The organism is Nostoc sp. (assembly GCF_036919595.1).
Classification (GTDB): domain Bacteria; phylum Cyanobacteriota; class Cyanobacteriia; order Cyanobacteriales; family Nostocaceae; genus Nostoc.
Map to the genome: position 1 here is coordinate 1 of NZ_JBALCO010000081.1, position 86,868 is coordinate 86,868.

The following is an 86,868-nucleotide window of genomic DNA, read 5'->3' on the forward strand; positions in this document are numbered from 1 at the left end:
GGGGAGAGAGGTTGCCGTCGGCAACCTCTCTCCCCCTCCTTAAAATGATTATCATTTTTATTAACTGTATATTTTATTCTCTGGAAGTCCCTTATGAGTTAGAAAACAAAGCTTCTCTTATTGAAAGAAAAGCTAGTAATGGAGCTTGGACTTCAGCAGGACAGTTCACTATAAGTTATTTAGATTATTATGCTACTGACTTAATAGATACTATACCTGCTATGGTAAATGAATTTACTAATTCAGATTATGGTATTCCTTCTATATTGCAAATAGGAGGGTATCAAGCTTCTATAGCAGTTACTCACTATAAGAGATTAGATATTTCAATAGTAGCTTCAGCTAATATTACATTCAAATTGCAAGAGCTTGTAGGTTTAACTTGGCAGGATGTTAGTGCAGAAGTAACAGATAATGCAATTGTAAAAAGTTACTCTTTAATTAATACATCAAGTATAAAACTTATAATAACAGGTTTAACAACCAATACTGAACTATTATTAACTGGACAATTGTATAGTAATTAATAAATAAAATGGCAATAGAAATTACTCCTGATAAAGTTACTAATGAAACTATTTACATAAATGGTTTAGCAGTAATATGGGCAGGTGTTTGGTCAAATACTAAAACCTATAAAAAGAATCAAGGTGTGTTCTACATTGACTCTTCTTATAGGGCTAATAAAACTACTACTCAAACACCCTCTATTTCTTCTACAGATTGGGATAGTATAGCTTTAGGTGGAACTGGAAGTAGTGGTAACTACATACCTTTAACCGATAAAGGAATTGCATTAGGTGTAGCTACTTTAAATAGTAGTGGTAAGATTTCTGATGGGCAAATAGATGATTCTATTACAAGAGATACCGAACTTACAACCGGACTAGCTACTAAAGCAAATCAATCTACTACATATACTAAAACTGAAACTGATACTCTATTAACAAATAAAGCTAACCAAAGTACAACTTATACTAAGACTGAAGTTAATACTTTAATTTCTAATTATGACACTTTAAATGAGTTAGGAGATGTTTCTCTTACCTCCCCTACTAATAGTCAAGTATTAGCTTACAACTCTACAACATCTAAATGGACTAATCAAACAATTGGAGGTGGAGGTTCAGGTGAAACTAATACCGCATCTAATGTTGGAGTAGGGGGAGTTGGAGTTTATAAACAAAAGACAGGAGTTAATTTAGAATTTAGAAATGTTAATGCTGGGTCTAGTAAGATTACAGTTACAAATGATACAGCTAATAATGAAATAGATATTGATATAGCTGAAGCTAACTTAACTTTAGTAAATCTTGGAGGTACATTATCTATTGCTAAGGGAGGCACCGGCTCTACTACCGCCTCTTCTGCATTAGGTGCTCTAGGAGCTGCTGCCTCTAGTGATTTAACAACTCATACATCAAACACTTCTAACCCTCACTCAACAACTGCTAGCCAAGTAGGAGCAATTCCAACTAGTGCTAGAGGTACGGCTTCTGGAGTAGCAAGTTTAGATACTAATACTTTAGTACCTGTAGCTCAGATACCTAGCACTATTGCAAGAGTAACAGATATAACTGCCACTCAAGTAGGGAACACAACTGCACAATGGAACGCTAATAAAATCCAAGGAACTAATGTTTTATCTACTGCTCCTACTAATGGACAAATATTAGTTTACAGTTCAGCTAATAGTAGATGGGAACCAACAACCCCTTCTAGTAGCAGTGGTAGTAGTCCTATATTAAAACAATTTAGTTCAGGTATAGGAACTGAAACTCTTATGAGTGTTTCTAGTTCTTCTACTTATGTATCAATACCATTTACACAAATAATATTTAGTCCCTCTACAACAAGTAGCAAAGTATTAATTAGAGTTAGCTTAGGTGGTATAGATTTTACTTCAGGTAAAATGAAAATTGCTTTAACAAGAAGCAATAGTTCTGTTGGTACCTTAACTATTCAAGAAACAGTAATAGATAGTATTGATACAACTAATAAAATTTGTAATACCGTAGTCTATGATTTTGTAGATAGTCCTAATACTACTTTATCTACAGAGTATTCAATTAGAGTTGGTAATATAACCTCAGCAAATTGTTATATCAATAGAAATCTTAATTCATATCCTCAAGGTTATTCCAGCTTAACAGTTCTGGAAACTACTTAATCTGCTTATAAAATAAAATTTAAATAAGTTAATAATTAATATTAATAAATATATTTAAATATGACTAAAATTGCTTTACCTAATGGTCAATATGCTGACCAAATAGTAGCAGCACAAACTGGCGTAGGGGGTACTTATAAATTACCTGATGGTACCTATGCTCAAACTGTAGTACCTGTTGATGCTAATGGCAACGTAATAGTTGATTCTGGAGGTGGAGGTACTTCTAGCCCTGCTACTAGTACAGCTTATGGAACAGTAAAAACTAATACTACTAGCTCTACTCCAGTTGTTTATTTAAGTTCTGAAGTAGACACTTTAAATGCCTCTAATGTTAACTTAGCCGGGGCTCAAACTATTAATGGGGCTAAAACTTTTAGTTCTATAGTTAATGTAACTAATACTACAACAGCAAGCTCTACAACTACAGGTAGCTTAATTACTGCTGGAGGTATTGGAGTTGCTACTAATGGATACTTTGGAGGTAATATATATTACTCTGGTTCTGCTTTTGGTACTAGTACCACTAAAGTAAACTTAATTTCTTCTGATGATGGAACTGTAACTACTACTAGTTTGTTTAGTTCTAACCAAGGCTTAGTAATTTTAGGTCAAGGTGCCACTGAGCAAACAGTTCAACTAAAACGGGCTAGTGGTGAATACCTAAATCTATTAGCAGCTAGAGGTGGTGCTAGTGGATTGAACAACGCTTACTTCATTGATTGTGTTTCAGGTAGTGTTGGGGCAATGAGACCCTTCTTCTTTAGGATTAGGGAAACAGCTACAAGTACCGTATACAACTCACTATCTCTATTTAATACTGGTAGGGTTGGCGTTGGTAGTAACACAGATGATGGGGTTAATGCATTACAGGTTAATGGCTCAATAAAAGGTAGCCAATTTAAGCTATCTGCTCTCAATACCGCCCCAACTTCAGCAACTGATACAGGAGTATTAGGGGACATAAGAATTGATGCAAGCTACATTTATGTTTGTGTGGCTACTAATACTTGGAAACGTACTGGTTTAAGTACTTGGTAAACTAATGGCAATCACAGAGTATCAACTAAATAAACTTTAATAAAATAACAGATAAATATATGCCTAATAAAGAGACAGATAAGGCCTCTAAGTCTAATAGCCCTATTAGTATTACTTTAACTCCCTACACCGTTGTATGGCGCTATCAAGGTGATATTAAAAATGGTAACATTGTAGATGCTAAATTAGAATTGCTAATGCAACCAGAGTATAGAGATGAGCAAGGAGAAGTCTACAAGATTGAACCTTTACCTACTATCTCTGGTACCCCTGAAGAATTAGGTTTTTTAGAGGAGTTTAAAACTGTTCAAAGTAAGCTTTCGGAATTGTTAACTTCTAATGAACCCCCTAACCTTATAGAAAATAAAAACAGTAAGTATAAAGATAAATAAAATATATCCCTTCCGTTTTAGTGGAAGGGATATTAATAGGTGGCTTATGATAAAAGATTATATATTAACTAATCCTACCACTGGGGAAGAAAAATTAAATAAAATAATTGAAACTCAAAAAGTTAATAAAGCAGATATTCAACAGGATATATATCAAATAAGTTTAAATTCAATAACAACTAATGCGCTAACAGTTTTAGTTACGCTCTCAATTGTAGGAGTAGGCATATTTTTATTAGGTAAAAAACTAACTCAATTTGTAGCTAGACATTTACTTCCTGATTTAAAAGCTTATCTATCAACTCAAGAACATTTTATTAAAGCAATCAATTCTAATTCAGAAGATATCAAGAAAACTTTAGTTACCCTAGAAACTGAGACAAATGAAATTCACAATAAAATAGTTAACAAACTAGAATCAATTGAATTAGATGTTAAAGAAATAAAAATAATTGTAATTAATAAACCAAAGGTGTAATAATCCTATTTATATAGTTTTTAATATGATATCCTTTAACTACTTCAATAATTCAAGGATATGTTTTTGTCTTCATATAACGAAACCGCAGTATATAAACATAGATATCTATCAGGTAAAAGAGAGCAGCCAATTAGATGTTCTATAGTTAAAAAGGATGGTACCCAATGTAAAAATAATATAATGCTTGGCTACAAATGTTGTGCAGCTCATGGTGGTAAAGCAGCTAAAGCTAAGATTACTCATGGTTTAAATTCTAAGTTAACTAAATATCAAGATATGAGAGCTATTAAATCACTAACAAATAAAGAAAGAAAAGAACTATTGGCTACTGACTATAATAAAGAAACACTAATAGATAATAGCCTAATGCTTAGTGTCGCTATGCTTAGTAGGTTAATTGAACATCAATCAGATATTATAGAAAGGTATAACACAGCAGTAGAATTACTTAACTCTATAACTGGTTCTCCTATTAGAGAAGTAGAAGTAGCCACTAATAATATCAATGGTTTAAGTAAAGCTATTACTGATATATCTAAAGTTATTCAAGCTCACCAAGCTCAGATTAATTCCACTTTAAAGACTAGAAAAGAATTACGTGATAGAAATGAGAATGAAGCTATCCTTAAATCTTTATATGACCAAATAAGTGTAGACCCTATAACATTAATTCAAGATATGGTTAGAGGTTATTTATCTGCTAACCCTGAAGCTAAATTAGATGACCTACTAGCTTTGAAACCTGCTGATGTAGAAGTTGAATATGAGTTAGGAGAGGATGACTAATGACTTCTATCCCATCAGATTTAGAAGGTATATTAAAGTCAGAAACATTAAGACAACAATTCTTAGCTGGGGCAAATGACCCTGTATTATTTGTTAAATACTTTTTGGGAGATAAGGTAAACTTATATTTAAATGAAGTTGAAAGAATCCACCCTGAAACAGGTGACTTAGTTAAGGGTCACCCTAAGCAAAGACAATGGTTAAGACAAGCTGTTAATGCTCAAGAAGGAATATTAAAAGCAGGCAGTAGAAGTGGTAAAACTTTTGTTACTGCTCTTATGCATCTATGGTTTTTATTCTATAGAAAGCGCCCTATTACTTCTGTCTTCTATAATGACTATGGTAAAAGGTTTCAATCTATTAACTGTGCGCCTTCTCTCAAGCAGGCAAAGTTAGTAAAGGATGAATTAATCAACCTAGTTCAGGATAGCCCCTTCTTGACTAGCATAGGGTTCATTAAACATATCTCTGATGGCCAGCAACCTTTTATAGAAACTTGTTTAAATAGCATTATTTGGTTTCAAGCTACTGTTCAGAGAGGAAGATTTATTCTAGGTTTCTATTTAGATATAGCCACATTAGATGAATCAGCCTCTGAGTATGCTTTGGAACACTTACGTATGAAGATACTTAATGTCAGAGGAACTGAAGTTAGTGGGCGTAAGTACTTTATCTCTACCCCTCAAGGAGAAGGTGATACTGCTGGGCAAGGAGCTATTTATTTTAGAAAGTTATGGGCTGAGTTTAAGGAACGTAAACTAAAGAAAGATAACTCAGTTGTGATCGCAGAGTTTTCTCAGTTTGATAATCCTGTTAATCCCCCTGAAACTATCCAAGCTAACATGGTCAATATGACCCAAGCTCAGATTAGAGAGGAGGTCTATGGAAAGTTTGCTAACTATGGGTCTACATTCTTTGCTGGAAGTTACTTGGATGTAGCCATTGAAAAAGGAGAGAAACATTCCTGCTTCTTTTCCTATGACGACCCCCTTACAGGCTTCTGCTTGCCTGAGCATGGTACTAATATTAACTATCCTTATCTACCTAAAGGTGGGCCTACCTCTTTATTCTTTACTGGAGTTGATGTAGCTGGTGATACTAATGGTGACTCGACTGTATTAACTACACTTCAATTTATTGATAGAGAATTAAGAATAGTAGCCTTTGAAAGAATTAGTAAGACTCCACTATTTGACCAGAATGGAACTATTGAAAGGATTAGACGTAGGTTAAATCAATTCTCAGGGGACTTATATTATGATTCCACTGCATTAGCTGGTCAGTACTTAAAGGAAGCTATAGAGAAGGAACTAGAGCCCGAAGAAGTCTTACGTTGCACACCTATTAACAGTACTAAAAAACCTGCTAAACATAATAAACATAACCATAAAACTTTTATGCTTTCTAATCTGGCAGGAATTGTAGAGAAAGGTAAATTGGTAATTCCTTATGATGAGCAGGATAGGTTAAAGCAACTTAAGACTGAGTTAAGGTTTTATAAACTGGATGATAAAGGATTAGCTACTGATTGTGTAATGAGTTTAGCCTTAGCTGCTTATGCTTGGAAGAGGAGAAGAAGTGCCAATATTTACGGTGATGATTTGTGGGGTGAACTGGAAGAGGTAGTTTTTGAGTTGTCAATGTTGAAGGCTGCTTAATAAGCTTTTTACTTTATATATTTGCCGTACCTTGGAAGTAAATATATAGGTGATAAAAATATAATAAGAATCAAAAATGATCCCAAAACATCTCCAAAATAAAACATAATACTAAAATGTAATTGTAACCCTAATACATATAAAATATTTAAGACTATCCACAACAAGCAAGCCCTAACAACAAAAATATAAAGATTTGTGTCATTTTTTATTATAGGTGTAGTATTATTTATCCCTATTGGAGTACCTGCTAAAAATCCCATAATAGAGTTATAGAAAATTGAAATTAACACATAACATATCAGCAATGAAAACACACATACAGAAAAAGAATACTTGAATGAGGTAATAAGGGATAAAGCAATCAAATAATATAAAGAAAATAAAACTAAATTCGCAGTTCTATCATCTGATTTCACTTTTGTAACCTCTTTTATTTTAAAAGTTAGTTTAATAAAACAGGAGCTTGAAATACTTAATTTTAGAAATAGATTCAACTATTTTTTTTACTAAAATTTACTAATCTATTTTATCTGGTCGCAGTCTAAGCCATTATATATTAATATTGCTTTACCAGATTTCATTGCTTCTAACGAACCCACATTATGCCGTCTTATTCTTTCCCACTCTTGGCTAGCTACTTTCATTTGCTCACAACCCTTACGTATTTCCTCTCTGTTTTGGTAGTCTTGATAATTCTTTGATACAAAGATAATAGCAATTAGTAAAGCTATACTTCCAATTGCCTTGCCTGCCTTTTTTTTGTTATTGTCATTTAGTTCATTCATATTTTAGTTATGCGAGGTAACACTAAATTATTAAACCCACAAACAGACAAATATAGCTTTAAATATGGCAGTGGGTTTAATGGAACCTTCCATGCAAGCATCATATCTGTACTGAAACCTAGCATCTCCGCAACCCTTAAGTAATCCAATTATTAATACAAAAAAAATCAATGCTCCTAAAACTGACTGACCATTATTATTACTTTCCATATATAAGTTGTGGGTGAAGAACATTTAACTAAACTCTTAGGAGATAAGAATCTATTGATGCTTAATTTTAGTAATCTGCCCAAGTAAATCTGCTGCTGTGGTTTCCTGAGATACCACAACACACTAAGTCTATTGGCAATAACGCAAGGGGCGTGAACTTAATCACAATCAACCTAAGGGTTATTTACTACTTGCAATCTGTATCAAATTTAGCCAATGAAAACTTTAGTGTCAATAATCACTCAATATAATAAGATTATAAAACAGGTGTTGACTATTACCTGACTATGAAATAATATACCTGGAGCTGAAGCTCTTGATATGGTTGGCTTTATTTTGGGACTCATAAGCCTGGGGTCGTTGGTTCAACTCCGACCTGAGCCACTTTAAAATTTATAAGTAGTAAGAGGCAGGTTTGACCTCTAATATTCAAAACTCAGCACTAACTATTTGATGAGTTTGTAGCCAGTTGAGCAAATCAGCGATCGCACTAAAATCTAACAAAGCCTCACCCAGTGCTTCCAATTGTTCTAGAGAAAGACTCTGAATCTGTTCTCAAACCTGTTGTGGTAACTCTCCTACCCGTTTTTGTAGCTGTCGTAGTACAAGTGTTTGTGCTTGTTCCTGTTGTCCTTCTTCCTTCCCTCGCTCGTAGCCAATGCGCTCGCCTGTGGTAATGTAACTCATGGTACGCTCCTGCTCGAATTGTTTAAACTCCTGCCAAAATTCTGCTTCTAATCCTTTTGGTAAAATCATAACCCAATCGATAAAACGATAGAGGTTACGAATATCCCTTTCTTGCAGCCCTTGTTCATATAATCGCCGAATTAAACTAAATTTCCACGTTTTCCTTTCTCCCAGCTGTTTATTAGTTTGCTGGGTTTTCAAATGTGCCATTACCACCGTCGCAAAGGGATTATCGCTCTTTTCTAACTCTGTCCATCGATTTTGATAATCGAGCAGTTTGACGGTTCCAAATCTAAAATGTAGACCACAATCGGGATAATTATAACTGTATTGATTTGGTCTCCAAGTCGAGTCAGCATCGCACAAAATTGCTAGGCTAATGGCTGGTTTAGCAAATTTATCAAAAATTCGCAGGTTGTAGGAAAACATCCTTTGAGCAAAATTATCTTCCGATTTTGCCTGAATTTTGACATGAATCAACAGCCAAATTTCCTCTCCTTGAATTTGCCAGACTTTGACCAATTTATCTGCATATCTTCTACCAAGTTCTGCTTCACGGGCTATTTGTTGAAATTCCTTATCAAGAAACTCGTAGGGCCGTTCCCAATTAATTAGTGCTGCTGTTTGTGGAAAGAAAAATTGCATTGCTTGTGGGAAGTAAGCTTCTAGGATTTCTTTCCACGGGGAATCATTATCGGCTCTTTCTTGTTCCTCCTCATGTGATTGGTAGATTCATGTTCTTGATAATTAAGATGTGAGATGTGAACAGCCGATATTTTTCAGCAGGTTAAAAGTTCTTCGGTCAAGAAAATTATATACAAAAGTCAAGTCAGCAAACATAGATTTTGGGATCAAAACCACCTTTTGATGATGCTATTTTACTTGAACAACTAAATACTTTATCGCTGAAAACTTTTCATCATAAAAACTATAAATTCAGCCTGTTATTACACTTTTTGGATAAAAATTTACATTAAAATTTACAAATAGTGAATGGTGAGCTATAGCTATCTCTTCTACTCAGCACTATTTTATATGGCGGATTACTTCGGCAACTGACCAAGCTTGAGCGATCGCTCCTCTGGGTGTATGAGGTGCATCGCCATCAAAAATCTCAGAAATAGAACCAAGACCTGCGCCAGATAAGAAGTGATCTAGTAAGGGTTGCCAATCAAAAGGCAGTGATTGTTGCGGATAAAAACGTTGCCAAGCGCGAATAAATGGGCCAATTAGCCAAGCCCAAACAGTGCCTTGGTGATAAGCGCGATCGCGTTGCTCTTGGTTACCCTCATATCTCCCTTTGTATTCGGGATCTCCCGGATCGAGGCTGCGAAGACCATAGGGGGTAAGCAAGCTGGCAGTTGCCAAATCTAATACTTGACAGCCTTGCTGTGCAAAAAACCCACAATGGTGCAGTGACAGTGCCAAAACGGCATTAGGACGAATTTGAAAATTCCGGCGATCATCTGGCTCAATAGTGTCGTACAAATAACCTAGCTGAGGATTCCAAAACTTTTGCAGGGAGGTTTTCACCTGTTGTGCTTGGTGAGTATAACGTTGTGCTTGCTTAGTGAGACGCACTGGATCGCCAAACTTAAGCTCGCTCAAGCGTTCTGCCCACTGACTCAGCCAGCATAAAGCTGAATACCACAGCGCATTAATTTCTACTGGCTTACCATGACGGGGAGTGAGAGGGTCTGCCCCAATTACCACATCCATCCAGGTGAGGGCTACACCACGAGCATCCCAACTAATTAGCCCATCAGTAGCATCAACCTGAATATTGTAGCGTGTACCACCAACAAAGGCTTTGTGGATTTGTTGGACTACGGGGAATTGCTCTGCCAAAAATTCCCAGTCTTGGGTAGCTTCTAAATAAAGTCCTAAAGTTTCAATCCACCACAGCGCTGCATCGATACTGTTATAAAGTGGTTCGCTATTGGCATCAGCAAATGCATTAGGAATCAAACCGTGGCGACAGTAATGCCCAAAAGTCCCTAATACTCTTTTTGCCAAGTCAAAGCGTTGTGGAACTAGTGCCAACCCCGGTAAGGCGATTAATATGTCGCGTCCTCGGTCATTAAACCAGTGATAACCAGCAATGATTGTGGGGCCTGCAATTGAGGCTCTATAGACGATAAACTGATCGCTTGCTTTGAGTAGTTGCTGCCAGATTGTAGATTGGGGATTGGGGAACTCGGGGCCCCCTCTGGGGATAAGGGGTAATGGGGATTGGGGAGCCAGGGCTGTGGTGAGGCAGTCCGGTCTTCTCCCAAGGGGAAACGCTTTAGCGCATAGCGCAGCGTTAGCGAGTCCGCGTTCGCCCAGCCTCTCGTAGAGAGCGTTTGGGGGTTTCCCCCAGGAGGAACTGCCGAAAGGTCCCGACTTGAGGCGATTGGCGTCATGGGGCATAAGAGGCACAGGTCTAGGGATGGGGGGCAAAGGGGAGGGCAGAGCAGAGAGTTCGCTCCAGCCAAAAATCTGGCAGAGCCGATCTTGCTCTGCTTCCACGGCTTCTGCAAAGGTTTCGGAGGTGAGAACACCTGCCATAGAGTCGGGAAAACCTATTCGTGCTTCTAGAGTCACCGCATCTCCTGGTTGCAGTGTGACTATCAAGTACCCAGGACTGTAGAGGTCTTCTTTGTCGCCTAATCCCCGTTTTGTCTCCTCAGGCAATCCATAATTCCAATACCAAACTGCATCTGATTGATAATTTCCTTGTGTCCAACGCAAGTGCCAAGGTATACCAAAATGCCCATAATTTTTTGCTTGTAGACAGACTTGCTGTTGCCCAAGCAATTCTGAGAACTGTAATCCTGGACTAGCAGTTTGCTGGTGGTGAAAATCACATTCTGCTATCAGCAGTCGCAGCCGTAAAATCGCTGTATCACTTCCCTCATAGCGATATTGGATCAAAGTTCGATGGCAAAATTGGAGGTGGGCATTGGGCATTGGAAAGTGGGAAGTATGATTCTCTTCCCTACTCCCTTCCCAACCATAAGGCATCACCAATTGTCTAGTTAACTGCCAGTTATCTTGACCCCAAATCCATTTTGGCACTGGGTTAATCTCAAAACAACGTAGCAATTCGTAGCCTGTCGGTTCAATCTGACCGTTACCCCAAAAATTTGTCCCTAGTGCCACAATGCCCCCGAATACTTCTAAGCTAGCTTCTAGGTGCGAAAACAGCAGAGTCCGCCCAGAAGGCGGGTTTCTAGCGGCAAACAGCCAACCATGATAAGCGCGCGTGCGGACATCAGAAACCGTACCGCTGGTAAAACTTCCCAAGCCATTGGTAAGCAACCATTCTCTTGTATCTAAATCAGGCATTTGCTACTCAAAATCGTTATGAGTATGATATATTTGTAACAGATTGTAATTAAACTGTGAGAGCCTAGATGGGTGAGTTTTAGCTGACCCAAATTCTAACGCTACTAAACGGATAAAGGAGAATTAGGTTAATGTCCCTCACTTACGGAACCGAAGGAAGCCTCCGCGTTGGTCAACAAGCTCCCGATTTCGCAGCAATCGCTGTGGTAGATCAGGAATTTAAGACAATCAAACTTTCCGATTATCGCGGTAAATATGTCGTCTTGTTTTTCTACCCACTAGACTTTACCTTTGTTTGTCCCACTGAGATCACAGCATTTAGCGATCGCTACGAAGAATTCAATAAAATTAATACAGAAGTCCTTGGGGCTTCCGTTGACAGTGAATTCTCCCACCTCGCTTGGATTCAAACAGATCGCAAGTCTGGTGGTGTCGGCGACCTGAATTATCCTCTAGTCTCCGACATTAAGAAAGAGATTAGCGCCGCTTATAACGTGCTTGACCCAGCAGCAGGCATTGCCTTACGTGGTCTGTTCCTCATCGATAAAGATGGTATCATACAGCACGCCACCATCAACAACCTAGCTTTTGGTCGCAGCGTTGATGAAACCCTGCGGACATTGCAAGCAATTCAATATGTTCAGTCTCACCCCGACGAAGTTTGCCCAGCTGGTTGGCAACCTGGTGATCAGACAATGGTTCCTGACCCAGTGAAGTCTAAAGTATACTTCTCTGCTGTCTAAATTTTGCTAGCTACCAAACTTTAATCCATCCTATTGGAGTTGAGAGTAAAATAAATGAAAACCACAGGTAAATAGAGATACACATTAAACAGTGTCAACCTCCATATGTATCTGTGGTTTTTTCATACAATAGTATTTAAATAATCAGGGTTAATATTATGCTTACTTCAACTGATTTTAGTGGTTTATTGAATGAGCGCTTCTTCCGCAATTTTTTACCAGTTCCAGCAACACATCAACTCAGGTTGGGAGTAGGAACACCAGATTTTAAACTGCCAGATATTACCAACGGGACTTTAGTAAAATTGTCTGATTATAAAGGCAAGCAACCAGTATTAATCGCCTTTACTCGGATATTTACCGAAAAACAATATTGTCCTTTTTGTTTTCCTCACATCAAAGCTTTGAAGGAGAATTATGAGCAATTTAAAAAGCGTGGTATAGAAGTTTTGATGATTACTAGTACCGATGAACGGCAGAGTCAAATAGTTGTCAGGGATTTAGCCTTACAAATGCCGTTGCTGAGTGATCCAAGTTGTCGCATATTTCGTACCTATCAAGTAGGACAAGCACTGGGAGCGCCTTTACCAGCCCAGTTTGTATTAGATAATGAGGGAAAACTCCGCTACTGGCATTTATTTTCTTTTCTGGATCACAACGCCAGTATTGATACATTGTTAGAACAATTCAATTGAGTATAAGGTGTAAGATTGGCAATGTCCGCCCTACTTGTAAAGCTGTGAGGTTATCTCATGTTAACCCTTTATCATTCACCTATTTCTCCCAACTCTCGCCGCGTCTGGATTACTCTACTAGAAAAAGGACTTGAGTTTGAATTGGTAGAGATAAAACTGGATGGAGAGCAGTTTAAACCAGAGTTTTTGGCAATTAACCCTTTCCACCACATTCCAGTGTTGGTAGATGATGGCTTTAATGTAGTGGAATCTTTGGCAATTCTGGACTATTTAGAGGCAAAATACCCCACGCCTGCGATGTTGCCAAAAGATACCAAGGATTTAGCGATCATTCGGATGGTACAACTGGTAACTGTGAATGAGCTTTTGCCAGCAAGCAGCACATTTTTACCTCAGTTTCTCGGCTTACCTGGAGGAGATCCAGAAAAAATCGAGAAGGCGCAGCAAAAAATTGCCACAGTGCTAAAGTTTTTTGAAAATTTATTAGATGATCGCCCAAACTCAAGCTAGTCACAACCTGACTCTTGCCGAAGTTGTGGCTGGAACTGTAGTAATGCGGTTGCCGAGAGTAGGCATTTTATTAAGTGAATATCCAAAACTGAGTGCTTGGTGCGATCGCTTCTTAGTTGCACGGACAACGTGGCAAGCCACGGAGGCTACACCGGAGGCAATCTGGAAGCGTTTAAGTCCATTGTGGTAGCCAGAAATAAACAGCAAATTCATCCTTAATTAATGTAGAGACGGTAAATTTACCGCCTCTACAAAGGTAAATTTTCACAGCTTAACTTGCTGCAAATGACTGCGGGGATTATAAGTACGTATAGCCCTAATTTTTTCATAATATTCCCGCTCTTGCTGGCTGAGGTCTTTTGGTGGTGCGATCGCCACTTTCACCAACTGATCGCCGCGTCCACCCTTAGCTACAGGCCAACCTTTGCCACGTAAACGTAGAGATTGACCAGAACGCACTCCTGCTGGTAGCTTGACATTAACTAAACCATCAGGAGTGGGTACATCAATAGACGCTCCTAAAGTAGCTTCATCTGGCGTGATTACTACTTCGCACACCAAGTTATCGCCTTCCATTTGGAAGAACGAATGCGGCTGAAGTTCGACTTTTAAGTATAAATCCCCTCGTTGTTGAGTCATCGGGTTAATTTGACCTTTGCCCCGCACGCGCAGGCGAGTACCAGGTTTAGCTCCAGATGGGATACGAACATCAATTGTTTCGTTACCTAAACTGAAGCGCTTTTGCACACCGTTAAATGCTTCAGCAAAAGTTAGGCTGATTACAGCTTCTGTGTCCTGGGAAGTACCGGTGCTTGCATCACCAAACCCATAATCGTTAAAGCCGCCGCTAAAACCACTCGCCGCACCTGTAGAACTGCGGTAAGAGTAATTTTGTGAGTAATTTGAGTAATTTTGTGAGTAACTTTGTTGTCGTCCACTGCGAGGGCTAGCACCGCCAAAGCGTCCTAGCAACTCATTAATGAACTCATCAAAATTGCCGTATTGACTGAAGTCAAAGCCACCCATATCAGCACCAACACCGCCGGATGGGAAACCTTCACCAGCTTGTTTCCAATATTGACCGAATTGGTCGTATTTTTTGCGTTTATCTACATCTGACACAACTTCGTAGGCTTCGCTAACTTCTTTGAAGCGTGCTTCTGCTTGTTTGTTATTTGGGTTGACATCGGGGTGATATTTGCGGGCTAGTTTACGAAAGGCTTGCTTAATCTCCTCTTGAGTGGCAGTCTTACTAACTCCCAAAATTGCGTAATAGTCTTTGAAGTCGGTTGCAGCCATCTACTAGTCTCCTATAGAAATTCCTGTTATGTTTTTTTTAAGATCACAGATTCTTTATTGCTAGGTATAGTGCCAAGCAATAAAGAATCTGATTTTAAATTAGCAAACAATATAGAAAATCAAGTGTGGTTCTTGCTCACCGTGCGATCGCAATTTCCGTACTCCGATTTTTCTGATCAGCGGATCAGGCTGTCTAGCCCTTCTTCCAGGCTTGGGGGAGCATCTCGGAGTTGACGGTGCATCCGCAAAATAATTTCTTCTGGAACCTGGCGCGATCGCCTTTTATTGCGTGCCAAACACAGCGAAACTGGCGTATCCACCCAAATTCCTGTAATCTGGGTAAAGCCCAAGTTACGGGCTAAAGCAATGACTTGACGCCGATGGCGGCGCTGGGCGTTGGTAGCGTCGATTGCTGTATTTTCTGTAGAAATAGCTTGCTGAAATTGCCGTTCTACTTCTCGCCAAATCAGCAGCCACGGTCCCTGAATGGCTTGCGAACCGAACAGTTGCCCCCGGATGGCATCCGTAGAAATCAGTGACATCTGGGGGCATTCTGCCAGTAATGTTTTTGCCAAAGTTGACTTACCGCTACCTGGAAGACCAATCAGTAATAAAAGTGAGCAGTGAGAAGTTAGGAGTGAGGAATTAAAAGTGAGGAATGAGAAGTAATCAGAATTTTCAGTCATTAACTCCTAACTCCTAACTCTGTCAATTTTAGATTTTGAATTTTGGATTGAAGAAAAAATCTAAAATCTAAAATCTAAAATTGAATGACTCCTAACTATTAAATGATTGTTCCATCAGGAATTACAGCATTTTTCAGCACCACCACGATACCACTACGGATATAGAAACCTTGACTTTCACGGTCAGCTTCTTGCACATTATCTTTATTGATAATTTTGACATCGTGACCGATACTGGCGTTTTTATCGATGATGGCACGGCGAATAAGCGAGTCAGTACCGATACCTACGGGAATGTCACCTTTTTCTGCGTTAGATTGGCGTTCTACAGAAGCTTGATAAAAATCTGCACCCATGAGTAGGGACTCTTCAATGACGCAGCCAGATTCAATCCGCGATCGCACTCCTAATACTGAATGTTGAATGCGGCAATTTTTCAGAATACAACCTTCGCCGATAATTGATTCTGTGATCTGGCAATCTAAAAGTTTACTCGGAGGTAAGTAACGAGGGCGGGTATAAATTGGTGCTTCTTCATCGTAGAAACTAAAGGGTGGCTGGGGTTGCTGAGTTAAGGCTAAATTTGCGTGATAAAATGCTTCAATTGTTCCAATATCTTCCCAGTAGTCATCAAACAGATAAGCTTGAACATTGTAATCCTTAGAAGCATCAGGAATAATTTCTTTGCCGAAATCAGTCCGTTCTAAACCTTCTCTCAATAACTTGAACAAAACCTCTTTTTTAAAGACATAAATCCCCATCGAGGCGATGTAAGGCTGTTCCTGGGCTTGTTCTTTTGTTAATCCCAGTACGCTTGTATCAACGCGCATTTTGATTAACGCTTCACCTTTGGGTTTTTCGCTAAAATCTATTACTCTACCAGAATTGTCAATTTTCATCAAGCCAAAATCCGAGGCGCGGCGCTCATCGATAGGGATGACTGAGAGAGTAATATCAGCACCCGTTTCTCTATGGCGCTGGATAAAATGGCGATAATCCATGCGGTAGAGGTGATCACCGGAGAGGATCAAATATTCGTCTACATTCCATTCTTCCAACAGCCACAGGTACTGACGCACAGCATCGGCTGTACCTTGGAACCAGTTGGGGTTTTCTAGAGTTTGCTGTGCGGCTAGCACTTCCACAAAACCTTCGGTGAAGCCAGTAAAGTTGTAGGTACGGGCGATGTGACGATTCAGGGAAGCTGAGTTGAATTGTGTCAGTACATAGATTTTGAATATTTCGGAATTTATGCAGTTACTGACAGGGATATCGATTAGGCGATATTTCCCCGCTACTGGTACTGCTGGTTTAGCACGGAGTTTGGTTAACGGATAAAGACGTGTACCCGCGCCACCACCAAGAATCATTGATAATACTTTCTTCACAAAATTTCTCCCGACTGCCTTTCAACTCTCATATTCAGTTTAGGACTGTATGTGGCAGCTGGTAAGGGGGGAGCAAATATTCTCAGGGATGAATTTTACAGAATGCTGTTGGTGATGGATAGTGCGTCCACTGACGAAACAAAATAGAACATTTGTATTAAAAAGGGATATATAGAAGCGATCGCTACACAAGTTTTATGACTATTACCATTTTTCTGTGGATTTGCACATTAAGATACCCCCAATTCCCTCAAAAAAGGGGGTAAAAGAGGCAGGAGGATCTGATTTGTGGCAAAATCACACAGAATTGGTATTGACACCTTTTTTTGGTAGACATCGTGGACATTTTATACTCCTTTGAAGACATCGATGATCGCAAAGTTCAATTAAGTTAATTGATTGCTGAAACGGTTGATAATAATTACTCTTCAACAAAAAATTCCCTAGATGTGACTGATTTTGCTGTTTTTGTCGAGTCAAAACATCAACAAATTTGCCCAAAATATCTTCTCCTGGTGTAAAAGATATGATCTCCCATTGACTGCTTCCAGGGAGGTGATCGCTCGGATGCAACAAGCAAAGCCAAATGATTCGCTCTTATACTATCTATGCTCTTAGTGCTTTTAAAGACTTCAATACTGCTGAGATTGAGGAGGTAAAACTTTCATTCGGCATTAAGTTGGGTGGCTAAGCTGGCATTCCTTACATTACCGAAGGTTCAGCTGAAAGTAATCTGCAAATTGAGGTGAAGTGTAAGTTTCCAAAAAAACAAAAACCTGATTTACAGTAACTGCAAAAAATTATCCGCGTAGTGTAGGGTTAGGCAATGCCCATTAAACACCCAACTTCCCTATATTTATTTTCTTATTAACCAAACGTAATTGCTGCGATCGCTTTAAATACTTCACCCAAGGTTGCTCTGACAATTGGGAAATGGCATTTTGTGACAGTGTTGCCGTAAAAATATCTTTGCCACTAATAACACCACTGACGCCTAAACTTTCTAAAATAGCAGTTGCAGCAGAGTCTAAAATTGGTTCAGTATGGATGAAAACCTCCAAACTAGTTTCTTCTGAATCTTGAACATCATTCAGCGCTGTAGCAAGAGCGGCGTCTAGTTTCTGATAATTCATCAGCAATTCCTTGGTAAAAAGGGCAGGCAATAATTCCCTACCCTAACTTATCAAAGTTATAGGTTTTTATCGCCTACCCTTGTACAGAAATAATATCCACCTTTTTCAGTCTGATTACAGATTTAAAGCATTAATCACTCCATAACCCCATTTGTGATCAAATGTGCCTGCGGGTTTTCCGGGAATGGCACTATTTTTGCGTAGTAAGTCTTTCACAGTAGCCGGATCAAGTTTAGGATCTCGCTGCAACAGCAATGCTACTAATCCACTAACCAACGGTGTCGCCATACTCGTACCAGCCTGAACCACAAACTTGGAATTAATCATCGATGAGCGGTCAAAACTGGCATCGGCGGAAAGGGTGGAAACAATCATTGCTCCTGGTGCTGCTACATCGGGCTTGTGTCCATCATTGCGTAGTGGACCTTCACTACTGAATTCCGAAATAGTATGCAATTCTAAGCCCATTTCTCGCACTTGGTTATCAATATCTGTGTACTTGGTTTTAGTAGTATAGGCAGCAACTGTGATTGCACTGCTGGCGGCTCCTGGCGAACCAATTTTTATCGCATCCTTCACGCTTTTACCTGTGAAAAATACTGACGAAGTGTCATCTAATGTCCACACATTTAACCGTGTGTCAGTTGAAGAAGTGTTGCGGACTCGCAGTTGCCAAACACCTCCCATTACTGGCGAGGGGCCATTACCACGTATTTGTACAAAGAAATTATGGTCGCCGTTGGCTTGATCTGGCCCTGGTGTCGCTAATTGCACCCGTGCATCCGGTAATTGGTAATCTTGTGCAGGATTGGCGTCAATAATTATCTTTTGGAAGGGGGTGACAAAACCGTTCGGACTCCGCACTGATACTTCCAATTCGCTATCTTTAGAATACCAAGCGTTTAACCAGACTATGCCTATTTGATTCAAAGGAACATTAAAGCGCATACCACGAGTGCGCCCACTGGGTATCGTCGCTTGTCCATGAATATTGGCGTCCCCTTCGTTACCCGCAGCACAGCAAACAATTCTTCCAGGGCCAGTTTCGGCGTCAATGACTTTGGATAAGGAGTCGCTACCATCATGGGGATCAGCGTGTCCACCCAAGCTGAGATTCACCACTGCTGGGCGTCCCAACTCTCTAGCAACTCGGAAAATGTAACGGACGCCATCAGCAATGTGGGCATCCTGTAAATCTGATCTGACGACAACTAATTCTACCTCTGGTGCTACACCACCATAGGTAGTATCGGCACCAGCGGCAATTCCAGCAACGTGAGTTCCATGACCACCAGTGTCCTGAGAAATTGTCAGTTGCGCTCCCGTCAATTCAGCCCCATAGCCGCCCTCTGTGACTCCTGGGCCTGGTAGTATTTGATCCCAAATTTGTAAAATTCGCCCAGCAAAGGCGGGGTGTTTCGGATCAATGCCACTGTCTATAATGCCGATGATTACTCCTTTACCAGTCAGTCCGGTATGGTTCTTAAACTCCGGCAGTTTGATTTTTACTAGTGCAGTGTCCATCCTCAAATGAAGTTTGCGTGATGGCTTAATCCGCTGAATAACATCTTCTTCAGATAAGACATCTAAACTCTCTATTGGTAAGAAAGCTGTCCGCACACTCCCAGAGTTCTGATTGACTTCAATATTATATTGTGACAGATAACTCAAGTCTGCATCAGGGTCGCAGTAAATAAAAACGACGCTCTTAGTTGGCTTGACCGGGCTTTTGTGGGCAGTTATCCCAAGCGATCGCTTATGTGTAACTAAAGCTTGATCTCCTTCATTTTGATAGTCTTGAAATGCCAAAAGTAGTCCGGGAGAAAGTTTTTCGTGTCTCATTTTTACCTCAAATTTAATTTATTGGGTGAAAGCAAAGTAGTTTACCCTGATAAGTCGCTCTAGGATTAATGCAGACTATGTAGTTTTTTCGCCTTGATTATTTGATGCGACTATAGTTATCTATTTTTTTCCTAAATAACATCAAATAAGCTTAGAAGGCGGGAAGTTATTCCTAAGACAATTGCTAATTCATAACTCATATTCATCAATTATGTCTCCCTCATAGTGATTTCTCTGGCTCGTGAGACATTTTGAGCAGCCGCATCTAAGAATTACCCAAGACTGGCGTCACTGGGAATTTTTATGAAGCTATTAAACTGATCCAGTGTCTGCCTAAATGATTACGGACAAAGTAAATAAAATAAAATAAAGAATAATTAAGTAATAAATCAAAAAGATAATTTTAATAAACATTAAACACTAACGAATTGTAGTCAGAATAATTAATAGTGATTATCTGCGAGGTTGCTCTAGAACAAGGCGCTTAAACCCCAAGTTTCACAAAGAATTGGTATAAATCAGGACTTATAGGTAACAGAAAATCGTAGACGCAAAGCGGCTTGCCGCAGGCTACCACAGAGGACGCAGAGAAGCCAGTGCGCTCTTGCTCCCGACTTGCTACGCGCAGCGTCTCCCTTAGGAGAAGCAACTGGCGCGACACGGAGGAATAAGAGTTTGAAAGTTTTTTTGCGTAAGTTTTATAAATCCCTAATGAGTACTGAGAAATCACAGATTTTCTATCATAAGTAGGAGCCATAAAGAAGCTAATATTTGCAACGATCGCTTCTGAAGCTACAAAAAGTTATTCATGCAAATTCAAACACCAGACTGGGTAAAACACGCTGTTTTCTACCAAATATTTCCAGATCGCTTTGCCAGAAGCAAACAGCCGCGTAAACGGCTGCTACGTGAAGCCCGTTGGGAAGATTGGGACGCTATGCCAACACTCCAAGGTTATAAAGGCGGCGACTTATGGGGCATCATGGAGGGTTTAGACTACATCCAGGATCTGGGAATCAACGCGATTTACTTTACACCCATTTTTCAATCCGCTAGCAATCACCGCTATCATACCCACGATTATTACCAAGTTGATCCGATGCTGGGGGGTAACGAGGCTTTTAAGGAATTGCTTGACGCAGCCCATCAACGGAATATCAAAGTTGTTTTGGATGGGGTGTTTAACCATTCCAGCCGTGGCTTTTTCTTTTTCCACGACGTTCTAGAAAATGGTCCCCATTCGCCTTGGGTAAATTGGTTCAAAATAGAAGGCTGGCCTCTTGCACCCTACACGGGTGAATTCCCCGCAAACTACGTAGGTTGGGCGGGAAATCGCGCCTTGCCAGAATTTAACCACGACAATCCAGAAGTACGAGAATACATTATGGAAATTGCCGAATATTGGATTAAATTCGGCATCGACGGTTGGCGGTTAGATGTACCATTTGAAATAAAAACTCCTGGCTTTTGGCAGGAATTTCGCGATCGCGTTAAGGCAGTCAATCCCGAAGCTTACATTGTGGGCGAAGTCTGGGGAGATTCTCGACAGTGGTTGGATGGAACGCAATTTGACGGGGTAATGAATTATCTATTTGCCGGGCCAACAATTGCCTTTGCGGCTGGCGATCGCGTAGTCTTAGAACAAGTCCAAAGCCGTGACTATCAACCCTACCCACCCTTATTTGCTGCTGAGTACGCCACTAAAATCCAGGAAGTACTGGAACTTTACCCTTGGGAAATTCAGCTAACTCAACTCAATTTGCTAGCAAGTCACGATACAGCCCGATTGATGACCATTGCAGGCGGCGATAAAGCTAGCGTGGAATTGTCAACTCTACTGCTACTCACCTTTCCCGGTGCCCCCAGCATCTACTATGGTGATGAAGTTGGTTTACCTGGTGGCATAGATCCAGACTCACGTCGTAGCTTTCCTTTAGAAGCTAAGTGGGAGCAAGAAATTTTCAATAGTCACCGTCAATTAATTGCCCTACGCCACACTTACCCAGCGTTGCGTACAGGTGATTACCAAGTCCTCCATGCTCAAGGACAACTTTATATCTTTGCGCGAACTTTGGGGACAGAGGAATTGATAATTGCCATCAACCCTGGCACAAGTTCGGCAACAGCGAATGCAGATGTCGTCAGTTTGCGTAGTCAACCCAACAAGCTGTTATATGGCACTGCTGAGGTTGAGTGGAATGGTGAAGCAAAAACTCAGCAGTTGTCATTAACTCTTCCTGAACGTAGTGGCTGCATCCTGGGAGTAGGCAATGGGGAGTAGACAATAAGCAGAGGGGCAGAGAGGATAGGAAAGCGGAAAGACTTACTGCAAATTCTCCCCTACTCCATGCCTTATACATTAGCTTCCCGCCACCATTGCAGGCATCAACACTGCATCAATAATATGAATCACGCCATTGTCTGTCAAAATATCTGTTTTGAGGACATTGGCGTTATTTACCTTAAATTTGCCGTCGGCAGATTCAATGGCTACAATTGACCCCTCAAGCGTTTCTGCCTCATTAATCTGTACCAAGTCATCAGACCGAACATCCCCACTAGCGATATGATACGCCACAATTTTCTTGAGCTTGGGGATATCTTGTAGTAGCGAATCTAAAGTTCCCTCTGGCAGATTCGCAAAGGCTTCATCAGTTGGTGCAAATAGTGTAAAAGAACCAGGACTCTTCAGAATTTCTATGAGATTTGCAGCTTCCGCAGCCTTTACCAGGGTATTGAAGTTTCCCGCGTTGACAGCAGTTTCCAAAAGGTCAGCCATAAGGGTGTGTCACTTTAGTTAGGTAATACTATATAAGTAACTTAACTTATAAAGTGATTAAAACATTCTCAACCTCTATGTTGATAGAGGTTGCTAGCGATTAAATACACACCAGCAGATTTATCAGGACTGCTACACTGGGGAATGACCCCAAGAACCACTAATTATGCTAAAGCGTTCTAAGTTCGAGACAACTCAGTCTCAGATTATGCACCGGGCTGAGGAGCTGATTGGTGCAGCCTCAAATCGTTACCGGATTACGGTTCAGGTGGCAAATCGTGCTAAACGTCGGCGTTATGAAGACTTTGAAAGTAACGAAGATGTGATGATGAAACCAGTGTTAAGGGCAATTATCGAAATGTCCGATGAATTGACTCAGCCAGAGATTATTGGTGAAATATAAAAAAAGACTTTAAAGAAGGTAGGATGAGCAAAAATTTATCGTTCATTCCACCCCGACTCAAGCCCTGGCAGGCACTCACTGCCTTAATGGTAGTGGGTGTAATTGTTTTGAGTTCAGGGGCTGATAAATCATCAATACAGACAAATTTATTTAGCATCCAACCTGCGATCGCTCAGAGAATTACTCCTGGCGATGTTTGGCAGCAAGTGTATCAGCAATTGCCAAATTTACCACGGGAAAATAAGTATATCAGCAAAGAAAATGGAAAAGTTGCCGAAAACAACACCTTGGTAAATCGCCTGATTAAATATCACATTTATACCAAAGGGCGTGCCCCAATTTATCGCTTAGATTGGAAGCTAACTTTAGCTGATTACCTGGGTGCGAACGAAATTATCTATGATACTAGCTATCCAGGAAATGATTCACTACGGGAAAATCCTCTAGAAGGCGATCGCAAAGCCATCAGTCGTCTCACCCGCAGCCAGCGAGATGCTTTAGTGCAAGTCTTAGTCAATATATTTAATCCTACTTCTCAAAATACCCTATCGCCTAACTCGAATACCACAGCCAATCCTAGTACATCAACTACCCCACAGCCGCCCCAACGAGGAGGTGCCGAATTACTGAAGTAATAGGAAAGTTATGAGTTGTAAATTAATAACTCCTAACTCTTAACTTTTTATGGAACGCGTTGTAAAAAGCGGATCTGGCTGGCGTATTGGCTGGAACCCCGATGCACCTGATTTTAAAGGTTTAGTTGGTACAGATGATTGGGCAATTGAGTTAACCGAAGCCGAGTTGAATGATTTTTGCCGTCTATTAGCACAACTAGCAGATACCATGAAACAACTCGCAACTGAATTAATGGAAGAGGAAAAAATTGCCTGTGAAGCTGAAAGCGATTTATTATGGATGGAGGTGGAAGGTTATCCTGATGCTTACAGTCTGCGCTTCATCTTGAATACAGGGCGGTGTGTAGAAGGTAAATGGGATGCTTCTGCTGTTCCAGATTTACTGCAAGCTACTGGGATACTTAAGGTTTTTTAAATTTGCCTATTGATTATCCTAGAGTTTTGTTATAGAATAATAATTCTGACCGGGGCGTAGCGCAGCTTGGTAGCGTGCCACTTTGGGGTAGTGGAGGTCGTGGGTTCGAATCCCGCCGCTCCGATTGATGATAAGCCATGCCTGTTAGTCTTTTTAAAAGATTGGCAGGTTTTTTAATCATGTCTGCCAGATGATATAAAATCTTTAGCATAAAATCATTCCAAAGCTTCACTACAAATAAATTGAGTTCAGTATTGTGAGTGATACAGATACCGTAGATATTAGAGAGTTAACGCTGGAAAATCAGAGAATTTTAAATTATCTAGAATCTTTGAAAAAATAATTGTCCTAAGGTGCATAAAATTTATTTAACGCAGCATATCCAGAGTTCAAGATGCTAAAACTTCGCTGAGGATAATAACTGGTAAACCGGGGACATTGCGAAAGCCTTTATCGTTGGTTATAAACTGGTTGCTATTAACAGATAAGGCTATAGCTGCATGAATAGCATCAGGTGTTTTTAAGTTTGTTGTAGCGCGAAGGTTAGCAGCTTGTGGCAGTATAAATTGACTGATAGGAATTAGTTGCATATTTTCTGACAACAGCAGTTCTTCGTAAGCATTGACTAAAAAGGTATCATTGTTTTTCAAAGGAATAACTAAAGTCTCCATCAATATAAGTTCACTGCTGACAACTTCAATTTCTCCTGTGTGAAATTTTAACCATAGGGGTCGCAGTAGTGAATAGTAATTGGGGTTCCACTCAACACTGTAAATTCCGATTGATGTATCTATATAGATGACGCCAGAAGAGGGGAGTATTAACTGTCCCATGAATCCCGTTCCTCTTGCAGCTGTCTATCTATTTCTTCAACACTTTTTGGTGTGCGTTTAGCGTGAACTTCTTCTATAATTTCTATTGCAGAACGCCGTTTAACTTTAGGCTTTTCTGGCAAAATAACAAATACATCAACGGTGTCACCAATCTTGGATTCTGGAAGTTCTATTTCTATTTTGTTTCCTGGTAAAACTTTAGTTGTGATGCGTAAAGCTGCTTGCATGATTTTTTCAACCTTATACAGTTAGGACATCTTCGTAAATATCTGCCATTGTTAGGGTTAACCCTATTGAGTTTAATTCTAGTATATTGTCCTACAAGCCATACAGGGCAGCGAGATCATCTATTTCTTTCTCCCATATTTCACAGTTAACGCCTTTTGCGTCTAGGCACTTTTGGACTAGTTTAGATATTGCTTCGCGTTCTGTATTAGAAACACTAAAAAGGCTAATAATAAAACTGCGTTCAGTCAGTGAATACTCTGAAAAATTTGGTGTATTACTTATGCTCAGACGCAAAAGCCGCCGTAAAATCTCCTCAGTGGCTATGCTTGCCCTTGTTATATGCTTTATGGTAAGTGTGCGTTTATTTGGGCAAACAATTATGACATTAGCACCCCAACTGCTCACCGACCCATTTTTGCAACTGCCAACTGAAACCTCAGTGCGAGTAGTTTGGTTTACTGAGTTTGCTGGTGTTGATCACACAGCAACCTACGGCGAAAATCTCAAACAAACTGCCAAGGCAAATACTACCAAACTTAGTCGCACGCGTGAAGACCAAGAGTCAAGAGTTGCAAACCAAACCAAAAATAATCAAGTTTATCAAAAACCCGTTCAGCGAGACATTTGGCGACATGAAGCTGAGGTGACTGGATTAACTCCTGGTGTGCGGCTAAACTATCGGGTTACGAGTAGGAGAGAAGACGGCGAGAGTGTTAGCAGTGATGTTTTTAGCCTCGCAGCTACTCCAAAACCGAATACACCATTAAAAATTCTGCTGACCTCCGACCATCAGTTAAAGCCGATGACATCTGCAAATCTGCAAAAGGTGGTAGAAACAATTGGACGAGTCGATGGGGTGTGGTTTGCTGGTGATTTGGTCAACGTTAGCGATCGCGCCTCAGAATGGTTTGATAATAATAGTGGTGGTGCATTGTTTCCTGGTTTACAAGGTCGTGCTAAATATGACATGACGCACAACGGTGTTAAGACAACCTATACTGGTGGACAAATAATTCAACATGCACCCATGTTTACTTGCGTTGGTAATCATGAGGTGATGGGGCGATTTGCCAGGATAGGAAGTTTAGATGGTGAATTTGATGATACAATTCCCCGTGTCGTTGCTCAAAAAATCTACCAGGACAAATCTTTAATAGATAATTCTTTTAATACTAATACCTACGAAGAGATTTTCTCTTTACCAAAAAGTAAAGAGGGTGGAAAAAGGTATTATGCAGTCAGTTTTGGTGATGTGCGTTTGGTGGTACTGTACGCTACAAATATGTGGCGCACTCCCAGCTTAGATGGAAAGCGTAAGGGTAGATATCAGGAAGCAGAAAAGGATTTAAATAATCCTGAAAATTGGGGTTATGGGCAGTTGATTTATGAGCCAATTGCTAAAGGCAGCAAGCAGTACAATTGGTTAGAGGCAGAACTTGACAGATCTGAGTTTAAACAAGCAAAATACAAAGTCGTGATGTTCCATCATCCGCCTCACACTCTAGGTGATAATATAGTTCCTGCTTATACAGATCCAATTCAAATAATTGAACGAGATGGTAATAATATCAAAGCAGTGCGTTACGAGTACCCGAAAGACGCAGATTATATTATCCGCGATGTTGTGCCTTTACTAGAAACGGCTAATGTACAATTGGTATTCTATGGGCATTCCCATTTGTGGAACCGCTTTGTTAGTCCCAGTGGAATGCACTTTCTGGAAACATCTAATGTGGGCAATACTTACGGTGCTGCTTGGGGTGACAGAAAGCGAGAAGTACCAATTGGGTATCAAGAGGATTATGTTAAGGTTGGTGATCCCAATGGTTTAGAGCCGATAGTGCCAACAATTGCTCCCTTGCTGGGCGAAGATGGGAAGCCGATGCCTTATATTACGAGTAATGATATTACGGTTTTCAGTATCTTTGATACGGGGACGGGTACAATAAGTAGTTATCGTTTTGATACTCGCAAGCCGGATTCGGAAGTATTGAAGTTTGATGAATTTAAGTTGAAATAATATATATGCACAGATGTGCATTGGTGTCAATTTAAGCCAAAAGTTTTGAAAATCTCGTTTCCAGGTTACACCTGAAAATGCTATTAATTGGGATGCCAATAATGAGGGAGGCGGAGCCTCTGAGTAGGCATTCCCAGTCTTCGACTGGGAACGAGGCAGTTTGAAATTATAGACTAGCGATCGCTTCGGCAACTAATTTAGAAACAAAGGGCAAAATAGCCCGGCTCTTAGCCTGTGCTTTGCCTTCAGTAAATACCACTAAGAGGTAGGGGCGCTGATTTGGTAATTCAATATACGCGGCATCATGGCGAACTTGACTTGTCCAACCGGCCTTTGACCAAATTTGAGCATTTTCAGTCAGTCCACCACCTAAAAAACCTGTTACCTGATCTTCCTCAACGTCAGCGGACAAATCGTTGAGAGTCCGTTTGAGCAAAGCCATCATTGCTTGCGATCGCCCACTTGAAACTGCCACCCCGCCTATAATACTATGCAGTAACCTAGCGATCGCATTTGTTGTTACCATATTACGATTTTCCAGTAACTCTCCCACAAACGCCCGTTCTCGTCCATAGGGGCCATCACCCCAAGTTTTTTGACAGATGTTAATCGTTTCCATTTCTTCCCAACCCAAGGATTGGTAATAGCGGTTAACAATATTACGCTGATATTTCCAGGTTTCAAAGGGTCCAGTTGGTAAATGTGGACCGGAGGTGGTACCACTGAGAATATCCACAATCAAGCTGGTAGCATCATTACTAGAATCTACAATCATATCCTGCAAGGCTCGCTCCAACTCCTTGGAGGTTTGACTCATGCCTTTTTCTAACCATTCGTTTACCGCCACCAGATAAAATAGCTTGATTACACTGGCGGGATAAATCCGCTCAACACCGCGATAAGTGAAACCACGAACTGGGTGATCCCAAAAAGCTTTGGGAGTCAGAGCGCCACCAGTATTTACTAGCACTGGTGGATCGTAAACAACCCAAGTTAACGCAATTTGGTTACGGGCTAAAGTCCCAAATGCTGCCCAAGTTGCATCTAAAATGCCTAACCCAAGATTTTCGAGTTGTTCGTCTTTATTAAAAAAAATCATTCTCGAATAATGTCCTTTAATCTAAAATCCAAAATCCCAAATCCAAAATCAGGGGAATATCAGTGTCTAGCTAACCTGAACTTATATGATTCTCCTGAATGTACACGCTTGGCAACTCAAGCCGCATCTGGGCGACATTTATGGGTAACATCAAATCATCAAAATTCAGCGGTTGAGCTGTATTTGTGTGAAGATGACTATCCGGGATGGGTATCCCTTTCAGATTTTGATTCATTACAATCAGCTACTGTACCTTATCAGGCTGCAACATTTTCTGAATCTGAAATTAAAAAACTCCTAGCAAAGGTGATCGCCTTTACCCAAAAAGCGATGCAACAATCCAATTATTACCTTTGGGGTGGTACAGTAGCACCAAATTATGACTGTTCTGGGTTGATCCAGGCGGCGTTTGCTTCGGTAAGCATTTGGTTACCCAGAGATGCTTATCAACAGGAAGGATTCACTCAACCAATTACTATTGCAGAATTAGCAGCCGGGGATCTAGTATTTTTTGGAACTAGCCAAAAAGCAACCCATGTCGGACTTTATTTAGCGGATGGTTATTACATCCATAGTTCTGGGAAAGAGCAGGGACGGGATGGGATTGGGATTGATGTTCTCTCGGAACAGGGAAATAGGGTTAGTCAGTCGTACTATCAGCAGCTGCGAGGTGCTGGTAGAGTTTTTAAGAGTTACGAACCACAGAGATGCACAGGACGCACAGGTATATGAGGAGTGGGAAGGTTTATCAAGGGTTGAGTCAGGAAAATGGGGTGATTTTAGCAATTGTCCCAGATGTTTCGGTGGTGGTGCCGATACATGACGAAGTGGAAAGTTTGCCGCTTTTACTAGAAGCGATCGCATCTACTTTATCCTCTAGTCAGATAAATTATGAAATAATTTGTGTGGATGATGGTTCTACAGATGGTTCCGGGGAGTTTCTCAAAGAACAGGCGCAAATCCGCACTGATTTAAAAGCGGTGATTTTGCGTCGCAACTACGGTCAAACTGCGGCTATGGCTGCTGGGTTTTATTATGCTGTAGGTAAAGCGATCGTTACTTTAGATGCTGACCTCCAGAATGACCCAGCTGATATCCCCATGTTATTAGCAAAGCTGGGCGAGGGTTACGATTTGGTGAGTGGTTGGCGACAAAAACGCCAAGATGGTGCTGTAAATCGGTTACTTCCTTCCAAAATTGCCAATTGGCTAATTCGTCGCACCACCAGCGTGAATATTCATGACTATGGCTGTTCGCTGAAAGCCTATCGGGCAGAACTATTGGCAGATATGAATCTCTATGGGGAACTACACCGATTTTTACCTGCCCTGGCGTACATTGAAGGAGCTAGAATTACTGAAATACCAGTGCGTCATCACGCCCGTCGTTTTGGTCGGAGTAAATATGGGATTTGGCGGACATTCCGGGTGTTGATGGATTTGTTAACCATTCTGTTTATGAAAAGATTCCTCACCCGCCCGATGCACGTTTTTGGGCTATTGGGCTTGATTTCAATGGTTTCGGGGACAGGGATCGGAATTCACTTGACGTTCGTCAAATTTGCTTTCCATGAGGACATTGGCAATCGCCCTTTGCTGATTTTGGCAGTTCTCCTGTTACTAACTGGAGTGCAGTTGTTTTGCTTCGGTCTTTTGGCAGAATTGCTCATGCGTACTTACCATGAATCCCAAGGACGGCCTATCTATCGTGTGCGAGAGGTGGTAGCAAAAAATATTGACTAAGGTAACAATAGTTATGGGGCATTGGGCATTGGTCATTGGTCATTAGTAAATAATTAAGAGTAAATATTTGGTTGACTCTAGACAAAGGACAAATGACTAATTACAAATGACTAATTACAAATGACAAAAACCAATTAAATTGCATCTACTTTGAAAGCATTTAATACCTTTGACGCTGGACTACGGCGCAACCTGCTGATTTTGTTTACAGCAGGTTTATTATTCTGGTCGAGCATATCTTCGCTCTTACCAACCCTACCGCTTTACATCGATGATGTGGGCGCAAGCAAGCAAGAAATTGGAATTGTGATGGGCAGTTTCGCTATTGGGTTATTGCTATCTCGCCCGATGCTGGGACGATTAGCCGATAAAGATGGTCGAAAAATTGTCTTGTTGATTGGTACGATCGTAGCTGCGATCGCACCCTTTGGTTACTTGGCAACCCAATCAATTCCACTGTTGATCCTGGTGCGGATTTTTCATGGCATTAGTGTTGCCGCTTTTACCACTGGCTACAGTGCGTTAATCGCTGATTTAGCTCCCGGCGAAACTCGTGGTGAAATCATTGGTTACATGACCCTAGCAACTCCCCTTGGTTTAGCAATTGGCCCTGCCTTGGGTGGGTATTTAGAAGCTACAAGTGGTTACGGGATATTATTTCTCTTCTGTGCAGAATTGGGTTTTGTCGCTCTCTTAGGGATTGTACAAGTCACGAATCCGCCAGTGCAGACACAACAGCAAACAGAGAGAAACGATCGCAACTTTTGGCAAATTTTAAGCAGTCCACGGATAAAAGTTCCAACGATAGTTATGTTGCTGGTTGGCTTGTCCCTAGGTGCTGTACACACTTTTGTGTCGTTATTCCTCAAATCCACTAATGTGGATTTTAATGGCGGACTGTTTTTTACAGCTTCGGCAATTTCTAGTTTTAGTATCAGAGTGTTTGCTGGTAAGGCAAGCGATCGCTTCGGTCGTGGTTTGTTTATTACCTTTGGTATTTTTTGCTACGTTTTGGCGTTAATACTGCTGTGGCAGGCTCACAGCGTAATCTTTTTCTTACTGGCTGCGATCGCTGAAGGTGCTGGTGGTGGTACACTGATCTCCATGATGATCACGATGATGGCAGACCGCTCACTGCCGCAAGAACGGGGGCAAATTTTTGCTCTATGCATAGCTGGACTTGACCTAGGAATTGCGATCGCTGCTCCTCTTCTGGGTATCATCGCTGAACAGGTAGGCTACCGCGATATGTTTGGCTACGGTGCTGCGATCACTTCTGTTGCACTTGTCCTTTTCCTCACCCAGTCGAGCAAAAACTTATCCAACTCTCTGCGCTTCGCACTAGGTCTAGCTCCAGATGCCTACGCCTTGAACAACTTAAAGGCTAGGAGTGAGGAACTTTAATTCCTCACTCCTAATCAACTCTTAACTTTCAAAAACGGGCGAGGAGGGATTCGAACCCCCGACACCGTGGTCCGTAGCCACGTGCTCTAGTCCACTGAGCTACACGCCCTCACCGACAATCTATATTAACACGTTCTAATTAAATGATGCAAGATAATTCTCCATCTAATTTTGCCAACTTAACCCATCTAGATCGCCAAGGACAGGCACAGATGGTGGATGTGTCTGACAAAGCACCCACCGTTCGCCAAGCAGTAGCCGCTGCTAATGTGCAGATGCTGCCTGCAACCTTCGCTGCCATTCAAGCCGGAAATGTGCCAAAAGGAGATGTGTTAGCAACTGCAAGATTGGCTGGGATTATGGCAGCCAAGCAAACAGCCACTTTAATTCCTTTGTGTCATCCGTTGCCTTTACAAAAAATCGCAGTCGAAATTATACCCGATCCGCAACTACCTGGTTATCAAATTCAAGCCACAGTCAAAACCAAAGCTGAAACTGGTGTAGAGATGGAAGCCTTAACTGCCGTTTCTGTGGCTGCCCTGACTTTATACGATATGGCAAAAGCTTTGGAAAAGTCGATTCAAATTGAATCGATTCGTTTAATCAGTAAGAGTGGCGGGAAATCAGGAGATTATTTCCTGCAAGAGCATTAGATAAGGGCGCATTTTACTTTGAAAAAATCTGTAAGTATGCTGCAAACTGTTCTGCCCGTTGGCTTTTTTAATTAGATTATGACTGGTTATAGAGGTCTAATAGCAACCCCTGTCCCAAAAACCTTAGAATGAGTAAGTGTATTAAAATCTGTAACAAATATTTATGCCTCCTCGTTGGCCTCGCGAACCCGATCGCAAAGATCCTGATTACCGCAAGATAGATGACCGGATGAATTTTGCCATCCATGTGGCGATCGCTGCTAGTATTAATTCTGGCTTGTGGTTTTTCCACATCTTGAAAGCCACTACCTGGGAATGGCTGCCTGGGGTGACTTTAAGTTGGACAGGAATATTGTTAGTACATCTAATTTATATTGCTGCGATCGCTAACTACAGTGATCCATCTAAATCCATCTGAAGACGGACTACTGATGCTGGGGCGATTGTAACCTGTGGTAGTAGGATTAGCCTCTCAATTGAGCGATAATGTGAGAAAGCCTGAGATTTTGCGCTCTTTTTTAATGTAGGGTTATTTTTATGGCTAAGACTAACACCACAGAACTACTAGAAGCCCTAGCAGCTGAAATTGGCGAAAACGTCTACATAGACATTGCCAAATGGCATCTTTATTTATCTAATGCCAAACTGCATACCCTTGTTGCTGAACAGTTGTATCCCTTAATTACTTCCAAGAATGTAAATGAAGACCAAGTTATAAAAGTCTTGAAATCAATTCCAGTAAAAATCGGTGGAGGTAAAAGCGAACTTCCTTTAATCGATTTACTACCACTGCAATCCCAGGTCACCTTAGTAGATATTTTAGAAAAATATCAACGCGAAATCTAATCGCTAAAACTAAGATTCTTTTAATTAGATAATTTTATCGGTCAGCATTCCCTTATTCAATTTTAGATTAATATGTTGAATTGGGAATTTATTTGCTGTATTAATTTTGTAATAAAAATAAAAACCACAGATACACATAGATAAATCTCGTGCAATTTATGTATGCATATCTGGTAAAATTTCCTTTAACAATTAAGGAATGTTAGTGTTCTAAATCAGTTGAGATCTAAGCAAGTTTATCTTGAAACTCGTTTTGGACTTTCATGCAAACTCATTGAGGCAATTTCTATGCTTTTACAAGTCAAAGATAGTGGAGAATTGGTAAAAATTCTTGAAATTCAGGAATTACTTGACCCTAATAGTGATGTTGTTCATGCAAAAGACCAAGAAGGTCAAGAAGAACAGCAACCTGAAACTTTTAAAAAAGAAAATCTTGTTTTCCCTTCAGGTGAAGTTTTACCACGCTGTTGGTTAGATGCCGATTATAGACATGACAACGCTTAATAATTTTAAAATCAGATAATTGGTAATAGCAGTAAACTGATTCCCTAATCTATCAAGCTATAGATCCCTGACTTCTTTGAGAAGTCGGGGATCTGCTTTTTCATAAACAATTTATGATTACCATATACAATTATGTGCCAGATGATGACGCAGCTTTTTCTCCTACCGTCACCGCTTCATTCTGCTGGAATTTGGGGAAAAATGTCTTAGTAATCCAGCTAGTCAAGATGTGAGACAGTAATCCCAAAGGGCCAGCAAAGAAACACAGTGCAAGGGAGTGAATTGTCCAAATACCTGTTTTTTGCCCTTCCCAATAAATCCAGCGACCGACAAATAAATCCATCACTAAAAAATGAATCCAACCCGTTGCAGCAGCTGTTTCATCTGCAAAAAATCGTGCAATATCAGCTAATTGGGGATTCGATAAAGCTTGGGCATTTTCTGGCGTAATGCTGTTGATAAACAAATACAAATACGCTCCAGCTAATAGCACAAAAGGCAGATATGATTCCATTATTCGCCGTGTCACTTTCCAATTTGGCAAGAGAATCATCAATGTCCAAAAAGGTAACACAAAAAGATTGGCAACGTTAAATAGTTGAGAAATAGTCATAGTTTTGTAAATTGAGGATTGAGGATTTAAGTTAGGAGCAAAGCCGGAGACGCTCCGCCTCCGGTTAGGAGTTATAAGTACTTATAAAGCTACTAGCTGCGATTCGATTTCTGAGAATTTCAAATCACGACCGATGAAAACTAAGCGGGTTTGGCTGGACTCTTCTGGTTTCCAGGAGCGATCGTAAAATTTATCAAATCGGGTTCCTACACCCTGCATCACTAGGCGCATGGATTTATTTGGCACTGCCACAAAGCCTTTAATCCAGTAAATTTCTTGTTGTTGTGCCAATGTTTGCAATAGGAGTTGCAGCTTTTCTGGGTCAAAGGTACGATCCAAAATTAAATTAGCTGAGGTAATCTCTTCGTCGTGATTGTGGTCTTCTTCGGTATCGTGATGACTGGGACGAGAATCTAAGTTGTCTTCGACTGCGATCGCCTCTGGATCACTGGCAAATGTCCCTGCTGCTACCGCCGCACAATCAACTACCGTAATCACGGCGTCCACAGTGGCCGCATTCCGAATTTCCTGCCAGCGAAAAGCCTTCATCAGCGGTTTTGGTAAGGCTAAACCAGAGGTTTCAATCAAAATGCAGTCGATGCTATCTCGCCGCTTAATTAACTCTTGCATCGTCGGGTAAAACTCTTGCTGCACAGTGCAGCATAAGCAGCCGTTGGTTAATTCAAAGATATTACTGTCGCCCTCAGCATCTTCCGGGCAAATTTGACAGGATTTTAACAATTCGCCATCAATTCCGAGTTCGCCAAATTTATTGACTAAAACCGCAATGCGGCGTCCTTGATTGTTTTGTAGCAGGTGGCGAATTAGACTGGTTTTTCCACTACCTAAGAAGCCTGTGATCACTGTGACAGGAATTTTTGTTGCCATTATTTAATCAATTGTGCCTGTTTATATCTTCCCTGAGCGCTGACTAGATTAGGAATCAGTGTTTATATATTCTGTAAATAGAATTAGCGAACAAACAGCAGTAGGGGCAACATCCCCGCGATCACCTGATTTTATTCAGGTGAACCCAGAGAGGTTACCCCTAGATTTACAAAATTTTACTTAATAAAATTTACTTAGCGGTGACGAGTTCAGTACTACCGCGTGTACGACGCCGTGTAAGGCTGTTGTACAGCATCACACCGATCGCCTTGATCAAATTGCCTTCCAATTCTTGGAACATATTCATGTTCGTGCCAAAAGCGGCGTTAGCTTCATCAACGATGCGATCGGTTGTAGCATCATCAAGGGGTAATTCGTCCAAAGTTTGACGATATTTCGCTTTGAATGCCTTCTCATCAGGAATCTCTGGAAACTCATAAAAGGCTGTTCCTTGCCCATCAGACAAATTCATCGCCGTTACAGCAATATTTTTGAGAATTTGTCCGCCAGATAAGTCACCCAAGTAACGAGTATATGAATGAGCGATTAACAGTTCCGGTTCTGTGGCAGATATTTCTCGGATGCGCTTTACATAAGCTTCACCTGCGGGAGATAGTTTGATTTGCTCTCTCCAGTTAGCACCAAAGTAATAACCCAGGTCTTGCTCTAGAGTATACTTGCGGTTTAACTGGGGAAAGTTAATTTTAGAAATAATTGGGTGCTGGCTATGCTTTTCCATTTCCTCTTCCATCGCTGAGTAGACGAAGTAGAAGTTAGCAACTAGTTTCCGGTAAGAGTTTTTCTCGACTACTCCTCTTAAAAAGCACTTGACAAAACCTACATTTTCTGCCATCGTGTGGGCTTTTTTAGTGCCTACACGTAATTTGGTTGCTAAATTGCTGGTCATGCTAAAATTCTCAACTTTAAAAAGTTAACTGCCGGAGTTTTGATTCACTAACGGCTAAAAAAGCCATTAAAACGTTACCTTAAAACTATTTGATGAGAATTTATATTAAAATTTTTTAAGTCAGGATCGTTTTGTAGTTTTTTACACAGCAACAACGCTAATACCAATTACCTGTGAGGTTGCTCCGGAACTGGAGGATTTTGCCCCAAGTCTGACCAAGCTTGATTTTGTGTAGTTTCACAAAGAAGGGGATATAACTTTACAATCTTTTGTTGTTATTAGCTAAATTTTGCTTTCCTGAAAACACTTCAGAGAAAATTATGGTAATATTTATTACAGCTATTATGAGAGGATAAAAGTGTAAAGTGTGAATTAATACAGATAAAAATCAAGACTAAAGGTGAGGGCACAAAAGAAATAATCAGTTAGAATGTGGAAATTTTACTAGTAACGGAAAAACTCATACTGAGTTCATGAAAGATTTACAATTAAAGCCACTTAAGTATTATTGCGTAATTTAATTTTGATTTAGAATGAATTTCTCAACATAAAAAGCATGTCAAAATTGCTGAACAAAGTCTTAAGTGCTATTTTTCAGTGTGATTGTGTGGAGTATTTAAACATATGGTTTCATCTATAACTCGGACACCAGGCATTCCTGGGGATTCTGCTTCCGAAGCTGACGAATTAGGCAAAGGGATTGAGAGCAATTTTGCATTGAATTTAATCCCATTACCAGCAAATCCCTTATTTGGCACAGATGGTATTCGCGGACGAGTCGGAGAATTACTAAGTGCGCCCTTAGCATTACAAGTTGGTTTTTGGACAGGTATTGTTTTACGTAACAATGCTACTCAAATAGGACCAGTCATTCTCGGACAGGACTCTAGAAACTCCAGCGATATGCTGGCAATGGCTTTGAGTGCAGGTTTAACAGCAGCGGGGTTAGAGGTTTGGTATTTGGGATTATGTCCCACTCCTTGCGTTGCCTATCTTACCAGCATCAGTGATGCCATTGGCGGAGTGATGATTTCTGCCAGCCATAATCCCCCAGAGGACAATGGCATTAAGGTTTTTGGTGCGGATGGTGGGAAGTTACCTCAAATATTGCAGGCAGAAATTGAAGCGGGACTGCGTGGTAAGATATCACCTATTGCTATCAGTAATTGCGGACGGCATTACTCACGTTTGGAGTTAGTGGGGCATTATAGCGAGGCGTTGAAAAAACCCTTAAATAGTGCCCTAAATCTTCACGGAATGAAGATTGTCTTAGACTTGGCGTGGGGAGCAGCAGTAGGATTAGCACCATCAGTATTTACAGAAATGGGGGCAGAGGTGATCTGCTTGCATAACGAAGCAGATGGCGATCGCATTAATGTTAACTGCGGTTCTACTCACCTAGATATTCTTGCAACAACAGTACAAGAACACAATGCTGACATCGGCTTTGCCTTTGATGGCGATGCCGATCGCGTCTTAGCAGTAGACAATACCGGAAGGCAAGTTAATGGCGATTACATTCTCTATTTATGGGGAAGCCAATTACAACAAAACCAACAACTGCCAGATAACCTGATTGTATCTACAGTCATGGCTAATTTAGGTTTTGAGAAAGCTTGGCAAAAAATTGGTGGTAACTTGATTCGCACCGCAGTCGGTGACCAATATGTGCAAGCAGAAATGCTGCGGACAGGGGGAATGTTAGGCGGCGAACAATCAGGTCATATTCTTTGCCGTCATTATGCCGTGACTGGAGATGGCTTGTTAACAGCCTTGCATGTAGCAGCTTTAGTGAAACAGGCGGATATTTCCCTAGCAGAATTAGTAGATCAAAGCTTCCAGACCTATCCGCAACTGTTGCGGAACGTGCGAGTCGTAGATCGCGATCGCCGTTTAGGATGGCAAGATTGCCAACCTGTACAACAAGCGATCGCTCTTGCTGAAGCAGCAATGGGTGATTCCGGCAGAATTTTGGTTCGCGCCTCTGGCACAGAACCAGTGATCAGGGTTATGGTGGAAGCTGCCAATGCCGACCTTGCCAACCACTGGACAAATGAATTAGTTTGGCAAGTCCAGCAACACATAGCGGTCTAAGTTACTCCCTTCATCGTGTAAGATTACCTATCTACTTTTTCTTCCTTCTCTTCTCTACCAGAGGTGCAAGGAAGGCGTCTTCATGGTTCGTTAAATTGGGTATTCTTAGTGGGGAAGGGAGTGGTTACTATCTCACCTTTCAAAAGTACAACTTTTTCGTCGTCACAACTTCTGCAAATTAACCAGCCTTGGTCATCTGTGGAAGATGTAGTATTTGCACTTTTACGTATATTGTAAACCTCTTTTCTAACAAGGAAAGAGGTCTATGCGTGTTCTTTGGTTATCTTCTATAGCAATCCGAATTGAAATGTGAGAAAATACGGAGATTAAAAGTACGTATTTATGGGCATCTCAGCGATTTTATCTCTCACGAATGATTTAGGATTGCTATATAAGGTAATAAAATGCTTGTTTTCGTTATCCCACTTAAAAGTCCGCAAGTTTCCAATTCCTGGGAGCGTGTTACACAATCATTTGAAAGATGCATCAAATCAATTTGCAATCAAATCTCTCCTAATTTTCACGCTATTGTCGTTTGTCATGAACAGCCAAAAATAGAATTTAATCATCCCCAGATTACATACATTACAGTTGACTTTCCTCCTCCCAATGAGACAAACCCTATAGCTAGAGGAGATACAGATAAAGGGCGAAAAATCTTGAAGGGATTAATCTATGCTCGTCAATTTTATCCAACTCACACTATGGCAGTTGATGCAGATGATTGCATCAGTAAAAACTTAGCCACATTTATTAAGCAACATCCTAACTCTAATGGATGGTTTATCAATAAAGGTTATAAATATAAAGAAGCTAGTAAATATATATATATTAAAAGAAAAAATTTCTATTCAATGTGCGGGACATCCAATATTATCCGATATGACTTAAATTTCCTCCCAGAAAACGCAGAATATAATCGGGGTTATGGATACTACAAATATTATATAGACCACGGTAAAGTTAGAGGTATATTAGAAAATAAAGATAAACCTATTGAACCATTACCATTTCCTGGGGCAGTTTACATTGTAGAAACAGGGGAAAATCTTTTTTACGGTTCAATGAAGTTAAACTTCAATATTTTTGATCGAAAATCTTTAAATCAATCAGTCAAGGATGAATTCGGTTTGTACACGCTATAGCCATTGCAATCCATTTGTATGTAAGCTATAGATTGTTTTTTAAGGCTGATAGGCTACAGCGCCACTATGCCAAAATCCAAGTCAAAAAAGAAAAAATCAAAAAAACAGGTTAAAAAAGAAACTCCTACTCTTAGCCTCAAAGAACAGTTAGCCCAAAAGCGCAAAGCAGCCCAGGCACGTAAAGAATTCACTAGCTTACTCACCACTGCCACTATTGGCGGTGTCTTCTTTGGCATTGTGCTTTTTTTTGTAGGTGGAATTAAAGCAGCAGTTCCTGGTGTTTTGGGGATACTCATCATCTCCCTTTCCTACAAATACCCGCGCCAAGCGCTATATGCCTTCATCATTTACGTACCTATTGGGGGTACTATCACTTACTACTTGGGCAATAGTCCCATACTCCAATTAGCTAAAGATGCTTTTTACGTTCCAGCACTAATTGGACTTTGGCAGACTTGCCGTAAACAAGGGCTACCTATAATTATTCCCCAAAGCATTAAAATCCCACTTTATATTGTTTTGGGTTGCAGTCTGCTAACGCTGTTGTTCGTTAATGGTGGACAGCAGTTTAACCCGCCTAGTGTGGGACTATTGGAAAAAGCGCCTCAAGAAATACCCTTAGGCATGGGAATTCTGGGACTGAAAGTATTTTTAGGCTATGTCCCCCTGATTGGTTGTGCCTACTATCTAATTCGCGATAAGCGGGATTTTCTATTTTTATCGCGTCTCCAGATTGTCCTTATACTCATTTGCTGTGTGCTGGGATTTATTCAATACCTATTACTGCTAACTGGTGTATGTCAAGGCACTAGAGGTCTTGAAGGAAATGCTCTATTTGTCACATCATTAGAAGCCCGGTGTTATTTTGGTGGAGCGCTCTTATATAGTCCCGAAGAAGGGGTTATTCGCCTACCAGGGACATTTGTAGCTCCTTGGCAGTGGGCATGGTTCTTAATTTCCAGCACCTTTTTTACCTTTGCCACCGGCTTCACTGACCCTTCGCCAATATGGCGACTGGTCGGTTTAGGTTCTTTAGTAACAGTCTTTATCAATGCTGTAATCTCTGGACAGAGAATTGCCTTAGCCCTAGTACCAACCTGCTTTGGGATTTTACTATTGCTTACTGGTCAAATTGCCAACCTCAAACGGTTTATCCCCATAGGGATAGGACTTGCTTTAGTTTTGGGAATTGTGATGGTGACTAACCCTGCTGTCGTGCAAGAAAGAACTGAGAGTTTTACAGGTCGCTGGGACGCTTCACCACCTCAAGATTTTATTGTCCAGCAATTTGAAGAGAATTGGAAAAACGTAGACGGCCCCTTGGGAAGTGGCTTAGGTCGAGCAACTAACTCTGCTCGTGTAATGGGTTCAACCAAACTCGTAGAAACCTACTATCCCAAAGTCCTTTATGAAGTTGGAATTCTTGGAGTCCTAGCTTTTCTGGGTTTGGTAACAAGTTTAACAATTATTGGCTTTAAGACCTATCGCTCCATAAAAAACCGTAATTTCCGCAGTTACGGAGCAGCTTTGTGGGTGTTTATATTGTTTATTAGTTACAACACTTACTACTATCCTCTGGATGTTGATCCGGTTGCTGTCTATTATTGGTTTTTTGCCGGAGTTCTTTTTAAATTGCCAGAACTAGAAAAACAAGATCAAGAAGATGCCAACCCTCAGCAAAAAAACAAGAGAAAACGTCTAAAAACAATTTAAATGAAATAAAAATGGCAAAAGTTATTATAGCAGGTCAAAAACACCTCAGCATTCCAAATCTACCTCGAAATTCTCGGCATACACTCATCCGCCCCAAGCCTTTCCCCGCAGGCAGATATCCTATAGAAAAAATTTGGTATCCTTTAAGCAGCTTTATGGCTTGGCAACCTGTATGGGGAAGATACCAAGCAATTCATTCTTTCAATAGAATTTTATATACAAATAAACCTTGGTTTTTCACCTTTGAGGATCATCGTGTTTTATATAGAAATCCTCAAAATCAAAGCGAAGCTGCAATTTATGAATTATTAAATAATCGGTTAGCGTTAGACAATTGCCAAAAACTTATCGCTATTTCCGATTATGCCAAGTTAAGATTAATTAAGCGGATAGAAGGTTGGAAGATAAAAGAAAAAGTAAGCAACAAATTAGATGTTATTCATCCAAACTTCCCAGTTAGAGTTAGCCAACCGAAACTATATCAAGAACAGCAAAATCTCCAGCTGTTATTTATCGGAAACCACATTGCCCGCAAAGGCGGAGTTGTTGCTTTAAGACTCGCCAAGAAAGCTGAAAAATTAGGTTTACCTATTACTGTACATATAATTTCAGATATGGGGCATGGTTCAGGAGTCCCGACTGATTTTCCCGATACCGCAAAATATGTAGAGGATTTAAAGTTACTAAAGTTAAATAATGTTGTGTTTCATAACAATATTGCTAATGACAAAGTTATTGAGTTATTATCGCAAAGTCATTTTCAAATAATGGCGACATTACATGATACTTATGGTTATAGCATCATCGAAGGCTTTTCCGTTGCTACTCCTGCGATTACAACAAATGTATGTGCTTTACCAGAGTTTATTCGTCATGGGGAAAATGGCTATATTTTAGAATTACCAATTAATGAACTCAGGCACTGGAGCAATTGGTTGCACGGAGATAAAATCAAAACTAATGAATATTGGGAAATTCTAAACAGCACCTATGACTATTTGGCAGAGCAAGCATTGCAACAAATCATTCAATTTTTTGATAGAAGTGATAAACCAGAACATTACGAATTTTTAAGTGCAGGAGCATTAGCTCAAGCGCAAATTGTGCATAACTCCGAAAAGCAAAATGAGTTATTTGATAATCTTTATACAGCAGTGTCAGGAGTATATTAATTTGTATAAAGTTATTATCAAAGTAAAAAAATCGCTTAATAAAAATTATGAATAATTATCCTTTAGTTACTGTAGTTATCCCGACCTATGGTCGAGAGGAAGCGCTACAGGATAGCATTGTAGATGTCCTGAAACAAGACTATCCAAATTTTGAAGTTTTAGTGGTAGACCAAACCCCAAAACACCAACCAGAAATTCAAGCCTACCTAGAAGAGATGATGGGGGCAGGTAAAATTAAATGGTTACGCTTAGATTGGGCGAGTTTGCCAGGGGCGCGAAATTACGCTGTGCGGCGGTCTTCTGGTGAAATAATATTATTTATTGATGATGATGTTCAGCTAACCCCAGAATTGTTAGCAGCCCATGCGAAAAATTATTTGCAAAATCCAGAAGTGGGGGCTGTGGCCGGACGGGTATTTGACAGAATGAAATTGGGTGATTCTGGAGGAGATTTACAGATTGAATATCTGCCTCCCGAAGCAATGGACCCAGGAATTGCTTGGTATCATATTGATTTAGTACATACCATCAAACCCCAACAAGTGCTAACAGCGAGGGGTTGCAATATGTCATTCCGCCGTGAAATTTTTACTAAGTACGGGCTGAGGTTTGATGAGAGGTTTGGCGGTAGTGCAGTGCGGGAAGAGTCAGATTTTTGTTTACGCGTGCGACAAACAGGATATAAGATTTGGTATGACCCAGAGGCCCATTTGGTGCATCTAGGCGAAGAAACAGGGGGTTGTCATGATATTAGTATGCGATCGCTCAAATATCAACTCACCTTTTATCACAACCACTTCCTACTAGGGCTGAAAAACCTCACTGCTACTGAAGCTTTACGCCTATACGGCCGTTTATTTGACTGTCACGTTCTGGGACGCCCACCTTGCCATAAAAGCGGTTCCCCCATCAAAATTGCCACTCGTGCTATTTTCTACACTTTAGGTTTTTTCAAAGCCTTGGGTACTGTCATCCAATCACTATGGAACGATGGTCAAATTTATAGTCGATTGGATGAACAACTTTAATTAGGAGTTAGGAGTTAGTGAAAAACAAAGGACAACTGACAAAAAATAAATAAGAATTAATAAATATCAATGAAAATCTTAGTTGCTAGTCACACTTATATAGTAGACCTCAACTGTGAAAAATTACGCGCTTTATCTCAATTAGAACCTAACATTGAAGTGACAGTTATAGTCCCAAAGCGTTGGAAACCAGGTGGCGTGCAAAACAAAATTATTGAAACTGAATACCGAAATGAAGGCACATTTAAAATAGTTCCAGTTTCTAACTTTAGTCAAAATCATCAGGGACTCCTTACCTTTGGCACTGATTTAATATCTTTGTTAAAACAATTTTGTCCCCAAATTATCCAAGTGGAGCAAGGGTCTAGAGGACTGGCTTATACTCAGATGATTGCTTTAAATAAGCTATTAGGACTCAAGGCAAAAAATGTATTTTTTACCTGGTGGAATTTACCCTATGAACTTAAATTACCAGTTGCTTTATTAGAAAAATATAACCTCAACCACAGCCACGGCATCATTTCTGGCAATCAAGATGGGGCAGAAGTTTTGCGACAACGGGGATATAAAGGAGCAATTAAAGTCATGCCACAACTGGGTGTAGATGAAAGTTTATTTACTCCCAAAGCCCAACCAGAATTAGCAGCTAAGTTGGGCATTAATAAAGAGGATTTTGTGGTAGGTTTTGTTGGGCGATTTGTACAAGAAAAGGGTTTGTTAACACTTTTGCAAGCCTTAGTAAGTTTGAAAAATAAACCTTGGAAATTACTGCTGTTGGGACGGGGAGAGTTGCAAACTGAGTTAATCAAAATAGCAGCAAAAAATAATATTAAAGAACGGTTAATTTTGATAGAAAGTGTCCCCCATGATGAGGTTGCAAACTATATCAATTTAATGAGTACTTTAGTACTGCCTTCAGAAACAACTTACAAGTTTAAAACCTTAACTTCAGTTGGTTGGAAAGAACAATTTGGTCATGTGCTAATTGAGGCAATGGCTTGCCAAGTACCTGTGATTGGTTCTGATTCAGGTGAAATTCCCTATGTAATTGGTGATGCTGGTTTAGTATTTCCTGAAGGTGATGCTCAAGCCCTTGCTAATTGCTTAGTTAAATTAATAGATAAACCCTATTTTGCTCACACTCTCGGTGAAATGGGTTATCAAAAAGCAATGATTAAATATACAAATAAAGCTTTAGCTAAACAGCAATTAGAGTTTTATCAAGAATTGGTTAATAGTCAAGAGCCGTTGGTTATTAGCAAATGACAAATGGCAAAAAAATGAAAATATTACAAATCGTTCCCTCAATTTCTCTGATTTACGGCGGCCCCAGTCAAATGGTACTAGGATTAGCTCCAGCTTTGGTAAAAGAGGGAGTGGAAGTTACAATTCTCACAACCGATAGTAATGGTGATAATGGTCAAACACCTTTGAATATTCCCTTAAATCGCCCAATTGAACAAGATGGCTATGAAATAATTTACTTTCGTTGCGCCCCATTTCGTCGCTACAAATTTTCCCTAGATTTATTAAACTGGCTAAAACGTCATGCTCATGAGTTTGAGATAGCACATATTCATGCTCTATTCTCTCCTATAAGTAGTGCTGCTGCTATTGTGTGTCGTCAGCAAAAGCTACCTTATATTTTCCGTCCTTTAGGTACTCTCGATCCAGCTGATTTACGGAAAAAAAAGCAATTAAAACAGCTTTATGTTGCAATTATAGAACGTCAAAATTTAGCTGGTGCCGCAGCAATTCATTTTACCAGCGAGCAAGAAGCTAAAATATCAGAACGATTTGGAGTATCTACACCAGATTTAGTGATTCCATTGGGTGTAATCCCCCCTCAATCACCTCTTAAAAATGTATCTAGTCAGTTAGAAATATCAAAGGATGTGCCTTTAATGCTGTTTATGTCACGAATTGACCCAAAAAAGGGGTTAAATTTGTTGATTCCGGCGCTGGAGAAGCTATTAGCGGTTGGTTATAAGTTTCATTTTGTCTTAGCTGGAACAAATCCCCAAGATCCAGATTACGAACAAAAGATAATATCCCAAATTCAAAATTCACCGCTGCGATCGCACACTACAATTACTGGCTTTGTTAGTGGTGAACTCAAAGTTAGTTTACTACAAGCTGCTGATTTATTTGTCTTGCCTTCCTACTACGAAAATTTCGGGATTGCTGTAGCTGAAGCGATGGTAGCAGGTGTACCCGTAGTCATTTCTGACCAAGTGCATATTTGTCAACAGATACGTGATAGTGAGTCGGGTTGGGTAGGCGCAACAGATGTCCAAGCACTGGTAGAGTTACTTCAAGAAGCTTTGCAAAATCCCGCAGAACGCCAACGACGGGGATTAAACGCCCAAAAATATGCATTGGAAAATTTTAGCTGGGATGCGATCGCAGCGCAAACAATCCAAGCCTATCAGAAAATTCTGGCAAACAAGTCAATTTAACCCAACGCAGACAACAGCAGTTTTTGCCAAATAGGCGCTAGAAGTGCTTTGACAACGATATCCGTAATCACAAAACCAATCCCAATTAACATATAAGTTTTGGGAAAGGGAGACTTAGGAACTTCGCCTCTAATCTGAGTTACTAGATTTAATCATAATGCAGCTAAAATCTTTACCTTATCCATCTCTTATCCGAGAGTGGTGACAACCTAAAATTTTGTTTCAAACCGCTAAAGCCCGATTGGGGAATAGGGGTTTTATGTCATGATGGCAAAGTAGAACACATATGCTTTTCTAATTACAGGGAATCTCACATGGCTCTCCGTCTAGGTGACACAGTACCCAACTTTACGCAAGCCTCAACACACGGCGACATCGATTTTTACCAATGGGCAGGTGACAGCTGGGTAGTGCTGTTCTCTCACCCTGCTGATTTTACACCTGTTTGCACAACAGAACTCGGCACAGTTGCCAAGCTCAAACCAGAATTTGACAAGCGCAATGTCAAAGCGATCGCCCTTAGCGTTGATAACGTTGAATCCCACAAAGGCTGGGTGGGAGACATCGAAGAAACTCAAAGCACCACCCTTAACTACCCAATTTTGGCGGATGCGGATCGCAAGGTTTCTGACCTTTACGACATGATCCACCCGAATGCTAATGCGGCTGTAACAGTGCGATCGGTTTTCGTGATTGACCCCAATAAGAAACTCCGTCTCACTTTCACATATCCCCCCAGCACGGGACGCAACTTTAATGAACTTTTGCGGGTGATTGATTCTCTGCAATTAACCGATAACTACAGCGTGGCGACACCAGCTGACTGGAAAGATGGAGAGGATGTTGTAATTGTCCCCTCACTGAAAGATCCAGAAGTACTCAAAGAGAAATTCCCCAAAGGTTATGAGGAAGTCAAACCTTATCTGCGGGTAACTCCTCAGCCTAACAAGTAAATCTGAAAATGATTTCCGATAAAAAAGCAAAGGCGCAAAGTTATATAGCTGTTCTCAGTTGGGTGCAGTACAGTTTTTACCTCTCTCCTTGCAGGAGAGAGGCTTTGAGTCTTACTCCCCAACGCTAGTAAGGAAGGGGTCGGTCGGGGGTTAGGTCTGTATTGGACTCAACTGCAAACCACTATATCTTGGCGTCTTTGTTTCTTTGCGTGAGAATATAGTTACTTGGCTAGGCATCTGAACCTGGAGGAAATCTTGATGTTTTCATCCCCTTTGGTTTTACAAATTCCGTCATCAATGCAAATGACAGACGAACAATTTTTTGAGTTTTGTCAGGTGAATCGTGACTTACGCATTGAGCGGAATAAATTTGGAGAATTGGTAATTATGCCTCCTACTGGTTCAGAGACAGGAAACCGAGAAGTTAATATCTCAGGACAGCTATGGGTGTGGTCAGAACAAGATGGTACAGGTATAACTTTTAGCTCTAGTACTGGATTTAAGCTATCAACAGGTGCAGAGCGATCGCCAGATGCTTCCTGGATTCAACTAGAACGGTGGAATTCTCTATCTCCAAAACAACAAGAAAGGTTTGCTCCCATTTGTCCAGATTTTGTAGTTGAACTTAAATCTCCTAGCGACAACCTCCAGACTTTGAAGGAAAAAATGGAGGAATATATGAATGAGCCAGGAATACAGTTAGGCTGGTTGATTGATCGTAAGCAGCGTCAAGTTTATATTTATCGTCCTGGATTGCCAGAGGAATGTTTGGATAATCCTGCTACCGTTAGTGGTGAGTCGGTATTGCCTGGGTTTATTCTCAATATGAGTAAAGTTTGGTAGAGAAAGTTTTATAAAGCAGTTTAACTTATTCAGGACTTACGCACGGGTCATGAAAGAACGAACCACAGAGACACAGAGAAGCCAGTGCGCCCAAGAGGGTTCCCCGACTTGTTCCTTGCGCGTCTCCTGTCTTGAGAAGCAACTGGCGCGACACGGAGAAATGAGAGTTTGAGAGGTTTTTTGCGTAAGTCCTATTATTCACAAGCAACAAGGTTAAAAATGTTAGCTAGTGTTGAAGGGACATATCGTAATGGTCGAGTGGAACTCACTGAACAACCCACTGATGTATGTGAAGGAACGCGAGTAATTGTAATTTTTATCAGGTCGGATGAGATTGACCTAGCCTCTCAAGGAATTAACGAAGCGCAGGCTGAGATTTGGCGATCGCATTTAGCAACCTTTGCAGATGACTGGGATAGCCCGGAAATGAATATGTATGACAACTATGACGCAGCCAAAACAAATTTTGTTATTTGCCAATTGAGAATGCGCCGCACTTCATCAGGAAAGAGAGATTAGGCAGTAGGGGGTTGCTGGCGAATCTACACAGATACTTAATACAGCATTTCATTAATTAGTAGCGAATTAAATTTGGCAATGCCAATGCATCCCTCTACAATGCCAATGCGTCCCTTTACAATGCCAATGCGTCTCTCTACAACGCCAATGCGTTCCTTTACAATGCCAATGCGTCCCTTTACAACGCCAATGCGTCCCTTTACAATGCCAATGCGTCCCTTTACAATGCCAATGTCTCCCTCTACAATGCCAATGCGTCCCTCTGCATTCAAAAACACTACGATTTTATGCAAAACTGTACTTAGGCTTACTTGTTATACCAAGTTTTTCGCCACTGCTGCATTTGCTTAATCTCTGTATTTTGTGCTTTAATAATTTCTTGGCCTAATTGCTTAATTTTGGGGCGCTTAGACTTACCCAATACATCTTTTGCCATTGTTACAGCCCCTTCATGGTGAGGAATCATCGCATTGATAAAGCGTAGATCAAATTTAGCATCAGCTGCACCTAAGTCTTGACTCATCATCATGGTTTTACTTTGGTCAGATGACATCTCCATCATGTGACCCATTTGACTGTCATAAGCCATTGGTTTATCTCCCGCCTTGGGATACCAAGCTTGTCGCCACTGCTTCATCTGAGTGATTTCTTGATCTTGTGATTTGATGATATTGTCTGCTAGTTTTTTGATTTCAGGGCGTTTTGATTTCTGCTGCGCTTCTTTAGCCATTTCCACAGCCCCTTGATGGTGTGGTATCATAGCGTCGATAAATCGTAAATCCAAGTTAGCGTCGGCTGGGCCTAAATCCATAGCCATGCTGCGATTCATCTGCTTGTCGCTAACATTGGTAACGGTTGCGTTTGGGGCTTGGCTTTGGTTCTGAGAAGCCGTATTGCTACAGGCTGTGATTAACCCGCCGGCTGAAGCGATCGCAGTCAAGGTTAACGCCAAAAAGCCATTCCTCAAAGATAACAGTTGCATAAATCTCACCTAAACAGTTTCCTAATTGTAATCAAATTAGGATGAAATCTAAAGATCCCCGACTTTTCAAAGAAGTTGGGGATCTGGTTGTTCATTTCTCACTCAAAATTGTGTAAGCTTCATTTACTAAGTGCATTTTCTCTTGTGCTTGTTTTAGCAGTTGCGGCTGATTCACAAACAAATCGGGATGCCATTTCTTTACTAAAGTTCGATAAGCCTGCTTTACCTCAGCCTGAGAAGCATTTGTTTGCAATCCTAAAATGTCGTAGGCGCGAGTAATCTTATCTATTTGGGCTTGGTTGGGTGTTTTGTTGCTTTGAGTTGTATTTTGCTGTTTGCCAGTTTGAGAACCAGGCGTTTGCATCTCTGCTTTCATTCGCGCTATTTCCTCATTGAGTTCCCAATCACGAAATTTCGCCTCCAACTCTTCTGGACGTGGAGAGGGAGAAGCTTTTGGCGGTGGAGAAACAAATTCTACCCTTGTCACAGTATTTTTAGCAGTATTTTCATGTTGTTGCTTAATATCAGGATCTTTTTGTAAGAAAGTTTTAACTCTCTCTGTCTGTGGCGAATATTTTCTATTGATATTCGGGGATTGTGGGATTTCTTTATAAGGTTGATGATTGGAGAGAATTTTGACTTTTTCTAATTCTTGTAGCAACTGATTAAAACCGTTTTGTAACCGCTGCAAAGTTTCATGCTTATTAGTAATTTCTAGTGGTTCTTGACTGAGTTCAAAACAAATTATTTTTTCGGCTTTCTGCTCATATTCAGTCAAAATTAATAACCCTTGAGTGCTGAAGCGAGATAAATAATCTTCAATTGCAGTTATACAAAGTTTAGCTACTTCCTGATGATAAGATTCCGTTGCTGATTGTTCATCTTGTTTTTGGATATTCTTGTTTAACAAATAAGAAATACTCCCGACGACAGCAGCACCTACTGGGCCGCCTAACAACCAACCAATACCACCACCAACAGCGATAGAACCAGGTTCACTCAAATCATCAGTATTGCTTGACTTTGAGGGTAGTATTACTTGTGGTTCGCTAGGAAAGGGAATTAATAAATCTTGCGGTCGTTCTTCGTGGAAAAATTCGTAAGCTTGATCAAGCCATTTCCCCACAGCCAATTGCAACTGAGTCAAGTCTTTTTTAAGAGTATTTGTTTGCCAAGATTTAAATTTATTTTCTGCTAATGCAACTGCCGCCTCAGCTTGATATTTTGTGAGCAGCTTGGGTAATGCTAGCCAATCTTGTAACTCTCCTACACTAATAGCAAAACCTTTATAAATTAAGTTGGCTGCTTTTTGCTTAATTTCAATTTTAGTATTTTGTTTATCATCAAAGGATTTTATTTCAATAGCAATATGGTCAATTTTAGCTTTTAATGAGAGTTGGATTTGAGAAGCGATCGCTTGCACTCTTGGCAAACGCACACTACCACGATTTGGTTGCAAAATCCCCACAATATTTTGCAAAGCTGTTTCAAAAGCTGCTAAGCCGCTACTATTGGCAGCAGCAACATCACCTTTTAATCTCGCTCTTAAGGCAGGTAAAGCATCGACGCGATATAAATTACTAAAACCTGGAGGTAATTCGGCTCGAAAGCTTTCCGCAACAAACACCAGACGATTTTGGACTTGTTTTTGCTCGTCGGGTTCGAGTAAGTTAATAAAATTAGCAACAAATATAACTGTTTTAATACCGCGATCTAATAGCCAATCTCGTAAATTTTCCCGCTCACCTAAAGTCATTAATTTCCGTGCATCTAATAATTGGATAACTAAATCTGCACTTAATAATTGCTCTCGGACTAAATTATCTTGTTCATCTCTATCATTTGTTCCCGGTAAATCGAGCAATTCTACACCTGTTTCCAAAAAGGGGTGCGGACAAAAAACTTCCACAGATATTACATCTTTCCGCATCTGCCTATTGCCATCAAGAATTGCAAATTGCTGTAAAACTTCTGTACCACTGCGATAAATTTCTGTACCATCTACCAAGATGATACGAGTTTGCAGATCAGAGCCATACTTAACAGTAATTGCTGCGCCTGTGGTGGGAATTAAATCAATTGGTAAAGTGCGATTCCCCAGTATGGCATTCAGTAAGGTAGATTTGCCATGATTAAAGGGGCCAAATACCGCAATGTGAAAGCTAGGATTAACTAAATGATTGCAAATGGTAATTATATCTTGATGCCGTTGCGATTTGCCTTCTAAATTCAGCAATGCCGATGCAGATTTGAGAGAATCTGCTAAACCCTTATAACCTTCATACTGTTGTTGCATAGTTCCTCGTTCCCAGCTTATAGCTGGTAATGCAGATTATTGGGGCTACCGCCTCACATTCTTAAGTAGGTAGATATAATTAAACATACAATAAAATCCTAATTTGTAGCGAGCTATTCATCGCTGATAGCAAACGTTATTATAACTAAACTCATTATTACAAACTTTAATTTGTTTACGTTTAGCTTTTTATATTTCAATACAGTTCAGTTAAAAATTTATTCTTTCTCTTTCTTTGCGTACTTTGCGTCCTTAGCGGTAGCCTGCGGCAAGCCGCTTTGCGTCTACGTTAAAAAAATTGACTTTGACAAAAAGTTAAGGCTTAACTGAAACGTATTGCCTTATATTTATGAGAGGCAGAGCCTCCCAGTAGGCGTTCCCAGCTATAAGCTAGGAACGAGAGGAATAAGATATATTAGCGATAACAAGTTAATAATTTGCTATAAGCTGCCTCAATTTTTTGCAAATGAGCTATTACATTTTCCTGTAAATCTTTTAAACGTTTGAACTCACTCTCACGATTTATTTCGCGGGTTTCTTTCTGCTTGACTAGATTATCTAATTCAGATTTTCGAGATACAATATCATCGTTAATCCGCTTACTCACTTCTCTTTCGTAAGAGTCAAAACACTCTTTAACGGCATTGTATACAACTTGAGATTGCTCATGTGCCACTTGGGGTAGGTGTTTAACTAACTCTTTTTTAGCAGTTTGAACTAACTCTTTACGCGCTTGATCTGCTTGCAAAAATCCTACTCCCAAACCTAGCAGCGCAAACCCGATGGGGCCAAGAAAAATACCTGTCACTGCGGTAATTATCCCGCCAACACCAATTACAGTAAAGTAGTTTAATAAGATATTTTTCCAATCAAATCCAGCCCCGGCTAATGCGAAACCAGCAAGATTTCCGTTAGATAGTGATAACAATCCCATTGCCCATTTTGCCCAGCCAGGAGAGTTATCATCTTCAATAGTAGTGGTATTTACTTTAACGTCTTGTCCGGTGAGCTTTTCTGTAATTTTGTCTGTGACTTGACTGTAAGATGCGCCATATTGTGCAGCACTACGAGAAAGTTCTCTAAAAGCTGCATTGATATCTTTTTCAGCAGTTAATGTCCAAGTAGCAGATTTATCAGTGATATATTGCTCAAAGGCTTTTTGCAGTGCGGTGTTAAATGCTTCTCGTTTACCACTACTGAGAAAATCGAACAAGTTTAATTCTGGCTGATAGCGTAAGAAATCGGTTTCAAAGGTATTACCTAAGTTTAAAACGTAGCTACGAAAAGATTCCGAAACTGTTTTTGCTTGAGTGTCTCTTGTATTGATAATTTCTTTTTGGAATTCATCTTGGATACCTGTAAGTTTGTTAAACTCAGGTTCTACTGAATCGATCCGTTTTTTTAATTCATTTGCATCCTGGTCAAGTAATGGTATACGTCTAGCAACTGCTTCGCGGGTATGATTGCAGATTTGTCTAGCTAAGGTTCTGACTTGACGGAGTTCTGCGATCGCCCGTTCTCTGGTAAGAAAAGTATTAAGCGAATCCATAAACTTCGGAAAGCCAGTTCCCTCTAAATCAGCTTGGGAATTTTTCAACCGTCGTCTGAGTGCTTGAATTGATGAAAGCTCAAATACGCGTTCGTCATAAATATTCTGACCTTCTACAGTACAATATTCTGCTAAATTCGCGTTAAATACTTGCCGCAATCTCTCCTCAGATCCTTTTAACTCCTCTACATCATCAGGATCAATCAATGATTCTTGCACCTGATCCCAAGCATTAACTAAAAAGAAAACCGTCAATCCTCGACCTTTGATATAATTTTCTAGGTAGCGACGCTCACCCAAAGTACAAGGTTGAGAAGCTCTCATTACAAATAGAATTGCATGGCAGTTATTTAGATAACCCAAAGATAATTCGTTTCGCGCTTCTGTATCATTCAATCCTGGACTATCGACAATTTCAATTCCCTTTTCTAGTAGCGTTAAGGGATACTCAACTACTGCATAATCAACATCTGGAAATGCTTGTTTTTTCTCCTGCTCTAGTTTTTTAGCTTCAGTTGGATCAATGGTATATTTATATTTAAAGTTCTGAAAATCTAGCTGCTGCGGGCTTTTTCCATCATTAAAATGAATGGTGGCTTTCTTTTCTGACCCATAGCGTAAAACTGTTAACACTGCGGTACAAGGGTTAACATCGCTCGGTAGTAAATTTTCTCCAATTAAGGCGTTAAGAAAGGTACTTTTTCCCCGTTTCATATCGCCTAAAACTAAAAGGCGAAATACACCTTGACGGAGGTTTTTACTAGCTACTGTAATATCTTCAATATCTCGCTCTAAACTGAGTTTTCCTGATGAATAGTCTCCAGCCAACTCAGCTTTATTAATTGTTTCAGCCAATTTACTCAAACACACAGAAATCTCAGAGCGCACTTGAGCAACACGCTCTAAATCTTGGATAAATCTGTCAGTTGTTACCTGTTCAATCATAATAGTTACACCTTTATTAAAGATTGGTTATTTTAGATTCAAAAAATAATTTGTAAGACACCCACCCCAGCGCTGCAACAACAATAAACCCAGCCACCAGTGTGGCTATTTTCACTGCAACCAGCCCTACCACACCAAGAGTAAACAGCTTCCCACCGAAAATCACTTTTTTCATCCAAGGTTCCTGGGAATTTTCTGGCTGATGCTTTACAGTTTCATCCAAAGCTGCATCGGGAGCATACATTTTAGCTTCCATTTCCTGGAGCCGCAAATCAACTTCTCGTTGTATACGTTGTCGGTGTTCAAGTTCTTTTTGGCGATCGCTTTCAGATGTCATCGGTGTCTATCCTATCTAAGACAATGAAATGATATCAGCATTTACTCGTCAATCATGCTGTATACTAACTCACGTAAATATTTTAAATCCCCAGTAAAATTACTATTTTAATTTTCATTGCCTACTAAACTTAAGCTAGAGTTAGATCCCCCAAAATGCACTTGCTTTCCGGAAAATTGTGGCGAAAACGAATATTACCGGATCACCAAAAGTTAGTATTACCTAGGTTTGTTTTGAAAAAGAGTAAAGTTTGGTAGTGTCAAAACAATATTTGTGAATGTGAATAGCTATTACACAAAGGGGCGATCGCTCCTCACCAAGGTTCGTTCTAAAATTGAGTAAGATGTAGTAGCAATTTTGTACAAAAAACCGCTACACTGCTACGTACTTACTTTAAAAATAGAAATAGGCGATGCCTTATCTGTATTCGGGTAGCATGTTGCAGACAGAGGCTTCTCTAAGGAGATGCTAGGCGTAGCTTGTATTGTAGGGGTACGCCAACGGCAACCCCAAAGGTGTATGCATCATAGGATTTTAGGTAAAGAAGCTGTAAATCATGCCACTGCTATAAGCCAAAATTTTTATAGATACTCACACAGGTACAGTCAAAATGGATATTAGAAATGGCTTCGTCGGCGCTGTTGGCAATACACCTCTGATTCGCTTAAACAGCTTCAGCGAAGAAACAGGATGTGAAATCCTTGGTAAAGCAGAATTCCTCAATCCTGGCGGTTCCGTCAAAGACCGCGCTGCACTTTACATCATCGAAGATGCCGAAGAGAGAGGTTTACTCAAACCCGGTGGCACCGTTGTAGAAGGAACTGCTGGTAATACTGGCATTGGACTAGCACATATTTGCAACGCCAAAGGCTACAAATGCCTAATTATTATTCCCGATACTCAGTCACAAGAAAAAATAGACGCACTGACAGCACTCGGAGCAGAAGTTCGTCCCATCCCCGCTGTACCCTACAAAGACCCGAACAACTACGTCAAGCTATCTGGCAGAGTCGCTGCTGAGTTAGAAAATGCCATTTGGGCGAATCAGTTTGATAACTTAGCCAACCGCCGCGCCCACTACGAAACCACAGGGCCGGAAATTTGGACGCAGACAGATGGTAAAATAGATGCATGGACGGCTGCAACTGGTACTGGTGGTACTTTTGCTGGTGTGGCATTGTACTTGAAAGAACAAAAGTCAGTGATTAAATGCGTTGTTGCTGATCCGCTGGGTAGTGGACTTTATAGCTATATTAAAATCGGCGAAATTAACATAGAAGGAAATTCCATCACCGAAGGCATCGGTAATGGTCGTGTCACAGCCAATATGGAAGGCGCACCTGCTGATGATGCTATCCAAATCGATGACAAAGAAGCTTTGCGGGTAGTTTACCAACTGCTGAGGAAAGATGGGCTGTTAATGGGCGGTTCAACAGGTATTAATGTTGGTGCAGCTGTTGCCCTAGCGAAGCAGTTAGGGCCAGGACATACCATTGTCACCATCTTATGTGATAGTGGTTCCCGGTATCAATCGCGGATATTCAACCCTGAATGGCTAGCCTCAAAAGGACTTTCAATAGATTAGTTATGGGGCATTAAATACTTGTACTGATACTTCGGCTATGCTCAGTAACCAGCGGCGTCGTTGGCGCAGCCTCTCGTAGAGAAGTATTGGTTATTAATTATTCTCCTTTGCCCCTCTGCTCCCCTGCTTCTTTCCTACTCCCTTTCTCCTCCTCTGTATCCTCTGCGTCTGGAGCGGTTCGTTAAAAAATGTCAAACATAAGTCAACCATCAAACTTCCCGATCATAGACCAACCCTCTTCTGCTAAATGTGTGCAGGTTTGTCAAAATCGCACCTGCAAAAAGCAAGGTGCCCTCAAGGTTTTAACAGCTTTTATGGCTTTGCCAATCCCTGGTGTAACGGTAACGGCTAGCAGCTGTTTGGGACAATGTGGCAATGGGCCGATGGTGCTGATATTACCCGATATGGTCTGGTATAGCGGAGTTCAACCCGATGAAGTATCTTTACTGGTAGAAAATCATTTACTAGGTGGTCAAAGAGTTGAACAGATGCTCTATTATCGGTTTCATCCCCGGAAATAAAATTAATTAACAATATCATGGTCTGTAATCTTATTGACTGAAGTGAGGCATCCAATGAATATCCAGCAGCTGCGTCAATCCTTAAAACAAAAGTGGCTGATTTACTACGAGCAAAATATTCCCTGGCTGGTCAAAATCAGAATTTGGGGGACTTACGATGGTCTGCGGCGTCCTTTGTCCGGTTTTATTTTGGCAACATTGTCTGTTTTGGAACCCCAGTTTGATGAAATACTTTCTTTTATGCTGGATCTGAATAACGATCCAGATAAAATAGTCGCCGCTTTAGGTCTTAACTTCAATCCTGATCAAGAGTTACCTTTAATAAAATCAGAACATTCTATGGCTACCAGCCAAGTTGAAAGTGAGTCGCCAGATGAAAAGCATTTTGAGGATCAACATGTGTCATCGGTTGTAACTGCCAGCCAGATTGCGCCTTATTCTCCAGCCAAGACTCTAAACTTCAACTTGCCACGTGCCGATCAACTTGTGCCGTCATTTACAGCTACCACTGAGGTAGTTCATACAGGCAAACCTGAGTTGATAGGTGCATTTGCTACTAAAATTGCTCCTGATACTCCAGTAAAAACGCCATCCTCCAGTTTCATAAACGAATATCAACCAGCGCGATCGCACTCTGGTCAATTATCTTCAGAAGCATCGCTGACAATGACTAGTGAGGTTAACAGCAAAGCCAAAACTATGCCATCTGTGGCATTAGCTACCGAGGTTAAGAGCAACGACAAAACAGTGCGTAGCAGCAAAGCAGCTTGTCGTCAGACATTGCCCAAGGGGCAGCTCCCTGTAGGCGCATTGCTGGCAACTACCATTGAGATTTGTAGTAACCGCAAACCAGTACGTAGCAGCAAAGCAGCTTGTCGTCAGACATCGCCCAAGGGGCGGCTCCCTTCAGGAGCATCGCTAGCAATTACTACCGAGGTTAAGAGCAACGGCAAACATCCGAATATCCAACCACAACACGTTAAAAGCAAAATGCATTTAATACCAACCAGTAATGCCCGTAGTCTAACTTCTTGGGTAGATGAATTCTGTTACGGCGCTCGGGATAAAGAGAAAGATATTTTGATTTGAATTGCTTATGGGTATTCCTGAGAAACAAACGGGATTTCTACTACTTCACCTTCAGTTTCTCCCACTTGGACTTTCAAGCCCACGCCACCAGCTTTAGTGCGAATGTAACCTAGTCCAAAATAACCATCAGCAGTTTCTGTGTAACTGGTAAGTTTGCCGACTTTTTCATCTCCAACTGCGATCGCACTTCCAACTGACGCCGGGGCACTAAGGCGGATACCCAAAAGGTGTTGTTTTACACCTTTGTATGTATTTAACCGAGCGATGGTTTCTTGCCCAATATAGCAACCTTTATTAAAAGAAATTGTTTGCCACAAACCAACCTCCAGAGGATTGTAATCATCTGTGAGTTCAGCATCTGGGGCGGGGCGGCCTTGTAAAATTCGCAAGGCATCCCAAGCGCGATCGCTCATCTCTACTGCCCCAGCTTCTAACAATTTGCTCCACACCGAAGATTTATCAGTATAGGGGAAAGTTAAGGTGTATCCGGGAGCCGCCAACCCACTACCCACAGCAATCCGCACTCCCTCGGCAGGAGCAATCGTGTATACTTTGTGACTACCGTAAGGTTGCCCGATGAGTTCACTAATGCCCAACTTTTCTAAAACAGCGTCGCTTCCTGGGCCAATCAGGCTGAAGGTGCTGGTGTATTGTGTGATATCAGATAATTCCACCTTATCGGCGAAGAAAATATATTTATCCAGCCATTCCATGAGAAACTGGCGGCGATTGGGTGAAACCAGCAGGATTACTGCATCTTCTCTAACATAGGCGGTTGCTAAATCAATTGTCCTGGCTGTGGAAGTGACGAAAACCGTGTCACAACCTTGTCCTGGCTTAAGTATTTGGAAATTGTTAGTACTTTGGTTGTGTAAAAAGTTGAGGCGATCGTCGCCAGACACTTTGATGCGTCCCCAGCCAGAGCGATCGCATATAGCAACCCCAACTCTGGCGGCTTGGATAGCTGCTGCGTCTTTACTGTCGATTGTAGATGTTGGCATGGTGATCAGAAGTTGCCCTGTTTCAATCTTGTCGCACTGAAAATCTTAGCAAATAAGCGTTTGCGGCTTCAATGCACCTCCGGTTTTCTTCTAGCCTATAATAAAATCAAAAGAAAGTGCCGAACAATAAAAACTTATTAAACAAACTTTTGCTGCAAGTGTATAGCAGGAAAGTGAGAAACTGAAAGAGATACAAGATGTCACCACTTGCGACTTTTCATTTTCGCCGCTTTGGCATAGGACGCATCGCTTCACGTCCCAACATAAACATCCCCGTAACACCCAAACTGACAAACCAAACATATTGATACCAATATCGCTGAATCTGTTCAACCGTTCTGAGTTCTGGACGCAAGGTGTTTAAGTACAGCAGCAGCACTAATATCATCAGCGCTCCAAAACCAACAAAGCTTAAGCCAACATGAATTCGTGCAGGTCGCAGTTCAAAATCACTAATACTGTCTAGGTCAATTTCTGCCAGTTCCTTAAAGGAGTCATCTGCCAAAGATGAGGTTGCTTGGAATCTATTGCTTAGTTTTGGTGGCAAAATCAGCGACAGTGTTGCTACGGTCGGGCGACGTAGCAAAGCCTCAGTATCTCGCAACAATTCCAATGGCTTGCGGGTAGTAGTTGGTTGAGCAAACTCTATGTTATCTGTGGGAGTTGAGGCATTGGCTTTGCTTTCAAAATCCATAGTACGCTTTGGAAGAACCAGGATATACATAGCCTAGCGAATCATAAGACAAATGCGTCAAAATAATTATAAATTATGAATTACTCGTCCATCTCTTTTAATGTAGCTAATGCCGACGGAGATAAGCGACTCAGATAGCGGAATATCCAGTATTTAAAGATAGTGTTTAAAATCACTGGAAATGTAGCAATAAAGAAAAATATTACATTTCTACTGGCTGGCAAACCTAAATGTTCTGCCGATCCTTCAAGAAGAACCTCCCACCCATCTGGTGAGTGAAATCCTACGAATATATCTGTAAACAAAATAATTAAAAAAGCTTTAGCGCTATCGCTAAGACCATAAACAATGGTATCCATAAAAGACTTCACAATCATAATTTCTCTTTTGCTGAAAGCGATAATTATACTAAAAGAAATTAATGATATTAAATCTGCAAAAACATTACTAATGGCGCCAGTACTTTGAATATGAGATTTTTCAGCTATTTCGATTGCTTTGTCTTTGATTTTTTCTGTTATTACCTCTGAAGAAAGTGGTGGCGCTTGATTAAGTAAATGTTCAAATTTCAATGCTTGCTCAAAACTATGTAATTCATGGAGAGCTTCTTTCTGTATATCATAATTGAGGAAAGTTTGAATTTGATCTCCTTTAATCTTTTCTAATAGGGGAACTACTAAGAATTGCTTAGAAAAATGCTGAGTTAAGAACGGTACAATAATTAGAACTAATAAAAATCTCAGCGCAGTTTTTGTCCGATTTCGAGAACTTCGGTAACTTCTAATAAATTCTTCTTCTGCCTGTGGGGAGAATCCCGCTTTAATTCTATTAACTGTATTGCCAAAAGACCTTGGAATTGCCCCAGTTTTTTTAGATGGAAGTAGGGCTTGAATATTATTGATATTAGATGAGTCTAGCTGTTCGTTGATTTCGCTCTGGTTAATTTGTAATGGTTGAGAAGTTAATTCTAACGCACCGTTGCTAATTAGTTCATCTTTGATAGCGTACTTCTCTACAACTTCATCAATAACCTTTAACTTTTCTAATAAGACAGAATTAGAGATATTGACAATTCCCCGACTAAGCCGGAACTCTGCAAGCCTGATTTTGATAATAGTTAAATTTTTCTCAAGGTCTCCTTGCCAGTAAGACATCACATTTTCAGTATAATTGACTGATTCTGATGATATTTTTTTTTTGCCAAAATGTTCGTTTTCGATGTTTTTAATTCTCTGAGCTGCTTGTTGAGCTTCTAAGAGCGCCCTTTCTGGTGTATCTAAAAACCAATACTGAAGCGATCGCAAATATTCTTTGAGATTTTCGCGAAGTAATTTTGCTGTTTTGGTGAATGAATCTTTCATGATATATATGACTATTTATATAATTTGTATTATAGTTATACAAGCATCAAAAATGGGTAGTATCTAGTTTAAAAGATGATTAACTATTATCCAAGACATATTAGATATAATCTACTATTTCGAGTGTACACCTATTAGAGGATTAGGTACAGGTAAGGGGTGATTTTCTCTGATTTTAAATCGACCCGTATCGGCATCGTCAAAAAAGACTTCTCCACTCTCAATTTCATAAATCCAGGTGTGAAGGGTAAATTGACCTCTATGGAGTCTAGAGCAAATGAGGTATGTAGATGATGTGTCAATAATCTGACACTGATGAGAATTACACTTTACAGCTTGATATAGGAGACTTTGTAGCGACTCACCCTGTTAATATTTTTTAGGCTTATTTAGAAAAATTGTCAAAGAACTAAAATAGATATATCTTGAGTTAGTTTCAGTAAGCTTGTCTAACAAGTAAAACTTGAGCATTTTGATGGCAAATAAAATATCCTTATCCTGTCCTTGGTTAAAAACTCGCCATATGATTATCTGATGCTATATCGGTGCAAAATAAAAGTTGGTGACTACAGCAAGCAAAAAATCTGAACCCAGAATTTATTGGCAATATGAAACTCAGTCTGTGCATGATTGTGAAAAACGAATCAGCAACACTACCTAAATGCCTGAACAGTGTCAGAAAAGTGGTGGATGAAATGGTAGTCTTGGATACAGGTTCAATTGATCGCACTCCCAATATTGCCCAACAACTCGGTGCAAAAGTCCATCATTTTAAATGGTGTAATGACTTCAGTGCTGCCCGTAATGCGGCTCTAAAATATGTCACTGGTGATTGGATTCTGGTATTAGATGCTGATGAAACTCTGACACCAGCAATTTTACCGCAATTGCGGGAGGCGATCGCTAGAGATGAATACTTGCTGCTCAACCTCGTCCGCCATGAAGTTGGTGCAGAACAATCTCCCTATTCTCTGGTTTCCAGGCTATTCCGCAATCATCCAGATATTCATTTTGACCGTCCTTACCATGCCCTAGTAGATGATAGCGTGTCAGCAATTTTAACCAAAGAACCCCATTGGCAAGTAGGTTATTTACCAGGAGTAGCACTTTTACACGTAGGATATCAAAAAAGTGCGATCGCTCAAAATAACAAATATGCCAAAGCAGCTACGGCGATGGAAGGGTTTCTTGCGACTCATCCTGATGACCCTTATGTTTGCAGTAAATTAGGGGCATTGTATGTGCAAACTGGGAAAATTTCCCCAGGTATGGAGTTGCTTAGACGAGGAATCACCGCTGCTGAAGAAAACTACGATATTTTATATGAACTCCACTATCATTTAGGCATTGCCTACAGTCGGTTGCAAAAATCTCCACAGGCTATTTATCACTATAAAGCTGCAATCAAATTACCAATTTACCCCATGCTCAAATTAGGAGCATACAACAACTTGGGTAACTTACTCAAAGCAGCAGGTGATTTCGATGGTGCGAAAACTGCTTACGCCACAACTTTGAAAATTGACCCAACTTTTGTTGTTGGACATTATAATTTAGCGATGATATTTAAGGCTTTGGGTTTATTTACAGATGCGATCGCATGTTATCAAAATGCAATCAAGTTAAATCCCAACTATGCCGAAGCGTATCAAAATTTAGGGGTAGTGTTGCTCAAAGTTGGCAATCATCAAGATAGTTTAACAGCTTTTAGAAAAGCGATCGCCCTTCATGAAAGGTATAATCCCGAAGAGGCGAAGAGACTACGCCAGGGGTTGCGGGAGATGGAGTTAATGTAGATGTGAGGGGCATTGGGGCATGGGGAAGAATAACAAATAATAAATGACAAATGCCATTAGGATATTATTATCAATATTTCAAGGGTTCGGATGAGCTAAACCATTGATCAACGGATACGCTGGACAAGTGCAGACTTAGAATTATTGCCAGATAACTAGTCTAAACTCCAGTCATAAAGCAGTTTCCACATAACCACAACCAATAATTGCTATTTTCTCCAAATCACTGTAATCCTGCTGTGAAGTGACTGTATCAGAAGCCTTTGTATACATTGAATTTTAAACTTTATTTTGATCAGTTATCGGCAAAGGCTTTTGCGATTTGTTTTAACCCACGTTCTAAGACATCCCGTGGAGTTGCAATATTGATCCGCTGAAATCCTTCGCCGCCTTTACCAAAGGTTGAGCCATCGCTTAACCATACTTTTGCTTGATTAAGCAAGGTCTCATTGATCTCATCGTCGCTGCGTCCCATACCCCTGAAATCCAACCAGACCAGATAAGTCCCCTCTAAAGGGATAGCTTTTACCAGGGGGAGATGGTCACGAACAAAGGACGCTAAAAATTTAAAATTCTGATCAAGGTAGGAGTTCAACGCTTCGAGCCAGGGTTCACCATATCGATAAGCCGCAATGGTAGCTTCAATGCCAAAGGTATTTGTCATCATTAATCCTGCTTTGGACAGCTCAGTTTTAAAGCTATTACGCAGCGATGCGTTAGAGATTATTATGTTAGCAACTCCCAGTCCAGCGAGATTAAATGTCTTATTTGGGGCTGTGCAGGTCACAACGCGGCTGGCAATTTCATCGGAAAGCGTCTCAAGAACGGTGTGTTTATACCCCGGCATGATCAGATCTGCGTGTATCTCATCAGAAACAACCACAAGGTCATGTTTCAGACAAATTTTTGCAAAACGATTCAGTTCTTCGAGACGCCAGACTCTCCCCACTGGATTGTGAGGACTGCAAAAGATGATCAATCGCGTCTGGTCGTCGATAGAACGTTCCAAATCATCGAAATCGATGGCATATGTGCCGTTTTCGTGTTGAATCAATTGGTTGGTTACCAGTCGCCGACCGTTGTTGATCACCGCATTCATAAAGGGGTAATACACTGGGGGTTGAATAATCACCTTATCCCCAGGATTTGTGAAAGCTTTGATTGCGAAGTTTAATGCCGGAACAACCCCAGGAGTGAAGGTAATCCAACTCTGTTTAACCTCCCAAGCAAACCGCCGCCGCATCCAGTTGATCACAGCATCGTAGTAATCGTCAGTTCTGACGCTGTAGCCAAAAATTCCATATTCTGCGCGTTGTCGAATGGCTTCGAGAACCTCAGGGGGAGCCTCAAAATCCATATCCGCAACCCACATGGGTATAGTATCCTTAGGCTTAACGTATCGTTCCCGCGTATCATGTTTGAGAGAACGAGTGTTGGAACGTAAAATGACTTTATCGAAATTATATTTCATTTGAACATAATACCCCAAAACGGGGAATGGGAGGCTGAAACTATTAATTTTTCGCGGTTTTGAGCAGCTTCACGGGCTTCATAAATACTTGACCACTTGCGTCTAAATATTGGTGATAAAGATAAGTCAGAATCGGAATAAACATTGCGGTTTAGTAATATGGCATCTGTTAATTCAAAAGTCGCGTCTTTGCCTCTATCTAAATATTTTTAAGCTACTTGATGAAACTCTTCAAGTCTGGCTACGTTTCATGTTGGCAGGCGAGTAATGGTAGTTCAATTCTGGTGCTTCTGCCAAAAGGGGATGGAGATTGTTCGTAGTTTGCGCTTTATCGAAGATAGCGCAAACTATGAACCTAGCAAATAAAACTTGACAGACCACTAACTCGGAACTCGGAACTTCAGCTTCAGAATTCGGAACTTGAGCTTCAGAACTCGGAACTTCAGCTTCAGAACTCGGAACTTCAGCTTCAGAACTCGGAACTTCAGCTTCAGAACTCGGAACTTCAGGTTCGCAACTCGGAACTTCAGCTTCAGAACTCGGAACTTCAGGTTTAAAAATGAACTCCACCCCTTCTAAGTCGAAAAGGTGGAGTTAAGAAGTTGAAGAGTTGGTAAATTGTCCTCACAAATGACAACTAACTAAATACGCAACTTGACAAATTTCTCTAATCTATCCATTCCCTTCTCAATTGTCGCCATATCTGTGGCGTAGGAAAGGCGAATGTTCTCATCAGCGCCAAAAGCAATTCCGGGAATGACTGCAACTTGATGTTCTTCCAACAAGGCGTCACAAAATTCTAGAGATTTTAGACCAGTTTTGCTGATATCAGGGAACAGATAAAAAGCGCCATCTGGTGAGGCAGTACTCAATCCAGGAATGGCATTGAGTCTGTCTAGCATGACTTGTCGCCGTTTGGCGAAGGCTTGACGCATTTCTTCGACACAACCTTGATGACTTTCCAAAGCTGCGATCGCACCATATTGGGCAAAGGTACACACGTTAGATGTACTATGCCCTTGAATGGTACTCGCTGCTTTAATAATTTCTACTGGTCCGGCTAAATAGCCGATACGCCACCCAGTCATGGAATAAGCCTTCGCAAACCCGTTACTGATCAAAGTCCGGTCAAAAATTTCCTTCCCTAGAGAACCGATGCTAATATGTTCTGCACCGTCGTAGAGAATCTTTTCGTAAATCTCATCAGAGACGACAAAGATATCTGCATCAACTGCTACCTTCGCCAGTGCTTTGATTTCATCTGGCGTGTAAACCATCCCTGTAGGATTAGATGGGGAGTTGAGAATAAATAACTTCGTCTTCGGCGTGATTGCTTTACGGAGTTGTTCAGGAGTAATTTTATAACCCGTCGTGGCATCTGTAGGCACAATCACCGAGATTCCACCGACTAAAGTCACCATTTCGGGATAACTTAGCCAGTAGGGCGCAGGGATAATTACCTCATCACCTGGATCAATCAGCGCCACTATTAAGTTGTACAAAGAATGCTTACCGCCATTGGTGACGATCACATTTTCTGACTTGTAATCAAGACCGTTATCAGTTTTAAGCTTACGGGCGATCGCTTCCCTTAACTTTGGTTCTCCAGCTGCTGCACCGTATTTGGTTTTACCTTCTTCCAAAGCTTTGACTGCTGCGGCTTTAATATGCGCTGGGGTATCAAAATCTGGTTCTCCGGCGCTAAAACTACAAACATCTATTCCTTCTACCTTCAGTGCCTTAGCCTTGGCTGCGATCGCTAAGGTTAATGAAGGTGTCACCTGACTTACTCTTGCTGCCAGCTTCATTCTTACTATTTTTGGCAAATCTTTCACTTATCTAAGGATATCCCAGAATCCCTACCAAGATTTGCTTTTTTTGAATTCCTTAGGAACTGGATAATTACGAATAATTACTGAATCTTGAGCCTTGGCTGTTAACAATATAATCTATGTATAGCAGTCCTAAATCATTTGTAAAAATAAATTAACCGCAGAGGCGCAAAGAGCGCCGAGAAAGGAATTGGAGATTTTCACGACTCATTTAGGATTGCTATAGTGTATTAATTTTAGGCAAAACTAACTGTTTATATGCGATTCAATAAACTTTTCATCGCATCTTCTCTGGTAATTACTGGCCTTTTTATACCTAATGCTGCCATTGCTCAAAATCGCGGTACTCCGGGTCAATTTGATTTTTATGTACTAACACTCTCTTGGTCGCCGGATTATTGTGCGGCAAATAGTACTCGTGACCCGCAGCAGTGTGGTTCTGGAAAGAAACTTGGTTTTGTACTACATGGTTTGTGGCCACAGTACCAAAGGGGTTATCCTGCTAATTGTTCCACGCAAAAATTACCGTTGGAAGTAAAGCGACAGTTTTCCAATTTGTTTCCTAGCCCTAAACTTCTCGATCATGAATGGGAAAAACATGGTACTTGTTCGGGGAAAACTCCTGCGGAATATTTGGCATTCAGTAAAAAGTTAAAAGATGCGATCGCTATTCCCGCAGCTTATAATCGTCCGGCGAAACCTTTGCGTACCACAATTACAAACTTTAAAAATTCATTTGTGAGTGCGAATAATCAAATTACTGCTGATGGTATAGCACCTTTTTGTTCTGGTTCGGGAAGATTTTTAGAAGAAGTCTTCTTTTGTTATTCCAAAAACGGTGAAGCTGGTATTTGTAGTACGGAGATTTTGAAGCGATCGCAAAAAAGTTGTGGTCAACCAGATTTCTTACTGAGAAACGTTAGATAAAAATGGGAATTGGGAATTGGGAATTAGGCATTGGGGAAAGAATTTTTATAACTCCTAACTCCTAACTCCTAACTCCTTACTCTTTAAGCTATCGTCACATCTGGCGACAAGTAAACATCTTGAATGGTGTGAAATAGCTTCACACCTTCTTCAAAGGGACGTTGGAACGTCTTTCGCCCAGAAATTAATCCGGAACCACCAGCGCGTTTGTTTACCACGGCGGTGCGAATTGCTTCGGCGAAATCACTTTTACCTGTCGCGCCACCAGAATTAATCAACCCCACCCGCCCAGAGTAGCAGTTCAGCACCTGGTAACGAGTTAAATCAATTGGGTGGTCGGTTGTCAGTTCTGTGTAAACACGCTCATCGGTTTTGCCGTAACTCTTACCAGTAGCTTTGGCGACTGCACCGTAACCATTGTTATTTTCGGGTAACTTTTGTTTGATGATGTCGGCTTCAATCGTCACACCCAAATGATTCGCTTGTCCGGTGAGGTCAGCCGCAAGGTGGTAATCTTTATCTTGTTTAAAAGCGTTATTCCGCAGATAGCACCAGAGAATTGTAACCAAACCAAGTTCATGGGCGCGTTTAAAAGCTTTGCTGATTTCGTGAATTTGTCTGGTAGACTGGTCTGAGCCAAAGTAAATTGTCGCACCTACGGCAGCCGCCCCTAAATTCCAAGCTTGTTCCACATCAGCAAACAATACTTGGTCAAATTGATTGGGGAAAGTCAGCAATTCGTTGTGATTGATTTTGGCAATAAAGGGAATTTTGTGGGCATACTTGCGCGAAACGATCCCTAATGTTCCCAAAGTCGTAGCAACCGCATTGCAATCTGCGGCGATCGCTAATCTGATAATATTTTCTGGGTCAAAGTAAATCGGATTGGGCGCAAAAGACGCACCAGCTGAATGTTCAATCCCTTGGTCTACCGGTAGAATAGACAGATATCCTGTGTTTGCCAGACGACCAGTAGAATAAAGTAACTGGAGATTACGCAATACTTGAGGATTGCGATCGCTGTTGAGCCAGATTCGATCTACAAAGTCTGGCCCCGGCAAATGTATTAAATCCTGAGAAACTTTTGCTTTGTAGGTAAGCAGGTCTTCAGCCTCTTTACCTAGCAATGACTCGATAGAATTAGCCTCTTTGAGCGTTGTAGTCATAGCGTTTTCCTGAATAATTTAGCAAATGACCTTTGCCTTTAAGATAGCATTTTTAATATTGCTAACCTGGTTGTACAGTTATCTTCTGCTCATTGTGCTAATAATCGTTAAAAGAACAAATAAAATTCTATGAGTAAGTTTCAAATCGATATCGACTTCAGCAAAACTGATTTAGCTTCCCTTGAAACAGAAGAAGATTTTCAAAGAGAGGCAAAAACATTACTACCAAAGGTACTGGTAAAACTAGGTGAAAGTGTGGGTGAAAAGACTTGGGAAGAATTACAGCAAAAGCTGCAAGGCGCTGGAGGTAAACTCAAATCTTCTCCAAGCGAGAAACGTAGGTTTATTCAAGAAACAGGAAGAACTTATCAACGAAATGCCAGTAATAGAGAAAAACAAGAACTAGAAGAATATATAGTAGAGCAATTACGCCAGCACAAGTAGCAAATATTTACCTAAGCCTGATGTACGTGTATTCTAACTACTATTTTTAGCAGTAGTGTTAGTAGGGTGCGTTACGCCAAGGGCTAATGCACCCTACTAACTTATAGTATTCAAAATCATTGTAGCCCTTACGTCTTTAATACTCGTGAATGAGTCTTTGAACTCCGTCGGCGAGTCTTTGATACTCATGAATGAGTCTTTGAACTCCGTCAGCGAGTCTTTAATACTCGTGAATGAGTCTTTGAACTCCGTCAGCGAGTCTTTGATACTCGTGAACGAGTCTTTGAACTCCGTGAATCAGTCTTTGAAACTCGTGAACGAGTCTTTGAACTCCGTGAATCAGTCTTTGAAACTCGTGAACGAGTCTTTGAACTCCGTGAATCAGTCTTTGATACTTGTGAACGAGTCTTTGAACTCCGTCAACGAGTCTTTGAACTCCGTTAACGAATCTTTGATATCATGTCCGGCTGAACACTTGTCATTACGAGCAAAGCGAAGCAATCGCAACATCCTTGGGATTGCTTCGCTTCTTTACGAAACACTCCGCGATCGCTCCCAATGACATATCATAAGTTAATTTACCGGACATGATTCAAACAAACCAGCGACGAATCAACTCCACCTGGAAGCCATAGCCGTCGTCAACTTCCTCAATTAACTCCCGTTGCAACAGCAAGCTGAAAGTAATATCAGCATCGGGGAACTGTTGCAATAGAGTTTGGCGGCTAACTAGAACCCCTTCCCCTTGAGCGGCGATAAAACGTAGAATAGCTTGTCCGGTGGGGTCTACTTGATTGTTTTGAATATCAGCAAAGAAAAAGCTGCCACTTTGCAAAGCTTCTGGTATCGCGGCTTCCACATCCGCTAAAGTTGCCAATCGCCGGATAGAGGGGTCTTGCTCGTTCTTAAGGACAATAATTTCTGCACACAGTAGTTGTACTAAGAATGGGTGACAGCGGGTGAGTTGCAGTACTCGCTCAACAGCGTTCGGTTCATAGCGGAGGGTAAAATCTTTGACGGGATGTTCAATTAATTGTCGTGCTTCCGCTTCTTTGAGGTAGGAAATATGCACTACTTGAACATTAATGAGATAACTAGCCCAGCGCTGATATTCTTCGATAGTATGGGAGCCAGCTAGTAAAATCTTGAAGCGAGGATGATGTTGGATGAGGTTACGCAGCATTCCCAAAACATCCTGTTCATCAAAACGACCTTTGGCTATGGCGTTGTCTAGCACCTCAAATTCATCTAGCGCTAGTAAGGCGGTATTTTGTTCTAGAGCCTGTTCTACTTTATCTAGCCATTCATAAAAATAGGTGAAGGGGTCAGATTTTAATACTTCGCGGGCTAGGGACGGTAGAGTTACACCTTGCTTTTTCGCTGACTTCTCCATATCTCTAGCCAGGTTGTAGAGAAAACCTGCATGGTCACTAGCTGATGAAGGTGCGCCTTGTAAGTCCACAAACATGGGGATGATGTTACTAGGTAGTAACTTTCCGATGTTGTTGAGGAGGGAAGTTTTACCCATGCGTCGCTGACCATAGAGTAGCAGAGGTGGACGACGGTGGTCTAAAAGTAGTTGCTCGATGCGTAAGCCAATGTCGTCACGCCCCGTGAAAATTTCTTGCTCCCGTGTGAGAGGTACGCCGATGATGTAAGGCGAGTCAATTTCTTGACTGAGTTCAGTAATTTTAGCCAGTTCATCTATATAGTTGGTGACTATCTCACGCCAACTTTGGACAATGGGACGGAAACGGACTGTATATTTGTCAGTGTTACGAGTGAAGTCCTGCAACTGTAAATTTAATTTGTCTGCAACATTTGTGAGAGCTAGACGCCGACTATAAGCACTTGCCTGATTAAGGGCAGCGTCTACATCTTTGCTGATGCGGCTAAAAATTCGTAGCAAAGGGCTAACTTCATTATCTAGTTCGCTAATTACCAGACTGCGATGAGCTTCACGGATAGCTTTAACATCAGTACAGCCTTGTAAACTGCGTGCATCCAATTCAATTTGTACAGCTTGAGCTGCCCAGCGTTGCGGGCTATTACTGAGATATTCTAAAGCAGCTTTGCCTTCAACTGGGTTATTTTCGATTACGAAGAGGAGATGCTCATCCAAACCAGGCAGATGTAAAAGCTGCCACTCATCCCAGAAGGCGGAGTGATAGCGCAACCAACAAGGGTTTTTGCCATTACGCCTTTTATCTAATCTATAGAGAAGAGAATTCCAAGCAAGGATAAATGGAAAGGATAGAACAGGCCACCATAACTTAATACTTACTCCCATACCTACCGCCACAGCTACCTTCACGCCTATCGGCACGGCTTCCGCCACGCCTACCGGCACAGCTTCCGCCACGGCTTCCGGCATGCCTACTGCCATGCTGCCTCCCGCCAAGCTGATAGTTCCTGTCTGGCCGTTGCCTCCCGCCACGAGGCCTACCGCCACGCAGCTTACCGCCACGCCGAACGCCACGCCTACTACCATGCCTAGTGCCACGCCTACTACCGTGCTTAGTGCCACGACTACTACCACGCTTACTACCATGCTTAGTGCCACGCCTACGCCTAGTGCCACGCCTACGCCTAGTGCCACGCCTACCTCCACGCCGAACGCCACGCTGAACACTACGTTGAACGCCACACTTACCGCCATAGGAAAAGCTATATTTGCGACTGGTTTACCCAACATCCACAGCACTAAACCCACTAGTAAATTAGCCAGAATAGGCAAGATGAAGTATCCCTGGATGAACAGCAGCCACAGAGCAAGGTTTCGCCATCGCCCTTGTCTCAACAAGATAATCAACGAGGAGTCGGTATTTAAAATGGGGTCAATGCGTTTGAGATGGTTACGCCACGCTGAAGGGCGAAAGACAAGCCATAAAAGCAGTTCCAAACTACCGACGATTAAGTTAGGGTGCTGCGGAGGTGCATCGGTGTAGGCGTTGGGGGGTAGTTGTGGTGAGGTCAACTTTTTGCACTCCTATTTAATACTCTATGTCATTGCGAATGCAGCGTTAGCGGAATGAAGCAATCGCAAAGGCTAGGATTAGTAAGCTTTACCTTGGTGCGATCGCAATGACAAACTATTTGTTAATATGTCATTGCGAATGCAGCGCCAGCGGAATGAAGCAATCGCAAAGGCTAGGATTACTGAGCTTTGCTTTGGTGCGATCGCAATCAAATCGCAAAAGCTAAGATTAATGTGCTTTACCTTAGTGCGATCGCAATCAAATCACAAAGGCTGGGATTGCTTGTCTGCGACACGCTGCGCGAACGTCGTTCCTCCTCTCTACGAGAGGCTACGCGAACGCAATGACATACTCTGTTGTCATTGCGAATGCAGCGCTAGCGGAATGTTCGCCCTTGGCGTTCCCGAAGGGTAGCAATCGCAAAGGCTGGGATTGCTGTGCTTTTCCTTGGTGCGATCGCAATGATACCAGCAAGATTTACAACTCATTATATAAATCTTTCCATTCTTGATTGATGTTATTGACTAAATCAATTTTCTTTTGTCTGGAACCTGCTTTAATCTGTTTTTCTCTACTAATGGCTGTATAAGCATCTTCAAAGACTTCATAAGAAACTAATTTAGTAATGTTGTATTTCTTAGTAAATCCTTCTATTATTTTCTCTTTGTGTTCATAAACTCTCCTTTGTAAATTGTTTGTAACTCCTGTATATAGCACAGTATTATAGTTATTCGTCATTATATATAGATAATATTGCTGGCTCATTTTAAATCCTTGTTTTGGATAAGAAATCAGTCATAGCAAATGTTTGTTATATTTGTCAGTGCAAAATTATAAATAACAATCATGTCCTCGAAGACTTGTCTTTGCGTAGTTCTTTGGAGAACCCGTAGGGTACGAAGTGTTCGCGAAGCGTCTGTAGAGAAGCAATCCCAAAACCTTGCGATTGCTTCGTCGTTCCTCCTCGCAATGACAATTTAGATTTCTCATTGCAAGACTTCCCAATCTTCCAGAGGCACAGCAGGTTCAAAAGGATCGTCATAATGGTAAGGCTGTTTTCCACGCAAAGGATACAAATTCGCTTCTTGGGGATGAGTGTGACTTTCTAGAATAATAATTTCAACGGCTTCACCAGCCTGAAACGGTAAATCTTCAAGAATCAAGATTCCATTTTTAGTTAACTTTGTTTCAATTCGGTGTGCTTTCATAGTTCCTCTGCTAATTATGAATCTAATAAATGAGTAAATGATTTCATTTGTCGTAATCCTTCCTCGCGCCAGTTATCATTATTTTCCCCTTCTTCTAAGTTAAATAATCTTTCTCCACACAGAATTTGCAACAACAGTGGCCAGCAGCGACTTTCTGTCAAAATCCACTCTACATCTTCATCAGTAAAAGCAATCGGCGAACTCGCTATCAATTCCCGCGCTTCTGTCTCGGCCAATGCTTCCAGATATGCGGTGTAGCCGAAAATATTGAAAAAGGGTGAACTGTGTCCTGTGTTGTGCGCCATTTCAATCGGTGATTCAGGGGTAGCCAAGACAAATGCTAGATTCCCCGCTGTATGGTTAGTCGCCAAAGACCGCAAACTCTCCCAAAAGCCATCATCTAATTCTGGACAGCGTTGCAAGCCAACACTAATCTTATCTAATAAGATGACTGTGGGAGAATGCAAATTATCGCTGACTACATTCATGAAATGATCTAAATCGCAAGGTGTCGGCACTTGCATCTTCAGAGATTCTAGGATGTACTTTAGCAGTCCTTCTCGGCTTTGCATTCGTGCGTCTTGCAAGTCTACAAAAATCCAACAGTAATTTTCTGGATGCGGTAGCCAGTCAAATTTTTGCTCAGGACGCAGCTGTTCTGCTGAGGTGGTGGTGATATTTTTGAGGTAGTGCAACAGGGATGTTTTACCGCTACGCTTTTTACCGATAATGGCGGCGTTTTGTAGGGGATGGCGTTTGAGTAAGTTGAAGAGGCGTTTTAATTCTTTCTCTCGTCCAAAAAAGTAACGCGGCTGGGTGATGGGTGCGCCTGTGATGAAGGGTGATGCTTCCCCGTTAGTTGGCTGAGGTTTATTTGGTTGAGTTTCTGGTTCTTTGTATGCAATGTCTTGCCACTCTAGTCCTAATTTCTCACAAATTTCTCGAAAATACTCATAGTCAATTGCTATGCCAGCGAAGAAGTTTTTGACAGTGGACAGTGAAGGTTGTATGTCCTCAGAGAACTTTTGCAAGCTAGGATAGCCGTTACGCTGACGTGCTGATTTAACTTTTTCAATATACTCTAGGGCTACTCGGAGCGATCGCGCCATCATTCCTCATTGATAAACTGCTGCGAGTATATCAGATTTTTATACTAGCTAAATAGCCTTGCTGTTGAGCGATAACGTCTTGCACTCTAGAAATTATAGTCATCCTAAACTTAACCGATAATCAACTACAACTCGTCTAATCGGTGACTATTTCTCAACTCTGTTCCCAGCTAGCAGCAAGTTGTAATAAGAATGTAAGAAGTTCAAGGTTTTAAAAATGAAACTAGAATTGAGAGTTTTACAAATTACCTTATCACTTTGTGGTGTAATGATGTTTGGTACAGTAACCTACGCTGCTATTCAGATGGCGAATGGTCAATACCGAGTGGAAATAGCACTCAATACTAAGGGACTGATCATTAAGTCAGATATTGACAAAAGGCAATGCGAAGCAGTAGAAAATATTGCCCAAAAGCAGGAAAGCACAAATTCCAACCAGAAGACGATTAAATAAGAGTAAAAATCAGTGATGAGTTAGAATCAATAACTTCTAATTTGTTGTAAACGAGTCTTTGATATTCGTGAACGAGTCTTTGATACTCGTGAGCGAGTCTTTGATACTCGTGAATGAGTCTTTGATACTCGTGAACGAGTCTTTGAACTCCGTCAACGAGTCTTTGAACTCCGTCAACGAGTCTTTGAACTCTGTCAACGAGTATCAAAGACTCGTGGTTTTTTTAATGAACCGCAAAGGACGCAAAGGACGCAAAGGAGGAGAAGAAATATATCTATAAATAAAGTGAAGTAAAGCGGTGCCTTAGTCTTTGGCGTAACGCACCCTACCAAAATACTAAAGGAGTAGAAATTAATAAGGAGTTAGGAATAAATAACTCCTAACTCCTAACTCTTAACTTTTATAGAGACGCAATAAATCACTCTTGTAAAGACGCGATTAATCGCGTCTCTACTTTTTACACCGCACAACTCAACTCGCCGGCTTTTTGGCTAAAGCGATGATTCTCTCGATAGTCTACGGGACAATCTATCACGGCGGGTACATCTTGAGCGAGGGCTTCTTTGAGGGTGGGAATCAAATCTAAAGATGATTCAACTCGGTAACCTTTTAAACCCATGCTTTCGGCTAATTTGACAAAATCAGGATTGCTAAAATGCACAAAAGATGAGTTTCCTTTGCCAAATTGATTTTCTTGCTTCCACTCAATTAACCCATAGCCTCCATCATTAAAAATTATGGTGACAAAGGGCGTACCGACACGCAAGGCTGTTTCTAATTCCTGAGAGTTCATCATAAAGCCGCCATCGCCTGTTACAGCAACGACTTTGCGCTTAGGATGAACGAGTTTTGCTGCTAAAGCACCAGGAATGGCAATACCCATAGCCGCGAAGCCGTTGGAAATTATGCAAGTATTGGGGCTATGGCAATGATAATGACGGGCCATCCACATCTTATGTGCGCCAACATCAGAGATAACGATATCATCTGGACCCATCACTTGCCGCAAGTCATAAATTAACTTTTGCGGCTTAATGGGAAATCCGTCATCATGGGCATACTGTTCGTAATCAGCCCGAATATCTGATCTTAAGCTGATGGCAAAGGGATCAGGTTTACCTTGTCTGTCTGCTAATTTTAAAATTTCATACAGGGAATCTGAAATATCTCCCACGACTTCGGCGTTGGGAATATAACTACTATCAATCTCTGCCGAACTTACCCCAATATGCACAATGGGAATTTCACCATTCCGATTCCATTTCTTTGGGGAAAACTCGATCAAATCGTAGCCGATCGCAATTACTAAATCTGTGTTATCAAAGGCACAGGTAATAAAATCTCTTTGCTGTAATCCCACTGACCACAAAGCTAATTGATGTGTGTAGGGAATCACCCCTTTACCCATAAAAGTATTGGCAACAGGTATATTCAGCAATGTAGCAAATTGTGTGACTGCATCACTTGCATGAGCGCGAATTGCCCCATTTCCTACTAAGATTAATGGATTAACTGCTTGGCAAATTGCAGCTGCTGCTGCCCGAATGCTAGCAAAAGATGCATAGCTTTTTTCACTATTATCCTTACGCAAAGGTTTGCCTTCCACGGGCATGGCAGCAATATTTTCTGGCAAATCGATGTGAACTGCACCAGGTTTTTCAGATTGCGATCGCTTAAATGCTTTCCGGACTACTTCTGGTGTAATACTCGGTCGCACAATCTGCTTATTCCACTTGGTAACAGGTGCAAACATTGCCACCAAATCTAAATATTGATGGGATTCAATATGCATTCGATCTGTTCCCACTTGACCGGTAATCGCCACTAAGGGCGCACCATCGAGGTTAGCATCTGCTACCCCGGTCATCAAGTTGGTTGCCCCAGGCCCAAGAGTAGAAAGACACACTCCGGCTTTTCCTGTTAAGCGTCCGTAGACATCGGCCATGAATGCTGCACCCTGTTCATGACGAGTCGTAATAAATTTAATGGAAGAATGTTTGAGTGCTTCCAAAACGTGCAGGTTTTCTTCGCCAGGGAGTCCAAAAATATATTGCACTCCTTCATTTTCTAGGCACTGCACCAATAATTCTGCTGTATTCATTTGATTTCCTAACTAGCAACGAATAAGACTTTAGTCATTTGTTTTTTGTCATTAGTCATTTGTCCTTTGACCAATAACTAATGACCAATAACCAATAACCAATGACTAATGACTAATGACTAATCACTTCACCCAAACGGTTTTAACATTGACAAACTCATGTATACCCTGGATACTCAATTCTCTGCCATATCCAGAACGCTTAATGCCGCCAAAAGGCAACCGGGGATCAGATTTGACCATACTGTTGATAAACACGGCACCTGCTTCGATTTCCTCAACCAAGCGATCGCATTCTTGGTCGTTGGTTGTCCAAGCACTTGCACCTAAGCCAAAGGGAGTGTTATTAGCGAGTTTAATGGCAGCATCGATATCTGGAACCCGGAATAACAAGGCTACCGGGCCAAAAAATTCTTCTTTTGCAATTGGTGTGTCAGGCGGGATATCTATGATAATCGTTGGCGGATAAAAGTTCCCTGGACGATCTGATAATGGATATCCACCGGTGAGGACTTTAGCACCGCTGCTAATAGCATTTTGCACTTGTTGATCTAAATCCTGGAGAATACCAGGAGTTGCCAGTGGGCCTAAATCGGTATCTGGTTGCATGGGATCGCCTACTTTCAGCGTCTCAAATTTTTCTAAAAGCAATTTTTCAAATTTGTCTGCGATCGCTTCTGCGACAATAAAACGTTTTGCTGCAATACATGATTGCCCGTTATTTAACATCCGCGCTGTAGTTGCTGTGACAACTGCTGTCTCTAAGTCAGCACTTTCTAACACAATAAACGGGTCACTTCCTCCCAATTCCAAAACAGTTTTTTTAATTTGTTTACCGGCGGCGACGGCGAGGGATATACCTGCTGGTTCGCTTCCTGTCAAGGTAGCAGCTTTTACCCGGTCATCAGCCATCAAATCGGCGACTTTTGCAGCGCCTATTAATAGAGTTTGAAAAGCACCTTCAGGAAAACCTGCTCGTCGGATAATATCCTCAATTGCCAAGGCGCACTGCGGCACATTGGAAGCATGTTTGAGTAAGCCAACATTTCCCGCCATCAATGCTGGTGCAGCAAAGCGGAATACTTGCCAGAAGGGGAAATTCCACGGCATCACCGCGAGAATTGCACCCATTGGTTGATAACGTACAAAACTCTGGCTGGCATCAGTTTTTACATTGACATCAGCCAAAAAACTAGGGGCGTGTTCAGCATAGTAGCGACAGACGACGGCGCATTTTTCGACTTCCGCGAGCGCAGCTTTAAATGGCTTACCCATTTCCAGAGTCATCAACTTAGCAAATTCTGCTTTGTCTTGCTCTAAAATATCAGCAGCCTTTTGAAGAGCGTGCGATCGCGTCAAAAAACTAGTCTGACGATACTTTTCAAAAGACTGATTAGCCAAATCGAGTTTAGCAGCAATCTCTGCATCGTTGAGCGCCTCAAAGGTTTTAAGCGTCTCCCCAGTGGCGGGATTAATGGTGACGATAGCCATTACCTGATCTCCCGTTAAAAACAGCTTGAGGTAGGCTTCCTAGTGTTACACATATTAATGTTGGAAGCTACCACCCAAATTTTAGTCTTTAAGCCTATAATTTGTTGCTTAATATTACAATTTTACAATTATTTTTGAAATAAAATATACAATTTAACTATGTATTTATATTGATAAATTGACAATTTTCATTAGTCATTAGTTAGTTGTTTTTCAATGCACCATCACTAAAAATTAATGATTGGACTAATAATTGTTGGCATTTGGTGCAAATTTGTCTGATAAATCTTCACTAATCGCTCAATACCTTTGAAACGATAATCTCCCATTTCTTGGAAATCAAAGGGTTGTGAAAGCATTTTATAGGTGACTTCACTAATCACGCACTCACTAGGAGGACAAACTGCTTCCATGCGAGCCGCAAGATTAATCGTCGCGCCTAATGCCGTATAATCTACCCTTTGAGAACTACCAACATCTCCCACGACAGCCTTACCGCTGTTAATAGCAATACGTAATTGTAGGGGTTCCTGCCAAAATCCATTAGCATTGAGATGTTCGAGACGAGTGAGCATTCCCTTAGCAGCTGCGGTTGCGCGATCAGCGTGATCTGGTTGCGGTTCTGGAGCGCCAAAAAATGCCATAATACAATCGCCAATATACTTATCTAAAGTGCCACCGTAAGTAAACACTTCTTTTAGCATCTCTTCAAATAAATTGTTTAATAGTTGAGCGATCGCAGTTGGTGTTAACCTTTCAGAAATTGCCGTAAAGCCAACCAAATCTGCAAACACAATACTGATTTCGCTCTCGGCGGGAGCTAAACGACCACCCGGTAATCCGCCTACAGATATCAACTGCTGTACGACTGCTGGAGAATGATAGCGTTCTAGTCGGTGACGAATCATCTCTTCAGTTTTGAGTTTCTCTACCAACAGCCAACGCTGCACGCTAGAAGCCACAAGGTTTGCTAAAGCCGAAAAAAAGCTGAGTTCTTCCTCGCCTTCATTTGCCCAATGATAAGAAGAAAGATTGGCATCGGCATACAATACGCCCACAACTTTATTTTCATCCCATAAAGGCACCGCCATCGCGCTACGAATACCTTTGACCAAAATACTCTGTTCACTAGCAAACCGTTCATCCTCATGGGTATCGGCGGTTTGAATCACAACTTTTTCGTCAAATACCTTTTGACAGATACTCCGACTAATCCAACTTCCATCTGAGGGGAGATGTTTTTGTTGGGAAACGTTTCTAGTGGCAGCATTCACTAACTCTAATTGACCGCAACCATTAACATCAATTAATAATGCCAAGCGCTCGATACTATTGAGGTAACGAAAAACCACTTGCTGCACCTGGGAAAAAATCTCTTCTATAGACGCAGCCGCTGAGAGATTTTTAGCTATATCCACTAAGTCTTTGAGACGGGCAATGGTTTTATCCTTATTATTGATGTTGCCATCTTTACTATCAGCTGCAATCCATTGTTGTTGTAATTGTTCGACATTGTGAAGGATTGTTCTTTGCTCATTAATATCTGAAGTTCCGGGATACTCAGGTGTCGATTGGGAAACAGCGCTTGTAAGCAGTACTACCAAGCTAACATTGCCTAGCCAAACGACATCGCCGTGATGTAATTCTTGGGGATAGCTAATAACATATTTATTGACTTGCGTCCCGTTTTTACTACCTAGATCCTCAATAGTCCACATACTGTCAGCCGTTTTCACAAGGCGAGCATGGTTGCGGGATACTCCAGCAAAAGGTAAGTATAAGTTACATTCCGGCAAACGACCAATTGTGAATACATCTTGATCAACTGCGATCGTTGTCTCGGTATCTTCCTCTTGTAGGCGTAGCGTGAGTTCAGTCATGAGTGTGATCCATCGAAGCTAGAAGGTGCAAGCAACTCTAAGGTAAGTTATACCCTACAGGTTAACCTTCACCTTTTCTTTATGACACTGTTAACTCCATTCCGACAAGTGTATGTGAGAGATATTACATTGAAGGAGGCTATTTTGCTAGAGGTTTAGTTCAATACATAAACTCTCTGATATCAATAGCAGTACTGCCACTCGATACTACAGCATAATATGCACCTATATATAGGAGCGCCCCTCAAACCCAAAACTCTGTGGGTTAAGCGCCTGAACATTAACCCGAACTGACGTTAAGTTTTAGCGCATCTTTTGCTCAAGGAATTCTAGAAAGACTTTGACTTTCATGGGGACATATTTTCGACTGGGGTAAAGTGCGTTAATCGGGACCGGAGCTGATGACCACTGGGGTAAGACGTTTACTATATCCCCACCCTGTAACTCCTGCTGAAACAGAAATTCCGGTAGCAGCCCAATCCCTACTCCAGCAATGATTGCTTGATAAATGGGAGTAACGTCATTGCTGAGTAGTCGTGGATGAAAGGAGAGCGTTACTGTTTCGTACTGTTTATTATCCAATGTCCAGGTCACTTCGTTCTGATCATGAGCCATACAAAGCAGCGTATGACTGGTTAAATCAGCAATTACTCTTTGTTCGCCAGCAGTTTTGAGATAGGTTGCGCTGGCAAAGAGTTTCTGACGACCTGTGCTAATCCGTCGCATGATCAGGGTTGAATCGTCCAATTCCCCAATCCGAATCGCTAGATCATACCCTTCCTTCACAATATCCTTGTATTCAGTCGTCGCATTGAGAATCACTCGAATATCAGGATAGGTCAGCAGAAACTCCGGCAAATTGGGTGCGAGAAAAGACTGCACAAACAACGGGGTAGCTGTCACTCGCACAGTGCCTTGCGGATGCCCCTGGAGGCTCGCGATCGCATCATCACCGTCATGTAACGCATCGAGAATAGGTAAACAGTTTTTGTAATACAGTCGTCCTTCTTCAGTAAGAGAAACCCGCCGCGTCGTGCGATGAAATAATCGGACTCCTAGCCGTTGCTCTAGCTTATTGACCTTCAGACTGACGGTAGATTTAGGTAAGTCTAGCGATCGCGCGGCTGCGACAAATCCACCGTGTTCTGCGACTTTGAGAAATACTAAAACAGCATTCAAATCGTTCATAACCTGCACTAACTGCGATGAGAGTATCTGCACTCTGCCATTGTTCAATATTACAAACAATCAATTCAAAAAAACTACCTTTATCTATATAAGTTGATTAATCATACTGGGAGATGTTAAATACAGAAGAAACTTTAAATCGAAGCAATCGTACTTTGTGAAATCAAGCCTTGAACGAAAAATACTACGGTGGGTTCACATTGTTTTGAGCATCCCAGCGCACACTCAATCGCTACCAAAATGAAAGCTCGTTTGAAAAACACCCTTTGAACCTCCGATTTGATCAGAATCTCTAAGCAAGCTAAATAGAGGTGTCATATGCAATATCTTGTTATCTTCACGCCTAAACAGAAATTCGGAAGCGATGAAATGCCTTCTAACTTCCCGCAATTGTTACTCGAGGAAGAGGCGCGAGCGAAAGATCTCTACATGGAGGGACTTCTCCGCCAATCATGGGTGCTGGGCAAGAGGGATCATGGCGCGGCCGTTCTTTTTGAAGCGGAGTCACCGAAGCACATGCAAGAGATAATCGACAGCTTTCCACTGATCAAGGTTGGCTACTCTAACACCCAGGTCTTCCCTCTCGCCCCAGATCCTGCATTCGCACAGAAGTCCTGATCAAGTCCGCATTTCTGTGAGATGAAAACCTACTAAGCGTTACATAGGAAAATTAAAATATGAAAGTCTTAGTCATAGGAGCCGCCGGCAAGACCGGTAGAACTGTAGTCAAGCAGGCTATAGTCGGTGGCCACCAGGTCACGGCCTTCGTTCATAAAGCTGATGAATACGAAGTCTCGGATGTTCGCGTCATCGAAGGGGACGCCACCGACAGTGCCACAATGGACGCAGCAGTTCTCGGTCAAGACGCGGTGCTTGACACGATCGGCGGCAAAACACCTTACAAGGAAACGACGCTCGAATCCAGTGCCGCCAACACCATCATTGCTGCCATGCAGCGAAACGGGGTGCGTCGTCTGGTGGTAACTTCCATGATTGGCGAAGGGGATAGTGAGGCGAATACCCCCTTTTATGAGCGCTTACTTGTTTCGACCTTTTTGCGCGGCGCGGACAAAGACAAAGCGGCAATGGAGTCTGCTGTCGAGTCCAGCGGTCTGGACTGGGTGATTCTTCGCCCAGCCCTCCTCACCGACGACCCCGCCAAGGGGGGTCAATCCGTTGACTGGAAAATCCGCGACGGTTTGAGCGAAATGTTCAAAATGAAACTTTCGATAATCCTTGTTATTCCTGCGTCGTTTCATTAGTGAGAACAATCAGTATGTCTACAAGAGAAACCAGTGCAAAGGATGAAGCGGTAATCAAAGCAATGATGACAACGTTTGCCGAGGCGTGGAACGCTAAAGATGCGGAGTACTTGGCGACGTTGTTTGCCGAGGATATCGATTTCGTGGACGTTATAGGTCGTTGGTTTAAAGGGCGAACCGAGACGAAACAAGCACACGCGCAGGCGCTGGCGTCGTTCTTAAGCGATAACCAAATGACTATTACTGACACCCAAATTAAATTCCTCACCCCGGATGTGGCAGTCTCACATACCACTTGGGAAACTACTGGACAGAAGAGTCCTGATGAAGTACATCGAATAGAAAATACAGGTGTCTGGACAGCCGTAACAACCCGCAAGGAGAACACCTGGCAGATTACCGCTTTCCACAACACAGGGACTGTGCCAATTTCTGAATGAAGCGTAACAAAAAGTTTGCTTTAAGCTACGCTCCACCGCTCCTGCTGGAATCTAGTTACAGAGATAACGAATATCTCTATCAAGCCGTTACTATCGCAAATACCTAAGAACTTTCGGCTACACTCTCTTTTTCGGGCCGACAGCGTGTTCGTTGAGGCTTCGGCGTCTGCTTCACCACGCGGTATGCCTCCTTTGCTGTCCTGTTTTCACAATCAAGCAAGTAAGTTAAATAAAAGTGACATATGCAATATCTTGTTATCTTCACACCCAAACAGAAATTCGAGACCGATGGAATGCCCTCTGACTTCCAGAAACGGGAACTCGAAGAGCAGGCGCAAGCGCAAGTCCTTTACGCGGAGGGAGGTCTCCGTCAAGTGTGGGCTCTGGACATGAAAAACCGCGGCGCAGCCGTTCTCTTTGAAGCGGAGTCACCGGAGCATCTGCAAAAGATGATCGATAGTTTTCCACTGATCAAGGTTGATTACGCTGACTACCAGATCTTGCCGCTCGCGCCGTATCCAGGATTCATGAAGAAGTCCGGCTAATCGCACCGCATAACAATACGCTCCAGCGAACGAAGGCTGGTAATCGACCTTTCTCTGTTCGTCGGCCCTTGTGTTGCCAGTCGCTGTCAGTGAGCTTGGGTTCGTTAGCCCGTCTTCACTGGCAACTTACCACAAACTGCCAAGCGGTGCCCGAACGAATTGTTACCAAGCAATGGAGAAAAAAGATGCAGTCCGACAATGAGAAGCTTGAACACAACAATACTAATGCAGTCGAGATCCGCCATCCGCTTACCGAAAAGGATGGTGAAGCCATCGCTCGGATGCGGACGGAGGCTGCTTCCTCCAAAGACGAGATGAGCGGACCGGATGCTCGCGGTGCCTTCGACGAGATCCAGGAGAAAACCCCAGACGCGCCGGGTGTTATCTACGAGCAAGGTGTAGTCGGGGGTGTGTCAGGCATTTGGTGTCACCCGCAGAACCCACGTCCGGATGTTGCCATCCTTTATCTGCATGGAGGAGCCTATGGGCTAGGTTCGGCGCACACATATCGGCATCTTGCTGGTCAGGTAGCTGCACGCACAAGCGCATCCGCGTTCGTTGCAGACTACAGGCTCGCACCGGAACACCCCTTCCCAGCCGCCTTGGACGATGCAAAGGCGGCTTATCGCGGATTGGTCGAACAGGGCACACAGAAGATCGCGATCATCGGAGACTCAGCTGGCGGCGGTCTTGCTCTCGTCCTATTGTCAGTCGCTTTAGACGGCGTTGCTCCCTCCGCTGCTGCTGTGATGTCGCCCTGGACAGACCTAGCCTTAACAGGACCGAGTCTCCAGGATCATGCAGACGATGATTTCCTGTTGACGAGGGAGGTGCTATCAATGGCAAGCGCCAGCTACCTAAACGGACACGATCCAAACGATCCGCTAGTCTCGCCGCTTTACGGCAGCTTCACTGGACTGCCCCCGATTCAAATTCACGTCGGAACGAGTGAGGTGCTTCTCGATGACACGCGTCGCTATGCCAAGCGTGCCCATGCAGAGGGAGTCGATGTGACGGTTCACGTATGGGAAGGAATGACGCACGTCTTTCCGGGGAACGTCGGAACACTGAACGCAGCGGAGGTGGCTTTGAGCATAATAGCTACCTTCCTGAAGAGCAAGACTAATCCGTAATACGTTTTGTTGAGCAGAAACTTGCTAAACAAAACGTATTACAAACCTATCATCAAAAACAACGAAGCGAACAACATGCCATAAAGCTACTGCATTAATTCACAAGGAAATAAATTGACATGGCTCAAGCACCGATCAACCAATTTTTTGCAGCTATTAGACAAAATCAAGCGTTACAGGCTCAGTGTCAAACTGCAGGCGATATACAAACCTGCGTTAACCTTGCAGAAGCATAAGGCTATCTCTTCACGGCTGAAGAACTACAGGCTGAGTTGAGCAAATTATCAAAAGAAGAGGTGGCAGAATTGGTCAATCCAGGAGTAGCCCCTCGACTACATATTGAGCCGCAGTGATTTGTGATTTAGGGGACTATTGATATTTCTCAACCCGAAAGTGACAAGGAAAGTGATCGCTTTCCAGCTAGACAGATTAGAAAGTGTCTGAAAAGCTATAGGGCAAGTCGTCATCAAAATCTAGGAGTAATACCATGCAAAATTTGCGTTCATAACTACGGTGATTCAGACGTGTTGAAACTGGAAACGATCGCGCAACCTGAACCCCAACCCAATGAAGTGCTAATTCGAGTTCAGGCTGCCGGAGTCAATCCGCTCGATTGGAAAATTCGCTCAGGCTACATGAAAGAGGTTTTTCCCATGCTAATGCCGTACACGCCCGGAATGGATGTTGCAGGCATTGTGGAAGGGATCGGCACCGAGGTCAAAGCGTTCCAAGTCGGTCAAGCGGTGTATGGCGAACTCAATATGGGCGCTTATGCTGAGTTTGCCACGGCTCCTCAAGATGCGATCGCCCTCAGACCGCAGACGCTCGATTTTGTGCAGGCGGCATCGGTGCCGATGGTGGCAATGACTGCCTATCAAGCGCTGTTTGATTATGCTGATCTCAAGCATGGTCAAACCATCCTGATTCATGCGGCATCGGGCGGGGTGGGCATGTTCGCCGTGCAGTTTGCTAAATGGAAAGGGGCACACGTGTTGCTTTAAGCTGCAGCAATCGCATGTTTAGTCTCTGATGCTTCTACATCAATTGATGGGAGATGGCTTTAAAGTTGGTTAATTTGGGCGTGGAAGTGTTTCTTTAATCCAAACTAATTTAAACAGAGAAAAATTTCGATGATGAATGTAGAAAACAAAGTGATTACGATCACCGGAGCCAGCAGCGGCATCGGTGAAGCTAGCGCCAGGCTGTTAGCTCAAAATGGCGCAACTGTTGTTCTAGGTGCGCGGCGCACCCAAAAGCTGGAAAAGATTGTCGGCGAGATCCGCGCAGCAGGCGGCACAGCGGAATTCAAAGCCGTGGATGTCACCAATCGCGAGGATATGAAAGCATTCATCCACTTTGCCAAAGACAAATTTGGTCGCGTCGATGTCATCTTTAACAATGCAGGCGTTATGCCCCTATCTCCAATGAACGCTCTGAAAGTTGAGGAGTGGGATAGCACGATCAATGTGAATATCTACGGCGTGTTAAACGGCATTGCTGCGGGTCTGCCGATCATGGAAGCACAAGGCGGCGGTCAGTTTATCAACACCGCATCCATCAGCGCGCATGTGGTGGGATCTAACAGCGCGGTCTATTCTGCCACAAAATTTGCGGTTTGGGCTATCTCCGAAGGACTGCGGCAGGAATCGAAAAATATCCGCGTCACCACATTATGCCCTGGTGTGGTTGCGACTGAACTCGGCTCAGATATAACAGACGAATCATCAAAAGACGCTTTGCAAAAATTCCGCAAGACTGCACTCACCCCAGATGCAATCGCCAGAGCCGTCTTGTATGCTGTGTCCCAGCCGGATGATGTCGATGTCAACGAATTGATTGTCCGCCCGACAGCAAGTTTAACGAGTCTTTAAGGGAAACATCGGGCATAGAAAGCTAGGGTTAGCGCATCTCAAACCATATTGACAGGTGGATCATAGTAACCCAAGTTGCTAGTTATGCGGGAGTGCGATCGCTCCAGAAGTCAGTTAGGTAATAAAATCCCCTCCAGAGCGAAAAATAGGAGGGGTATATGTTAAACGAAATAATTACTGTCTACGCGTATCACTGACGACTTGTTAAAGGCGATGCCTGCGGTGGGCTACGCCTACGGACATCATGAAGATTGCCGTCATGAGATGAGTGATGCAGAAATTATTAACGTAAGTTGCTAGTTAGTGCCCAATAACGCTATCAAAATAATACAAAAACGAATGGCACTAATAAAAGCTCTAAGCTATGTAGGATAAGGGCTAGAGATTTAAAAGCTATTGTACAGTGGAGAATGAGTCAGGCGATCAGTCTTGATGCAGGGTGATGGAAGCGATCGCTGTGCCACAGAGAGTTTTTCTCTGGAAGAATAACTGTAAAAAAACTGAGAACGATCGCTTCGGCCTGGTTCGGAGTAACAGTTTGACTTACCGTGGCTAAAGCCACAGTGAGTCAATAACTTACATACCATTACAGTTATCTGCTTGATATTGTATCTTAGCCAAGGCTTGAGATGTATAATTAGGAGTGTATAAAGTTACATTTTTTACAAAATGTAATCAACTGAGATCACGATGACAGAGGCAAAGTGATATTAATAAATCTTCGCTAATTTCTCATCATCAATCTTCAATATTTATACGCATTTAAATGGTATTTAGAATTAACCGTATTTACATTGAGAAAAAACTCTTTGTGATTATGAATTAGGTTTACTTTTGATCACTCTACCAGGACTAATAAAAGAAATTCCTTGCTGAAAGTCAGTACCAATCATGACTGCTTCCACTATAGGTTCGGATATATCTGTTTGGGCTACCCACTCTACAATAAAGTTTGCGCCTAAACCTCCACTAGTGTCATTTCTATTAATAAAAAAATCTGTAGAAGCTAGTGCATCAAGCTGAATAGGGCGCTCCAAATACTGTTTAACTAATTTCCCATCTGAGTTATAGTAACGCACGGAAGTAATGATTATCGGATTGGTCAAATCTGTATTCCGAATACTGAGCGTAACTGCTAACTCGAAAATCTCCTGACGATTGTGATGATAGATATGAGAATAGACAGGAACATAAACAGTTTCACCGCTTGCTATCTTAAAATTCTTATCCAGCGGCGTCACTATTTTTTGAGATGGGGTTGCTTGAGTGGCATCGGGTTGTGACTTGAGTGGAATACTTGTTGATTGACAAGATACAATAAAAATAATAGCGATCGCTAAATAAAGATGTGGATACGGCTTCATTAAAACTATTTACACCCATTTTTTATACATATACGCCTTATGTGAATTAAGCCACAGGATGCTGTTCAAAAGTAAGAACATCAATACCAAAACGCTGGCGCAGAAAAATACGCA

The 86,868-nt window shown here is 41.6% G+C and carries 85 protein-coding genes, 2 tRNA genes and 3 pseudogenes; 52 read left to right on the forward strand and 38 right to left on the reverse strand.

The features are described from left to right. From V7K21_RS11580 to V7K21_RS11610, 7 genes are all read left to right on the forward strand, one after another. Positions 1 to 527: hypothetical protein (locus tag V7K21_RS11580; RefSeq protein ID WP_335174305.1), on the forward strand; the 527-nt coding region annotated here is incomplete at its 5' end. Between the two features lie 8 nt (positions 528 to 535). Beyond that, positions 536 to 2,170, forward strand: coding sequence for a hypothetical protein (locus tag V7K21_RS11585; RefSeq protein ID WP_335174307.1), 1,635 nt, complete (start codon positions 536 to 538; stop codon positions 2,168 to 2,170). Positions 2,171 to 2,230: 60 nt separating this feature from the next. Next, on the forward strand, positions 2,231 to 3,211 hold the full coding sequence (locus tag V7K21_RS11590) for a hypothetical protein (RefSeq protein WP_335174309.1): 981 nt from the start codon (positions 2,231 to 2,233) through the stop codon (positions 3,209 to 3,211). Positions 3,212 to 3,270: 59 nt separating this feature from the next. Further along, positions 3,271 to 3,603, forward strand: coding sequence for a hypothetical protein (locus tag V7K21_RS11595; RefSeq protein WP_335174311.1), 333 nt, complete (start codon positions 3,271 to 3,273; stop codon positions 3,601 to 3,603). A gap of 46 nt (positions 3,604 to 3,649) precedes the next feature. Then, positions 3,650 to 4,081, forward strand: coding sequence for a hypothetical protein (locus tag V7K21_RS11600; protein ID WP_335174313.1), 432 nt, complete (start codon positions 3,650 to 3,652; stop codon positions 4,079 to 4,081). A gap of 66 nt (positions 4,082 to 4,147) precedes the next feature. Then, positions 4,148 to 4,870 (forward strand): hypothetical protein, encoded by a 723-nt coding sequence (locus V7K21_RS11605; protein ID WP_335174315.1) that lies wholly within the window; start codon positions 4,148 to 4,150, stop codon positions 4,868 to 4,870. After that, positions 4,870 to 6,528 carry a hypothetical protein gene (locus tag V7K21_RS11610; RefSeq protein WP_335174317.1) on the forward strand — a complete coding sequence of 553 codons (1,659 nt, stop codon included), beginning with the start codon at positions 4,870 to 4,872 and terminating at the stop codon, positions 6,526 to 6,528. The genes V7K21_RS11605 and V7K21_RS11610 overlap by 1 nt, the downstream gene beginning before the upstream one ends. Before the next feature lie 524 nt (positions 6,529 to 7,052). Here V7K21_RS11610 and V7K21_RS11615 read toward each other — a convergent pair. The 3 genes and pseudogenes from V7K21_RS11615 to V7K21_RS11625 form a co-directional block, all read right to left on the reverse strand. Then, positions 7,053 to 7,316, reverse strand: coding sequence for a hypothetical protein (locus V7K21_RS11615; protein ID WP_335174319.1), 264 nt, complete (start codon positions 7,314 to 7,316; stop codon positions 7,053 to 7,055). Between the two features lie 639 nt (positions 7,317 to 7,955). Beyond that, positions 7,956 to 8,858: pseudogene (locus tag V7K21_RS11620) on the reverse strand (DUF4351 domain-containing protein). A gap of 381 nt (positions 8,859 to 9,239) precedes the next feature. Next, on the reverse strand, positions 9,240 to 11,543 hold the full coding sequence (locus tag V7K21_RS11625) for an amylo-alpha-1,6-glucosidase (RefSeq protein ID WP_335174321.1): 2,304 nt from the start codon (positions 11,541 to 11,543) through the stop codon (positions 9,240 to 9,242). Positions 11,544 to 11,674: 131 nt separating this feature from the next. Here V7K21_RS11625 and V7K21_RS11630 point away from each other — a divergent pair, with 131 nt between their 5' ends. The 3 genes and pseudogenes from V7K21_RS11630 (at position 11,675) to V7K21_RS11640 (ending at position 13,710) form a co-directional block, all read left to right on the forward strand. Continuing rightward, positions 11,675 to 12,286 carry a peroxiredoxin gene (locus tag V7K21_RS11630; protein ID WP_335174323.1) on the forward strand — a complete coding sequence of 204 codons (612 nt, stop codon included), beginning with the start codon at positions 11,675 to 11,677 and terminating at the stop codon, positions 12,284 to 12,286. Positions 12,287 to 12,444: 158 nt separating this feature from the next. Further along, positions 12,445 to 12,981, forward strand: coding sequence for a peroxiredoxin family protein (locus V7K21_RS11635; protein ID WP_335174325.1), 537 nt, complete (start codon positions 12,445 to 12,447; stop codon positions 12,979 to 12,981). Positions 12,982 to 13,038: 57 nt separating this feature from the next. Further along, positions 13,039 to 13,710, forward strand: a pseudogene (locus V7K21_RS11640) (glutathione S-transferase family protein). Positions 13,711 to 13,755: 45 nt separating this feature from the next. Here V7K21_RS11640 and V7K21_RS11645 read toward each other — a convergent pair. The 3 genes from V7K21_RS11645 to V7K21_RS11655 all read right to left on the reverse strand — a co-directional run bounded on the left by V7K21_RS11645 (position 13,756) and on the right by V7K21_RS11655 (position 16,864). Beyond that, positions 13,756 to 14,790, reverse strand: coding sequence for a DnaJ C-terminal domain-containing protein (locus V7K21_RS11645; protein WP_335174327.1), 1,035 nt, complete (start codon positions 14,788 to 14,790; stop codon positions 13,756 to 13,758). Between the two features lie 176 nt (positions 14,791 to 14,966). After that, positions 14,967 to 15,476 carry an AAA family ATPase gene (locus V7K21_RS11650; protein ID WP_335174329.1) on the reverse strand — a complete coding sequence of 170 codons (510 nt, stop codon included), beginning with the start codon at positions 15,474 to 15,476 and terminating at the stop codon, positions 14,967 to 14,969. Positions 15,477 to 15,574: 98 nt separating this feature from the next. Further along, positions 15,575 to 16,864, reverse strand: a complete 1,290-nt coding sequence (locus V7K21_RS11655) for a glucose-1-phosphate adenylyltransferase (RefSeq protein WP_335174331.1) — start codon at positions 16,862 to 16,864, stop codon at positions 15,575 to 15,577. A 586-nt stretch (positions 16,865 to 17,450) separates the two neighbouring features. Here V7K21_RS11655 and V7K21_RS11660 point away from each other — a divergent pair. Next, positions 17,451 to 17,654: pseudogene (locus V7K21_RS11660) on the forward strand (CU044_2847 family protein). A gap of 43 nt (positions 17,655 to 17,697) precedes the next feature. On the opposite strand, the gene V7K21_RS11665 reads toward V7K21_RS11660, so the two are convergent. Beyond that, positions 17,698 to 17,997 (reverse strand): hypothetical protein, encoded by a 300-nt coding sequence (locus V7K21_RS11665; protein WP_335174333.1) that lies wholly within the window; start codon positions 17,995 to 17,997, stop codon positions 17,698 to 17,700. Positions 17,998 to 18,111: 114 nt separating this feature from the next. Then, entirely contained in the window at positions 18,112 to 19,839 is a 1,728-nt protein-coding gene (locus tag V7K21_RS11670; protein WP_335174335.1) for a S8 family serine peptidase, read from the reverse strand. Positions 19,840 to 20,647: 808 nt separating this feature from the next. On the opposite strand from V7K21_RS11670, the gene V7K21_RS11675 reads away from it, so the two are divergent. After that, positions 20,648 to 22,120 (forward strand): glycoside hydrolase family 13 protein, encoded by a 1,473-nt coding sequence (locus V7K21_RS11675; protein WP_335174337.1) that lies wholly within the window; start codon positions 20,648 to 20,650, stop codon positions 22,118 to 22,120. Between the two features lie 78 nt (positions 22,121 to 22,198). Here the strand turns inward: V7K21_RS11675 and V7K21_RS11680 are convergent, their stop codons facing one another. Next, the gene (locus tag V7K21_RS11680; protein ID WP_334724917.1) at positions 22,199 to 22,618 is read right to left on the reverse strand and encodes a fasciclin domain-containing protein; all 420 of its coding nucleotides are present in this window, start codon (positions 22,616 to 22,618) and stop codon (positions 22,199 to 22,201) included. Positions 22,619 to 22,784: 166 nt separating this feature from the next. Between V7K21_RS11680 and V7K21_RS11685 the strand changes: the two genes are divergently transcribed. The 4 genes from V7K21_RS11685 to V7K21_RS11700 all read left to right on the forward strand — a co-directional run bounded on the left by V7K21_RS11685 (position 22,785) and on the right by V7K21_RS11700 (position 24,195). Further along, complete coding sequence (locus tag V7K21_RS11685) at positions 22,785 to 23,021, forward strand: DNA-directed RNA polymerase subunit omega (RefSeq protein WP_273767371.1); 237 nt, start codon at positions 22,785 to 22,787, stop codon at positions 23,019 to 23,021. 23 nt (positions 23,022 to 23,044) lie between these two features. Continuing rightward, positions 23,045 to 23,656, forward strand: a complete 612-nt coding sequence (locus tag V7K21_RS11690) for a hypothetical protein (protein WP_335174339.1) — start codon at positions 23,045 to 23,047, stop codon at positions 23,654 to 23,656. Between the two features lie 49 nt (positions 23,657 to 23,705). Next, positions 23,706 to 24,071 (forward strand): DUF1818 family protein, encoded by a 366-nt coding sequence (locus V7K21_RS11695; protein WP_335174341.1) that lies wholly within the window; start codon positions 23,706 to 23,708, stop codon positions 24,069 to 24,071. Positions 24,072 to 24,121: 50 nt separating this feature from the next. After that, positions 24,122 to 24,195 (forward strand) — tRNA-Pro (locus V7K21_RS11700). A gap of 265 nt (positions 24,196 to 24,460) precedes the next feature. Here V7K21_RS11700 and V7K21_RS11705 read toward each other — a convergent pair. Both V7K21_RS11705 and V7K21_RS11710 read right to left on the reverse strand, forming a co-directional pair. Continuing rightward, positions 24,461 to 24,904: a type II toxin-antitoxin system VapC family toxin gene (locus tag V7K21_RS11705; RefSeq protein WP_335174343.1), complete on the reverse strand. Its 444-nt coding sequence runs from the start codon at positions 24,902 to 24,904 to the stop codon at positions 24,461 to 24,463. Beyond that, positions 24,892 to 25,131: a hypothetical protein gene (locus V7K21_RS11710; protein WP_335174345.1), complete on the reverse strand. Its 240-nt coding sequence runs from the start codon at positions 25,129 to 25,131 to the stop codon at positions 24,892 to 24,894. The genes V7K21_RS11705 and V7K21_RS11710 overlap by 13 nt, the downstream gene beginning before the upstream one ends. A gap of 380 nt (positions 25,132 to 25,511) precedes the next feature. Between V7K21_RS11710 and V7K21_RS11715 the strand changes: the two genes are divergently transcribed. Further along, complete coding sequence (locus V7K21_RS11715) at positions 25,512 to 27,152, forward strand: metallophosphoesterase (RefSeq protein ID WP_335174347.1); 1,641 nt, start codon at positions 25,512 to 25,514, stop codon at positions 27,150 to 27,152. Positions 27,153 to 27,318: 166 nt separating this feature from the next. Here the strand turns inward: V7K21_RS11715 and V7K21_RS11720 are convergent, their stop codons facing one another. Continuing rightward, entirely contained in the window at positions 27,319 to 28,251 is a 933-nt protein-coding gene (locus V7K21_RS11720) for a serine hydrolase (protein WP_335174349.1), read from the reverse strand. Between the two features lie 9 nt (positions 28,252 to 28,260). Here V7K21_RS11720 and V7K21_RS11725 point away from each other — a divergent pair, with 9 nt between their 5' ends. The 3 genes from V7K21_RS11725 to V7K21_RS11735 all read left to right on the forward strand — a co-directional run bounded on the left by V7K21_RS11725 (position 28,261) and on the right by V7K21_RS11735 (position 31,397). Further along, positions 28,261 to 28,983 carry a C40 family peptidase gene (locus V7K21_RS11725; protein WP_335174351.1) on the forward strand — a complete coding sequence of 241 codons (723 nt, stop codon included), beginning with the start codon at positions 28,261 to 28,263 and terminating at the stop codon, positions 28,981 to 28,983. Further along, entirely contained in the window at positions 28,980 to 29,993 is a 1,014-nt protein-coding gene (locus tag V7K21_RS11730) for a glycosyltransferase family 2 protein (RefSeq protein WP_335174353.1), read from the forward strand. Before V7K21_RS11725 ends, V7K21_RS11730 begins: the two co-directional genes overlap by 4 nt. A 150-nt stretch (positions 29,994 to 30,143) precedes the next feature. Continuing rightward, entirely contained in the window at positions 30,144 to 31,397 is a 1,254-nt protein-coding gene (locus V7K21_RS11735; RefSeq protein WP_335174355.1) for an MFS transporter, read from the forward strand. Positions 31,398 to 31,432: 35 nt separating this feature from the next. Here V7K21_RS11735 and V7K21_RS11740 read toward each other — a convergent pair. Further along, positions 31,433 to 31,506, reverse strand: a tRNA-Arg gene (locus V7K21_RS11740). Positions 31,507 to 31,540: 34 nt separating this feature from the next. On the opposite strand from V7K21_RS11740, the gene moaC reads away from it, so the two are divergent. From moaC to V7K21_RS11760, 4 genes are all read left to right on the forward strand, one after another. Then, a complete protein-coding gene (gene moaC, locus V7K21_RS11745; protein WP_442948871.1) occupies positions 31,541 to 32,050 on the forward strand; it encodes a cyclic pyranopterin monophosphate synthase MoaC in 510 nt (169 codons plus the stop codon). A gap of 163 nt (positions 32,051 to 32,213) precedes the next feature. Further along, on the forward strand, positions 32,214 to 32,468 hold the full coding sequence (locus V7K21_RS11750) for a hypothetical protein (protein ID WP_273767384.1): 255 nt from the start codon (positions 32,214 to 32,216) through the stop codon (positions 32,466 to 32,468). Between the two features lie 119 nt (positions 32,469 to 32,587). Then, positions 32,588 to 32,896 carry a DUF3181 family protein gene (locus tag V7K21_RS11755; RefSeq protein ID WP_335174356.1) on the forward strand — a complete coding sequence of 103 codons (309 nt, stop codon included), beginning with the start codon at positions 32,588 to 32,590 and terminating at the stop codon, positions 32,894 to 32,896. A 288-nt stretch (positions 32,897 to 33,184) separates the two neighbouring features. Beyond that, positions 33,185 to 33,400, forward strand: coding sequence for an acetyltransferase (locus V7K21_RS11760; protein ID WP_334724935.1), 216 nt, complete (start codon positions 33,185 to 33,187; stop codon positions 33,398 to 33,400). Between the two features lie 130 nt (positions 33,401 to 33,530). Here V7K21_RS11760 and V7K21_RS11765 read toward each other — a convergent pair whose 3' ends face one another. The 3 genes from V7K21_RS11765 to V7K21_RS11775 all read right to left on the reverse strand — a co-directional run bounded on the left by V7K21_RS11765 (position 33,531) and on the right by V7K21_RS11775 (position 35,808). After that, a complete protein-coding gene (locus V7K21_RS11765) occupies positions 33,531 to 34,013 on the reverse strand; it encodes an ABA4-like family protein (protein ID WP_273767390.1) in 483 nt (160 codons plus the stop codon). 81 nt (positions 34,014 to 34,094) lie between these two features. Then, positions 34,095 to 34,901 carry a GTP-binding protein gene (locus V7K21_RS11770; protein ID WP_335174359.1) on the reverse strand — a complete coding sequence of 269 codons (807 nt, stop codon included), beginning with the start codon at positions 34,899 to 34,901 and terminating at the stop codon, positions 34,095 to 34,097. Positions 34,902 to 35,091: 190 nt separating this feature from the next. Then, the gene (locus tag V7K21_RS11775; protein WP_335174361.1) at positions 35,092 to 35,808 is read right to left on the reverse strand and encodes a biliverdin-producing heme oxygenase; all 717 of its coding nucleotides are present in this window, start codon (positions 35,806 to 35,808) and stop codon (positions 35,092 to 35,094) included. Between the two features lie 624 nt (positions 35,809 to 36,432). Here V7K21_RS11775 and glmM point away from each other — a divergent pair. From glmM to V7K21_RS11825, 10 genes are all read left to right on the forward strand, one after another. Next, complete coding sequence (gene glmM, locus V7K21_RS11780) at positions 36,433 to 37,902, forward strand: phosphoglucosamine mutase (RefSeq protein ID WP_335174363.1); 1,470 nt, start codon at positions 36,433 to 36,435, stop codon at positions 37,900 to 37,902. Between the two features lie 404 nt (positions 37,903 to 38,306). Then, positions 38,307 to 39,047 (forward strand): glycosyltransferase family 2 protein, encoded by a 741-nt coding sequence (locus V7K21_RS11785; RefSeq protein ID WP_335174365.1) that lies wholly within the window; start codon positions 38,307 to 38,309, stop codon positions 39,045 to 39,047. 66 nt (positions 39,048 to 39,113) lie between these two features. Next, positions 39,114 to 40,760 carry a hormogonium polysaccharide biosynthesis protein HpsL gene (gene hpsL, locus V7K21_RS11790; protein WP_335174367.1) on the forward strand — a complete coding sequence of 549 codons (1,647 nt, stop codon included), beginning with the start codon at positions 39,114 to 39,116 and terminating at the stop codon, positions 40,758 to 40,760. Between the two features lie 11 nt (positions 40,761 to 40,771). Further along, positions 40,772 to 41,932, forward strand: a complete 1,161-nt coding sequence (locus V7K21_RS11795; RefSeq protein ID WP_335174369.1) for a glycosyltransferase family 4 protein — start codon at positions 40,772 to 40,774, stop codon at positions 41,930 to 41,932. Between the two features lie 47 nt (positions 41,933 to 41,979). After that, entirely contained in the window at positions 41,980 to 42,960 is a 981-nt protein-coding gene (gene hpsN / locus V7K21_RS11800) for a hormogonium polysaccharide biosynthesis glycosyltransferase HpsN (RefSeq protein ID WP_335174371.1), read from the forward strand. 69 nt (positions 42,961 to 43,029) lie between these two features. Next, complete coding sequence (hpsO, locus tag V7K21_RS11805; protein ID WP_335174373.1) at positions 43,030 to 44,226, forward strand: hormogonium polysaccharide biosynthesis glycosyltransferase HpsO; 1,197 nt, start codon at positions 43,030 to 43,032, stop codon at positions 44,224 to 44,226. Between the two features lie 14 nt (positions 44,227 to 44,240). Further along, complete coding sequence (hpsP, locus tag V7K21_RS11810; RefSeq protein ID WP_335174375.1) at positions 44,241 to 45,419, forward strand: hormogonium polysaccharide biosynthesis glycosyltransferase HpsP; 1,179 nt, start codon at positions 44,241 to 44,243, stop codon at positions 45,417 to 45,419. Between the two features lie 314 nt (positions 45,420 to 45,733). Further along, positions 45,734 to 46,372, forward strand: a complete 639-nt coding sequence (locus V7K21_RS11815) for a peroxiredoxin (RefSeq protein WP_335174377.1) — start codon at positions 45,734 to 45,736, stop codon at positions 46,370 to 46,372. Between the two features lie 258 nt (positions 46,373 to 46,630). Next, the gene (locus V7K21_RS11820) at positions 46,631 to 47,215 is read left to right on the forward strand and encodes a Uma2 family endonuclease (RefSeq protein WP_335174379.1); all 585 of its coding nucleotides are present in this window, start codon (positions 46,631 to 46,633) and stop codon (positions 47,213 to 47,215) included. A 219-nt stretch (positions 47,216 to 47,434) separates the two neighbouring features. Continuing rightward, entirely contained in the window at positions 47,435 to 47,734 is a 300-nt protein-coding gene (locus tag V7K21_RS11825) for a hypothetical protein (protein ID WP_335174381.1), read from the forward strand. A 35-nt stretch (positions 47,735 to 47,769) separates the two neighbouring features. On the opposite strand, the gene V7K21_RS11830 is transcribed toward V7K21_RS11825, so the two are convergent. The 5 genes from V7K21_RS11830 to V7K21_RS11850 all read right to left on the reverse strand — a co-directional run bounded on the left by V7K21_RS11830 (position 47,770) and on the right by V7K21_RS11850 (position 53,843). Then, positions 47,770 to 48,027 (reverse strand): hypothetical protein, encoded by a 258-nt coding sequence (locus tag V7K21_RS11830; protein ID WP_335174383.1) that lies wholly within the window; start codon positions 48,025 to 48,027, stop codon positions 47,770 to 47,772. A 14-nt stretch (positions 48,028 to 48,041) separates the two neighbouring features. Continuing rightward, positions 48,042 to 48,716: a DUF305 domain-containing protein gene (locus tag V7K21_RS11835; protein WP_335174385.1), complete on the reverse strand. Its 675-nt coding sequence runs from the start codon at positions 48,714 to 48,716 to the stop codon at positions 48,042 to 48,044. 91 nt (positions 48,717 to 48,807) lie between these two features. Beyond that, positions 48,808 to 51,012 (reverse strand): dynamin family protein, encoded by a 2,205-nt coding sequence (locus V7K21_RS11840; RefSeq protein WP_335174387.1) that lies wholly within the window; start codon positions 51,010 to 51,012, stop codon positions 48,808 to 48,810. A gap of 415 nt (positions 51,013 to 51,427) precedes the next feature. Next, entirely contained in the window at positions 51,428 to 53,506 is a 2,079-nt protein-coding gene (locus tag V7K21_RS11845; RefSeq protein ID WP_335174389.1) for a dynamin family protein, read from the reverse strand. Positions 53,507 to 53,522: 16 nt separating this feature from the next. Further along, positions 53,523 to 53,843, reverse strand: coding sequence for a DUF3040 domain-containing protein (locus V7K21_RS11850; protein WP_335174393.1), 321 nt, complete (start codon positions 53,841 to 53,843; stop codon positions 53,523 to 53,525). 610 nt (positions 53,844 to 54,453) lie between these two features. Between V7K21_RS11850 and V7K21_RS11855 the strand changes: the two genes are divergently transcribed. The 3 genes from V7K21_RS11855 (at position 54,454) to V7K21_RS11865 (ending at position 57,038) form a co-directional block, all read left to right on the forward strand. Beyond that, positions 54,454 to 55,428 carry a cysteine synthase A gene (locus tag V7K21_RS11855; RefSeq protein ID WP_335174395.1) on the forward strand — a complete coding sequence of 325 codons (975 nt, stop codon included), beginning with the start codon at positions 54,454 to 54,456 and terminating at the stop codon, positions 55,426 to 55,428. A 188-nt stretch (positions 55,429 to 55,616) separates the two neighbouring features. Continuing rightward, positions 55,617 to 55,949 (forward strand): (2Fe-2S) ferredoxin domain-containing protein, encoded by a 333-nt coding sequence (locus V7K21_RS11860; RefSeq protein WP_335174397.1) that lies wholly within the window; start codon positions 55,617 to 55,619, stop codon positions 55,947 to 55,949. A 54-nt stretch (positions 55,950 to 56,003) separates the two neighbouring features. Continuing rightward, entirely contained in the window at positions 56,004 to 57,038 is a 1,035-nt protein-coding gene (locus V7K21_RS11865) for a DUF5331 domain-containing protein (protein ID WP_335174398.1), read from the forward strand. A gap of 5 nt (positions 57,039 to 57,043) precedes the next feature. Here the strand turns inward: V7K21_RS11865 and ygfZ are convergent, their stop codons facing one another. From ygfZ to V7K21_RS11880, 3 genes are all read right to left on the reverse strand, one after another. Further along, a complete protein-coding gene (gene ygfZ, locus V7K21_RS11870) occupies positions 57,044 to 58,039 on the reverse strand; it encodes a CAF17-like 4Fe-4S cluster assembly/insertion protein YgfZ (protein ID WP_335174400.1) in 996 nt (331 codons plus the stop codon). Between the two features lie 217 nt (positions 58,040 to 58,256). Next, positions 58,257 to 58,733, reverse strand: coding sequence for a hypothetical protein (locus tag V7K21_RS11875; protein WP_335174402.1), 477 nt, complete (start codon positions 58,731 to 58,733; stop codon positions 58,257 to 58,259). A gap of 80 nt (positions 58,734 to 58,813) precedes the next feature. Then, the gene (locus tag V7K21_RS11880) at positions 58,814 to 60,094 is read right to left on the reverse strand and encodes a proton extrusion protein PcxA (RefSeq protein WP_335174404.1); all 1,281 of its coding nucleotides are present in this window, start codon (positions 60,092 to 60,094) and stop codon (positions 58,814 to 58,816) included. A 608-nt stretch (positions 60,095 to 60,702) separates the two neighbouring features. Here V7K21_RS11880 and V7K21_RS11885 point away from each other — a divergent pair. Next, complete coding sequence (locus V7K21_RS11885; protein ID WP_335174406.1) at positions 60,703 to 61,890, forward strand: tetratricopeptide repeat protein; 1,188 nt, start codon at positions 60,703 to 60,705, stop codon at positions 61,888 to 61,890. Between the two features lie 295 nt (positions 61,891 to 62,185). Here V7K21_RS11885 and V7K21_RS11890 read toward each other — a convergent pair whose 3' ends face one another. From V7K21_RS11890 to V7K21_RS11900, 3 genes are all read right to left on the reverse strand, one after another. Next, positions 62,186 to 63,361 (reverse strand): MalY/PatB family protein, encoded by a 1,176-nt coding sequence (locus V7K21_RS11890; protein ID WP_335174408.1) that lies wholly within the window; start codon positions 63,359 to 63,361, stop codon positions 62,186 to 62,188. 231 nt (positions 63,362 to 63,592) lie between these two features. Beyond that, the gene (locus V7K21_RS11895; protein WP_335174410.1) at positions 63,593 to 63,931 is read right to left on the reverse strand and encodes a hypothetical protein; all 339 of its coding nucleotides are present in this window, start codon (positions 63,929 to 63,931) and stop codon (positions 63,593 to 63,595) included. Positions 63,932 to 64,002: 71 nt separating this feature from the next. Continuing rightward, positions 64,003 to 65,169, reverse strand: coding sequence for a pyridoxal phosphate-dependent aminotransferase (locus tag V7K21_RS11900; RefSeq protein WP_335174412.1), 1,167 nt, complete (start codon positions 65,167 to 65,169; stop codon positions 64,003 to 64,005). A 282-nt stretch (positions 65,170 to 65,451) separates the two neighbouring features. Between V7K21_RS11900 and V7K21_RS11905 the strand changes: the two genes are divergently transcribed. Then, on the forward strand, positions 65,452 to 66,120 hold the full coding sequence (locus V7K21_RS11905) for a ribonuclease T2 family protein (protein WP_335174414.1): 669 nt from the start codon (positions 65,452 to 65,454) through the stop codon (positions 66,118 to 66,120). 83 nt (positions 66,121 to 66,203) lie between these two features. Here V7K21_RS11905 and V7K21_RS11910 read toward each other — a convergent pair whose 3' ends face one another. Continuing rightward, complete coding sequence (locus V7K21_RS11910) at positions 66,204 to 67,286, reverse strand: class I fructose-bisphosphate aldolase (protein WP_335174416.1); 1,083 nt, start codon at positions 67,284 to 67,286, stop codon at positions 66,204 to 66,206. 129 nt (positions 67,287 to 67,415) lie between these two features. Between V7K21_RS11910 and V7K21_RS11915 the strand changes: the two genes are divergently transcribed. Both V7K21_RS11915 and V7K21_RS11920 read left to right on the forward strand, forming a co-directional pair. Continuing rightward, positions 67,416 to 67,730: a hypothetical protein gene (locus V7K21_RS11915; protein WP_335174418.1), complete on the forward strand. Its 315-nt coding sequence runs from the start codon at positions 67,416 to 67,418 to the stop codon at positions 67,728 to 67,730. 145 nt (positions 67,731 to 67,875) lie between these two features. Further along, positions 67,876 to 68,292: a hypothetical protein gene (locus V7K21_RS11920; RefSeq protein WP_335174420.1), complete on the forward strand. Its 417-nt coding sequence runs from the start codon at positions 67,876 to 67,878 to the stop codon at positions 68,290 to 68,292. A gap of 30 nt (positions 68,293 to 68,322) precedes the next feature. Here V7K21_RS11920 and V7K21_RS11925 read toward each other — a convergent pair whose 3' ends face one another. Beyond that, on the reverse strand, positions 68,323 to 70,707 hold the full coding sequence (locus V7K21_RS11925) for an AAA family ATPase (RefSeq protein WP_335174422.1): 2,385 nt from the start codon (positions 70,705 to 70,707) through the stop codon (positions 68,323 to 68,325). Between the two features lie 127 nt (positions 70,708 to 70,834). Here V7K21_RS11925 and V7K21_RS11930 point away from each other — a divergent pair, with 127 nt between their 5' ends. Beyond that, positions 70,835 to 71,122, forward strand: a complete 288-nt coding sequence (locus V7K21_RS11930) for a hypothetical protein (protein WP_335174424.1) — start codon at positions 70,835 to 70,837, stop codon at positions 71,120 to 71,122. Positions 71,123 to 71,185: 63 nt separating this feature from the next. On the opposite strand, the gene V7K21_RS11935 is transcribed toward V7K21_RS11930, so the two are convergent. From V7K21_RS11935 to V7K21_RS11945, 3 genes are all read right to left on the reverse strand, one after another. Next, on the reverse strand, positions 71,186 to 71,473 hold the full coding sequence (locus V7K21_RS11935; protein ID WP_335174426.1) for a GIY-YIG nuclease family protein: 288 nt from the start codon (positions 71,471 to 71,473) through the stop codon (positions 71,186 to 71,188). Positions 71,474 to 71,694: 221 nt separating this feature from the next. Beyond that, positions 71,695 to 71,916 carry a hypothetical protein gene (locus V7K21_RS11940; RefSeq protein ID WP_335174428.1) on the reverse strand — a complete coding sequence of 74 codons (222 nt, stop codon included), beginning with the start codon at positions 71,914 to 71,916 and terminating at the stop codon, positions 71,695 to 71,697. Positions 71,917 to 71,930: 14 nt separating this feature from the next. Then, complete coding sequence (locus V7K21_RS11945; RefSeq protein ID WP_335174430.1) at positions 71,931 to 73,028, reverse strand: ATP-binding protein; 1,098 nt, start codon at positions 73,026 to 73,028, stop codon at positions 71,931 to 71,933. A 214-nt stretch (positions 73,029 to 73,242) separates the two neighbouring features. On the opposite strand from V7K21_RS11945, the gene V7K21_RS11950 reads away from it, so the two are divergent. Both V7K21_RS11950 and V7K21_RS11955 read left to right on the forward strand, forming a co-directional pair. Next, the gene (locus V7K21_RS11950; RefSeq protein ID WP_335174432.1) at positions 73,243 to 73,479 is read left to right on the forward strand and encodes a hypothetical protein; all 237 of its coding nucleotides are present in this window, start codon (positions 73,243 to 73,245) and stop codon (positions 73,477 to 73,479) included. A 67-nt stretch (positions 73,480 to 73,546) separates the two neighbouring features. After that, a complete protein-coding gene (locus V7K21_RS11955; protein WP_335174434.1) occupies positions 73,547 to 73,759 on the forward strand; it encodes a hypothetical protein in 213 nt (70 codons plus the stop codon). 177 nt (positions 73,760 to 73,936) lie between these two features. Here V7K21_RS11955 and V7K21_RS11960 read toward each other — a convergent pair whose 3' ends face one another. The 4 genes from V7K21_RS11960 to V7K21_RS11975 all read right to left on the reverse strand — a co-directional run bounded on the left by V7K21_RS11960 (position 73,937) and on the right by V7K21_RS11975 (position 80,139). Continuing rightward, positions 73,937 to 75,580, reverse strand: a complete 1,644-nt coding sequence (locus tag V7K21_RS11960; protein ID WP_335174436.1) for an acetolactate synthase large subunit — start codon at positions 75,578 to 75,580, stop codon at positions 73,937 to 73,939. A 123-nt stretch (positions 75,581 to 75,703) separates the two neighbouring features. After that, positions 75,704 to 77,071, reverse strand: a complete 1,368-nt coding sequence (locus V7K21_RS11965) for an NAD-dependent succinate-semialdehyde dehydrogenase (RefSeq protein ID WP_335174438.1) — start codon at positions 77,069 to 77,071, stop codon at positions 75,704 to 75,706. Positions 77,072 to 77,298: 227 nt separating this feature from the next. Then, positions 77,299 to 78,951 carry an adenylate/guanylate cyclase domain-containing protein gene (locus V7K21_RS11970; RefSeq protein WP_335174440.1) on the reverse strand — a complete coding sequence of 551 codons (1,653 nt, stop codon included), beginning with the start codon at positions 78,949 to 78,951 and terminating at the stop codon, positions 77,299 to 77,301. Positions 78,952 to 79,254: 303 nt separating this feature from the next. Continuing rightward, a complete protein-coding gene (locus tag V7K21_RS11975) occupies positions 79,255 to 80,139 on the reverse strand; it encodes a LysR family transcriptional regulator (protein WP_335174442.1) in 885 nt (294 codons plus the stop codon). 318 nt (positions 80,140 to 80,457) lie between these two features. Here V7K21_RS11975 and V7K21_RS11980 point away from each other — a divergent pair, with 318 nt between their 5' ends. The 8 genes from V7K21_RS11980 to V7K21_RS12015 all read left to right on the forward strand — a co-directional run bounded on the left by V7K21_RS11980 (position 80,458) and on the right by V7K21_RS12015 (position 85,390). Further along, entirely contained in the window at positions 80,458 to 80,757 is a 300-nt protein-coding gene (locus tag V7K21_RS11980) for a muconolactone Delta-isomerase family protein (RefSeq protein ID WP_335174444.1), read from the forward strand. A 59-nt stretch (positions 80,758 to 80,816) separates the two neighbouring features. Continuing rightward, positions 80,817 to 81,401, forward strand: coding sequence for an NAD(P)-dependent oxidoreductase (locus V7K21_RS11985; RefSeq protein WP_335174446.1), 585 nt, complete (start codon positions 80,817 to 80,819; stop codon positions 81,399 to 81,401). A 14-nt stretch (positions 81,402 to 81,415) separates the two neighbouring features. Beyond that, positions 81,416 to 81,841 (forward strand): SgcJ/EcaC family oxidoreductase, encoded by a 426-nt coding sequence (locus V7K21_RS11990; protein ID WP_335174448.1) that lies wholly within the window; start codon positions 81,416 to 81,418, stop codon positions 81,839 to 81,841. A gap of 242 nt (positions 81,842 to 82,083) precedes the next feature. Further along, complete coding sequence (locus V7K21_RS11995; protein ID WP_335174450.1) at positions 82,084 to 82,386, forward strand: muconolactone Delta-isomerase family protein; 303 nt, start codon at positions 82,084 to 82,086, stop codon at positions 82,384 to 82,386. Positions 82,387 to 82,532: 146 nt separating this feature from the next. Further along, the gene (locus V7K21_RS12000; RefSeq protein WP_335174452.1) at positions 82,533 to 83,519 is read left to right on the forward strand and encodes an alpha/beta hydrolase; all 987 of its coding nucleotides are present in this window, start codon (positions 82,533 to 82,535) and stop codon (positions 83,517 to 83,519) included. A 119-nt stretch (positions 83,520 to 83,638) separates the two neighbouring features. Beyond that, complete coding sequence (locus tag V7K21_RS12005) at positions 83,639 to 83,755, forward strand: Nif11 family protein (RefSeq protein ID WP_335174454.1); 117 nt, start codon at positions 83,639 to 83,641, stop codon at positions 83,753 to 83,755. A gap of 288 nt (positions 83,756 to 84,043) precedes the next feature. Beyond that, a complete protein-coding gene (locus V7K21_RS12010) occupies positions 84,044 to 84,520 on the forward strand; it encodes an NADP-dependent oxidoreductase (protein WP_335174455.1) in 477 nt (158 codons plus the stop codon). A 129-nt stretch (positions 84,521 to 84,649) separates the two neighbouring features. Beyond that, a complete protein-coding gene (locus V7K21_RS12015) occupies positions 84,650 to 85,390 on the forward strand; it encodes an SDR family oxidoreductase (RefSeq protein ID WP_335174456.1) in 741 nt (246 codons plus the stop codon). Positions 85,391 to 85,805: 415 nt separating this feature from the next. Here V7K21_RS12015 and V7K21_RS12020 read toward each other — a convergent pair whose 3' ends face one another. Then, positions 85,806 to 85,952: a hypothetical protein gene (locus V7K21_RS12020; RefSeq protein ID WP_335174458.1), complete on the reverse strand. Its 147-nt coding sequence runs from the start codon at positions 85,950 to 85,952 to the stop codon at positions 85,806 to 85,808. A gap of 253 nt (positions 85,953 to 86,205) precedes the next feature. Beyond that, positions 86,206 to 86,754: a DUF3124 domain-containing protein gene (locus V7K21_RS12025; RefSeq protein WP_335174460.1), complete on the reverse strand. Its 549-nt coding sequence runs from the start codon at positions 86,752 to 86,754 to the stop codon at positions 86,206 to 86,208. Between the last annotated feature and the right edge of the window lie 114 nt (positions 86,755 to 86,868).

Bases quoted from the DNA above. Each gene is read 5' to 3' on its own strand.
- V7K21_RS11875 (WP_335174402.1), bottom strand. From the start codon at position 58,733: ATGGATTTTGAAAGCAAAGCCAATGCCTCAACTCCCACAGATAACATA.
- V7K21_RS11725 (WP_335174351.1), top strand. From the start codon at position 28,261: ATGTCCTTTAATCTAAAATCCAAAATCCCAAATCCAAAATCAGGGGAA.
- V7K21_RS11930 (WP_335174424.1), top strand. From the start codon at position 70,835: ATGTCATTGCGAATGCAGCGCCAGCGGAATGAAGCAATCGCAAAGGCT.
- V7K21_RS11625 (WP_335174321.1), bottom strand. From the start codon at position 11,543: ATGCCTGATTTAGATACAAGAGAATGGTTGCTTACCAATGGCTTGGGA.
- V7K21_RS11675 (WP_335174337.1), top strand. From the start codon at position 20,648: ATGCAAATTCAAACACCAGACTGGGTAAAACACGCTGTTTTCTACCAA.
- V7K21_RS11980 (WP_335174444.1), top strand. From the start codon at position 80,458: ATGCAATATCTTGTTATCTTCACGCCTAAACAGAAATTCGGAAGCGAT.
- hpsN (WP_335174371.1), top strand. From the start codon at position 41,980: ATGAATAATTATCCTTTAGTTACTGTAGTTATCCCGACCTATGGTCGA.
- hpsL (WP_335174367.1), top strand. From the start codon at position 39,114: ATGCCAAAATCCAAGTCAAAAAAGAAAAAATCAAAAAAACAGGTTAAA.
- V7K21_RS11965 (WP_335174438.1), bottom strand. From the start codon at position 77,071: ATGGCTATCGTCACCATTAATCCCGCCACTGGGGAGACGCTTAAAACC.
- V7K21_RS11865 (WP_335174398.1), top strand. From the start codon at position 56,004: ATGAATATCCAGCAGCTGCGTCAATCCTTAAAACAAAAGTGGCTGATT.
- hpsP (WP_335174375.1), top strand. From the start codon at position 44,241: ATGAAAATATTACAAATCGTTCCCTCAATTTCTCTGATTTACGGCGGC.
- V7K21_RS11945 (WP_335174430.1), bottom strand. From the start codon at position 73,028: ATGATGGCGCGATCGCTCCGAGTAGCCCTAGAGTATATTGAAAAAGTT.
- V7K21_RS11905 (WP_335174414.1), top strand. From the start codon at position 65,452: ATGCGATTCAATAAACTTTTCATCGCATCTTCTCTGGTAATTACTGGC.
- V7K21_RS11795 (WP_335174369.1), top strand. From the start codon at position 40,772: ATGGCAAAAGTTATTATAGCAGGTCAAAAACACCTCAGCATTCCAAAT.
- V7K21_RS11765 (WP_273767390.1), bottom strand. From the start codon at position 34,013: ATGACTATTTCTCAACTATTTAACGTTGCCAATCTTTTTGTGTTACCT.
- V7K21_RS11940 (WP_335174428.1), bottom strand. From the start codon at position 71,916: ATGAAAGCACACCGAATTGAAACAAAGTTAACTAAAAATGGAATCTTG.
- V7K21_RS11610 (WP_335174317.1), top strand. From the start codon at position 4,870: ATGACTTCTATCCCATCAGATTTAGAAGGTATATTAAAGTCAGAAACA.
- V7K21_RS11695 (WP_335174341.1), top strand. From the start codon at position 23,706: ATGGAACGCGTTGTAAAAAGCGGATCTGGCTGGCGTATTGGCTGGAAC.
- V7K21_RS11750 (WP_273767384.1), top strand. From the start codon at position 32,214: ATGCCTCCTCGTTGGCCTCGCGAACCCGATCGCAAAGATCCTGATTAC.
- V7K21_RS11840 (WP_335174387.1), bottom strand. From the start codon at position 51,012: ATGCAACAACAGTATGAAGGTTATAAGGGTTTAGCAGATTCTCTCAAA.
- V7K21_RS11885 (WP_335174406.1), top strand. From the start codon at position 60,703: ATGAAACTCAGTCTGTGCATGATTGTGAAAAACGAATCAGCAACACTA.
- V7K21_RS11820 (WP_335174379.1), top strand. From the start codon at position 46,631: ATGTTTTCATCCCCTTTGGTTTTACAAATTCCGTCATCAATGCAAATG.
- V7K21_RS12005 (WP_335174454.1), top strand. From the start codon at position 83,639: ATGGCTCAAGCACCGATCAACCAATTTTTTGCAGCTATTAGACAAAAT.
- V7K21_RS11715 (WP_335174347.1), top strand. From the start codon at position 25,512: ATGACATTAGCACCCCAACTGCTCACCGACCCATTTTTGCAACTGCCA.
- V7K21_RS11730 (WP_335174353.1), top strand. From the start codon at position 28,980: ATGAGGAGTGGGAAGGTTTATCAAGGGTTGAGTCAGGAAAATGGGGTG.
- V7K21_RS11690 (WP_335174339.1), top strand. From the start codon at position 23,045: ATGAGCAAAAATTTATCGTTCATTCCACCCCGACTCAAGCCCTGGCAG.
- V7K21_RS11760 (WP_334724935.1), top strand. From the start codon at position 33,185: ATGCTTTTACAAGTCAAAGATAGTGGAGAATTGGTAAAAATTCTTGAA.
- V7K21_RS11720 (WP_335174349.1), bottom strand. From the start codon at position 28,251: ATGATTTTTTTTAATAAAGACGAACAACTCGAAAATCTTGGGTTAGGC.
- V7K21_RS11850 (WP_335174393.1), bottom strand. From the start codon at position 53,843: ATGACATCTGAAAGCGATCGCCAAAAAGAACTTGAACACCGACAACGT.
- V7K21_RS11770 (WP_335174359.1), bottom strand. From the start codon at position 34,901: ATGGCAACAAAAATTCCTGTCACAGTGATCACAGGCTTCTTAGGTAGT.
- V7K21_RS11880 (WP_335174404.1), bottom strand. From the start codon at position 60,094: ATGAAAGATTCATTCACCAAAACAGCAAAATTACTTCGCGAAAATCTC.
- V7K21_RS11890 (WP_335174408.1), bottom strand. From the start codon at position 63,361: ATGAAATATAATTTCGATAAAGTCATTTTACGTTCCAACACTCGTTCT.
- V7K21_RS11910 (WP_335174416.1), bottom strand. From the start codon at position 67,286: ATGACTACAACGCTCAAAGAGGCTAATTCTATCGAGTCATTGCTAGGT.
- V7K21_RS11990 (WP_335174448.1), top strand. From the start codon at position 81,416: ATGTCTACAAGAGAAACCAGTGCAAAGGATGAAGCGGTAATCAAAGCA.
- V7K21_RS11995 (WP_335174450.1), top strand. From the start codon at position 82,084: ATGCAATATCTTGTTATCTTCACACCCAAACAGAAATTCGAGACCGAT.
- V7K21_RS11950 (WP_335174432.1), top strand. From the start codon at position 73,243: ATGAAACTAGAATTGAGAGTTTTACAAATTACCTTATCACTTTGTGGT.
- V7K21_RS11600 (WP_335174313.1), top strand. From the start codon at position 3,650: ATGATAAAAGATTATATATTAACTAATCCTACCACTGGGGAAGAAAAA.
- hpsO (WP_335174373.1), top strand. From the start codon at position 43,030: ATGAAAATCTTAGTTGCTAGTCACACTTATATAGTAGACCTCAACTGT.
- V7K21_RS11960 (WP_335174436.1), bottom strand. From the start codon at position 75,580: ATGAATACAGCAGAATTATTGGTGCAGTGCCTAGAAAATGAAGGAGTG.
- V7K21_RS11645 (WP_335174327.1), bottom strand. From the start codon at position 14,790: ATGGCTGCAACCGACTTCAAAGACTATTACGCAATTTTGGGAGTTAGT.
- moaC (WP_442948871.1), top strand. From the start codon at position 31,541: ATGATGCAAGATAATTCTCCATCTAATTTTGCCAACTTAACCCATCTA.
- V7K21_RS11650 (WP_335174329.1), bottom strand. From the start codon at position 15,476: ATGACTGAAAATTCTGATTACTTCTCATTCCTCACTTTTAATTCCTCA.
- ygfZ (WP_335174400.1), bottom strand. From the start codon at position 58,039: ATGCCAACATCTACAATCGACAGTAAAGACGCAGCAGCTATCCAAGCC.
- V7K21_RS12025 (WP_335174460.1), bottom strand. From the start codon at position 86,754: ATGAAGCCGTATCCACATCTTTATTTAGCGATCGCTATTATTTTTATT.
- V7K21_RS11900 (WP_335174412.1), bottom strand. From the start codon at position 65,169: ATGAAGCTGGCAGCAAGAGTAAGTCAGGTGACACCTTCATTAACCTTA.
- V7K21_RS11590 (WP_335174309.1), top strand. From the start codon at position 2,231: ATGACTAAAATTGCTTTACCTAATGGTCAATATGCTGACCAAATAGTA.
- V7K21_RS11635 (WP_335174325.1), top strand. From the start codon at position 12,445: ATGCTTACTTCAACTGATTTTAGTGGTTTATTGAATGAGCGCTTCTTC.
- V7K21_RS11785 (WP_335174365.1), top strand. From the start codon at position 38,307: ATGCTTGTTTTCGTTATCCCACTTAAAAGTCCGCAAGTTTCCAATTCC.
- V7K21_RS11985 (WP_335174446.1), top strand. From the start codon at position 80,817: ATGAAAGTCTTAGTCATAGGAGCCGCCGGCAAGACCGGTAGAACTGTA.
- V7K21_RS11970 (WP_335174440.1), bottom strand. From the start codon at position 78,951: ATGACTGAACTCACGCTACGCCTACAAGAGGAAGATACCGAGACAACG.
- V7K21_RS11935 (WP_335174426.1), bottom strand. From the start codon at position 71,473: ATGAGCCAGCAATATTATCTATATATAATGACGAATAACTATAATACT.
- V7K21_RS11775 (WP_335174361.1), bottom strand. From the start codon at position 35,808: ATGACCAGCAATTTAGCAACCAAATTACGTGTAGGCACTAAAAAAGCC.
- V7K21_RS11585 (WP_335174307.1), top strand. From the start codon at position 536: ATGGCAATAGAAATTACTCCTGATAAAGTTACTAATGAAACTATTTAC.
- V7K21_RS11670 (WP_335174335.1), bottom strand. From the start codon at position 19,839: ATGAGACACGAAAAACTTTCTCCCGGACTACTTTTGGCATTTCAAGAC.
- V7K21_RS11630 (WP_335174323.1), top strand. From the start codon at position 11,675: ATGTCCCTCACTTACGGAACCGAAGGAAGCCTCCGCGTTGGTCAACAA.
- V7K21_RS11815 (WP_335174377.1), top strand. From the start codon at position 45,734: ATGGCTCTCCGTCTAGGTGACACAGTACCCAACTTTACGCAAGCCTCA.
- V7K21_RS11915 (WP_335174418.1), top strand. From the start codon at position 67,416: ATGAGTAAGTTTCAAATCGATATCGACTTCAGCAAAACTGATTTAGCT.
- V7K21_RS11680 (WP_334724917.1), bottom strand. From the start codon at position 22,618: ATGGCTGACCTTTTGGAAACTGCTGTCAACGCGGGAAACTTCAATACC.
- V7K21_RS11835 (WP_335174385.1), bottom strand. From the start codon at position 48,716: ATGCAACTGTTATCTTTGAGGAATGGCTTTTTGGCGTTAACCTTGACT.
- V7K21_RS11595 (WP_335174311.1), top strand. From the start codon at position 3,271: ATGCCTAATAAAGAGACAGATAAGGCCTCTAAGTCTAATAGCCCTATT.
- V7K21_RS11825 (WP_335174381.1), top strand. From the start codon at position 47,435: ATGTTAGCTAGTGTTGAAGGGACATATCGTAATGGTCGAGTGGAACTC.
- V7K21_RS11615 (WP_335174319.1), bottom strand. From the start codon at position 7,316: ATGAATGAACTAAATGACAATAACAAAAAAAAGGCAGGCAAGGCAATT.
- V7K21_RS11855 (WP_335174395.1), top strand. From the start codon at position 54,454: ATGGATATTAGAAATGGCTTCGTCGGCGCTGTTGGCAATACACCTCTG.
- V7K21_RS11705 (WP_335174343.1), bottom strand. From the start codon at position 24,904: ATGGGACAGTTAATACTCCCCTCTTCTGGCGTCATCTATATAGATACA.
- V7K21_RS11845 (WP_335174389.1), bottom strand. From the start codon at position 53,506: ATGATTGAACAGGTAACAACTGACAGATTTATCCAAGATTTAGAGCGT.
- V7K21_RS12015 (WP_335174456.1), top strand. From the start codon at position 84,650: ATGATGAATGTAGAAAACAAAGTGATTACGATCACCGGAGCCAGCAGC.
- V7K21_RS11755 (WP_335174356.1), top strand. From the start codon at position 32,588: ATGGCTAAGACTAACACCACAGAACTACTAGAAGCCCTAGCAGCTGAA.
- V7K21_RS11975 (WP_335174442.1), bottom strand. From the start codon at position 80,139: ATGAACGATTTGAATGCTGTTTTAGTATTTCTCAAAGTCGCAGAACAC.
- V7K21_RS11665 (WP_335174333.1), bottom strand. From the start codon at position 17,997: ATGAATTATCAGAAACTAGACGCCGCTCTTGCTACAGCGCTGAATGAT.
- V7K21_RS11860 (WP_335174397.1), top strand. From the start codon at position 55,617: ATGTCAAACATAAGTCAACCATCAAACTTCCCGATCATAGACCAACCC.
- V7K21_RS11710 (WP_335174345.1), bottom strand. From the start codon at position 25,131: ATGCAAGCAGCTTTACGCATCACAACTAAAGTTTTACCAGGAAACAAA.
- V7K21_RS11685 (WP_273767371.1), top strand. From the start codon at position 22,785: ATGCTAAAGCGTTCTAAGTTCGAGACAACTCAGTCTCAGATTATGCAC.
- glmM (WP_335174363.1), top strand. From the start codon at position 36,433: ATGGTTTCATCTATAACTCGGACACCAGGCATTCCTGGGGATTCTGCT.